Here is a 115,343-nt window from a genome sequence, read left to right as displayed (position 1 = left end):
AAGGGTACAACCTAAAAGGCATTCCGGGTTTTTACCAAAGAGAAAAGGACGGAGAAAAGTACTGGGATTTTGTAGATTATAAAGGCTTTTTAATCCCTGTAAAAGACGTACAGGGACGAATACAGGGCTTTCAAATAAGACTGGACGAAGAAGAAAAGGGAAGAAAATATCTTTGGTTCTCTTCTCGAAACAAATTAAACGGCACACCTGCTCATGCATGGCAGGGCGTACATGGAGGGCCTTCTAAAGTTGTCATTGTTACTGAAGGCCCTTTAAAAGCTGATGTGGCGCATTACCTGTCCAGATACACTTTTGTATCTGTTCCCGGAGTTACAGCAATCAAGGGTATAGAAATTGTACTAAAACAGCTAGGGGCAAAGAAAGTTTATATTGCTTTTGATATGGATATTTTGACAAATCCCGCAGTACAGAAAGCAAGAAAAAGGCTGGAAAATAAACTCGTTGAAGCAGGTTTTGAAGTTCGCACAAAGACATGGGACAGCAGATACAAAGGGATAGATGACTACCTTCTAGTGCAGAGAAAGCAAAAACAAAAGGAAGTTGTGTGAGAGAGGCTTTTGGCCTCTCTCTTTTTAAATTTTGAAGGAGGGGAATTAAGTTGGACAAAAACATAAAATTAATAGAGTTATGGGGAAATGAAATCTGGATTATTTTTTCTCCACATTCATTAGATCGAATTAAGGATAGAAACATTATCAAGGGATTAGTAATTGATACAATAAAAAGTGCCCAGGAAGAACTTGGAGAAATAAAAGTTAATCAAGATTTCGTTATTATAAATACTTTTGCTGATATTACTGTAGCAGGTATATTTACAAGTCCAAATGAAATTCTTATAAAAACTGTTGTTAACAAAGGAGAAAATTTCCATCCTAGAAAAACTGACATAATCATAAAATTATCTTGACAAAATAAACAAAAACAATTATAATAAAAATGAAAATGTAAGAAAAGGGCTACACTGGGTCAAAGAGAGTGTATGCCCTTTTTATATTTTTATTAAAACACTCTCTTTGACGAAATTCAAGTAAAGGAGAGTGTTTTTTATGAAATTAATACTTAGCAATGACGTAAAAAACTTTTTAAAAAATAGCATTTTAACTGAACAAGACTTAATAAACAAAATGAATGAATTATTTACTGAATATCCCAAAGTTTACACATTTATAAGCGCTGAAATTGTTAAAGATAACAAAGTTTTTGGTGTAGACTATGCAACAAGCGATAACATGAAAGACATAGAATGTATATATGTGCACGAAATAAACACAGATCCAAATGCCATGACTATAAGAGAATATATTGAAAAAATGAAAAAAGAAAAAGCAGAAACAAGATAAGTGCAGCGTGTTTTTGCTGCACCTTTTGTATTTTTTTAGGTAAAATTTTACTGTGGGAAAAGTGTGGGAATAAGGAAAGAATAAAAATTATATATTGCCTAAAATTCAGTATTTTTAAGCATTACAAGCATCAAATAAAACTTAAACCTTGGAATATGTATAAAATTGGTGATTAAAAGCCCTCAGGGCTTTTTTCTTTTACTTATGTTTACTATTTTATCCAGTAAGTTAAATATGATTTTAAGGAAAGGGATTATTGCGATGGCAGAAAAAATGTTAAAAAACGTGTGAGCATTGGCCACCTGCCTTAAGGGATTGCTAGGAGAGGTGTGTCGTAATAATTCTGCAAAAAAGTTTGTGAAAGGCAAAAACACTAAAGTGCCCCATAGGTTGAGGAAAATATTGAATAAAGCTATTTTTTTTCCTTCTCTGCTGGAGGCAAAGCTTAAAATGAATGCTTCAGAGCAGGTTCCTATGTTTAGACCGTAGATTATGGGCAAGGCCTGTTCTAAACTCAAAATGTGGGAAGTGACTAAGACTTGAAGGGTTGCTATTCCTATGTTGCTCGACTGAAGTATGAGAGCTGATACTACCCCAATAAATATTCCGATTAAGGGGTTGGACAAATTTGAATTGGTAAGGTTGACACCTGAGTTTTTGAAAGGGGATGTAGCTAATTCCATTATTTTTAGGCCGTAAAATACAAGTCCAAATCCTAGTGACACATCTCCCAAAAGTTTTAATTTGCTGTGCCAATTTTGAAAGTGAAGCAAGGATCCGATAAACACTAAAAAAGGTGCCAGTTTAAAAAGGTTAAAAGCGTAAAGCTGCACTGCAATAGTTGTTCCGATATTAGAACCCATTATTATACCTGCTGCGCTTTTAAGCGTTAAAAGTCGAGCGTTTGCCATAGTTACAGCGATTACTGTCACCATGCTGCTACTTTGTAAAATTAAAGTCACAATAAAACCTATTGTTATAGATTTAAAAAGGCTGTTTGCGAAATGGTTTATAAAATATGAAAGCTTTTCTTTGGATATAGATTTTAACCCGCTGGTTATGGTAAAAATTCCCCATATAAATATTCCAATTCCTACAGAAAAGTACAGCAAAGATAAAAAAATTAGCATTCTATCCTCCACCTGCTTAACTTTTCATTTCAATTTTATGTAGCTTCAAGTTTGAAATGAATAATTTTTGCACAAATAAAGAAAATAAAAATTAGGGTCAATAAATTTTTTGGGGTGGTTGGATGAAAGGGATAATAATGGCAGGTGGAGAGGGAAGCAGATTAAGGCCTTTAACTTTTGATATTCCAAAGCCTTTGGTGCCTGTGGCAAATAAACCTGCGATAAAGCATATTGTAGAGCATTTGCACAAGTACGGAGTGGGGGAATTAGCAGTCACTCTTTTTTATTTACCTCACAAGATAAAAGATTACTTGCTTGAAGAATATGGAAATGAAATAAAGTTTTACACAGAAGAAAAGCCTCTGGGGACTGCAGGAAGTGTGAAAAACGCGAAAGATTTCCTGAAGGAAACTTTTATTGTCATGAGCGGAGATGTAATTACAGATGTAAACATAAAGGAAGTATATGACTTTCACAGGAAAAAGGGTTCGAAAGTGACTTTAGTTTTAAAAAAAGTAGAAATTCCTTTAGAGTATGGAGTTGTAATAGTCGATGAAACAGGGAAAATAGTAAAGTTTTTAGAGAAACCGTCGTGGGGAGAGGTTTTTAGCGATACTGTCAACACAGGGATTTACATAATTGAACCGGAAATACTTGAATTTATACCTGAAGATAGACCTTTTGATTTTAGTAAAGACTTGTTTCCGCTTCTTTTGAAGGAAAACATTCCTATGTATGGGTACATTACAGAAGGCTACTGGTGTGACATAGGAAATACAGCGCAGTACCTTTCAAGCCATTTTGATGTGTTGGAAGGTAAGCTGGATTTGGGTTACAGAAAAATCCTCCTTGAAGAAGGAAAAGTTATTGGCAAGAAGGTTTTAATGTCTTCGGGAGCAAAGTTGATTCTTCCTTTGATTATAGGAAATGAGGTGGTTATTGAGGAAAATGCTGTAGTAGGGCCTAATGTGGTCATAGGAAGAGGTACGATTATAAAGAAAGGAAGTCATGTAAAAAATTCTGTACTGTGGGAAGATGTATATGTAGGGGAAAACAGCGAATTGAATGGAGCAGTGGTGTGCAATAAGGTCAGAATAGATTCTAACGCAAGGATATTGGAAAATGCTGTAATAGGAGAAGGGGTTAGAATAAAGGCTTTTGCAGAGATAAGACCGGATGTAAAAGTTTGGCCTTTTAAGGTTATAGAGGAAGAGGCAGTAGTCTCAAAGGATGTAGTTTGGGGAAATGGCAGGAAAAACCTATCTTTTGGTTACAGAGGGATAAGGGGCATTTTTAATGAAGAGATAGGTCCTTATCAGGCTGTAGAAATTGGGGAGGCCTTTGGGGATTTAATGAAAGGGAAAGTCATTGTGGGAAGTGATGAGGAACTAGCTTCCTCTCTCATTGCCGATTTGATTGCTTACGGGCTTGCTTTTTCCGGGTGTGAAGTGTTAAAAAGCAATAGCTTTCTGCTGCCGGCTTTAAGAGTGGGAATCAGGTTAAGAAGTGCAAAAGGAGGGGTGTATGTAGAAAGGATAGGGGAGGAAATTAGAATTCTATTTTTGGATGGAGAGGGAATGGATATAGATAGAAATTTGGAGAAGAAGATAGAGAATAAATTAAAAATTCACGACATATCAAGAAGAAAAATAGAAGACATAAAGCCAATAAAAGAGGTGGATGTAGAGGGAGATTATAAGGATTATCTTGTCAAAAATAGAGCAGATTCTTTCAAGATAAAGGTTAAGCCTCATGATGAATGGACTAAAAAAGTGCTTCTGCAGATAAAAGGAGAGCAAATTTTAGATGACCAAAACTATCACTTGAAAGTGAAATTGAAAAAGAATGGGGAAGAGATAGAACTTTATGACGAAAAAGATAGGAAATTTGATGAAGATGAAGTGAATTATCTAAAGATGTTGATTGCCAGGGAAAAAGGTCTAAAGAAAGTTGTACTGCCTTTTAACAGTTCCAAGTATTTGGCAGAGTTTGCAGAAGAACTTGCAGTAGAGACAGTTGTAGGAAAGATTTCACCAAGGGACCTTATGAGGTCGATGACTAATTTAGAAGAGGGAAGGCAGGTGTATTTTGACCTTTCTTTTGACGGGATAAACTTTTTGTTAGAAGTGATTGAATACGTAAGGTTAAAGAATAAAAGGCTTTCGGAGATAAAAGATAGTTTTCCTCTTAGGTATAAAACAGTCAAGAGAATAAGATGTGATTGGAAGGATAAGGGGAGAATAATAAGAGAACTGTTTGAAACCCGTAAAAATAATGTTACATTTTTGGATGGGCTAAGGTTTGAAGAGGATGAAGGATGGGTTCTAGTGGTTCCCGATAGCGAACTTCCTTTTTGCAATGTGTATGTGGAGGCATTGACACCGGAGAAAGCTGAAAGGCTTTTTACAATTTATGAAAAAAAGATACAGGATATTTTATTGAAAAATGATGGAAAGTGATGTAAAGTGATAAATTAAAGAGGATGAGTAAGTTGTAACGCTTTACATCCTCTTTTTTTGTTTTAAAGGGCATTTAAGAAGGCGGGATTTCTTTTGATGTTTATAGGCTTGAATAATATAATATTTATGGTACAATAATTAGTAAATAAATTAACAAAAATGTCTGGAAGACATGGCAATATGTAAACATGTTGCCATGTAGTCCGCCTCCTGTAACAAGTGAGGAGGCTTTTATGTTTTTGAATTTATAATATTCTGTCACAAAAACGATAATAATAAGAGGTGAAGGAGAAAATGGATTTTATAATTCTAGCAGGTTTTGCCACATTGTACTCCATTGTAAAGGGAATAGTTAAATGGTGCCGCAATTTGCTAGAAGCCAATACCTATGAAACAGAGGTGTATTAAAGTGGTTCTTTTGTACGTGGTCTTTTTTCTTTTGCTGATCTATCTGTTTTACGCTTTGATACATCCTGAAGAATTTTAAGGGAGGAGACCCTATGTACTCAAATATAGAGCTTTTTACCATGATAGCCATCATAGTCTTACTGACCAAGCCTTTAGGAACTTACATGTACAATATTTTTGAATATAAGCCCATGAGGTCAGATAAGATTTTTTTGCCTGTGGAAAATTTTATATACAAAATTACGGGAATCAATCCAGAAGAGGAAATGGATTGGAAAAAGTATGCGCTAACTTTTCTGCTGGTGAATATGGTGATGATGATAATCACCTATTTTATTTTAAGGGTTCAACAGTTCCTGCCTCTAAATCCTACCGGTGCAAAAAATATGGAATCTTCTCTGGCTTTTAACACTGTTATAAGCTTTATGACAAATACCAATCTTCAGCACTATGCTGGAGAAGATGGTATTACATTTTTAAGTCAGATGATTGTAATTGTATTTTTGATGTTTACTTCTGCGGCATCAGGACTTGTCACTGCAGCTGCTATAATGAGAGGGTTGAGCAAAAAGACCACTAATTTAGGCAATTTTTATGCTGATTTTGTGAGAATAACTGTAAGGCTTTTACTGCCAATCTCTATGTTGGCAACCCTCATATTGGTGTGGCAGGGAGTACCTCAAACTTTTGCTGGAAAAGTGGTTGTGGATACGCTGGAGGGTGGGAAGCAAACTATTATAACAGGTCCCGTAGCTGTATTAGAGTCAATTAAACACTTAGGAACAAATGGCGGTGGATTTTTTGGGGCGAATTCTTCTCACCCCTTTGAAAATCCTACTTGGCTTACCAATATGATTGAGATGCTTCTTATGATGCTTTTGCCTACATCTTTAATTTACACTTATGGATTAATGATAAACAATAAAAAACACGCTTTGGTATTATACATTTCCTTGTTTGTGATTTTTATTCTTTTGGCTGTTGGAGCAGTTTATGCGGAAAATCATCCAGGAGTGGCTTATTCGAAATTACATATTTATGGTAAGCCTTATGGAAATTATGAAGGAAAAGAAGTTCGCTTTGGAGTCTCCCAATCTCCACTATTTGCGACTGTGACTACTGCTTTTACAACAGGTTCTGTTGACAGCATGCACGATTCTTATACACCTTTAGGAGGAGCAGTGCCGCTTATCCTCATGATGCTAAATACCATTTTTGGAGGAGATGGAGCAGGACTTCAGAATATAATAATGTATACAATATTGACGGTATTTTTGACGGGGCTTATGGTAGGAAGAACTCCAGAATATTTAGGAAGAAAAATTGAAACTAAAGAAATAAAACTTATAGCCCTTGCAATATTGGTTCACCCTTTTTTGATACTTTTTTCATCTGCTTTGACAGTGATGCTAAAAGTGGGAGCTTCTTCTGTAACAAATCCACTATATCATGGACTTACACAAGTTTTGTATGAGTTTTCTTCTGCAGCGGCAAATAATGGTTCTGAATTTGCAGGATTTATAGGAAATACTGTGTTTATGAATATAATGACAGGCTTGGTTATGTTTTTTGGAAGATATATAACCATTATTCTTATGTTAGCTGTTGCAGGTTCTATGGCGGAGAAAATTCCTGCGCCCCCATCGCCTGGAACTTTTAGAACGGATAATGCGATTTTTGGCGCCATATTTATAGCTGTGGTGCTAATTGTTGGAGCACTTACCTTCTTCCCTGCGGTGATACTAGGGCCTATTTCTGAGTTTTTGAGCATGACGTAATGGGGGTAAAAGGATATGAAGAGAAAGAGAGAAATAAAAACCTGGAGCAGAGAAATAGTAGTAGGGGCTATTAAGAATTCTTTCATAAAATTAAATCCTTTGTACATGTACAAAAACCCTGTGATGTTTGTGGTGGAAGTGGGAACCTTTATCACCCTTTTGGCTACTATATTTCCTACCTATTTTGGCAGTACTCCTGATGAGGTAGGATATAACGCTTTAGTGACTTTCATACTTTTTGTCACAGTTTTATTTGCTAACTTTGCAGAATCCTTGGCAGAGGGGCGAGGTAAAGCTCAGGCAGAGACTCTGAGAAAGACTAAAAAAGAGACAATGGCTAAACTTGTACAGAGCGATGGGAGCATTAAGATAGTCAAGTCTTCTGAGCTTAAAAAAGGGGACATAGTTATCTGTGAGGCAGGGGATATAATTCCAGCAGATGGTGAGATAATTGAAGGGCTTGCTGCGATTGACGAATCTGCCATAACTGGAGAATCTGCTCCTGTCATAAAAGAGGCAGGAGGAGACTTTAGTTCTGTCACGGGAGGAACTAAAGTAATAAGCGATCGCATCAAAATTCGGGTAACAGTTGATGAAGGAGAGTCTTTCCTAGATAGAATGATCAAACTAGTAGAAGGAGCAAAGAGGCAAAAGTCTCCAAATGAGATTGCTCTTACTACGGTACTGGTCAGTTTGACAATAATTTTTATAGTCGTAGTTATGACGCTTTATCCGATGGCCAAGTTTGTACACGTCAGGATAAGCGCTGCTACCATGATAGCATTGCTCGTATGTCTGATACCGACTACCATTGGAGGACTTTTGTCTGCAATAGGTATTGCAGGAATGGACAGGGTCACTCGCTTTAATGTGATTGCGATGTCTGGAAAAGCGGTGGAAGCTGCGGGAGATATAGATACAATACTTTTGGATAAGACAGGCACCATAACTTTTGGAAATAGATTAGCTGCTGATTTTATACCGGTGGGAGGCCACTCAAAGGAAGAAGTCACTTATTATGCACTTATTTCTTCTTTAAAGGACCTCACTCCAGAGGGAAGGTCAATAGTGGATTTAGCTAGAAAAATGGGTGCAAAGGCTCCTGATGATATTTTAGAAGGAGCAGAAGTTGTTGAATTCAGCGCGGAGACAAGAATGAGTGGCCTTAACTTAAAAGATGGCACTATTGTGAGAAAAGGGTCCTATGATAAAGTGAAGGAATACATAGGGGAAAAAGGCGGAAGTATTCCAGATGACTTAGATAAAGAAGTGGAGAAAATATCCCTATTAGGCGGTACCCCTCTTGTGGTGGTAAAGGATAATGAGGTACTGGGAGTAATATATCTAAAGGATACAATAAAGCCTGGAATGAAGGAAAGATTTAAACAATTGAGAGCTATGGGAATTAAGACCATCATGATAACTGGAGACAATCCATTAACTGCCAAAACGATAGCGGAAGAAGCCGGTGTCGATGAGTTTATTGCGGAAAGCAAGCCTGAAGATAAGATAAACGTCATAAAGAGAGAACAAGCTCAGGGAAGGCTTGTCGCAATGACAGGGGATGGCACAAATGATGCTCCAGCTTTGGCACAGGCAGATGTGGGACTTGCAATGAACAGCGGTACTATGGCGGCTAAAGAAGCTGCCAATATGGTAGACTTGGATTCTGACCCGACAAAAATTATAGAGGTTGTAGGAATAGGGAAACAGCTTCTCATGACAAGAGGAGCTCTTACTACTTTTAGCATTGCAAATGACGTGGCAAAATATTTTGCCATTCTCCCTGCCATTATTTCTGAAACTTTGCCGGCAATAAAAGTTTTAGACGTGATGAAACTTTCATCTCCAACAAATGCTATACTGTCAGCCTTGATATATAATGCGATTATAATACCTATACTCATTCCTATAGCTATGAGAGGAGTAAAGTATAGACCCATGAGCGCCAATGCCTTGCTTATGAGGAACTTGCTCATTTATGGATTAGGTGGTTTGATTGCTCCATTTGTGGGTATAAAGCTTATTGACATGATAATATCTTCTATTTTTGGGATGTGAGGGATTTTAATATGGGCGAAGAGATTAAAAGGACGATAAAATTTACACTGGTTTTTATGGTTTTGCTGGGATTGGTGTATCCTTTTGTAATGACTGGGATTGCAAATTTATTATTTCCTTATCAGGCAAAAGGTAGTATAATTAAAGTAGATGGTAAACCTGTTGGTTCAGAACTTATAGGGCAGAAGTTTACTGACCCTCGCTGGTTCATGGGAAGGCCTTCTGCTGTGGACTACGATGCTACTTCCTCGGGTGGCACAAACTACGCTCTGTCTAATCCCAAATTTCACGAAGAGCTAGAGAAAAACATTGAAGAATTTTTAAAGAAGAATCCGGGAGTTAAAAGGAGTGAAATTCCTGCAGATATCGTGACCTCTTCTGGTTCCGGTTTGGATCCTCATATTTCTCCTAAAGCTGCTTACCTTCAGGTCAAAAGAGTTGCCAAGGTTAATGGTTTGCCTGAAGAGGTTGTAAAAAAATTAGTAGATAAAAACATAGAAGGGAGATTCTTAGGCCTTTTTGGTGAACCGAGGGTTAATGTATTGAAACTGAATTTGAGCTTATTGGAAGAAATTAAAAAGCATAAAAAGTGAGGTAAATGGCAGTGAAGAGGTCCCCAGACTACTTCATGAGAGAAATTGAAAGGGCAAATAAAGGAAGGCTCAAGATTTACCTTGGTGCTGCTCCTGGTGTCGGAAAGACCTACCACATGTTACAGGATGCCAATGAGATGAAGAAAAGAGGCATAGACGTAGTTATTGGTTTTGTAGAAACCTATGGGAGAAAAGACACAGAGGAGCAGATAGGGGACCTTGAGATTATTCCTTTGAAGGAAATAAATTACAAAGGTGTAATTCTTAAGGAGATGGATTTGGAGGCAATTATTAAGAGAAAACCTCAGGTAGTCGTTGTAGATGAATTGGCTCACACAAATGCTCCTGGTTCAAAAAATGAGAAAAGGTATCAGGACGTGTTAGAACTCATAGACAACGGCATAAGCGTTATGACGGCTGTAAACATACAGCATTTTGAAAGCTTGAATGACTATGTAAACAGGATGACGAATGTGAAAGTTAGAGAGACCATCCCCGATAAAATTCTTGAACTGGCTGATGAGATTGAAGTGGTGGACGTATCTCCAGAGACCTTAATTGAGAGGTTGAAAAACGGCAAAATTTATAGTCCTGATAAGATTGAGACAGCTCTTAATAATTTCTTCAGAGTAGGGAATTTAGCGGCTTTAAGAGAGCTGACATTGAGGGAAGTGGCCAATGAGGTTGACGATAGGCTTTTAGAGTACAGGAATAAGAAGAAAGTCGTGGGATTAAAGGGAGCGCAGGAAAAGATACTGGTGTGTGTAAATTTGAGGTTTAATGCGGAATATTTGATAAGGCGTGGATATAGGCTAGCTAAAATGCTTAAGGCTGACCTGTTTGTGCTTCATGTCTACAACGACGATGAGCTCAAAGACCATAAAAATTTGAAAAAGTTAGATGAGATTACTATGCTGTGCAATAAATTAGAAGCCAAGTTTTACATGGTGAAATCAAATGACCCGGCAAAGGCTATAATAAAATTTGCTGAGGAGAATGCCATTACTCAGATTGTGGTAGGACAGTCTGTAAGAAGAAGGATAGACGAAATAATAAGAGGCTCAATTGTGAGAAGGATAATGAAGGGGACCAAATTTATAGATGTGCTTGTAGTTGCTGATCCGAGGGGTTAATCCCCCTTTTTTTATAAAGTTTTAAGAAGGGTTGCGATATGAAAAAAGAGGAGAAAAAGGGGTATATATCGGCTACTGAAGTAAATCAGTTTCTTTACTGTCCTTATCAGTGGTATTACATAAAAAAGTACGGACTCGAATATATCAACAATTTGAGAGAGCCTTCAGAGAGGGAAGAGCAGTTTGTAAATTTTAAGAGGGGAATAGACTATCATGAAAAGTACTATAAAGACATCGTAAAACTTAGATACAAAAGGTATGCTATCGCTTTTGGAATTGTATTTTTGATTTTACTGATTTTATTTGTGATGAGGTATGTGAGATGATTCTAAATATAGTTTTTCTCCTTATTGTGCTTTATCTTTTGATTTATTCGATAATTGAACAAAGGCCTTTTTACAGAAGGATGAGAAGGAGTATAGGCTTTAGGGGAGGCAAATTGATATACGTAGATAAGCCGCAGCAAGTCAAAGGAAAAGGGGTAGTTTACGGGAAGCTGCTAAAGTCAGAGAAATATGGTTTGACCGGAAAACCTGATTACATCTATCAGGTTGGAGACGAGCTTGTCCCAATAGAGCTAAAAAGCAGTGATGCAGAAGATTCGCCCTATTTTAAAGATGTGATGCAGCTTGTAGCATATTTTGTGATAATAGAAGAGGAGTATCAAAAGAGAGTAAAAAGAGGACGGATAGTTTATAGAAATGCCATGTTTGAAGTTTATAACAGGAAATATTTAAGAAAAGAACTTTTAAAAATTTTAGAACAAATGAGGAAGATGGAAAAAGGGGTGTACATGCCTTCTGTGACTCCTTCTTTTTCTCTTTGCCGCTTCTGCCCTTGTCGAGGGACAGTGTGCGAGATATACGAGGGCAATTCCAGATAAATACAGAATATTGAAGGGCTTAAAAGAAAAAAATAAAGATGTAAATTAGGAAGAGAAATGGGGTAGAAAAAATGGCAAAGAAAATTATCTCTTTGGCAATAGGAGTTGCCCTCTGTTTTTCACTTGTGTCCTGTGGTATAATCAAAAAAAACAGCAATGAAAATGATAAGGCAAAAATTCAAGAGGAAGCTCTACATGAGCCGTTTAACTCGCCTAAAGAAGAGATTTCAAACGTTGTAAATCATGTGGTTCAAAAGACAGAAAATCTTGACAACACTCCTTATGGATGGGGCTTAAGAGTTTTGCCCAATCACCAAACGCCGGAGATTACGCCTTATGCCATGGAACTTGTCAAAAAGTACAATGCGATTTTTGTTGGAGATACGACGAAAAAAGTGGTGTACTTGACTTTTGATGAAGGATATGAAGCAGGATATACTCCTCGGATATTGGATGTACTCAAAGAAAACGGAGTAAAGGCAGCTTTTTTTGTTACAGGACCTTATGTTAAACAGCAGGCGGACCTTGTGAAGAGAATGGTAGAGGAAGGACATATTGTTGGAAATCACACAGTCAACCATCCCAGTCTTCCTACCTTGCCTGATGAAAAAGTGAAAGAGGAGATACTTGGATTGGAAAAGATGTTTGAAGATTTAACGGGGCAAAAGATGAAATACTTCAGACCTCCAAGAGGAGAATACAGTGAAAGAACGCTCTATATTACTAAATCTTTGGGATACAGAACGGTTTTCTGGAGTTTGGCTATGGCTGACTGGCAGCCTCTTCCTGGAGGACCTGAAGAAAGCTATAGTACTGTTATGAAAAGGCTTCACCCTGGAGCTGTTATACTTCTGCACGCTGTTTCAAAAGATAATGCACAGGCACTTGACAGGATAATTAAAAGCATCAAAGAGGAAGGATATGAATTTAAGACATTAGATGATATTCCGTAAAAGAGGGGAATTGCTTTGGATGCGATTTTAGAAAAAAAGAACTTGTACATTTTGGGATTGGCTATTGGAATCAGCTTGATATCAATTGTATTGGTTTTGAAATTTACAGGGATAACTAATATAGAAAAAGCCTTTGATATTCCGCTTTTTTACATTATAACGATTTTTGCTGTGATAATAGCAAGCCTTGTGGTGGATACTTTGCGAGTAAAAGATTTGTTGAAGAAGTTAGGAGAAGACCTCTGTTTTAGTTACCTTTTTAAGTTTAATCTTGCTACTTTTTTCATAAGCTATGTAACTCCTTTTGGGTCAGGAGTACTACCTTTAATGATCTATTTGCTTAACAAAAAGGGAGTGTCAGCTAATAAGGCTTTAATCGTATTTACGGCAAAACTTTTGTTTTCGGGGATATTTTTTGTTACTATCCCTCCCTTTCTTCTAATTTTTTTTGGAAGGTATTTAGAATTAGGAAGTTTTTTGATGAGATTAGCTATTTTTGTAACTTTCTTTTTAATAGGGCTTTTGATTTTGCTCCTTTACATCATTTTAAGACCTCATTTTCTTATTGAAATTGTTGAAAGATTGGAAAGAATCTCTTTTGCCAAAAGATACATAAAGGAAGATTACTTTAAAAAGACTAAGGAAGAAATTTTGCTTTATCACAAGAACTTTCGCAATTTATTTGCTTCTTTTTCAGGGTACAGGGTATTTATTTGGCAGTTTTTATATGCTGTTATATACTGGATGCTTTTTTACAGCATTGCTCCTCTTTTGCTTATGGCCATGAAAATTCCATTTGACTTTTTGGCGGTTGTGGGAAGGCAAATCATCTTTTATGATGTACTGGCTTATAGCTTTATTCCAAGCGGTTCTGGCACAGTAGAGTTGGGATTTGCAGCGATTTTTTCAAATATCTTGCCGACTTCATATGTGGGTGTTTTTATTGGCATGTGGAGATTTTTTACCTATTACGTATATCTGGGCCTTTCTGCTTTAGGATTTTTTGCAGCAGTGAGGGATGCCAAAAAGGAGATTGTCAATCAAATAACAAATTGATATTAATTATCATGTGAATAGACAACCCTTGGTATTTTTTATCAAGGGTTTATTTTTTTATGGGCTTTTTCCTTGATTTCTTTTTGGCACAGTTTTTGCAATATATACTAAAGTGAGCGGAGGTATAAAGGATGAAAGATAAAATTTTAGAGACAATGACAGAATTTCCGATAATTGCGGCTGTCCGGGAGATAAAGGATGTAAAAGAAGCTGTCTCTTCCAATACACAAGTGATTTTTTTGCTGTCAGGAGATATAATGAATATTTGCGATTTAGTCGATTTTATCAAAAAAAACGGTAAAATTGCCTTTGTCCACTTTGACCTTATAGAAGGTTTGGGTAAGGACACAAAGGCTGTTGAGTACATAGCTGAAAGGATAAAGCCTCACGGTATAATTTCTACCCGGAATAATATTTTAGACCATGCCAAAGATTTTGGGCTCTTCTCTATACAGAGGCTTTTCATGTTGGATTCCCAGGCTTTAAAGACAGGGCTTTCTTCTGCAAAACAGATAAGGCCAGATGCTGTGGAGATTCTCCCCGGAATAATGCCTTCAATAATCAAGGAAGTGGCGAATGATGTCTTAATGCCCGTTATTGCAGGAGGCCTTGTGAGGACAAAGGAAGAAGTTATAAATGCGATAAAAGCAGGGGCGATCGCTGTTTCAACCAGCGAAAAAAGCCTCTGGTTTATAGAGTGAAAGGGGGGATATATGAAAAACAAAAAATTTTATTAAAAGTTAAATTTTGGAATTATGGAGGGGATATTTTATGAGTGACTTTGCAAAGTATTTGGCTGAATTTTTTGGTACTATGATACTTATTTGGCTAGGTGACGGTGTAGTTGCAAACGTTGTCTTAAATAAATCTAAAGGTCAAAATAGCGGCTGGATTGTAATCACCGCAGGATGGGGATTTGCAGTTATGGTAGGAGCGTATACAGTTGGCTGGCTAAGTGGTGCTCACTTAAATCCAGCTGTGACAATTGGCTTAGCAACGATAGGCAAGTTTTCGTGGAGTTTAGTGCCAGGCTACATTATAGCACAAGTTTTAGGAGCTTTTGTGGGAGCTATAATTGTTTATTTGATGTATATAGATCATTTTGCAGCAACTGAAGATCCCACAGCTAAGCTTGGTACTTTTGCAACTATTCCAGCTATAAGAAATTTAGGTAAGAATTTTATAACTGAGGCTTTTGGTACTGCCATGCTTTTAATAGGTATACTTGGCATTACAAATAGTAATAACCCTATAGGGGGAATGGGACCCCTTTTAGTAGGACTTCTCGTATGGGCAATAGGTTTAAGCTTGGGTGGTCCTACAGGGTATGCTATTAATCCAGCCAGAGACTTCGGACCGAGACTTGCCCACGCTATACTCCCAATTCCGGGCAAGAGAGATTCTGACTGGGGGTATGGTTTGATAGTTCCGATATTTGGACCAATAGTTGGAGGAATAATTGGAGCCTGGATTTATCAGCTTATCATGAGCGTACATTAAAGAGAATTATATCGGCGAGAAGTTCCTCTCGCCGATATGGCATTATAATAAAAACTCAAGTGAGGAGGAAGGGAAATGGCGAAATATGTAATGGCTTTGGACCAGGGGACGACGAGTTCCCGCGCTATAATTTTTGACCACAGCGGTAAAATGATTGCTTCTTTAAACAAAGAGTTTAGGCAGATTTATCCTAAACCCGGTTGGGTTGAGCATGACCCAATGGAAATATGGGAATCCCAGATAGAAGTTGCAAAAGGAGTAATAGAGAAGGCAGGGATTAAACCAGAGGATATTGCGGCAATAGGAATTACAAACCAGAGGGAGACAACAGTCGTATGGGACAAAAACACAGGGAAACCTATTTACAATGCAATAGTGTGGCAGTGCAGGAGGACAGCTCCTATATGCGATGACCTTAAGAACAAAGGCTTTGATAAGAAAATAAGAGAAAAGACTGGCCTTGTTGTAGATGCTTATTTCTCGGGTACCAAAGTGAAGTGGATTTTGGACAATGTTGAAGGAGCTCGTGAAAAAGCAGAAAGAGGAGAATTGCTTTTTGGAAATATTGACACATGGCTTATCTGGAATTTGACAAGGGGCAAAGTGCATGTGACTGACTATTCAAATGCTTCAAGGACAATGCTTTTCAACATACACGAATTGAAGTGGGATAAGGAGATATTAGAAGAGCTCAATGTGCCAGAGAACATGCTTCCAGAAGTAAAGCCATCAAGCCATGTCTATGGCTATACGGATAAATCGATCTTTGGAGTAGAAATACCTATTGCAGGAGATGCAGGAGACCAGCAGGCTGCTTTATTTGGCCAGGCTTGCTTTAAACCCGGAATGGCAAAGAACACTTACGGTACAGGGTGCTTTATGCTGATGAACACAGGCGAAAAAGCTGTTCCCTCCAAGACCGGGCTTTTGACCACAATAGCTTGGGGTATTGATGGAAAAGTAGAGTATGCCTTAGAAGGAAGTATTTTCATAACAGGTGCAGCTATTCAGTGGTTGAGGGATGAGCTCAGAATAATTGACAATGCACCTCAAAGTGAGGAATACGCCTTAAAGGTTGAAGATACAAATGGAGTGTACGTAGTTCCTGCTTTTGTGGGTCTAGGTGCTCCTTACTGGGATATGTACGCTAGAGGTGTTATAGTTGGCCTTACAAGGGGAGCAAAGAGAGAGCACATAATAAGGGCAACATTGGAGTCTATTGCTTACCAGACGAGAGACGTTCTAGAAGCAATGCAGGAGGATTCCGGAATAAAGCTTCAGGCTTTGAAGGTTGATGGAGGAGCAAGTGCAAATAACTTCTTAATGCAGTTCCAGGCAGACATTTTAGGCGTTCCGGTAGATAGGCCTCAGGTGATAGAGACTACTGCATTAGGTGCTGCATACCTTGCAGGGCTGGCGGTGGGCTTCTGGAACAGCAGAGAAGAAATAGAGAAAAATTGGAATATAGACAGGCGCTTTGAACCTGCCATGGAGGAAGAAAAGAGGGAGAAACTTTACAGAGGCTGGAAAAAAGCGGTTGAAAGAGCTATGAAGTGGGCTGAAGAATAAAAAAATTGATAAAAAGTAGCAGGAATTTAAAAAGTTTTGTAGAATATATCCTAATAATATAGGAAAAAATAAATAATAGGTATGGTGGAGATTGGGAGAACCATATATAGCCGAGATGCCTCGGTTATATATGGTTTTTTATCTTCTTAAGGAGGTTTTAAAAGATGGTGTACGATGTTTTAATAGTAGGTGCCGGTGTGGTAGGATGCTCTATTGCAAGAGAGCTTTCTAAATATAAATTAAAAGTGATTGTGGTGGAAAAAGGAGAAGACGCAGCTTCAGAAGGGGCATCAAAAGCTAACAGCGCAATACTTCACGCAGGGTATGACCCGGTTCCAGGGACTTTGAAAGCAAAGCTCAATGTCCGTGGGAATGAAATGTTTGAAGAACTGTGCAAAGACCTGGACGTTCCTATGAAAAGGACTGGTTCTTTAGTGGTGGCTTTTTCAGAAGAGGAAATTAAAGAGCTTTACAAGCTATTTGACAGAGGCATAAAGAATGGAGTAAAAGAGCTCTCCATAATTACAAAGGACATGGTAAAGGAAATTGAACCGTATATAAATGACAATGTCATAGCTGCTCTATACGCCAAAAAGGCTGGAATTATTTCTCCTTATGTTTTCACTATTGCTCTGGCGGAAAATGCTGCCCAAAACGGGGTAGAGTTTTCTTTTAATTCGGAGGTAGTAGATATTAAGAGAAAGGAGGATGTATTTGTCGTAAAGACGCCTTCAAAGGAGTTTTATGCAAGGTATGTGGTCAATGCAGCTGGAGTTTATTCTGATGTGATAAACAATATGGTGGGAGCAAAACCTTTCTCTGTGCATCCAAGAAAAGGTGAGTATCTGATACTTGACAAAGATCAAGGCTATCTTGCCAGGACTGTGATATTCCAGGTGCCGACAAAGATGGGAAAAGGTATTCTGGTATCACCCACCATTGACGGCAATTTGCTTATAGGACCTACTTCAGAAGACATACAGGATAAGGAATTTAAAGCGACTACGAGGGAAGGACTTAATAAAGCCATTACTGTTGCTAAAAGAAGTGTGGATAAATTTGACGTTCGAAAGACAATAACGCAGTTTACAGGTTTAAGAGCTACTCCTGACACGGAGGAGAAGGATTTTATCATAGGAGAATCGGATGTGAAAGGATTTATAAATGTGGCTGGAATAGAATCCCCTGGTTTTACAGCAGCACCTGCAATTGCGGAAATGGTGAGAGATATATTAAAAGACGCAGGTCTTGAGCTTGTTGAAAAGGACGATTTTAACCCAAAGAGGAAACCTGTTATAAGGTTTGTAGAGCTTTCTGATGAAGAGAAAAATAGGCTCATTAAAGAAAATCCTGCCTATGGAAGGATAGTATGCAGGTGTGAGACGGTGACAGAAGGAGAAGTTATAGATGCAATAAGAAGACCTGTTGGAGCGAAATCGGTGGACGGGGTAAAAAGGCGCGTAAGAGCAGGCATGGGCAGGTGTCAGGGAAGTTTCTGTGGTCCCAGGATAGTAGAGATACTTGCAAGAGAGCTTAACATTTCTCCTCTTGAAGTTACAAAGCATGGCAGGAATTCTTACATTCTTGCCGGTGAGACAAAGAAGTTTTTATTAGACAAGGCTTCAGAGCTTTTGAAGAAAGAGGTGTATGGCAATGCTTAACTATGATATAGTCATAATAGGTGGCGGCCCTGCAGGCTTGGGTGCTGCTGTAGAAGCCTATGAAAAGGGTGTAAAAAATATAGTCATAATTGAAAGAGATAAATATCTTGGGGGTATTTTAGAGCAGTGCATACACAATGGATTTGGACTTCAGGAATTTAAAGAAGAATTGACAGGACCAGAATATGCACAAAGATTCATTGATAAAGTAGAAGAATATGACATAAATGTAATGTTGGAAACTATGGTTTTGGAAATAACTCCTGATAGAATTGTAAAAGCTGTTAATTCTAAGGAAGGTGTGTTCACAATAAAAGCTGGAGCTATAATTTTAGCTATGGGATGCAGGGAAAGGCCGAGAGGTGCTATTATGATACCTGGCACTCGCCCAGCAGGTATTCTCACAGCAGGTACTGCTCAGAGGTATGTAAATATGGAAGGATATCTTCCAGGGAAAGAAATAGTGATATTAGGTTCTGGTGATGTTGGGCTTATTATGGCGAGAAGGCTTACATTAGAAGGAGCAAAAGTAAAAGCTGTGGTAGAGATAATGCCTTATTCAAGCGGCCTTACTAGAAATATAGTGCAATGTCTTGAAGATTTTGATATTCCACTTTTATTGAGCCACACTGTAGTAGAGATACATGGAAAGGATAGAGTGGAAGGGGTTACTATCGCAAAAGTCGATGAAAACAGAGAACCTATAATGGAAACTGCCCAGTATATAAGCTGCGATACTTTGATACTCTCTGTAGGATTGATTCCTGAGAACGAATTGTCCAAACAGGCAGGGATAGAACTTGATCCAGTGACTGGAGGACCTGTTGTGAATGAGATGCTGGAGACAAGTGTTCCAGGGATTTTTGCTTGTGGCAATGTCCTTCAGGTTCACGATTTGGTAGACAATGTGACAGCAGAAGCCAGAATGGCAGCTAATTCGGCTATAAGGTTTATAAGAGAAGGAGGGTTTAAAAAGAGCAATATCTCTGTTAAAGCGGGGAAAGGAATACGTTATGTAGTGCCACAGAGAATAAACGTGGATAATATAGATAAAAGGATAAAATTTAGGATGAGACCGACAGATGTGTACAATAATGCCATATTGGCAGTAAAGTCGGGTGATAGGTACCTTTTAAGGCAGAAGAGGATAAGGCTTACTCCTGGTGAAATGATAGATGTAAATTTAAGTAAGGAAATACTAAAAAATGCAGATGAAAAAGAGGGTATTGTCTTTTTGGTGGAGGAGGGATAAAATGGAAGTAAAGGAGATTACCTGCATAGTATGTCCTCTGGGCTGCAGGATAAAAGTTGAAATGGAAGGAGGGGAGATAAAGAGCATAAAAGGCTATTCTTGTCCTAAAGGGCTTGAGTACGCAAAAAATGAAGTTACAATGCCAAAGAGAATGGTGACCACAAGCGTGAGGGCAAAGGGCGGACATTTGCCTCTTCTTTCTGTGAGAACAAAAGAGCCTGTTCCAAAAGAGAAAATCCATGAGATAATGCTGGAACTGGCAAAAATTGAAGTAAAAGCTCCTGTTAAAATTGGAGATGTGATAGTTAAAAACATATTGGGAACGGGGGTTGACGTGATTACCACTAGAAATCTTTATAAAAAAGAAGTAAGTTAATGCGTGGTGATAAAATGGTGGAAAAGAGGGAAAGGTTGAGACTACCTGTGAGCATCCATTCTCAAATTGCTGCCCACATAGTTCAAGAAGTAAGCCGCATAAGCAAAAGGAACGATGTCAGCATATTTTTTAGAAAAATCAATGAGAGTAGGTTGGTTCCTGCTGGTAGCATGCTTTCCATGGTGACCTTTTTTGCCTCTCGTGGGGAAGAAATAGAAGTGATAATAGAAGGGTTAAAGGCTGAAAAGGCTTTTGACGAATTTATGCAGTTTTTCAATTCTGAACTGGGCAAGGAAAAAGAAGAAAAAGACACGTATGAGCTTTTGAGGAATACTTCTATAGCCTATGAGAAAATTTTTAATTCCATCGGGTCAGGACTTGTGGTTACTGACGAAAATGGAGTTATAACAATATTTAACAAACTGGCAGAAGGCATTACAGGGATAAGCATGGATGAAGCTATAGGCAAGAAAATTCAAGAGGTCATCCCGGGAATAAAAATTGAGAATGTACTAAAAACGGGGAAAGAGGAAATGAACAAAAAGATTAAGGTTGGCAATAATGTTGTGTTTACCAATATAACGCCTATTTATACTGGCAATAAAATAGAAGGGTCTGTAATAGTCTTTTATGATTTTCCTCAGATAGAGTATCTGGAAAACGAGTTAAAAAGGAACAGGAAGCTGGATAAAGCTTTTGACATAATAATAGGGAATAGTGGAAAGTTAAGGGATGCCCTCACTATTGCTTCAAAGGCCGCAGAAACGGATTCCACTGTTTTGATAAGAGGAGAGAGTGGCACGGGAAAGGAGCTGGTAGCACAGGCAATCCACTACGCCAGCAGAAGAAGGGATAAGCCCTTCATAAGGGTGAACTGTGCCGCTATTCCTGTTACATTGCTGGAAAGCGAGCTTTTCGGCCATGAAAGAGGAGCTTTTACGGGGGCTGTAACGCAGAAGATAGGGAAATTTGAACTGGCGGACGGTGGCACCGTATTTTTGGATGAGATTGGGGAAATACCTCCGGAGATTCAGGTAAAGCTTTTGAGAGTTATACAGGAAAAAGAGTTTGAAAGGGTTGGGGGAATAAAGACTATAAAGGTAGATGTGAGGATAATTGCAGCCACAAATAAAGACCTTGAAAAGGCAATAAAAGAAGGTACTTTTAGAGAAGATTTGTATTACCGTCTGAATGTTATACCAATAATGCTGCCGCCATTGAGGGAGAGACGCGGCGATATACCATTGCTTGTGGAGCATTTTATAGAAAAACTCAATAAGAAGCTCAATAAAAATATAAAAGGTATTACGAAGAAAGCCATGCAAGCTTTAATTCACTATGACTGGCCTGGAAACATAAGGGAATTAGAGAACATAATAGAAAGATGTATCACTTTAAGCGAAGGTGAATATATAGACTATGAAGACTTACCTCAATACATACGGAATGAAGATACAATCGTTTCAGAAAACAATGTGATTTATTTGGATGAGCACAGCGAATTACTTACAATGGAAGAATATGAATACAAGATAATAAAAGCGGCCTTAGATAGATACAAGAGTTTTAACAAAGCGGCTAAAGTTTTAGGCCTTACTCATAAGACAGTCGCTTCCAAGGCCCGGAAATTCGGACTTGTTGATAGATAATACCAACTTACCCTGTCGCTTGATACTTTTTCCCAATATAGCCTGCATGGGCTTTTTTATTTTTGGGGAAAATAAGCAAAAAAAAACTGGCATGGTTTTTGCATAATAATAAAGCAAAAGAATTAAAGTAATTTACTGTGGGGAGGTACTTTTCATGAAAAAGTTAATTAACAATCCTGAGAGCGTTGTAAAGGAGATGATTGAGGGGCTTTTGGCAGCTCATCCCAATTATCTCAGAAAGCTTGAGAATATCAATGTGATTGTGAGAAAAGATGCGCCAGTTGAAGGTAAAGTAGGACTTGTCAGTGGTGGAGGAAGTGGACACGAACCTGCCCACGCAGGATACGTGGGTTACGGAATGCTTGACGCTGCTTGCCCTGGAGAAGTCTTTACTTCACCGACACCTGACCAGATGTATGAGGCTATTAAGGCTGTAAACTCTGGGAAGGGCGTGCTGCTTATCATTAAAAATTACACGGGAGACGTAATGAATTTTGAAATGGCAAGAGAAATGGCGCAAGCAGAGGGAATAGAGGTGGACCAGGTTATAGTAAACGATGATGTGGCAGTGGAAAACAGCACTTGGACGCAAGGCAGACGCGGTATAGCAGGAACTGTTTTTGTCCATAAGATTGCCGGAGCAAAAGCTCAAGAGGGAGCTAGCCTTAAGGAGGTAAAGAGGGTAGCTGAAAAAGTCATAGCGAATGTCCGTTCGATGGGAATGGCGTTAACACCTTGTACTGTGCCTGCAGCGGGTAAGCCAAGTTTTACTCTTCAAGAAGATGAGATGGAGATTGGAATAGGCATACACGGAGAGCCTGGTACGCACAGAGAGAAGATAAAACACGTTGATGAAATAGTGGAGCATTTAATGGACAAAATAATAAATGACCTTCCTTATAAATCAGGCGATGAAGTGGCTGTAATGATAAATGGAATGGGTGGAACTCCTCTGATGGAGCTTTATATCGCTAACAGAAAAGTCGCAGAAATTCTAAAAGAAAAGGATATAAAAGTTTACAAGACTTATGTGGGAGAATTTATGACTTCTCTTGAGATGAGCGGCTTTTCTATAACTTTGTTAAAGCTGGATGAGGAGTTAAAGGCATTGTTGGATGCAAAGGCTGATACGCCAGCATTTAAACAACTATAATTTTCAGGAGGTAGGAAGTATAAATGGTTATTACAAAGGAAGATGTGCTAAAAGTTATAGATAAAATTGTGGAAGTGATAAGGGAAAATAAAGAATATCTCACGGAACTGGACTCTGCGATAGGGGACGCTGACCATGGAATAAACATGGACAGAGGTTTTGAAGCTGTGAAACAGAAATTGGCGACAATTCCTGAAAACTCTGATATAGGGACGATATTGAAGACTGTGGGAATGACTCTTGTGTCGACAGTAGGTGGGGCTTCAGGGCCTTTGTACGGTACTGCTTTTATGAGGGCAGGTCAGGCAGTTCAAGGGAAAACTGAACTTACAGAGGAAGACGTGGTAAAGATTTTCGAAGCGGCTCTTCAGGGTATAAAGGACAGAGGTAAAGCCCAGGCAGGAGATAAGACCATGATAGACTCTATTGAGCCTGCCTACAAGGCTTTGAAAGAGAGTTTGGAGAACAACATAGCTCTTCCTGAAGCTTTAAAAAGAGCAGTTAACGCTGCTAAAGAGGGGATGGAATACACAAAAAATATATCTGCTAGAAAAGGTAGAGCCAGTTATCTAGGGGAGAGAAGCATTGGGCACATAGACCCTGGTGCTACTTCCTCCTATCTAATGATAAAGGCCCTGGCAGATGTTATTAATTTACTGTAATGGTGGAGGGTAAAATGGTTGGAATAGTGTTAGTGTCTCACTCAAGAAAAATTGTTGAAGGCGTGTTTGAGCTGGTAAACCAAATGACGAGGGGGAAAGTACCTATAGGCATAGCTGGAGGCACGCCTGATGGGAGATTGGGCACGGATGCTGCAGAAATAGTGGAGCAGGTAAAAAAAGTAGACAGAGGAGAAGGAGTAGTGGTGCTAGTTGATATCGGCAGCGCTGTTATGAGCGCTCAGACAGCGGTAGAGCTCTTAGGAGAAGAATATGAGGGAAAGGTCAAAATTGCGGACGCGCCTTTGGTAGAAGGGGCTGTAGCAGCTGCAGTAGAGGCTTCTATAGGGAGCGATTTTGAAAAAGTGCTTACTGTGGCTGAAGAAGCCAAGAAGATGAATAAGCTTTAAAGGCCTGGCCTGTGCCGGGCTTTTTTTAATTGATTTAAAATGAAAAAAAGAATATAATCAAATTATAGAAAAGTATTGCAAAGAGGTGTAAAAATGTCTCAGGATGAAATAAAGAAATTGAGAGAAAAACTTCACGAGTCTTTGAAAAGCCCTGAGAAATTTTCTCAATTTCTGAAGGAGATAATAAAAAAGCAGAAAGAGATAGTGCAAATTATAAGTTTATTGGAAGCTTACAACGAAGCTACTTATTTAAACTACGTGCTTTTTAGAAAAAGGGAGGTTGTTAAGGCTTTAGAATACATGGATGATAAAAATAGGGGTATTTTAGAGGTAGTGAAAAACGTAGTAAACGACGTATATCATTACCAGGTTGCAGAAAAAAAGATAAGGGATAACGTAGAAAAGGCGATGAGGGAATACAAAGACTATTTGGAAGACGCAATTGAGGTGTTATACGGCTATTACGTTGAGGCAAAATATGTGAATGAAGTTTTTAGTGATAAGCTGAGGGATTCGTTTGCTGCAGAGGCTATAGACGAGGAGAGTTTTTATGAAAGCGTTTTTAATTTTGTGAATGAGGTAGAGGAAGAAAAGGAAGAAAGGATAAAAGAAATTTTGAGTTCTCTTCCATTTGCTATGTCTAGAAGGCGTTTTTATGATTATTTGCAAAAGGCTTTAGAAAGAGAATATTCTACCTATGAATCCTTTTTAGCCAGCGTGATAAACATTGAAGAAAATTTCTATGGCAAACTGGTAGAAGGATATGGAGATATTTTCCCTTCTATAGCAAGTAAGATTGAAAGCCTTCAATCTCTGGATTTAAAGCTTCTTTCAAAAGAAGAGATAGAAATGTATTTAGAAGAGAGCTCAGAGCTTGTAAAAGCGATTCACTCATTAAGAGAAATAATTTTTTCTGTACGTCGTGTAATCAACAGGCTTTTAATAGTTTTTTTAGGAGAAGAGGATATTCAATCTCTGATAAAAAAAGAACCTTTTATAAAGCAGTATATAGAGTTTTACAAGCGGCTTATGAGAAATGAGATAAAAAGCAGTAAAGAAATTGAAAAAAGTGTTAAAAAGTGCGACAGTATCATTTCAAGCTGGTATTTTGAGCTTTACAGGTATAATTTGCTTTTAGGAGAGATAGAGTCTTCTGACCACAATTTGATAGAGATCGTGGATGAAAGCATAATTGGGGAAGTAGAAATTCTAGCCGAATATGAGAACTTGCTCAATGACGCTACTGAGATAGTGATTGAAAGCGATAAGTTTGGAGAGGACCCTGTAGATGAGATGATAATAAAAAACGAGATAAAAAATGTGATCTATTTAATCGAGGAATTGTCTAAAAAGATGACAAATGAGTACAGGAAAGCTAGGTTAAAGAGGCTAATGGGCATAATTCCTGTCCCAGTGGATTTTGACAAGGAGCTTCTTCACTATGTGAGAAACGCTTTGGAACTTGATAATTCTTACAGCAGGAAGCTTTCTTACATGCACACCATTAAGAAAAAAATGGATCTTTACAGAGAACTTAGAAAGCAGAAGAATTTTTATGAGAGTTTAATAAAAAATTCAAAGGATGTAATTTGACTATGAGGAAAGTGAAAAAAATCTTTATATGGGTTGTCACTTTTGTAATGGCTTTTTCATTAATTTTGTGGTTATTTTTATTTAATTTGGAACATGTAGCTTTCAATTTGGATTTTTACAAGAATGAATATTTAAAAAACGACGTTCCCTCTGTTACAAAGATGGAGATTGGAGAGCTTTTGAAAGTGACAGAGAAAATGCATGAATACCTAAAGGGAAAAGCAGATGACATGGATGTACTTGCAAACATTGGAGGAGACCTTGTAAGAGTGTTCAATGATAAAGAACTTGCTCATATGAAAGACGTGAAAAATTTATTTAAGTTGGGCTTTTGGCTTAAGGATATATCTATTGCAGTTTTTCTTGCTTTTTTTGCGCTTCTAGTGTGGCAGACCTCTTTTGTGAAAACCCTTTCTCTTTTACAAAAAGGTGTAGGTTTTAGTTTACTTGCTTTATTGATATTAGGCGTACTAATAGTTTTAGATTTTGAAAATTGGTTTACACTTTTTCATTTGGCTTTTTTTAATAACGACCTGTGGCTTTTGGACGTAGAAAAGGACAGGCTCATTCAGATGTTTCCTCTAAATTTTTTTGAAGATGCTGTCTCTTTGATTTTCAAAAATACGCTCATAGAAATTCTGGCGATAACAGGTGGAGTTTTTGCAATTTCAAAACTTTTAAAGGAGCCCTCATAGGGGCTCCTTTTACACGCACATAGAGGTCTTTTCTTCAATTATTTCCTCTAGCTCCTCTTTTGTTATTGTCTCTTTTTCAAGCAGTTTTTCTGCAATTGCTATTACTTTATCTTTATGCTCAAGGAGTATCTTTCTTGCGAAGGTGTAACAGCTATTTATAATCTTGTCTACTTCTTTATCGATCATTTCTGTAGATTTTACTAAATGCAAATCAAAAACTCTATTGCCTAATTCGCTCATCCCGAAATTACACACCATTTGGTAGGCGATTTTTGTAGCCTCTTTCAAGTCGTTTTCTGCTCCAGTAGAAATTTCGTTAAATATGATTTCTTCTGAAGCTCTTCCTCCCAATAGCATTGTGATTTTGTTTTTTAGCTCCGTCTTTGTGAGGAGGAAGGAGTCATCTTTAGGGAAATTAAGCACGTAGCCTAATGCTTCTCCTCGGGGTACTATAGAAATTTTTTCTATGACATTGACATTCAAAATTTTCCCTATGAGGGCATGGCCTGCTTCATGATACGCTGCTATAGTCCTTTCTTTTTCTAGCCCAGAGGGATTTTTCTTTTTGAGCCCTGCGATTACGCGCTCTAGTGCCTCTTCAAATTCCTCTTTTCCAATTTTCGTTTTATTTCTCATTACGGCTAATATTGCAGCTTCATTGCACATGGTGGCTAGATGAGCCCCAGTCATTCCGTGGGTTTTTCTGGCGAGGTCTACTAAAGACACGCTTTCATCTAGGGGTTTATTCCTCGTGTGAACTTTCAGAATTTCCAGGCGGCCTTTTAAGTTTGGCGGGCCAATATGTATGGTTCTGTCAAAGCGGCCAGGCCTTAAAAGGGCTTCATCCAGCATATCTATTCTGTTAGTAGCTCCTATTACTATGATCCCTTCATTGCTGTTGAAGCCATCCATTTCTACTAAGAGCTGGTTTAAAGTTTGGTCTTTTTCGGAATTGTTGTCAGTGTTTCTTTTGGTTCCAACCGCGTCAATTTCGTCTATGAAAATGATGCTGGGAGCATTTTTCTTTGCTTTTGCAAAAAGGGCTCTTATTCTACTTGCTCCAACGCCCACGTATTTTTCTACAAATTCTGACCCGGAAGCGCTTATAAAAGTGGAATTTGTCTCTCCTGCTAGAGCAGTAGCCAATAGCGTTTTTCCTGTTCCTGGAGGGCCGTAGAAGAGTATCCCTTTGGGTATTTTTGCTCCCATTTTGTTATATTTTTCTGTATTTGTCATAAAGTCAATTATCACTTTTAATTCTTCTATTACTTCATCCAATCCTGCCACGTCTTTAAAAGTTATGTTTCCTTTCTTTTTGGTAACTTCTTCATTTATCTCGGAAAGGGAGTTGTATTTAACTGGCATGAGCTCAGAAAATTTATTCTTTAGGAGAATATAAGCTATTGCGGTTGCCGCTGCAATCAAAAGAAAAGTGAGGTTCAAGCTCAAATTAGGATTTACTTCTGTGATAAAAAGATACAGGAGAAGAATATTTACAAAAATTGACATGACAAGGATTATTGTGTGCAAATTCTTCTTCATGTTTTCCGCCCCCACTTTTATTCTGAATGTAGTTTTTGCTTATTGATGGGATTTATTCGCAAAACTTCAAAAGTATAAAAAATGATTTTGAAGGCAAAAATGTAAAATAAATGAACTGTTTAGGAGGTTTAATATGGAAGGTTACATGGGAATAGACGTGGGGTCAGTCAGCACAAATATTGCTGTCATTGATGAGGAGAACAATGTCATAGATTATGTCTACATAAGGACCAGAGGGCAGCCGATAAAAGCTGTTCAAGAAGCTTTGAGGGAAATAAAAGAAAAAATAGGCGATGTAGAGATTAAAGGAGTCGGCACTACTGGAAGTGCCAGGCAGTTAACAGGGCTTATGGTAGGAGCGGATATTGTAAAAAATGAGATTACTGCTCATGCGGTGGCTGCTTCCAGCATAGTAAAGGATGTAAGGACAGTGATTGAGATTGGCGGGCAGGACTCAAAGATAATAATTTTGCGAAATGGCGTTGTAGTGGATTTTGCAATGAATACAGTATGTGCGGCTGGAACCGGGTCATTTTTAGACCAACAGGCTTACAGATTAAATATACCAATTGAGGAATTTGGAGATTTGGCACTAAAATCCAAAAACCCTGTAAGGATTGCAGGAAGGTGTAGCGTATTTGCAGAGTCCGACATGATTCACAAACAGCAGATGGGATATGCCCTTCCTGACATAATAAGCGGCTTGTGTGACGCCTTAGTGAGGAATTATCTGAACAATGTGGGAAAAGGAAAGGATATTAAGGAGCCCATTGTATTTCAGGGAGGTGTCGCTGCCAACAAAGGAATAAAAGCTGCATTTGAAAAGGCTTTGGGAATGAAGGTATATGTTCCCAAATACTACGGTGTTATGGGGGCGATTGGCGCAGCGATATTGGCAAAAGATGCAGTCAAAGAAAAAGGTTACACTTCATTTAAAGGCTTTGAAGTAAGCGATTTGGAGTACAAAGCGTTAGGGTTCGAGTGCACCGCTTGTCCCAATCACTGTGAGGTAGTAGAATTTATACAGGGAGATGAAGTTATTTCCAGATGGGGAGATAAGTGCGGAAGGTGGTCTAATAGTCCAAGCAAAAAAATTCACGCAGGTTCTATAGTTTAGCCCGACGCCTTTGTAAATTAGGTGTCGGGCTATATGATTTCTATCACATCTCCGGGATGAAGCAAATCAGTGTAGGAGGCTTTCTTGCCATTTATTTTCATTTCGGGTACTCTGTTGTTGTCCAATTTTATGTCTATAAAATTGAATAAGTCTATGAACATGTACTCTCTCTTACCTTTTAAAAGGACCTCTTTTCCATTTACCGTTATAGAAAAACTCTTTATGCTGTCTTCTACTCTTATTTCATCTCCTTCTTTTATTGAGTAATCGGGATCAGCCAGCTTTCCGTTTACATAAATTTCTTTATTTTCTGCACCTTTCACGAGATCTCTTACGGTAATAAAAGCGTCTTTTCCCTTTTTCCCGCCGATGATGCTTATTCTATCGCCTTCTTTTATTGAAGTTTTTAAATTAGCTAAAGTTCCGTTTACATATATTTTTGGAGGAATACCTTCTTCTCCTTTAATGGTCATTTTTTCACCGTTTAGCGTGAAGGTCAGGTCTTTTCCGCTTTGTGGAATTAGATTTTGAGAGCTGTAATCTATAGCTAAAAGAGCATCCATTACAGTAGGGCTCTTTATGTTAAAGATTTTAACTAATTTATCTTCTACATATACCTTTACAAAATCTTTCCTTTTATTTATCATCGCAGAATAAGCTATCCCTATAGGGGTAATACTTTCAGGACCTTTGAGCTTTTTTGGACGAGAGTGCAAAATTTCGACAGACTTTATATCTCTTACAGAAACCCTATTGGGAGGAAGCTTTAAAAAAGAGGTTATCTCTTCTGGCAGTATTGGAAGGTTGCTGCTTCCCCCTACTAAAAATACCGCGGAAGGGCTTTTGCCGTTATATTTTACAATTTCTTCGCATATTTTTTGGGCAAGGGTTTTGACAGAAGGCTTTATAACTTCTAATACCTCTTCTCTTGAAATAGTGTGTTCAATACCTAGAACGTCTTTAAATTTTATTTCTTTTTTAGTGGATTTTTTAATTTTTTCTGCGGTAGCGAAATCTGTGAGAAAATGCCGTGCTATTTCCTCGGAAATTTCATCGCCTGCGTAAGGCACCATCGAATAAGCGATTATATTTCCTTCCTTCGATATTGCGATGTCAGAAGTGCCTGCTCCTATATCCACTAGTGCTATGTTTAGCATCCTTATGTCTGGCTTGAGAGAGACATTTATAGCGGCGATGGGTTCCAGTGTTATGTAAGATACTTCGAGCCCGGATTTTTTCACTGAAGCGTAAAGGCCCTCTACTACATCGAAGGGAAGAAAAGTGGCCAAAATTTCTACTGCCATTTCTTTTCCTCTGTGCCCTTTTAAATTGGCTATTGGAAGGCCATTTAAATAGTAATTGGATACGGTGTAGCCAACAGTGTGATAGTCTGTTATCCCAGATTTAGATACAATAGATTTGTGGGCAATTTCCAGAGCTTCTAGCTCTAAGCTGTGTATATCCTCAAGGGTTATTTCATGGTCTTCTGCTAGACTTTTTTCTGCTCTGGCGAATTGCGTCTTAAGTGACCTTCCTGCTGCAGCGATAGCCACTTCTCTAAGCTTTATTTTCAGGGTGTTTTCTAATTTTTCTTTGATTGACAAGATCACATGAGCTACTTTATCTATATCGTGAACTTGGCCGTCAAACATCGCTCTTTCCTGGTGTTCCATTTGTTCACTTGCCAAGATTTCTAGTTTCCCATTGTTTTCAGTTGCGACTATCCCCACAACTACTCTTGTCCCAATGTCAAGGGCAAATACAATATCATTGGTATTCATCATTTACCCCCGAATTTTTTAAGTTTTTATTTTATTATACACTACCAAAGTATTATTTCGGAAGGGCAGAAAATAAATTTAACGCTTTTTATTTACTTGTATGGATTTGACATTATTGATATAATTAATGAGAGGTGACGGGGATGGATATATTTATTGAAAAGCTTGTTAAAAAGCAAAAAACTTCTCAAGATGTCTTTTTTACAATAGGAATAATAGTTGGAACGTTGATATTAGTGTTTGGGATTATACCATTAATCCCTTTTCTTAGAAGCTTTTGGCTTTTCTTTGCAGTGCTGTTTGGGTACTTGGCCTATTACTTGATTCGGTCTCGCAATATTGAATTTGAATACGCCCTTACAAATAGCGAATTGGACGTAGATAAGATAATAGATCAGAAGAGAAGAAAGCATCTTTTGACTGTAGATTGCAAAAATTTTGAGGTCATGGCGAGAGTTAATAGCGATAAATTTACTGAAGATATAAAAAGCATTAAAAATAGAATTGAAGCAGTAAGCTCTATGTCTTCTCCAGATGTTTATTTCGCAGTGTTTGAAAATGGCGGTGTCAAGACTTTGCTGTTTTTTGAGCCCAATGAAAAAATGTTAGAGGCGATAGGAAGGTATATACCTAGAAGGCTTTTTAAATAGAGAGCTGAGAGGTTTTAAGATGAATAAAAAATATGTCTTGTCAAAAGTAAGTGAAAAAACAGGGCTATCTGTATCTCTTCTTGGTGAGATAATAAAAGTGTTGAGCAAGTATGAGAGCGTTGAAAAGGCAGTAATTTTTGGGTCTAGAGGCAGAGGGGATTTTAAGAGGACTTCCGATATTGACATATGTGTGTTCGGGGAAAAAATAACGCATACAGAATTAAATCTTTTGCAGTTTGATTTAGAAGGATTGAATACCCCCTTGAGTTTTGATGTGGTGCATTTTGATACTCTTTGCAGGAAAGAATTTAGAGAAAGTATTTTAAAAGATGGAGTAGAGATATATGACAGAAGAAAGATTGTTACAGAGATTTAAAGATTTTGAAAATGCTTTAATGCGATTAAAAGAAGCTCTGGCAATAGAAGTGACAAACGAAATAATTATAGATGGGGTAATACAGAGGTTTGAGTTTACTTTTGAACTGGCATGGAAGATTATGAAAGATTATCTTGCTTATGAAGGGATTGAAGTAAATAGCCCAAGAAGTGCAATTAAAGCCGCTTATAGTGCAGGTTTAATACAGGATGGAGAAATGTGGATAGATATGCTTATGGACAGGAATAGGACTACACATATTTACAATAGCAAAATGGCTTTGGAAATTTATGAAAACATAAAGAGAAGATATGTCAGCTGTTTTGAAGAGTTAAGTGAAAAGATAAGAGTAAATATAGAAAACATTAAGGAATAATTAAAAAGAGAGGAATGAGTGGTGAAAGAGGGTAAAGAGGAATTTGAGAAGGAATTAAAAGAGTTAGAAGAATGGCAAGAAAATCAGTATAATCCAGGTTATTATATAGGCAGTGGTCGTGTACCGAGGCCTTTAAAAGGATTAAAAAAGAGGCCAATCTTTTTGATGGTAATTGCTCTTTCTATGATTCTGCCTTTAATTGGTATTTTATTTTCAAAAATTTCTGCTGAAGACCTTATAGCTTTTGTATTCCCGGCTTTTATAGGTGTTATTTTGTTTTACGCTGCAATAAGAGAAATGCTTGAAAAGAGGAAATTCAGAAAATGAGGAGGTCAAAACAGTTGGAATTGTTAGTAAAAAATGATATAATTTCAATTGAATGTTAATGAACGTTAATAACTATAAAAAAGCTAAAGAACTGTATGATATAAGCAGAATTACCTTAATAAACTGGGAAAAGAAAGGATTAATAACCTCAGTCAGAACATCAGAAGGGAGAAGAAGGTACAAAAAAGAAGATATAGAAAAGTTATTAGGTATGCTGGAAGAAAAGCCAAAACCTAAAGTGGTGTTGTATGCAAGAGTGTCTACAAAAAAACAGGAAGAATATCTCAAGAATCAAATTAAAAAGCTTGAAGAATACACTAATTTCCAAGAATAGCAGTATGAAGTTATATCTGAAATAGCAAGTGGAGTAAATGAAATAAAGAACTAGCAGAAGAGTTAATAGCAATAGTAACATCCTTCGCAGCAAGAATTTACGGGTAGAAGGGTGGTAAAAACGTGATAGTAATACAAGCTAAGCTTATTTTCCTGAATCAAGAAGACAAGCAAATAGTATTAGACTTAATGAGAAGATGGTCTTCTTGCATGAGATTTGCATACAAAAGGCTTTTAGAAGGTTATGATAGAAAAACATTAAAAAGAGACCTTCAGAAACCTTTTGATTTAAACTCAAGATATGTACACGATGCAATAATGAAAGCAAAAGGTGTATTAGAGTCATCTAGACAATTAGACAACAATCCAAAGAAAGTCATTTTTGGAGGAAGAGACTTGTTTGGAAAACTTCAAAAGCGCCATATAAACGGGAAGGCATATGAAAAATTAAAAATTAGGTGGCAGGAGAAAAGAAAAGGAAATCTATATTCAAGAGGAGATAAAAGCAAAAAAGGAAATCTCAACACAAGAATAGAAGTAGAAAAAAATGGCACTTTCTTAAGGATAAATGTAGGGGAAAGAAAATATGTATATGCCAAAATAGAAGCAGGCTACAAAAAGAATAAGAGAAGAGAAGAATTTCTGCAGGAAATTGGAGAATCAAACATACCCTACTCTGTAGAATTAAAACTTAAAAACGGTAGTATATACGCCTATTTTGCTATTGAAGAAGAATATCCAGAAATAAAAATAACAAAAGAAAAAGGAGTCATAGGAATAGACATAAACGCATATCCGGACAACATATCATGGACAGAAGTAGATGAAAAAGGGAATCTAATAAGCTATGGGAATATGCCAATGCCAGAGCTTGCAAGTGGCAGTAAAGACAAAAAAGAATATTTCAGATGGCAATATGCTCATGAGATAGTAAAAATAGCAAAAGAAAAAGGAAAAGCAATTGTAATTGAGGGATTAGAAATAAAAGAAAAAGGCAAAAGAGGAGACTTTTCAGGGAGAAAATCAAGGAGAATAAGACATAGGTTTAGCTATAAATCACTTCTTTCAAAAATAAAAATACTAGCAAAAAGAGAAGGGATAGAAGTAATAGAGGTAGACCCTTCTTATACGTCAATAATAGGCATGTTAAAATATTCACCGCAGTATATGATAACAAAAGATATAGCAGCAGCCTATGTAATAGCAAGAAGAGGGTTGGGACTGCAGGAAGAGATACCAGATAATTATATGAAGTTTCTCAACGCATTGACTGTAGAAGAATTAGAAGAATTAAAAGAGCATGTAAAGAAAACAGTTAGAAACAAGCATATAAAGAAAAAGCATTTAAGGGAAATAAATAAAGCAATAGAAATTTTACAAAGCCTTGAGAGTAAGCCAGGAAGGGTGCTAGAACCTCTGGATGGAACAAGTTTTAGTACCTATGATTTCTGGCGAGTTCTCAAGGTAGCGGTGGTGACTCCACTCTCTCCTGAGAAGGTACCAAGAGACTTCTCTACCCTGAAAGGATTACTAATTCAGGGTAAGTGGAGAGACCCGTAAGGGCGCGAGTTCCTGCTTCTTGGGGCAGGGGCTATGGCTTTCCCAAAAACCGCCTGCTGGGGCTGGGAAAGCCTGAAGGGCGGACTACAAATACCCCAGCTATCTAAACTGTGCATTTTTGTACAGTTTGGGTGACCAGGTGATGAAATGATTAAAGCAGTTATTTTTGACATGGATGGAGTAATGATTGACAGTGAACCTGTGCATCTTAAGCTTGAGAGAGAGTTATTTAGAGAACTGGGAGTTGAGATAACTGAAGAAGAACACATGACATTTGTAGGAAGTTCTTCTTATTACATGTGGGAAAAAATTAAAGAGCGGTTTAATTTAAAAGAAAGTGTAGAAGAGCTGGTAAGAAGAGACAGAAAAAGGTATTTAGACCACGTCTTGAGCACTGGAGAAATTATTCCTGTGCCAGGAATACAGGAATTGGTTAAGAAGCTTTTTGAAAGGGAATACAAACTGGCAGTGGCTTCTTCCTCTCCAATAGATGTGATAGAATTGGTGGTTCAAAAATTAAACTTAAAGAACTTTTTTGATATGTTAGTTTCTGGAGATTATGTAAAAAGAAGCAAGCCGTATCCAGACATATTTTTATATACAGCTGAAAAGTTAAGAGTCAAGCCTGAAGAATGTGTCGTAATAGAGGATTCTTACAATGGTGTTCATGCAGCTAAAAGCGCTGGAATGAAAGTTATAGGATTTGTAAACCCCAATTCTGGGAATCAGGACTTATCAGAAGCAGATTTTATAGTAAAGAATTTAGGGGACGAAGTAGTAGAAATAATATCAGGGCTTGAAGAGGAGAAGGCCTTGAAATAAAAAAATGGTGCGCCTGACAGGAGTCGAACCTGCGACCTTTCGGTCCGGAGCCGAACGCTCTATCCACTGAGCTACAGGCGCACGCTTTCCAAATTAAAGTTTACTATGAAAAAGTGAAACTGTCAAACAGATTTGATATTATTAAAACAGGGTGGTAAAATAGTATGTGAAAACCAAAAAAAGAGGAGGGAGAAGATGCAGGCAATTACACTTGAGGCTGTAAAAAGGGAGACAGGTAAAAGCGCTGCTCGCCGATTGAAAAATCAAGGGTATGTTCCTGCTATTATGTACGGGAAAGACATGACAGAGAATATTCCTCTGGCTGTTGAGTATACTAAGCTACAAAAACTTCTGCAGAAATATGGGAGAAACGTATTGCTCAATGTAGTAGTAAACGGCACTACGCATACTGCGCTCATAAAAGAAATACAGGAGGACACTTTAAAAGGCAAAATAATACATGTGGATTTTCAGAGGGTATCTATGTATGAAGAGATTGAGGCTACTGTGCCTTTGAGATTTGAGGGAATTGGCCTCATTGAAAGCAAGGGCGGAATTGTACAGCATCAGCTCTGGGAGTTGACAGTGGAGAGCTTGCCGGACAAAATACCTCAGGAGATTGTAGTGGATTTGAGCCACTTGGAGATAGGAGATACGCTTTTTGTGAAAGATATACCTGTGCCTGAGGGCGTGAAAGTGCTGGATGACCCTGAAGAAATAGTGGTTTCTATACTTGTTCCTAAAGAGGCTGGTGAAGAGGAAGAAGAGGAAGGCGAGGGTACAGCTGAAGGGTAAAATAAAAAAGAGAGGGCATCCCCTCTCTTTTTTAATAATTTACTATTTTTCTTTTTACGCTTAATAACCTTTCAGGAATGACGTCCTTTCTTACAAGGTCCTCATAAGTCTCTCTTTCAACTATTACATCAGCTTGCCCGTTAGAAACTAATACTGCTGCGGGTCTTGGGAGCCTGTTGTAATTGCTGGCCATAGAGTAGTTGTAAGCTCCAGTTGACAGGACTGCTAGAATATCCCCTTCTTCGATTTCAGGAAGTAGTATGTCCCATATGAGCATGTCTCCCGATTCACATAGTTTTCCTGCTATAGATACCTTTTCTACCCTTGGGAGTCTGGCTTTGTTTGCCACAATAGCCTCGTATTTTGCTCCATATAAGGCTGTGCGGATATTATCAGACATGCCTCCGTCCACTGCTACATATTTTCTGATTCCGGGTATTTCTTTTATAGCTCCAACAGTGTAAAGAGTTGTTCCTGCATTGCCTATTATGGACCTGCCTGGCTCTACTATTATTTTGGGCATTTTTACATTTAAGGAAACAGAGTATTCTTTGACGGATTGCATCATCTCATGAGCTATTTTTTCAATAGGCTGGGGGTCGTCTTCCTCCGTATACGCTATTCCAAATCCTCCTCCTAGGTCTAATTCTTCTACTTCCCATCCGAGGAACTCTTTAATGAGTTTTATAAAATTCATCATTATTTCTATCTCAGCTTTGTAAGAATAGGAATCGAAAATTTGAGAGCCAATGTGGGAATGAAGACCTACCAGATTCACATTTTTAAGGGTAAGAGCGTATTCAATGGCTCTCATTGCATCTCCGTTGAACAAAGGGAATCCAAATTTTGAATCTATCTGTCCGGTTTTTACGTACTGATGAGTGTGAGCCTCTATCCCTGGTGATACTCTTATATAAATATTGGGTACCTTGTTCATTTTCCTTGCCAGTTCATTTAGCATGTTGAGTTCATGCCAGTTATCTACGATTATCTTTCCTATGTCATTTTCTAAAGCCATTATGAGTTCTTCTCGGGACTTATTGTTGCCGTGAAAATAGATTTTTTCTGGAGGAAATCCTGCCTTTAGCGCTGTATAAAGTTCTCCACCTGATACTACGTCAAGGCCTAAGTTTTCTTCTTCAATTATCTTGCATATGGCCATTGTCATAAAAGCCTTGCTGGCATAGATTACTTCGTTTCCCGGATAATCTCTTTTAAAGCCATTGTAAAAGGCTCTGCAATTTTGTCTTAGAAGTTCCTCATCTATTACATAAAGAGGAGTTCCAAACTTTTTAGCTAAGGCAACTGTGTCACATCCGCCTATTTCAAGATGTCCTTTTGAATTTATTCTCATTGTTCCGTGTAGCATACTCTCAACCTCATTTACTTTAATAATTTAAATTATAAAATTGCAAGACAAAATAAAATACAGCCAAGTATTACCTTAGCTGTCTATTTTCATCATAGACATAGGCAATACCTCCTTCCCCCGTAGCGAGATAGCTCTCCACTGAAGGCCTGGGGAGCCTTCAGTGACAGTCCTATACCTGTTCGGCATAGGCCCAGCTACGTAAACCTTAAGGAAGTTTACGCGCTTCGGCGGGCACCCCTTTCACACACCTTCATCGGCCCTTAACACCTCTGGCATGTTACTCTTGATGACCCGCGCCTCTACCTCACCTTCAAAGAAGATGAGGTATTTTTATTCGATTTTTTTACTATCATATCATTTGTGAAAATTGCTGTCAAGATATTTTCAAAAAAAACGGGAAGAATAAATTAAGAGGTGAAAGAAAATGTACTGGGTAGCCACATTTGTAATTTCATGGGTTATTTTTTTATCTTTGATTGATTTAAGATATATTAAATACACTATATGGGGAGGGATACTGGCAGCTATTTTTCAGCTTACAGTGGACGAGATAGCTATTACTTTGAATTTGTACTCTTTTTCTGACCCTGTTTTTACAGTTTTTAAATCGAGCTTTTTCTTTACTTTTGGAGCGCCTTTCTGCATAGGTGTTTTATATGCACAGACTTATCCGCGTAAGAAAAACTTGCAACTTGCCAATGTATTTATACTCACTCTTTTGTTTTTCATTATGGAGTATTCTCTTCATAATGCAGGAGCACTTGAGTATATAAAGTGGAGTTACATATACAGCCTTATTGTGGATGTAGGAGCTCTTCTTGCAGTTGGAAATCTCATAAATTTATTCAGTTTATCTCCATGGATGCGGAGGAAGGAAAATGAAAGATAAAGTGTTCTGGACTTTAATGATAATAGATGGGATTTTGGTTTACCTTTGGTTCAAGTTTTTGGATAAAATTCAAAAATATTAATTTTCATGTATGTATATTGTACAAAAATTTGATTGAAATATCATATTTACTGCCAATAGAAAATTGAAAAAAACAGTATTATAATAGTATCAAACGTTTTCGAATAGGGGGAAAAGGAATGGCTGAAGTAGTGCTCAAACATGTGTACAAAGTGTATCCTGGCGGTGTAACCGCAGTTAAGGATTTTAACTTGGAGATCGCCGACAAAGAATTTATAGTTTTGGTTGGCCCTTCCGGTTGTGGGAAGACCACCACTTTGAGAATGATAGCAGGGCTTGAGGAAATCACAAGCGGAGAATTGTACATTGACGGAAAATTGGTAAACGACGTGCCGCCCAAAGACAGGGACATTGCGATGGTTTTTCAGAACTATGCCCTTTATCCTCACATGACAGTGTACGACAATATGGCTTTTGGATTAAAACTTAGAAAAGTGCCAAGAGCAGAAATTGACAGGAAGGTAAAAGAGGCAGCCAGAATTTTGGGCCTTGAGGAGCTTCTCAACAGAAAGCCAAAAGCTTTGTCTGGCGGTCAGAGGCAGAGGGTGGCTTTGGGTCGCGCTATTGTGAGAAATCCTAAGGTGTTCTTGATGGATGAGCCACTTTCAAACTTGGACGCAAAGTTAAGAGTTCAGATGAGGACAGAGCTCAAGAAGTTGCATGAGAGATTGCAGACAACTTTCATTTATGTCACCCACGACCAGACAGAGGCTATGACGATGGGGACGAGAATAGTTGTTATGAAAGACGGGGTTATACAGCAGGTAGATGAGCCACAGGTGATTTACGATTATCCGAACAACTTGTTTGTTGCTGGTTTTATTGGAAGCCCGCAGATGAATTTCATAGATGCTAGACTGGAAAATAGAGATGGAAAGGTTTATGCTACTTTCAAAGGATATAGCATACTGGTTCCCGAGGGAATCTTGAAGAGGTTAAAAGACCCGAACTATATAGGAAAAGAAATAGTGCTTGGCATAAGGCCCGAAGATTTGCACGATGAAGAGGTGTTCTTAGAAGCCTATCCAGAGGCTGTTGTTGAGGCGAAAGTTGAAGTCACAGAGCTTATGGGTGCGGAGACGTACCTCTATCTTGATGTAAACGGCGTTTCTCTCACTGCAAGAGTAGACCCAAGGACCAGAGCGAAATCTGGCGATGTGATTAAGATAGGTTTTGATGTGAATAAACTTCACATGTTTGATAAGGAAACGGAAATGACAATATTGAATAGAACAGTGAAAGAGTCTCCCGTTATAATTGCAGATAAAACTGCAAGTTCATAAAATCTGAAGAGGCCGATGAGGCCTCTTTAATTTTTTTGACAAAATGCCACATAAATTTACTTTTGCCTCTTATTTCTTCTAGAAAATAGTGTATAATTATTGTATACTAAGAACTAGGAAAATGGGTGAGGATGATGGTCGATTACAATCTGTTGAGAAAAATTGGTGAAGATATTAAGAAACATTTGGATGTTCCTCTTTACATATTTGACACAGAAGGAAATTTAATATACGGAAAAGAAGATTTTTTTGAAAAAAAAGCAGGATTTTTAGACCTGATGGTAGAATATATTGAAGAAAGAGATGTCTATTACATAGGAGAATTTACATGTTACAACATTTTCTATGATAATAATCCAGTTTTTGTAATCGCTTTAAAGGGGAAGACCGAAGAGGAGAAAAAGCTTATACTTGCGATAAGCCTTATTTTCAGATATTTCGATGAGAATCTGTCAAAAGAAGATTACCTTATAAACGTGCTTGAAAATAGATTGCCTTCCAGCCTGCTTTCCTACTATGCGCACAGGTATAAGATTGATAATACTGTAAGCTATAATGTGGCAATTGTAGAGGTTGAAAATGAAATAGAGGACGCTGTAAAAATTGTGCTAAACATTTTTGAAAGAAAGGCTGTTCATGTCATAAAAATTGGTAAAAAACGATTTGCAGTTATATTTCCTTCTAGATATTGCGAAAATTTAGTACAGCTTTTCAAGACGATGAAGGATATGATAGAATCCGAAGGATACGTGAAAAATGTTAAAATAGCCGGTTCTTTTTCTTCTTTTCCTCTTGAGAAGCTCCATGTAGCCTATAAAGAGGCTGAAAAGGCTCTCTTCTTTGGCGAGAAACTGGAAGGGGAAAGAGGGATATATCTGTATCAGGATTATATCTACTCAGAAATTCTATGGGGGATGGATAAGGAAAAAGCAGAAGAGTTTTTAGAGAGAGTTAACATTGGGGAAGACCTTTTAAAAGACGAAGAACTCATGCAGACTTTAAATGCTTTTTTCAGAAATAATTTGAATTTGAGTGAGACTTCAAGAGACCTTTACATACATAGGAATACTTTGGTTTACAGGCTGGACAAGATTTTGAAGATGTCGGGCTTGGATGCCCGCAAGTTTGATGAGGCTTTACTTCTCAAATTGGCGATTACTTTGGCAAAATTATACGATATTTCGAGGTGAAAAGAGTTGATAAAGTTTATAAATGTTTCTAAAAAATATGACAAAGGGATAATTGCCCTTTCAAATATCAATTTTGAAATTGAAAGCGGCGAATTTGTCTTTATTGTGGGTCCCAGTGGCGCAGGCAAGTCTACTTTGATAAAGCTTCTGTTAAAAGAGGAAGAGCCCACTTCTGGAACGATTATTGTTAACAAAAAGGACATAACAAAGATGAAGAGGAAAGAGATTCCCTATCTGAGAAGGAGCATGGGGGTCGTTTTTCAGGACTTTAGGCTCCTTCCCAACAAAACCGTTTTTGAAAACGTGGCTTTTGCAATGGAGGTAGTAGGGGCACACCCAAAGGAAATACGGAGAAAAGTGCCAATGGTTCTCTCCCTCGTTGGCTTGAGCGATAAGGCGGACCAGTACCCTCAGCAGCTTTCTGGCGGAGAGCAGCAAAGGGTTGCTCTGGCCAGAGCAATTGTAAATGAGCCTTCCATTTTAATTGCAGACGAGCCTACAGGAAATTTGGACCCGGATACTTCCTGGGAGATTGTAAAACTTATGGCTGAGATTAATAAAAGAGGTACAACCGTGGTGATGGCTACCCACGCTAAAGACATAGTTGATGCGATGAAAAAAAGAGTTATAGCTCTTGAAAAAGGGAACATAGTTAGGGACGAAGCAAGGGGTGTATATGGATATGCTCTTTAGAAATTTTAGATACTTCATAAAAGAAGGTTTTAGCAATCTGGCTAGAAACAGATTGATGACTGTAGCTTCTGTCACCTCTGTGATGGCTGCTCTTGTCATACTCGGAATGTTTTTGCTGATAATCTTAAATGTAAACCATATGGCATACCAAGTTGAATCACAGTTGGAACTTAAGGCTTTTCTAAAAGATGACCTTTCGGGAGAACAGATACAAAGAATAGGAGAAGAGATCAAAGGAATAGACGGAGTTTCTTCTGTAGTTTTCGAATCAAAAGAGCAGGCTTTGGAGAAATTTAAAAAGCAGCTGGGGGAAAAAAGCTATCTTTTAGAAGGTCTAGAAAAGGACAACCCCCTCCCACAGTCCTATATAGTTAAAGTAAAAGACGCTAATCTTATAAAAGATATTGCCGATGAAATAAAAGGGATAAATGGTGTTGACAAAGTAAGCTATGGACAGGATGTGGTGGAAAAGCTTCTCGGCATAATCAGGATTATAAGAATTGTAGGACTTGCAATAATTAGCATTTTGTTTGTCATCTCAATTGTCATAATTTCTAACACAATTAAATTAGGCGTTTTTGCAAGGAGAAGAGAAATAAACATAATGAAGTACATCGGAGCGACAGACTGGTTCATAAGGTGGCCCTTTTTAATAGAAGGGATAGTTTTGGGTTTGCTGGGGGCACTGCTTTCAGTAGGTGTTCTGGCTTTGATGTACGGGTATACTTTGGACTATGTCAACAGCCGTTTGATAGTTTTTAACTTACTGCCTTTGTCCGATGTCATCAAGGACATGGCTTTGTATTTTGCGCTTTTAGGGTCTTTGATTGGCGCTATTGGCAGCGGCCTTTCTATAAAGAGGTTCTTAAATGTCTAAAATTTACAAGGGGGAAGTGACATTGCAAAAGTACAAGTTAAAATGGCTTATATTTGCTCTTGTCTTCTTAGTGACGGCTCTTTTTGCATCTTACCCGAGGGCTGACCAGTTACAGGATGCTAAAAATAAGCTAAACCAGATACAGAAAACTTTGGTGGAAACTCAAAAGAGAAAGCAAGAAATAATTAATCAGAAAAATGACATTGCTGCGCAGCTTAAGGAGCTGGATAAAAAACTCAACCTGACTTCCCAGCAACTGGCAGAGGCTCAGAAGAGGCTTCGGGAGGTCACAGCAAAGCTTGAAAAGACCAGGAAGGACTTAGAAGAGGCTAAAAAGAAGGAAAAAGAGCAGTACGACACCATGAAAGAGCGGATAAGAGCCATGTACATAAGCGGAGAGTGGGGCTATTTAGATGTGCTTTTGAATGCCACAAGCTTTGCGGATTTTATAAGCAGATTAGATATTGTAAAGTGTATAATAGACTTTGATGCGAATTTATTTGATACGTACAAGAAACAGAGGGAGATAATTGCGGAGAAGGAAAAGCAGCTGGCTCAAATGCAGAAAGAAGCTCAGGATTACAAGAACCAGATAGCTGCAAGGCAGAGAGAACTTCAGGTGGCGATGGCATCTAGAGAGGGCTTAATGCGGGACCTTGAGAGGCAGCAAAAGTATTATGAAGAGCAGGAAGACCAATTGTTAAGGGAGTCAAAACAATTGGAAAAGGTCATACAGGAGCTTCAAAGGAAGTCAAAGCTCAAATACAGTGGTGGAAAACTTCTCTGGCCTGTTCCTTCAAGTGGTGTTATTACTTCTCCCTTTGGCATGCGCCTGCATCCCATTCTTGGAACCTCCAGGATGCATACGGGGATTGACATAGCGGCAGAAATGGGAGCAGATATTGTTGCGGCTGCAAACGGACAAGTTATATTTTCAGGTTACTACGGGGGTTACGGATACGCAGTTATAATTGACCACGGAGACGGCATCTCTACCCTTTATGCGCACTGTTCTGCCCTTTTAGTTAAAGAAGGTGATACGGTAAAAAGGGGACAAGTTATAGCGAAAATAGGGAGTACAGGCCTTTCTACAGGACCCCACCTCCACTTTGAAGTGAGAAAAAATGGTGTTCCAGTGAATCCAATGGACTGGCTTAAATAGCCTGTCTGTTTTTTTTATTAGCAGAATGTTGTATAATAAAGAGGAGACTAAAAAAGGTGGGGGAAAGATGTCAAAGAAAAGATTTTATGTCTTGCTGGCAGTTTTATTGATAGTAACGAACGTTTTTACTTTTTTCATAGCTAATACGGTGTCAGTGGCTCTGCCAGGAGGAAAGGTTATCGTTTCAAGGGAAGATTACCGGCTTTTGAACCAGTATAAAAAGCTCTTTGAAGTAGGTAAAATACTGGAGAGCAGGTATGTGGATAAAGTAAATCCGTCGACGCTCTTAGAAGGAGCCTTAAAAGGCATGGCTGGTTCTCTGCAGGACCCATATACAGTGTACATGAATAAAAAAGAGTTTGCGGAGTTTATGACGCAGACCACAGGAACTTATGGTGGCATAGGCATAATAGTGGCTGTAGACCAGGAAGACCACATCGTAGTAGTTTCTCCAATAAAGAATACCCCTGGGGAAAGGGCAGGAATTAAATCTGGAGACATAATATTAGAGGTGAACGGCAAAAAAGTGAGTGGTAAGAATCTGGATGAAGCAGTGTCTATGATGAGAGGGCCTAAGGGGACGCAGGTTACTCTAACTATAATGAGGGATGGAAAGACTTTTACAAAGACCATAACTAGGGAAATAATAAAACTGGAAACAGTTTTTGACTACATGTTGCCTGACAAGATTGGATACATTAAGATAACCCTTTTTGACCAGAGCACTTCTTCTGATTTCAAAAAGGCTCTGGAGCGGCTTAAAAAAGATGGAATGAAAGGACTCATAATTGATTTAAGGGATAATCCTGGCGGGCTTTTAGAAGAGTGCGTAAATATAGCTGATATGCTTTTGCCGAAAGGAGTAATAGTCACTACAAAAGGTAGGGCAGAAAGTCAGGAATTTTATTCAAAAGGTACGGGGCTTGGCATGCCTTTAGTCGTCCTTGTAAACAAGGGAAGTGCTAGTGCTTCCGAGATTCTGGCAGGCGCCATTAAGGATAGAAAAGCAGGAGTGTTAGTAGGGACAACTACTTTTGGAAAAGGCCTTGTGCAGACTGTTGTCAACTTTGGAGATGGAACAGGGCTTAAATACACTATAGCAAGGTACTACACTCCAAATGGGACAGATATACAAGGAAAAGGCATTGAGCCAAACTATGTGGTAGAACTGCCTAAAGACTACACTTTAAAGGACACTCCTGACCTAAAAGGAGATACTCAGCTTATAAAAGCTTATGAGATAATAAAGTCTGAGATAAAGTAGGGTGTTAAGATGAATACACTTTTTCAGGTCGCTTGGATTGTTATAGAGACAATTGCTCTTTCTGTTTTTTCTCCTTTTTTCTGGATTGTTATAATACTTGTAATAATGCAGTACAGAAACAAAATAGCCATAGAGAGAGAAATAATGGGGATAGAGCAGGAACCGATAAAAGAGCTTGTGCTCGATTCCGTCTTCTACGGAGTGATAGCTGCGACTATAGGAAGCTTCATAATGGTGTTTTTAGGGATAACAATTGAGAACATAGGCCTTCAATACGTTTGGCCTTTAGCTATACTTCTCATGTTTATAAGCCCGAGATACATTTGCTTTTCCTACTCTGGAGGAATTGTGTCCCTTATAAGCCTCATTTTTGGAGTCACTAAGATAAGCGTTCCTGCTCTAATGGCTATTGTGGGGATTCTCCATCTCATGGAAAGCCTTCTAATATACATAGATGGGTGGAGGACTCCCACCCCCATTTTTATAAGGCTCAAGGATGGAAGGATTGCTGGCGGTTTTACAATGCAGAAGTTTTGGCCCATACCTTTTGCGGCCTTAACAGTAGTGACGGCTACTAATATGACAGGAGAGTTAATCCACATGCCAGACTGGTGGCCCGTGTTAAAGCCGGAAGGCATAGACCCTGCTACGGCAGTTTTTTTGATAATACCTGCTGTGGCGGCGCTGGGGTATGGGGATTTAGCGCTTTCTAAGCTTCCTGAAGAAAAGACAAAACTGTCCTCTAAGCGGTTGTTTCTCTTTAGTGGGACGCTCATACTTTTTGCTGTTCTTGGAATTTATGAGAAGGTTTTTCAATATATAGCTGCGCTGTTTGCACCTATTGCCCATGAACTTTTGATAATAATAGGGCAGAGGGAAGAGAGAGAAAAACCTCCTATATTCGTGGCTCCTGATACTGGGCTTATGGTTTTGACCACTGCAAAGGGCTCTCCAGCAAGACAAATGGGTATAAGGCCAGGAGACGTTATTTTAAGTGTAAATGGTGCTCCTGTGAATGAGCCTGAAGACATAATAAGGGTTATAGAGGATAGGCCGACAATGCTATGGATTACTGTGAAAGACCTGAAGGGCCATTACACCAGTTACGAGTATAGAGATCCAGAAGGGGTATACAGTTTAGGGGTTTTGGTGGTGCCTAAAACAGTGGGAATTGTGTACGACATAAATGAAGATGGGATCATTCTAAAAAAGCTTAAAAGCATCTTTAGAAATATCTTCAAAAAGGGAGAATAAGGGGGTCTTTAGAGTGTTTTTGCAAACTTATGAGACGTACAATTCTATAAACGACAGAGATTTAAAAGAAAAAAATGTCGTCGTTATAGATACGTTGAGAGCGACAAGTGTCATAACTACTGCTTTATTCAACGGGGCAAAGGAAGTCATACCTGTTTCAGAGGTGGAAGAGGCGATAGAGCTTTCCAAAAACTTTGACAGGGATACGTTTTTGCTGGCAGGAGAGAGGAATTCTCAGAAGATAGAAGGGTTTGACCTCTCAAATTCTCCTCTAGAATATGTGCCAGAAAAAGTTAAGGGGAAGACCATAATCTTTACTACTACAAACGGAACGAGGGCTTTAAAGAAAGTCGCTTCTGCTGAAGAAGTGATTTTAGGCTGTCTTTTGAATGTCTCGGCGGTTGCAAGGTATATATACAAGAGCAACAAGGATACAGTGATTGTGTGTGCCGGAACTGAAGGAAAATTTTCTTTTGACGACATTCTCACTGCCGGTGCTATATACGAAAAGCTAAAAAGCCTTACAGATTTTGAGAGTGATGACCTGTCAAAAGCCAGTTATTTCCTTTACAAGCCCTATGAAAACAACCTTTACGACATAATGAAGTACGGATATCATTTGAGGAGATTGGAAGAGCTGGGTTACACTGAAGATATTAAATTTTGCTTGACAGTAGACAAATTTGATATAGTGCCGAAGCTCAAAAACGGGATAGTGAGGACCTCACAGGACTTTTAAAATTTGTGCTGAGAGGTCCTTTGTGTTATAATATTACAATAGACCAAATTGCAAAGAGGGTATTGGTATGGGAGGTTTTAAGCTGGTTTCAAATTTCAAGCCTACAGGAGACCAGCCTCAGGCGATTGAAAAACTGGTGGAAGGGGTAAGACGGGGATATAGGTACCAGACGTTGTTAGGAGTTACAGGTTCAGGCAAAACTTTTACTATGGCCAACATCATAGCCCGCTTGAATAGGCCTACCCTGGTGATCGCTCACAACAAAACTCTTGCGGCACAGCTTTACAGCGAGTTTAAGGAATTCTTTCCAGAAAATGCTGTAGAGTATTTTGTGAGCTATTACGACTATTACCAGCCAGAAGCTTATGTTCCTGAGACTGACACTTACATTGAAAAAGACGCTTCTATAAATGAAGAGATTGACAAGTTGAGGCACTCGGCGACAGCTGCGCTCTTTGAAAGAAGAGATGTGATAATTGTTGCCAGTGTCTCTTGTATATACGGCTTAGGCGATCCTATAGATTATGAGAATTTGATGCTTTCACTAAGGCCTGGAATGGTAAAAGACAGAGATGAGATAATAAGAAAACTGGTGGAGATTCAGTACGAAAGGAATGATATAAACTTCACAAGAGGGAAATTCAGAGTAAGAGGCGATGTGATAGAGGTATTTCCTGCTTCCTTCTCAAATAAAGCTATAAGGATAGAGCTTTTTGGGGATGAAATAGACAGGATAGCAGAAATAGACGTCCTAACAGGAGAAGTTTTAGGGTACAGAAAGCATGTGGCTATTTTTCCTGCTTCCCACTATGCCACATCAAGGGACAAGCTGGAAAGGGCTATAAAAAGCATAAGGGAAGAGCTTGAAGAGAGGTATAAAGAGTTAAAAGAAATGGGGAAAATTGTAGAAGCGGAGAGGCTATGGCAGAGGACTAATTACGACCTTGAGATGTTACAAGAGATGGGCTACTGTAAGGGGATAGAAAATTATTCGCGGCACATATCTGGGAGGCCTCCGGGAAGTCCTCCTTATACACTGCTTGATTACTTTCCTGAGGATTTCCTCATATTCATAGATGAGTCTCATGTTACTATTCCTCAGCTGAGGGGAATGTACAACGGAGACAGGTCCAGAAAAGAGGCATTGGTGGAATACGGCTTTAGGCTTCCTTCTGCTTATGACAACAGGCCCCTTACATTTGAAGAGTTTGAACAAAGGGTAAATCAGGTCATCTTTGTATCAGCAACCCCTGGACCTTATGAGATGGAACATTCTGAACAGGTGGTAGAACAGCTCATAAGGCCGACAGGGCTTGTAGACCCAGAAGTGATTGTGAGGCCTGTGAAAGGGCAGGTGGACGATTTAATAGCGGAGATAAGGAAGACTGTTGCAAAAGGGTACAGGGTTTTGGTTACAACTTTGACTAAAAAGATGGCGGAGGATTTGTCAGACTACTTAAAAGAAATGGGAATAAGAGTGAGGTACTTGCATTCAGATATAGAGACAATTGAGAGGGTAGAAATTATAAGGGATTTGAGGCTGGGTAAATTTGACGTTTTAATAGGCATAAATCTCTTGAGAGAAGGGCTTGATATTCCGGAGGTTGCACTGGTGGCTATTTTGGATGCGGATAAAGAAGGATTCTTGAGGTCAGAGACTTCTCTGATACAGACGATAGGCCGTGCAGCGAGAAACGCTGAAGGAAGAGTTATAATGTACGCTGATACAATAACAAATTCTATGAGAAGAGCTATAGATGAAACAAATAGGAGAAGAAAAATTCAAATGGAGTACAATGAGAAGCACGGCATAGTGCCAAAGACAGTGGTCAAAGGAGTAAGGGATGTCATACAGGCAACACAGGTGGCTGAAGAGGAGGAAAAGTACGAAAAGACAGCCAATTCTTACGATCCCGATGTGATAAAGTCTACCATAGAACAGCTTGAAAAAGAGATGAGGCAGGCGGCAATAGAGCTTCAGTTTGAAAAAGCCGCAAAATTGAGAGACATGATATTTGAACTTAGGAAACAACTGGAGGAAGTCAGCTTGAGGTGAAAATATATGGCAAAAGATAAGATCGTGATAAAAGGAGCAAGGGTCCACAATTTGAAAAACATAGATGTAGAAATTCCAAGGGACAAACTCACAGTTATAACTGGATTATCAGGGTCTGGCAAATCTTCTTTGGCTTTTGACACGATTTACGCAGAGGGACAGAGGAGATATGTGGAGTCCCTTTCTGCCTATGCAAGGCAATTTCTGGGGCAAATGGATAAGCCTGATGTGGATTATATAGAAGGGTTGTCTCCTGCGATTTCTATAGACCAAAAAACTACTACTAAAAATCCTCGATCTACAGTGGGCACCATAACAGAAATTTACGATTATCTCCGCCTTTTATATGCCAGAGTTGGAACTCCCCACTGCCCTATATGCGGCCGCGAGATAACAATGCAGACAATTGACCAGATGGTAGACAAAGTAAAAGAGCTGCCGGAGGGAACGAGGATTCAAATCCTAGCTCCCGTGGTGAGAGGGAGAAAAGGGGAGTATTCAAAGCTTTTGGCAGACATAAAAAAGAGCGGTTATGTGAGAGTGAAGATTGATGGCATAATGTACGATGTAAATGAGGAGATAAAACTTGACAAAAATAAAAAGCATACAATAGAAGTCGTGGTAGACAGGATAATAATGAAGCCTGGAATTGACATGAGGCTTACAGATTCAATAGAGACCGCTTTGAAACTGGCAGATGGCCTTGTGACAATTGATGTCATAGACGGAGAGAGCTTTACTCTGTCTGAAAAATACGCTTGTCCCGCGTGCAATGTCAGCATTGAAGAGCTGTCTCCCAGGATGTTTTCATTTAACAGCCCTTATGGAGCTTGCCCTGTTTGCATGGGATTGGGAGAGTTCATGAAGGTGGACCCAGAGCTTTTAATACAGGACCCGAAGAAATCTCTTGCGACAGGAGTTTTTCCGGGAATTGTAGCGTCCCAGGGAAGTTACGCCTATTATAATATGTTGAGAGTGATAGAGTACTTTGGATATACCGAGTACACTCCCTATGAGGAGTTCAGTGAAGATTTAAAGAGCGTACTCCTATACGGAAAAGATACGAAAGGAAAATCTTACGGCTTTGAAGGGATAATTAACAATTTAGAGAGAAGGTATGAAAGCAGCACATCTGATTTCATAAAGGAAGAAATAGAAAAATACATGAGGCCTGTCACGTGTCCTGCTTGCAATGGTGCCAGGCTAAAGCCAGAAGCTCTTGCTGTTACAGTTGGAGGCCTTTCTATAAAAGAGATGACAGACCTCACTATAGGGGAACTCTTGAAATTCATAGACAACCTTAAATTTTCAGAAAAGCAGGAGATGATAGCTCGCCCTATTTTGAAGGAAATAAAGGCAAGGCTAAACTTTCTTGTGGACGTAGGGCTTGACTACCTCACACTTTCGAGGCCGGCATCTACACTCTCTGGTGGTGAAGCCCAGAGGATAAGGCTTGCAAGCCAGATAGGTTCAGGGCTTGTGGGGGTTACCTATATACTGGATGAGCCAAGCATTGGACTTCACCAGAGAGACAATCAAAGGCTTATAAATTCTCTCAAAAGGTTAAGGGACCAGGGCAATACGGTTATAGTGGTGGAGCACGACGAGGAGACCATATACGCTGCAGACTATATAATAGACATAGGTCCGGGAGCTGGAGAGCACGGCGGAGAAGTGGTGGTGGCGGGAACTATAGAAGATGTACTAAAGTGCGAGAGGTCTCTTACCGGCCAGTATTTGAGTGGTAAAATAAAGATAGAAGTGCCTGAGAAGAGGAGAAAGCCCAATGGAAAGGCTATTATAGTGAGAGGAGCTAAGGAAAACAATTTGAAAAACATAGATGTGGAATTTCCTTTGGGAGTTTTTATATGTGTGACAGGGGTATCAGGCTCAGGGAAGAGCACTCTTGTCAACGAAATACTTTATAAAGCCTTGGCACAGAAAATTTACAAATCAAAGGACAAACCCGGAAAGCACGACAGAATAGAAGGCATAGAGCACATAGACAAAGTGATAAATATCGACCAGTCTCCCATAGGGAGGACACCTCGCTCAAACCCGGCGACTTACACTGGAGTGTTTGACTATATAAGGGAAGTATTTGCCAATACTCCCGAAGCCAGGATGAGAGGCTACAAGCCGGGAAGATTTAGCTTTAACGTAAAAGGTGGGAGATGTGAGGCCTGTGGCGGAGACGGCATAATAAAAATTGAGATGAATTTTCTGCCAGACGTCTATGTGCCTTGTGAGGTGTGCAAGGGCAAAAGGTATAACAGGGAAACTTTAGAAGTAAAATACAAAGGAAAGAGCATAGCTGACGTGCTGGACATGACTGTTGAGGAGGCTTTGGAGCTCTTTGAAAATATCCCTCGAATAAAGAATAAACTCATGACGCTCTACGAGGTAGGACTGGGGTATATAAAGCTTGGCCAACCTTCCACTCAGCTGTCCGGCGGAGAGGCTCAGAGAGTAAAACTCGCTACAGAACTTTCAAAGAGGCCTACAGGAAGGACTTTGTATATTTTAGATGAGCCTACGACAGGGCTTCACTTTGCTGATATACACAGACTGCTAAATGTCCTAAACAAATTGACAGATGCAGGGAATACTGTGATAGTTATAGAGCACAATCTAGATGTGATAAAAAGCGCAGATTACATCATAGACTTAGGGCCAGAAGGTGGAGACAGAGGGGGAATGGTCATAGCTACGGGAACTCCTGAAGAGGTTGCAGCCAATGAGAATTCTTATACAGGATGGTTTTTAAGGAAAGTCCTTTCTCGAAATTGAGGTGAATTTATGTATTACATTTTATCCCAAATTTTAAAATATGTGCTCATTTTTTTGATTTACCTTTTTTTGTACAGGGTTTTTAAGATAATATACATGGACATAAAGGGGGTCAGAAGGGAAAGACAGCTGACCTCTGCCAAGCTTTCCTTTTTGACCGGAGAAAGGACTTTTACTCTTTTTGAGGTTACCTCTATTGGAAGGTCTGACGAGTGCGATATAGTTATAGAAAGTCCTTATGTCTCTGCCAGACATGCCTTGATCAAAAAAAGGGGAAAGAGGTTTTATATAGAGGATTTAAATAGCACAAATGGTACTTTTGTGAATGGCAAGAGGGTGAAGGTCGCTAGGATTAAAAATGGCGACATAATCACCCTTGGGGATGTTGATTTAAAGTTTATAGCTTAGGGTGAAATGATATGGATGAATATGTAAAAACGGGTTCTAAGGCTTTAAAGGACGTTTTCTGGATATTTGTAATAGCCTTTGCACTTTTATTTATGCACAGAAGACCGGAGGAGGCTAACACAATATACTATACACTTGCTTTTCCTGTCTTAATTTTTATTGTCTATTACTTGCATGTGAGGCTTTTCCCATTGGGAGAAATACAATTTGTAATCCTCACAGCCTTTTTAACTGAAATGGGGCTCATAATGATATATAGAGTTGCTCCAGAACTTCTTGTAAAGCAGATAATCTGGATCGCTATAGGTTTTGGCCTTTATTTTATAGCTTCATATCTTTTTAAACATTACGGATGGCTTTACAATTTAAAGTACGGAGAGTACATCTATATTTTTTTGGCAGTAGGGCTTATAATTTCTACTCTCTTTTTTGGAAAAGAAATAGGAGGAGCGAAGAACTGGCTTACTTTCGATGGGATATACGTGCAGCCTGCAGAAGCTGCAAAAGTCATATATATAATTTTCCTTGCCAGGTATTTGAAAGACAAAAGAGATTTGAAAAATATCCTTATACTGGGAGCTATAACGATAGGAATTGCTGGAATTTTCGCTTTAGAAAAAGACCTTGGAATGGCTTTTTTGTTTTACACTACCACAGTTCTCATGGTTTTTTTAGTGACTTCTAACCTTTTTTATGTAGCCTCAGGATTTGGACTTATGGCAATTGGCGGCATTTTGGCCTATTTTCTCTTCTGGCACGTAAGAGTGAGGATTGAAGCTTGGCTAAATCCCTGGATGGATGTTCCGGGGAAGACGTATCAAATCGTGCAGTCCCTTTTCGCAATTGCTGCGGGAGGCTTTTTTGGAACGGGGCTGGGAATGGGGCATCCTGAATATATACCCGTTGTTGCCAGCGACTTCATATTCTCTGCTATCTGTGAGGAATTTGGTATTTTAGGAGGAATTGCCATAATACTGGTGTATTTTGTTATAATGTACAGAGGAATTAAGGTGGCTTTGGAGGCAAGAGATGAGTTTGGCGCTTTGCTGGCGGCAGGTCTTATTTCCATGTTTAGCCTTCAAGTTTTTACTATCATAGGAGGGGTTATAAAGTTCATACCTCTTACAGGAGTTACTCTACCTTTTGTGAGCTACGGGGGAAGTTCAATGGTGATGAGCTTTTTTACACTGGGAATGCTAAACGGCATTTCCGTCGGGGAGGAGGAAGAAGATGTCCAATTTGAAGCGCAATATTAAAATACTCTTTGGAATCTTTGCCCTCCTCTTTTTTAGTTTGATTGCGTATTTGACATATTTTCAACTGTATGAAAGGGATAAATTGATTACCAGCTCTTACAGCGTGTACAATAGAAGGCTTATAGAACAGGAAAAGAAAATTTTAAGAGGTAGCATTCTTGATAGAAATGGCATTGTGCTTGCAAAAAGCGTGATAGAGGCTGATGGGACGCAAAAGAGAATTTACCTGGATGGACCTGCCTTTGCGCAGGTGATAGGATATAGCCGCAGGATATACCAGCAGGGCAGTACTGGAATTGAAAAGGCTTATGACAGGGAACTGCTTGGCATGGTAGGTTCTGACCCAATGGTGCTTTTGAGAAAACTTATTTTGGGGAAAGGGCAGATAGGGGATAATGTCTACCTTACTATAGACAAGGCTCTTCAGGACTTGGCTTACAGGGAAATGGAGGGGAAAAAGGGTGCTGTAGTCGCATTAAACCCTAAAACTGGGGAAATACTTGCTATGGTATCCACTCCTTCTTATGACCCTAACCTTCTCGATAGGGATTGGGAAAAAATAATGACAAGCCCTGAACATGTAGTTTTAAATAGAGCCACTCAAGGCCTCTATCCTCCGGGGTCTACTTTTAAAATAATAACAACTGCTGCAGTTTTAACCTACATGCCAGAGCTCTTTAAAGAAGTGTACGATTGTAAAGGTTACGTGGTAGTGGATGGCAACAAGATAAGCGATTTTGGAGGTATTGCTCACGGTAAAGAAAATTTTGAGAGAGCTTTTTATGTGTCCTGCAACTCTTTTTTCATAGAGATAGGGTTAAAGCTCGGTAGTGACAATTTGGAGAAGATGGCTTATGCTTTTGGCTTGAATCAGAGAGTTCCTTTAGAAATTGATACGGCGAAAAATTACTTTCCCTCAATTGATGGGAAAGTTGCTCTGGCAGAAACTTCAATAGGGCAGGGGAAGATTCTCGTAACTCCTCTGACAATGGCTTTAGCTGCTTCTGCTGTTGCCAATGATGGAGTCATAATGAAGCCCTATCTCATGAAATATGTGGTGGATCCTCTTTCAGGTGCTGTCATAGAGAGAAATACTCCCAATAAGTATTTGACCCCCATAACAAAGGAAGTAGCTGATGCTATAAAAAGTCTCATGATAGGAGTTGTCAACAATCCTGAAGGGACTGGAAGATTAGCTCAGATACCGGGCATTACAGTGGCGGGGAAAACCGGCACTGCTGAAAATCCATTTGGTGCTCCTCATGCCTGGTTTGTGGCCTTTGCACCTGCGGAAAATCCAGAGATAGCTGTAGCTGTGGTTGTTGAAAATGGCGGGGAAGGTGGAAAAGTAGCAGCACCTATTGCAAGAGACATAATAAAGGCTTATCTTTCGAGGTGAGAGAGGTGGATTTGCAGGAAAAGTTAAAGCTTTTGCCTGAAAAGCCTGGGGTATACCTGATGAAGGATGAGGAAGGGAATATAATCTATGTGGGCAAAGCCTCTGTTTTGAAAAACAGAGTGAGGCAGTACTTCCAAAACACAGACAATCATCCTCCAAAAGTGAAAGTAATGCTTTCTCACGTGGAAGACTTTGAATACATCGTAACAGATACAGAGCTTGAGGCTTTGATGCTAGAGTGCAACCTCATTAAAAAATACAAGCCAAAGTACAACGTGCTTTTAAAAGACGACAAAAATTATCCCTATATAAAAATTACGGTGGCAGAAGATTATCCCAGAATAATGTTCACAAGAAAAATAGACATGGACGGGTCCAAATATTTTGGACCCTATGGCAGTGCTTTTGCTGTCAGAGAGACGATAAAACTTGTGAGGAAGATGTTTCCTATAAGGACCTGCAATGTAAATATAGAAAAAAGCCTGGGAAAAGTGAGAGAATGCCTTTATTACCACATAGGGCTTTGTTCTGCGCCCTGCACAGGGAGAATAGAGAAAGAGGAGTACAGAAAATTGGTAGATCAGGCAGTCATGTTTTTAGAAGGGAAAAGAGAATGGCTTGTTGAGAAATTAAAGGAAGAAATGCAGAAGGCTGCCGATGAGCTTAGGTTTGAAGAAGCAGCAAGGTTAAGAGACCAGATTTTTGCCATAGAGAAGATTTCAGAAAAACAAAAGGTGACCTCTATCAGTGAAGATGAACAGGATGTAATTTCAATGGCGAGAAGTGATGACATTGCGCACATAGAGGTGTTTTTTGTAAGGGAAGGGAAATTGAGCGGGAGAGAACATTACTACATGAAAAATACAGAGGGAATGGGAAGAGAAGAGATAATTTCTTCTTTTATAAAGCAGTTTTATGAAAGTTCTCCTTCTGTGCCAAAAGAAATAATAATCGATGTGGAGTTAGAGGAAAAGGACCTTCTAGAGGACTGGCTTTCACAGAAGAGGGGAAACAGAGTGAGCATTACAGTACCTTTAAGAGGAAAGAAAAAAGAGCTTGTGGACATGGTGTATCAAAATGCGGTAGAAGCTCTAAAAAACGAGATCCTGGCGAGAGAAAAGATATTAAAAGACCCGGCTGTATTAGAGCTTTCAAACCTTTTAGGGATTGAATACCCTAAGAGGATAGAAGCCTATGATATATCCAATGTGAGAGGAGAAGACAATGTAGGTTCTATGGTGGTTTTTGTAGATGGAAAGCCTAAAAAGAGCGAGTACAGGAAGTTTACTATCAAGTACGTGGAAGGGCAGGATGACTATCAGAGCATGAGGGAGATGATTGAAAGAAGGTTCCTGCATGCACTGGAAGAGAAAAAACAAATAGAGGAAGGTACCCTTTCTAAAGAAAAAGCCAAGTTTATAGAAATGCCCGACCTCATACTGGTAGATGGAGGAATTGGCCATGTAAATGCGGCTTTGGAGGTAATAGAAAAGCTAGGAATTTCGGTACCCGTGTATGGAATGGTAAAGGATTCAAGGCACAGGACGAGAGGGCTTGTGGGGGTTTCTGGGGAAGTTCAGATGCCCGTGACTGGAAGAGCCTTTAGGCTGGTAGCACAGATACAGGAAGAAGCACACCGGTTTGCTATAACTTTTCACAGAGAAAGGCAGAGCAAAAGATTTAAGACAGATCTTTTAAACATCAAAGGGATTGGAGAAAAGAGGGCAAAAGTCCTCTATGAAGCTTTTGGCTCAATTGAGGAGATAAAAAAGGCCTCTTTAGAGGAACTTAAAAAAGTTAAGGGAATGAATGAGAGGTCAGCAAAAGCAGTTTATGAATATTTTCACGGCGAAGTTTAAATGTAGTCCAAAAGTCCTCTTACAGAGACTTCCCCTGATAGGAGGGCTATTTCTTCACCTTTTTCTGTCTTTATTACTAGTTTTCCCTCTTTATCTATTGCGATGGCCTGCCCTCTTATTTCTCTGTCAGTGTAAATTACTCTCACTTCTTTCCCTATTGTTATAGAATTTTCAAGTATTAGAGGCCTTAATGATTCAAACCCCTTTTCTTCATATTCTTTGTAATAAATTTCCAAATTGTTTAAGAGAGAAGCCAAAAGCTTTTTTCTGTCCACAGGCTTTTCTAATTCCAACTGCAAAGAGGTGGCTTTTTCTTTTAAGTCATCTGGGAATTCTGTACAGTTTACATTTATTCCTATACCTATCACTATGTAGTTTACGACATCTATTTCCGATGACATTTCTGTCAAAATCCCGCAAACTTTCTTGCTGTTTAGAATTATATCGTTTGGCCATTTGATTTTTGTTTTTACGCTGCAAACCTCTTCTATTGCCTTTACCACTGTTAAAGCTGCTACTTGAGTCAAAGCCACAGTCTTTTCAGGTCTTATTTGAGGCTTTAATATTACGGATGTAAGGATACAGGAGCTTTTTTCAGAGAACCAACTTCTGCCCATTCTCCCTCTGCCTTTTGTCTGTTCTTCTGCTACAATTACTGTTCCATCTGGCACTTTGTAAGCGAGCTCTTTTGCCATGTCATTTGTAGAGCTTAAGCTTTCTTTATGTATGTAATTTCTTCCTATGAATTTGGTATTGAGATAGGGTGCGATTTCTTCGTAAATTAAAAGGTCAGGCTCTGAAATCAAGCGATAGCCCAGTTTGCGATGAGCCTGTATTTTGTATCCCAGCTTTTCAAGCTCTTTTATTTGCTTCCAGATAGCCGTCCTTGAGACTTTCATAATCTCAGAAAGCTTTTGACCTGAGATGAAGTCTTCTCTGTTTTGCTTTAGAATTTCTACAAGTTTTTGTCTGAGCATTTTTTCACCCCATTTTTTCCTCTAGAAAATATTATAAACCAGGTTTACTTACTTTCCAATAAATAATATAATTGAATTAAATGCGGGGCTTTTGGGGCGGAGGTGAAAATGTGGAAAAGGTCTCTGTAGAAACTCTGATAAAGGATTTGAACTTGGAAGTGATTGTAGAAGCAGAAAATAACAAGATAGACATAACTACAAGCGATGTCAACAGGCCAGGGCTCCAGTTTGCTGGCTTTTACGAGCACTTTGCCTACGAGAGAGTGCAGATAATGGGAAAAGTGGAAACTACTTTTGTAGAGCAACTTCCGGATGAGGTTTTAGCAGAAAGGGCAGATAAATTCTTCGCATACCCTATTCCCTGTCTGATTGTGACGAGGGATTTAAATATAAGGCAGGAGATAATAGAAGCTGCAAAAAAGCACGACAGATACCTTCTAAGGACAAAGGAGGCTTCCACCAAGTTTATAAACAGGCTTATAAACTATCTTGATGAGAAGCTAGCACCTCAAATCACCATTCACGGAAACCTGGTGGATGTCTACGGGATAGGAGTACTGCTTTTAGGGGAAAGTGGCATAGGTAAGAGCGAGACAGCTCTGGAGCTTGTGAAAAGAGGGCACAGGCTGGTGGCAGATGATGCCGTGGAGATACGTAAAATAGGTGAAGACAAGCTTCAGGGCAGTGCTCCTGAGATAATAAGGCATTTTATTGAAATAAGAGGGATAGGAATTTTGGACGTTAAAACTTTATACGGCGTAGGTTCTGTGAGAAACAGCATGAGCATAGACTTGGTAATTCAGCTGGAGGAGTGGGATGAGGACAAGTACTATGACAGGTTGGGGCTTGAGGACGAGTATATAAAATTCCTTGACGTGGAAGTTCCCAAGCTCACCATCCCTGTTCGACCTGGAAGAAACCTGGCAATTATTGTAGAGGTTGCTGCAATGAACCATAGGCAGAAACAGATGGGCTACAACGCAGCCCATGAGCTCAATAAAAAACTTCTAAAGCAAATAGGAAATTGAAGGGGAGGATGAAATTGAGGCTGGTGCTAGATACTCACACCCACACCATCGCCAGTGGGCACGCATTTAGCACAATTATAGAAAATGCCAGGGAAGCCTTTAGAAAGGGGCTTCAGCTTATATGCATTACTGACCACGGACCGGAAATGCCAGGAGGTCCGCATATATACTACTTTGGGAACTTAAAGGTGATACCTGAGAAAATAGAGGGGGTGGAGATACTAAAAGGAGTGGAAGCCAATATAATGGACGAGGAAGGGAGGATAGACCTTCCTGAGAGGATTTTAAAAAAGCTGGATATTGTCATTGCAAGCCTTCACGATGAGTGCTTTGAGCCAAGTGAGGATGTAGAGAGAAATACTAAAGCTTTAATAAATGCCATAAAAAATCCCTATGTGGACATAATAGGACATCCGGGCAATCCCATATATCCCATTGATATTGAGAGAGTGCTTGAAGCTGCTAAAGAATACGGCAAGTTTATAGAAATAAACAACAGCTCTTTTGTAACCTCTAGAAGAGGCAGTGAAAAAATATGCCCTATAATAGCCGGAAAAGCTAAGGAAATGGGTGTTAGAGTGGCTGTAGGAAGTGATGCCCACATATGCTTTGACGTAGGACGGTTTGACGAGGCGATAAGGCTTTTAGAAGACATCAATATGCCAGAAGAGCTCGTATTAAATACTTCTGTAGATAAAGTAAAGCAATACTTACAAGAAAAGAGGAAAAGAATTGGGGGAGGTCAAAACAGTTGGAATTAGTAGTAAAAAATGATATAATTTTAATTGAGTGATGATAAATGTTATTAACTATAAAAAAGTTAAAGAGCTATATGATATAAGCAGAATTATATTAATAACTGGGAAAAGGAAGGATTAATAACCCCAGTTAGAACACCAAAAGGAAGAAGGCAGAGGACCTAATAGCAATAGTGGCGTCTTTCGCAGCAAGAATTTACGGGAAAGGGGTAAAAAGCATGATAGTGATACAGGCTAAACTTATTTTTCTAAACCAAGAAGACAAACAAATAGTATTAGACTTAATGAGAAGATGGTCCTCCTGCATGAGATATGCATATAAAAGGCTTCTAGAAGGCCATGACAGAAAAACGCTAAAAAGAGACCTTCAGGAACCTTTTGAGTTAAACTCAAGATATGTAGATGACGCAATAATGAAAGCAGGAAGCGTATTAGAATCCTCCAAGGAATTAGGGAATAATCCAAAGAAAGTCATTTTTGGAGGAAGAGACTTATTTAAAAAACTTCAAAATCGCCATATAAATGGGAAAGAATATCAAAAGCTAAAAACAAAGTGGCAAGAAAGAAGAAAAGGAAATCTCTATTCAAGAGGAGATAAAAGCAAAAAAGGAAATCTCAACACAAGAATAGAAGTAAGAAAAAATGGCACTTTCTTAAGGATAAATGTATGGGAAAGAAAATATGTGTATGCCAGAATAGAAGCAGGCTACAAAAAGAATAAGAGCAGAAAGAATAAGAGCAGAGGAGAACTCCTGCAGGAAATTGCAGAATCAAACATACCTTACTCTGTAGAATTAAAACTCAAGAATGGCAATATATACGCCTATTTTGCTATTGAAGAAGAATATCCAGAAATAAAAATAACAAAAGAAAAAGGAGTCATAGGAATAGACATAAATGCATATCCAGACAACATATCATGGGCAGAAGTAGATGAAAAGGGCAATCTAATAAGTTATGGCAGTATACCAATGCCAGAGCTTACAAGTGGCAGTAAAGACAAAAAAGAATATTACAGATGGCAATATGCCCATGAAATAGTAAAGATAGCAAAAGAGAAAGGAAAAGCAATTGTAATTGAGGGATTAGAAATAAAAGACAAAGGCAAAAGAGGAGACTTTTCAGGGAGAAAATCAAGGAGAATAAGGCATAGCTTTAGCTATAAATCACTTCTTTCAAAAATAAAAACACTGGCAAAAAGAGAAGGGATAGAAGTAATAGAAGTCAATCCTTCTTACACCTCAATAATAGGGATGTTGAAATATGCACCGCAGTATATGATAACAAAAGATGTAGCAGCAGCCTATGTAATAGCAAGAAGAGGGTTGGGACTGCAGGAAGAGATACCAGATAATTATATGAAGTTTCTCAACGCATTGACTGTAGAAGAATTAGAAGAATTAAAAGACCATGTAAAGAAAACAGTCAAAAACATACATTTAAAGAAAAAGCACATGAAAGAGATAAACAAAGTAATAAAACTCATACAAAGCCTTGAGAGTGAGTCAGAAAGGGTACTAAAACCTCTGTACGGAACAAGTTTTAGTACCTATAATTTCTGGCGAGTTCTCAAGGTAGCGGTGGTAACACCACTCTCTCCTGAGAAGATATTAAGAGACTTCTCTACCCTGAAAGGATTACTAATTCAGGGTAAGTGGAGAGACCCTTAAGGGCGCGAGTTCCTGCTTCTTGGGGCAGGGGCTATGGCTTTCCCAAAAACCGCCTGCTGGGGCTGGGAAAGTCTGAAAGGCGGACTACAAATACCCCAGCTATCTAAACTGTACATTTTTGTACAGTTTGGGTAACCAGGAGATGTATGAGGATAGGTGTTGACCTTGGAGGAACAAACATAGCAGTTGGCTTGGTAGAAGAGGATGGCAAGATAATTGCTACAGGTAGCAGGCCTACCAAGCCTGAGAGAGGATATGAGGCAATTGCAAGAGACATAGCAGAACTGAGTTTTGAGCTTCTTCAAAGGATGGGAATAAGCGTAAAAGACGTAAAATCCATGGGAATTGGTGTTCCAGGAGTTGCGGACAATGAAAAGGGAATAGTGATAAGAGCAGTAAATTTGTTCTGGACAAAAGTGCCTCTGGCGAAGGAGATAAGAAAATACATTGATTTGCCGATATATATGGAAAATGATGCAAATGTGGCGGCACTAGCAGAGGCTACTTTTGGAGCAGGGAGGGGTTCAAAGTCTTCTGTGACAATCACTTTAGGGACAGGAGTTGGCTCCGGATTTATACTGGATGGGAAGATTTACAGCGGCGCTCATCACTTTGCTCCGGAGATAGGTCACATGGTCATAGGGGATAATGGCATAAGGTGTAACTGCGGCAAAATTGGCTGCTTTGAAACCTATGCCTCTGCTACTGCATTGATAAGGGAAGGGAAAAAAGCTGCTAAGAGAAATCCCAATACTCTGATTTTAAAATTTGCAAATGGCGATATTGAGGGCATTACTGCTAAAAATGTGATAGACGCTGCAAAACAATATGATGAGGAGGCTCTAAAGATTTTTGAGGAATATGTAAAATATTTGGCAGTTGGGATTGTAAACATAATAAACCTGTTTGACCCGGAAGTAATAATATTAGGTGGCGGGGTTGCAAATGCGGGAGATTTCCTCTTAAAGCCTCTCAAAAAAGAAGTGGCAGAAAATATACTCTTTAAAGAACTTCCCTATGCTGACATAAGAAAGGCTGAGCTTGGAAATGATGCCGGCATAATTGGTGCCGCTATATTAAGTTAAAGGAGGATTAATTTTTATGAGAATTTTTGAAGTGCATAAAAAGTCAGGCGTTTCGGACAGTCACATAGCCATAAAATTTAAAGGCAGAGTTTATACCTATGGAGAAGTAGATGCCTTAATTGACAAATATGCCTCTTACTTTCAATCAATAGGGGTTAAAAAAGGAGATAGAGTTGCCTTGAGCTTCCCAAATTGTCCCGAATACATATTTTCATTTATGGGAGCTTCAAAGGCAGGAGCGATTGTTGTGCCTCTTAACATGATGCTTACTTTAGAAGAAATAGGGTATATCATAATGGAGTCAGGGACTAGCGTCCTTGTAGTTCACCCTGCTATTGCTCAAAAAGTGGATAAGTCGCAGCTTGCAAGGCTTAATTTAAAAAATGTGGTGATTATGGATGAGAACACTGTTAATGAAATTTTAAAAATGAAGTCTCCTGCGCCAGTGGATATAGAATCAGGTGAAGTGTGCGCCTTTTTGTACACTTCTGGAACTACAGGCAAGCCAAAAGGTGCTATGCTTACACACGACAATTTTGTCTCTGATGTAAAAATGCTATATGATGTGTCGAGAGTGATTGACTTAGGACCCAATGATAATTTCCTTACAGTGCTTCCTCTTTTCCACAGTTTTTCCTGGACAGTCAATGTGCTTTTAGGGCTTTACCTGGGTTCTACCATAACTCTTAAAGAAACTTTTATGCCGAAAGATACGCTGGAGACCCTCATACAGGAAGACATAACTGTTTTTTGCGGTGTTCCCTCTATGTTTGCAGTATTGATGAGAATGGCAGAAAAAGGACAATTTAAAGCATTAAGGCTTGCAATATCTGGAGGAGCGCCGCTGGCAGCAGAAGTACAGAGGGGTTTTGAAGAAAAATTCAACTTTCTGCTTGTAGAAGGCTATGGATTAAGTGAAGCAGCCCCTGTTGCCCTTTTAAATCCTCTTGATCCAAAAGCCTTAAGAAAGCCGGGTTCCATAGGTTTTCCACTGCCAGGAGTTGAAGCAAAAATAGTTGATGAAAATGACAATGAGCTTCCAGTAGGAGAAATAGGAGAGCTTGTCCTTAAGGGGCCTAATGTAATGGTGGGTTATCACAATATGCCAGAAGAGACGGCTAAGACTTTGAGAAATGGGTGGCTACACACAGGAGACCTTGCCAAAAAAGATGAAGATGGGTATTTCTACATTGTGGATAGATTGAAGGACATGATAATAACAGGGGGGTTCAACGTATATCCAAGAGAGATTGAGGAGGTGCTTTTAACTCACCCTGCTGTTCTTGAAGCAGCTGTAGTAGGAGTTGGGGACCCTCTAAAGGGCGAAGAGATAAAAGCTTTTATAGTATTAAAAGAGGGTGCTGAAGCAGACAGAAGAGAGCTTCAATCTTTCTTAAAGGACAAAATTGCCTCCTATAAAATCCCAAAATATTTTGAATTTGTGAAAGAACTTCCTAAAACTCCTACAGGGAAGGTGAATAAAAAACTTTTAAAACAGATGTAAGGTGAAGTCAGATGAGAGATTCTAAATTCTGGGATTTTGCATATTTTGTAACAGACCTGATGATACTCAATGTCCTGTGGCTTTTAGCTTCACTGCCTGTTATCACTGTTTTTCACTCTACAGATGCCCTATTTTATTCTATACGCCTTTTGAGAAAGGATGAGGGAGGAAGCGCCTTAAGGGAGTTTTGGAGAGGATTTGTAAAGCACTTCTGGTGGATGACAGCAAATTTCTTTATCACGGCGTTGACTCTCTTTATACTCTATGTGGACATACAGTTTTTTACTCACCAGCGCTCCTCCTTTGGCTATATTTTAAGCGGGCTTCTTCTCTCAATGGGACTTATGTTTTTAATAACTTTAATTTACACTTTCTTAACAGTGCAGTATTACGAAGGCAATCTTTTAGGGCTTTGGAAGACATCTTTTGTACTGGGGTTAGGACATTTGCCCCAGACAATTCTTATAATAGGCATAATAGCACTTGCTTTCTTTGTGCTTCAGGTTGTACCAATAACTTTTTTCCTCATTTTAATAAGTGGAACGGCATATCTTATAGACATTGTCTTTGAAGGGATTGTAAAAAAGTACATAAAGAAAGATTAGTGATTTACATTTTAGCAAATCTCTACAAGAAGTTCTTATTCTCATATGAAAGCTTCATCTCAAATAAATGGGATGAGGCTTTTATTATTGTGGTATAATCAATTATAGAGAATATCAAAGAGGTGTGTCAAAATTGGAAAAAGATGAATTGGTAAAATTTTGGCTTGAAACAGCTGAGAAAGATTACAATACTATGCTTCATTTATATGAAAGTAAAGATTATCATTGGAGCCTTTTTATGGGGCATTTAGTAATTGAAAAATTGCTAAAAGCATTGTATGTTAAAAATATAGGTCCCGATGTACCAAGGACACATGATTTATTGAGAATAGCTGAAAAAATTGGGATTTCTTTAACTGAACAAACGAGAGATTATTTTGATTTACTTACTACCTTTAACATAACTGCTAGATATCCTGATTATAAGCAAACTTTTTATAAAAAATGTACTCCTGAATTTACAGCGTCAATTATTAATGTCGTAAAGGAGTTGAGAGAATGGATACTGATGTTGATAGAAAAATGATACAAAAATTAGTAAAAGAATACATTGACTTAGTGAAAAAAGAAATAAATGTCAAAAATGCTTATTTATTTGGTTCTTATGCAAGAGGGAAATATGATGAAAACAGTGATATAGATATTGCTATAGTTAGTGATGACTTTACAGGAGATATGATTGAAGATACGTTTAGACTAATGAGGCTGAGGAGAAAGATTGATATGCGTATTGAACCACACCCTTTTAGAACAGTGGATTTTGATGTTTCTAATCCTTATGTAAAAGAAATTGTAACTAAGGGGATTAAGGTTGTATAGCTATAAAGCTTCATCTCAAATAAATGGGATGAGGCTTTTATTATTGTGGTATAATCAATTATAGAGAATATCAAAGAGGTGTTAAATATGGGAGAACTGGTGGGTTGTTACCTGATGCCTCATCCTCCTATAATTGTGCACGAGGTAGGGCGCGGAGAAGAAAGAAAAATACAAAAGACAATTGACTCTCTTGAAAATATTTCCCAAGAAATAAAACAAAAGCGGCCGGACACGGTGATAGTGATAACACCCCATGGCTATGTATTTAAAGATGCTGTTTCAATAACTACATTACCTTCTCTAGAAGGAGATTTATCTCAATTTGGCGCAAGAGAAGTAAAATTTAAATTTGAAAATGATTTAGACCTGGCAAGAGAAATAATGGAAGAGACGAAGAAAAGGAACATACCAATAGCAGAAGTAAGTGAGGAACTGATAAAAAAATACGTACTTCCCAAAAAACTTGACCACGGGACAATTGTACCTTTATACTTTGTTACCAAACATTACCCTGATTTCAAATTAATCCACATGTCTTATGGCTTTTTGCCTTTTGAAAAGCTTTATGAGTTTGGCGTTGCAATCAAAGATGCAATAAATAAATCGGATAGAAGGGTAGTCTTCATAGCAAGTGGTGACTTATCCCATAAACTGACGCCAAACAGCCCAAATGGTTACACTCCAAAAGGAGAAGTTTTTGACAAGACCCTTTTACAATTGCTTTCAGAGATGAAAGTAGAAGAAGTAATAAGAATGGATAAGGATTTGATAGAAGAAGCTGCCGAATGTGGTTTTAGATCTGTCTGCGTAATGCTGGGAGTCTTGGATGGATATGAAGTCAATGCTAAAGTTCTTTCCCACGAAGGTCCTTTTGGAGTCGGGTATGGTGTTGCAAAATTTGATGTAACAGGCTATAAAAGCACAAGTTTACTTGAAAGATTTTCTACAATAGAAGAAGACCCTTATGTGAAACTTGCTAAGGAAAGCCTTGAATACTATGTGAAATACAGGCGTCCCATGCCTGTCCCCGAAGGGCTTCCTGAGGAAATGTACAGAAGAAAAGCGGGAGTTTTTGTGACCCTTCACAAAAAGGGAGAGCTTAGAGGCTGTATAGGAACAGTAGTTCCGCAGAAGAAAAACGTAGCTGAAGAGATAATAAGAAACGCTATAAGTGCAGGTTTTGAAGACCCCCGTTTTCCCCCGGTTAGAGAGGAAGAGCTTCCCGAAATCGAATATTCTGTCGATGTATTAATGCCTACGCAGCCTGTGAAATCAAAAGATGAGCTTGACCCCAAAAGATATGGAGTTATTGTGAGAAAAGGATTTAGGGCAGGACTTTTACTGCCTGATATAGAGGGAGTGGACACTGTGGAGGAGCAGCTTTCCATTGCTTTGAGAAAAGCTGGGATTAGGCCCGATGAAGACTACACAATTGAGAAGTTTGAAGTTGAAAGGCACGAACAAAGGGTGTTTTAAATGCTAAAAGAAGCCATGTTTTATGAAAAATTAGAAAATAATGCCATTAGGTGCCGGCTATGCCCTCACAACTGCTATATCACTGAAGGGCGATACGGTATATGCGGGGTCAGAAAAAACGTAGGTGGCAGACTTTTTTCAGAAAATTACGGAGTGATAACTTCTATTGCCTTGGACCCTATAGAGAAAAAGCCCCTTTATCATTTTTATCCTGGCACTTACATCTTTTCTGTAGGTACTTACGGCTGCAATTTAAAATGCAAGTTTTGTCAAAATTGGGAAATTGCTCATCAAAAGTGGGAGGGGGACTTTATCTCGCCTCAAGACCTCATACTCCACGCAAAGAGGCAGAGGCACAACATAGGTATAGCTTTTACTTATAATGAGCCTCTCATATGGTATGAATACGTATATGAAGGCTTGCAAGAGGCGAAAAAGCAAGGGCTGAAGACAGTTCTCGTGACAAATGGATATATAAACCCTGAACCTTTAAAAAATTTGCTTCCATATGTCGACGCGATGAATATAGATGTAAAAGCCTTTACAGAAGATTTTTACAAAAAAATAGTAGGTGGGAGATTAGATCCTGTACTAAAAACAGTGGAGGAAGCCTCAAAACACAGTCATGTAGAAATTACGAATTTGATTGTGACGGATTTAAATGACAGTGAAGAGGAGATAAGGAATTTGTCTAAATGGCTTTCCCAAATTGATAAAAATATTCCTTTACATTTTTCCAGATATTTTCCTCACTACAAGCTGACTAAGCCCCCTACTCCCATATCAACTCTGGAGAAAGCGAGGGATATTGCAAAGGAATATCTAAATTTTGTGTATGTGGGAAATGTTTTAGGAATTGACAGCAACACCTATTGCCCTTATTGTAGCAATCTTCTCATTGAAAGGCATGGATTTTATGCAAAAATAAAAGGGCTTGACGGCAATAGGTGCAGTAAATGCGGAAGTGTCATAAATGTAGTTGTATAGGTGAAAAGGCATGTTCTGCCTTTTTCTTTTTTTGTGACAATATTGAGCTTCTTTTCATATATTGTCTTTAGATTATACTTCTTTAAATTTTGGAGGGAGATTAATGGATGACATAAAAAAAGAATTTCAGAAGGCAGTCGATGCCTTAAAATACGCTATAGAGCTTTCTTTTAAAGAATACAAGAAAGACCCATCCAAAAAAGACCAGATAGTGGCCTTGTGGCAGAATACCATAGGAGAATTTTTGCAATATTTTTCTAAGATTAGTGAAAAATACAATGCAAAGGACTTGTATAAAGCTATAACAAAAGTTATGATTTTTGGCAAATAACACATTAAATTTTATCAAAAAACGGGGGCAAAATATTAATGAGCTAAAGAAAGGAGGAAAGATAAATATGGCTATTTTAAAATTTCTTTCCTCCAGAAAATTTTACTGGGGGGCTGTTGCAGCGGCTTTAGGCATGATGTTTTACCCCAAGGCTAAAGAGAATATAAAGCCCTCATTGGAGAAAAGCTTAAAAGAAATGCAGGATGCCATAAATAAAGCGGTCAAATTTTTTGATGAAAATAAACAAAAAATAACCGAAGCGATTAAGAAAAAAATAGAAGAATTAAATCAGACTGCGCAAAAAGGCAGTATAACCAAACAGAAAGAAGAGGCTTTGAACCAGTTAGAATATCTTAAAGCTAAAATTCAGGCTTTGGAGGAAGAAATAAAATCCTTAGAGTGAATTGCCTGACCTTTTAGGTTGGGCTTTTTTAATTATTGATTTTTTAAAATTTAGTGGTATAATAGTTAATGTAATGCGTTACAAAAATTGCAGAAAAGATGGTTGAAATTTATTGAAAAATATTATGTAATCTGTTACATAGGAGGCTTGCGATGGCTAATATAAGAGAGGTTGCAAAGAGGGCAGGGGTTTCTGTTGCCACAGTCTCAAGAGTTTTAAATAACAGCGATTTGGTGTCAGAAGAAACACGTGAGAGGGTTTTGAAAGCCATAAAAGAGCTAAATTACCATCCCAATCTTCTTGGCAGAAATTTAAGGCGCTTAAAAACGAAAATGGTACTGGCACTTATGCCAAACGTGTCGAACCCCTTTTATGCAAGAGTTGTAAAGGGAATAGAAGATGTAGCTCATAAAAATGGGTACAATGTAATGCTTTGCAACACAGATTCAGACCCTGAGAGGGAAAAAGCGTATTTGGACCTTTTGAAAAATAAGCTGGCAGATGGAGTCATCCTCATGGCATCAGTTATGGGAAAAGACGAGTTAACTCTTCTGGCTAAAAATTACCCTGTAGTTCAATGCTGTGAATACATAGAAGGAGCGGGTGCATCTTACGTCTCTATAGACAATTTTTCTGCTGCCTATAAAGCTGTAAAGCACCTTATAAATTTGGGCCTCAGGAGGATAGCACTGATTACCTGTAAAAACGACTTTATTTCCACCAGGCAAAGAGAAACAGGATACAGAAAGGCCCTGGAGGATGCGAATATAGAATTTGATGAAAATTTGATAAAATATGGAGATTACAGTTTTAAAAGCGGGATGAGAGCGGCCAGACAGCTTTTATCTTTAGAAGAAAAGCCTACTGCCATATTTGCAATTTCTGACATAATGGCCATCGGAGCTATAAAGGCTTTAAAAGAAGAGGGATTTAAGGTTCCAGAAGATGTAGCAGTTGTAGGATTTGACGATATAAGCTTTGCCTCCATGTACGACCCGGCCCTTACCACGGTATCTCAGCCCAAATACGATTTGGGATGTATCGCGATGGAAGTCCTCTTAAAGCATATTGAAGGGGAACTGGAAGATCCGCAGAGAATTTTTCTGGAGCACGAGCTTGTTATAAGAGAGTCAACAGTCAAGTATTAAAAATTGCCCTTTGAGGCAATTTTCAAAATAAACAGCAAAGGGAGGAAGAAAAATGTCCAAGGAAAAAGTGAGAGTAGGAATAATTGGTTGCGGAGGGATAGCTTTTGGAAAGCACATGCCCTCTTTGGCAAAGCTTGATAACGTTGAAATGGTGGCCTTTTGCGACATCATAGAGGAGAGGGCTAGGAAGGCAGCAAAGGAATACGGAACAGACGATGCGAAAGTGTACACAGATTACAGAAAGCTTTTAGAAGACAAGACTATAGACGTAGTGCACGTCTGCACACCGAATAAGTCTCATGCAGGCATAACTGTGGATGCTCTTTACGCCGGAAAGCATGTAATGTGTGAAAAGCCAATGGCAAAGACTGCAGAAGGCGCAAGAAAGATGGTAGAAGCTTATAAGAAGACAGGCAAAAAGCTTACAATAGGGTATCAGAATCGCTTCAGGCCAGATTCGCAGTATTTACATAAGATTTGCCAGAATGGAGAGCTTGGCGAAGTTTATTTTGCAAAGGCATATGCAGTGAGGCGCCGTGCTGTTCCCACATGGGGGGTTTTCTTGGATGAAGAAGAGCAGGGAGGAGGTCCTCTAATCGATATAGGAACCCATTCTCTCGATTTAACCCTTTGGATGATGAACAATTACAAGCCTAGGATGGTGGTTGGCACAGTGTACCACAAACTTGGCAAGATGGCAAACGCGGCAAACGCATGGGGACCATGGGACCCTGAAAAATTCACAGTAGAAGATTCTGCCTTTGGGTTTATAGTCATGGAAAATGGCGCTACCATCATATTAGAATCCAGCTGGGCTTTGAACACACTGGATGTCGGGGAAGCGATGACGACTCTCTGCGGGACAGAAGGCGGAGCCGATATGAGAGATGGGCTTCGCATAAATGGCGAGAGGTTTGGACGCCTTTACACTACAAAAGTATCTTTTGACATAGGCGGTGTCGCGTATTACGAAGGGAAAGGAGAAGACCCCGGGTATCTGGAAGCCAAGTCCTGGATAGATGCCATTGTAAATGACAGAGAACCGGTTGTAAAGCCAGAAGAAGCTTTGGTGGTAAGCGAGATATTAGAGGCTATTTACACATCAGCTAAGACAGGAAAGCCTGTATACTTTAATAAGTAATGGAGGTTTATGTATGAAAAAACTCAGATACGCATGTGTCGGTGCAGGTGCAGTTGCTGATTACAAGCACCTACTCGGTTATTCAAGATTAAAAGATGTTGAAATTGTAGCCATATCTGACCCGGATGTTGGGGCGGCTAAGAGGCTGGCAGAGAAGTACAGTATTCCTCATGTTTACGAAAACTATGAAGAAATGTTTGAAAAAGAAAAACTTGATCTAATTAGCATATGTACTCCTAATTATTTGCATGCCCCTATTTCTATAAAAGCGATGGAGAAGGGAATTCACATCCACTGCGAAAAGCCCATGACTTTAAATGCCAAAGAGGCCCACAAAGTAATTGAAGCGAAGAATAAATACAAGACAAAATTTATGGTGGGATTAAATAACAGATTTACAAACGAATCTTACTTTGTAAAAAAGTACATAGAAGAAGGCTATCTTGGAGAAATATACCATGTAAAGACGGGATGGAGGAGGAGAAGAGGCATTCCGGGTAAAGGTGGATGGTTTACCACAAAAAAATTATCTGGAGGAGGGCCTTTGATAGATTTGGGCGTGCATTTTATTGACCTGGTCATGTATTTTATGGATTATCCGGAGGTTAAGTCCGTTTCAGCAGCTACCTACTCTAAATTTTCAAATAGTACTAGCTGGAATGGATGGAGTGAAGCAAAATCAGGCAATGGCATTTACAATGTAGAGGATATGGCAGTGGGATTTATAAGACTTAAAAATGGTACTACAATTGACTTTGAATTTAGCTGGGCCTCCAATATTGAGGGAGATTACAACTACTATGAAATTTTAGGAGATAAAGGCGGTATATGGTTCAAAAATGGTCAGATAAAGGTATTTTCAGAAGTTGTGAATACTTTAGTGGACATAATACCAAATACAAACTATCCCAAGAAGCCTTTAGACGAGTTTGAACACTTTGTAAACTGCATAAAAGAAGGTAAAGAACCTTTGGCTTCAGCGGAAGAGGGAGCAAAACTTATGGAAATAATAGATGCGGCGTATCTGTCCGCTGAAAAGGGAGTTGAAATAGTTCTTTAAGGGGGAAGTTAGGATGCTACCTATTGCGCTTCAGCTTTATACTGTTAGGGAAGAAGCACAGAAAGACTTTACAGGCACTCTTGAAAAAGTGGCAGAGATGGGATATGAAGGTGTAGAATTTGCAGGATATGGCGGATTAAAGGCAAGCGAACTTAAAAAGGTTTTAGATAGGACTGGTCTTAAGGCAGCCGGGTCGCATGTGGGTATAGAGTTACTGAAGAAGGATTTAAACGGAGTTTTAGAGTATAGCCTTGAAATAGGGAACAGGTATATAGTGTGTCCCGGCGTTCCCTATAAATCAAAAGAGGACTATATTGAGATGGCAAAGTTTTTCAATGAAGTAGGGGAAAGGTGCAAAGAAAAAGGGCTTATTTTCTGCTATCACAATCACGCCCATGAATTTGAAATTTATGATGGAGAATACGGCCTTGATATACTTTTTAAGAATACGGATAAAGAGTCAGTGAAAGCAGAAATTGATGTCTACTGGGTAAAATACGCTGGAGTAGACCCTCTCGAATATTTAAAGAAATTTTCTGGAAGGCTTCCTCTCATTCATTTAAAAGATATGGATGGAAAGGATAGGAGCAATACAGAGATAGGGAATGGAATAATCAACTTTAAAAAGATAGTAAAAGTTGCAGAAGAAAATGGTGTGGAGTGGCTGATTGTTGAGCAGGATGAGTGCAAAAGGTCCCCTCTTGAGAGTGCAAGAATAAGCCTTGAGAATTTAAAAAGGATTTTAAAGGAGGAATTGTAATTATGTATATAGGATTTTTAACAGTGGCTTTAAGAGACATGCCTTTAAAAGAAAAAGCCAAATGGGCGAGTGAAAATGGATTTAAATCCTTAGAGGTTGCCTGCTGGCCTAAAGATAACACTAGGGATTATTCAGGTACTGACATAGACGTGGAGACTTTGACAGAGGAAGAAGCAGAAGAGATAAAAAAATATTTTAAAGAGTACGGGCTCACAATTTCTTCTTTAGCATATTATGACAATAACCTGGATAAAGACCCTGAAAAAAGGAAATTTATAAACAACCATCTTAAAAAATGCATTGATGCGGCTAAAATGCTGGGCACTGATATGGTAGGAACCTTTGTGGGAAGAAACATTGAAAAGAGCATAAAAGACAATTTTGACGAATTTGAGAGGGTTTTTACGGATATAATAAAGTATGCTGAAGACAGAGGTGTGAAAATCATAATAGAAAACTGCCCTATGGAGGGCTGGCAGGTACACGGGCTTCCTGGGACAATATCCTTTACGCCGGAACTCTGGGAAGAAATGTTTAGAAGGATTCCATCCCCAAACTTTGGATTGAATTTGGACCCCTCTCACCTTGTGTGGCAGTTTATAGACTACATAGAAGTCATACCAGAATTCAAAGACAGAATATTCCACGTCCACGCAAAAGACACGGAAATTTTTGAGGATAAACTGAGAAGATACGGAATTTTTGGAAGGCAGCTCTCACCTGGAATGGGATATTGGAGGTACAGAATGCCAGGCATGGGAAAAGTCGATTGGGAAAGGTTTATAAAAACGTTGAAGGAAAGCGGATATGATGGAGTTATAAGCATAGAGCACGAAGACCCTGTGTATGAGGGTAGCGAAGAAAAAGTAAAAGAAGGACTTCTTTTAGGATTAAAATACCTAAAACAGTTTATATAAGGCTCAACTTTAAGTTGGGCCTTTTTTGTAAATATTTTAAAACTGTGGTATAATCGAAATTGACAGGATGAGGTGAAAAAATGGTCACATCTAAAATAGCTGAAATCCTCGTAGAAATCTTCATCGTTATGGCTGTCGGTTATTACGTAGCTTATATAAAGCTTGTAAAAGAAGAACATTTCAAGATGCTAGCAGATTTAACCATTTTGGTTGCAACTCCACTGCTTATATTCTACAGCATGTATGTAAATTACACTCCAGAGCTATTAAAAGCCTCTTACAAATTGCCTCTTGTGAGCTCTTTTACTGTGGTTTTAACTTTACTGATTTCTGCTTTTATTTTTAAACTACTTAAGGTTCCAAAAGAGAAGAAAAATGCTCTGTACGCTCTTTCTTCCTTTAGCAATACTATATTTTTGGGTCTCCCAATAAATATGGCACTATTTGGGGATATAAGCCTTCCATATGTCATCCTCTACGATTTGGGGCATACACCTTTATTCTGGACTTTAGGCATCTGGGTTTTATCTGATGATAAATCTTTTGATGTAAAAGGACTTAAACAGATTTTAAATCCCTCTTTTATTTCCATAGTTTTAAGCTTTATGGTAGCATCACTGCGAATATATGTACCAGAGGTCATAATGAAGAGCGCTTATATGATAGGGAGTATAGCAATTCCAATGGCCCTTTTATTTATAGGGATGAATATGTACGTCATAGAAAAAGGAGACTTAAACTATTTGCTCTTTATTCCTGCTTTGATAAAGCTAATTTTAACCCCCTTAATCGCTTTTTTATTGGTCTATTATCTGAACCTGCCTGTTATTGCCAAGAAAGTTGCTGTACTTGAAGCTGCAATGCCCACAATGATTACTGTGGCAATTGTCGCAAGGCAGATGAGTGAAAAGAACGGCTTTGCTTCTACAGTAGTCTTCATTGCAAACCTGCTTTCGTTTTTAACAATACCAATATTTTTGGTGTTGATAAATAAACTTTAAGTGGAGGAGTGATAGCAAGTATGTTTAAAGTTTTTGTGACAAGAGCTATTCCAGAGGAGGGACTGGAACTTTTAAGGAAGTATTGCGAAGTGGAGGTGAGCCCATATGACAGAATGCTTACCAAAGAGGAGCTTTTGGAAAAAATAAAAGACAAGGATGCAGTGATAACACAGCTTACTGACAAGGTGGATAAAGAGTTTTTTGAAGCTGCCAAAAATGTAAAGATTGTCGCAAATTATGCTGTGGGCTTTGACAATATAGATCTAGAAGAAGCTACAAAAAGGGGAGTTTACATAACAAATACGCCCGATGTCTTGACAAATGCTACTGCAGAACTAGCTTGGGCTCTTTTATTTGCTGCAGCGAGAAGAGTGGTAGAAGCGGATAAATTCATGAGGGCAGGTAAATTTCAGGGCTGGGCGCCAATGCTTTTCTTAGGAAAAGGTGTAACCGGGAAAACGTTAGGAGTTATAGGCGCAGGGAGAATAGGACAAGCTTTTGCTAAAATGGCAAAAGGCTTTGAGATGAAGATTTTATATAATGCCAGAACTCCAAAACCCGAATTTGAAAAAGAGACAGGAGCCAAGTACGTTGATTTGGACACTCTCTTGAAAGAATCCGATTTTGTCTCAATACACCTTCCTTTAACACCTGAGACAAGGCATTTAATTGGAGAAAGAGAGCTAAAACTTATGAAAAATTCTGCAATATTGATAAACACAGGTAGAGGGCCTGTGGTAGATGAAAAGGCACTGGTTAAGGCTTTAAAAGAAAAATGGATTTACGCTGCAGGCTTAGACGTCTATGAAAGAGAACCAGAATTTGAAAAAGAGCTGGCCGAACTTGACAATGTTGTAATGCTTCCTCACATAGGAAGTGCAACAGAAGAAGCTAGAAGAGACATGTCAGTGCTTGTCGCCCAGAATATAATTGACGTGATAGAAGGAAGAGTTTCTCGTACATTGGTTAACAAGGATATTCTGAATAAAAGATAATCTTTGGGGGTCCCTTTTGGGATTCCTTTTTTAACTCCAAAAATTCCATAAAGGCCAATAAAAAATTTAGAAATAAAGGAGGATTTTTTGGATTTGTGTAGAATTAATATAATGAAAGCAATAAAAATCCACAAATAATGTTAGGATTTTAACATCTTATAACATAGGAGAGGGTGTAGATGCTTGTTTCAACGAGGAGGGAAAAGATTAAGGAAATCATCTTAAAGAAAAAAGCTGTCAAGGTTTCAGAACTGTGTGAAATATTCAAAGTCTCAGACGAAACAATAAGAAGGGATTTAGAGGAACTTGAGAGACAGGGGCTTATTGAGAGAAATTACGGAGGAGCAGTATTGAAAGAAAATATAGTAGTTCCTCCCCTTGTCAAAAGGTTTAAAGAGCACATAGAGGAAAAGCAGAGAATTGCTGCAAAAGCTGTAACAGAGATTAAAGAGGGAAATGTCATATTCTTAGATGCAGGATCTACCACCTATCATATAGCTAAGGCCATAAAGAGTTTAAAAGGCATAACAGTTATCACAAATGCTTTAAATGTTGCTACAGAACTCTCTACCAATCCAGACATTAACCTTTTTATCACTGGTGGCAAATTAAAACATGACAATCAGTCTATGGTAGGTTTCGAAACTGTAAACTGCATAGGCAAGTACAACATAGATATATTGTTTTTAGGAACTGGCGGCATATCTGTAGAAAAAGGGCTTACCACTTCGGATATTTTTGAAGCTGAAGCTAAAAAAGCCATGATAAGGTCTGCCAGCAGAGTGATTGTGGTTGCCGATAGTAGTAAATTTGGAAAAGTTGCTATGGTCTCCTTTGCTACCTTTAACGATATTGAGAAGATAATAACTGCAGGGGAAGAAAACAGGGAAATAGTGGAGCAGTTAACAGAGTATGTAAAGATTGAAATAGTGTAATTATATTTGAAAGGAAGATAAAGATGATTAACAAGGTAGCTGAGTATCTTTCACTAGAAGGTTTTTATTTTTACGAAAAATCATTTAGAAAGCTTTCAGAAGACATTTATATTTTTGTTGTAAAAAAGGCAAATGAAAAGAGCATTGGCCTTTTAACACAAGGAGGTTTTACACTTTCTTCTCCCTATTTCACCGAAAGGAAATATTTAAAAGAGATAGGCTTTTATTTAAATCTCTATCCGCTGACTTATGAAAATTTTGTAATTTTAAAAGACAAGTTTAATATTGCGCCTGCCCCGTGTGATAAAAAGGCTTCTTTTGGAATGGGTGATAGGTTAGGGCTTGTTACTGCTGCTCATATTAGAGCAGTAGAGAATTACGATGTCTTCCCTGTTTTAGCTCAGCAATCTCCTAGAGAGCTTATGAAAACCCATCGGAGTTTCAAAGAGGCTATTTTAAAAGCGATTTTGGGTGTGCTGGAAGAAGGATATACAGGGAAATTTGGTGCAGACGCTGACCACATAAAAGATGAAAATTATTTGATGGAGGCAATTGATGCAGGCTATACCATGTATACTCTTGATTTAAGTGATATGCTGGTGAAACTATCATACTATACAGAATCCCAGTTAAAAGAAAAAGCGGAGAAGTTAAATATTACAAGCAAGAGGATAATTGAAAGATTTAAAGGCAAAAAATTTGTGATGCCAACAAAAGAAGCTTTTACAGTTTCAGAAGAGGAATTGTATAAATCTGCTCTCACTTATGAAAAAGCCATGGACTTCGTAGAAAAAGTGTATGGTATTCTGAAGGATAAAGTAAAAAATTTTGACCTAGAGATTTCAATTGACGAAGGAGACAAAGACACAACAGTAGAAGATCACATATTTGTCGCTGAATATCTGCATGAGAAAGGGATAGATTTCTGGAGTTTGGCCCCTAAATTTCCTGGGGAATTTCAAAAGGCCATAGATTATATAGGCGATGTGGATAAATTTGCTGTAGAATTGAAGAAACATCAATTTCTCTCCAGAGAATTTGGAGGATACAAATTGAGTCTTCATTCTGGAAGTGATAAATTTAGCATTTACAAAGTATTCAGCGAAATCACCGAAGGGGAATTTCACATAAAAACTTCTGGCACGAGCTGGCTTCAGGCAGTTAATTTGATTTTTGAAAAAGACAAAGAGCTTTTTAAAGAACTTTACCAGATTGCCCTTTATAACCTTGAAGAAAGTAAAAAAGCCTACAAAGTGCTGATTGATAAGAAGGACTTTCCTGAAAATATAAACTTGGAAGACTCTCAGATTGTTTCAAAGCCGGAAATTAAGCAGCTTTTCCACATCTCTTATGGAGTTTTACTGGAAGAAAGGAAAAAACAAATTTTTGAAGTTTTAAATAAGTACGAAGAGGAGCATTACGAATTTGTCAGAAAAAATGTTGAAAATCACTTTAAAGAGATATTCAGTAAATAAAGAAAGGGTGGTTGAAATGGGTGTAAAAATTGCAATTGTGAATTCTAGCAGTTTCGGGAAGTACTTTCCTGAACATATTGAAAGATTAAAAGCATTAGGGCAGGTAGACAGGTTTGAGCTTCCTCATGACATGAGAGGGAAGGCTCTGGCAGAAAAATTAATGGGCTATTCTATAATAATTGCCAGTGTAAAGCCCTTTTATGACAGGGAGTTTTTTGAGTACAAGGATGAAACTCTTTTAATTGCTCGCCATGGCATAGGTTACGATGCTATAGATATAGAAAGTGCGACAAAAAAAGGCACTATAGTCACCATAGTTGAAGGAATAGTTGAAAGAGAAGCTGTGGCAGAAAATGCAGTTGCACTCCTTTTAGATGTGATGAGAAAAGTAAGAGAAGCCTCAATTAAAGTAAAAGAAGGGAAATGGCATGAAAGAGCGAATTTCATAGGGTATGAGATAAAGGGCAAGACTGCGGGGATAATAGGTATTGGCAATATTGGAAGTAGAGTTGCTGAGATATTAAAATACGGCTTTGGGGCGGACGTAATAGCCTATGACCCAAATCTTTCAAAAGAAGAAATAATAAAGAGAGGAGCTCGTCCTGTGTCTTTAGAGGAGTTATTAAGGTCATCAGACATAATTTCTCTTAATGCTTCATTAAATGAGAGAAATTATCACATGCTTTCAGAAAGGGAATTTTCCCTTATGAAAAAGAATGTATTTATTGTAAATACTGCGAGAGGAGAGCTCATTGATCCAGACGCTCTTATAAAAGCCTTAAGGGAAGGGAAAGTCGCCGGGGTTGGACTTGACGTGGTAGAAGGAGAACCTATTGATGAAAATCATCCACTCCTTAAATTTGACAATGTTGTGATAACCCCTCACACTTCTGCCTACACATACGAGTGTTTAAAAGGCATGGGAGATAAAGTTGTTTCAGATGCAGAAAAAGTTCTACGAGGCGAAATACCCGATGGGGTTGTAAATAAAGAGGTGCTGGAGGGGGAGAAATGGAAAAAGATTTGATTCTTTCTGTTGACATAGGGACGACAAACTTAAAAGCAGGTGTGGTGGACGAAAAAGGAAATATTTTAAGCTTGTACAGGAAGGAAACGCCTATTGAAAGAGACAACGAAGGAAAAGCAGAGCACGACCCAGATACCCTTTTTAACGCTTTTGTAGAAGCAGCAGGGGGGGCGGCAAAAGGCTTTGAAGATAGGATTTCCTTAATCGTTCCTTCTTCTTATATGTTTGGCTTAATTCCCATAGATGACAAATTAAATCCTTTAATGGGCATTATGACACTTCTGGATTTGAGGGCGAGAGAAACCTATGAGGAACTTTTAGAAAGAATTGATGTAAAGGAGGTTTACAGAAGGACAGGCTTTACTCCAACTTTTCATGCCCCTTTGTTTAAAATTTACTGGTTAAAAAAGAAAAGAAGTGATATATTTAATAAAACAAGGTTTTTCTTGAGCTCTAAAGATTTTATACTTTTAAAACTTTTAGGAGAACCTTTTACAGAGCCCAGCCTTTCTTCTGCAACTGCTTATATGAATGTAAATACACTTGAATGGGATGACTATGTACTTGATATTTTAGGGGTTTCTAAAGAAAAACTTCCTCCCATCATGCCTTCAGATAAAATTTTGGCCGATTTGCCCGAACAATCTAAAAAGCTTTTGGGACTAACAAAAGATGTGAAAGTACTTACAGGAGTTTACGATGGAGGAGCGGTGGGAATAGGAATTGGGGCTTTTGAGGAAGAAGTTGGTGCGATAAACATAGGGACTACTGGAATGTTCAGAGTAGCCTATCCTGAACCTGTTTTTGACAAAGAAGAGGCTATGAGGCTTCAAACTTATTATTTATCTTCGGGTAAATGGTTCATTGGGGCTGCTATAAACAATGCAGGAGTTGTACTAAAATGGCTTAGAGACAATATTTTTAACATGCCCTATGAAGAATTAACTCATGAGGCTTCAAAAGAAGATTCTTCAAATCTCTTTTTCCTGCCCTACTTGACAGGTGAAAGGGACAAAGAAATAGGCAATATTGCATCAGGAGTGTTTTTTGGATTAAAGAATATTCACACAAAGGGTCATATGATAAGAGCGGCTATGGAAGGAGTAGCCTTTTCCCTGCGTATGATTTATGAGGCGTTGAAGGACAATAATATAAAGATAAGAGAAATTAGGGCAGGAGGAGGAGCGACAAATTCACCATTCTGGATGGAAATTTTTGCATCGACACTGGGGCTGCCTATTAAAGTCTCTAAAGTAGAAGAACCTGCTCTTGTTGGCTCCGCTATTCTAGGATACTATGTTCTTGGAAGATACAAAGATTTATCTGAAGCTACGAAGGAAATGGTTAGTGTAGAAAATGTTTATATGCCAGACGAAAAAGAGATCAATTATTATGAAAAGAAATTTCAATTTTTCAAAAAATTATCTCGAGAGCTCAAAAGCCTATTCGAAGCTCACAGCAAATTATAAAACAGGAGGTATTAAAAAATGAATGAAATAGGGCTGATTGGCTTAGCAGTTATGGGTCAAAATTTAGCTTTAAACATTGCCAGGAAAGGTTATTCCGTATCTGTATTTAACAGAACTTCAGAAAAGACAAAAGAATTCTTAGAAGAAAGAGTAAAAAATGAAAAAATAGAGGGGTATCACGATATAAAATCTTTTGTTGAATCTTTAAAAAAACCTAGAAAAATTATACTTATGGTAAAGGCAGGGAAGCCTGTAGATGATGTTATACAGGAGCTTCTGCCCTATCTTGAAAAAGGTGACCTTATCATTGATGGGGGCAATTCCTATTTTAAAGATACTTCAAGGCGTATAAAAGAATTAAAAGAAAAAGGCATACTCTATTTAGGAATGGGAGTATCGGGAGGAGAGGCAGGAGCATTGCACGGTCCTTCATTAATGCCTGGAGGAAGTATTGAGGCTTATGAAATGGTAAAAGATGTTCTTTTAAAGATTGCAGCACAGACAGAATCAGGTCCTTGCTGTACATATGTAGGAAATGACTCAGCAGGACATTTTGTTAAAATGGTTCACAATGGAATAGAATATGCCATAATGCAGGCAATAGCTGAGGTTTACGATATAATGAGAAAAATTTTAAAGCTTTCTCCTGAAGAGATAGGAGATGTATTTGAAAGATGGAATAATGGAGAATTGAACTCTTTCCTAATGGAGATTTCCTACAAAATTATGAGGTATAAAGATGAAGAGACAGGAAAACATCTTGTAGATTTGATATTGGATGAAGCAGAACAAAAAGGTACAGGAAAATGGACTTCTCAGACTGCACTGGATTTAGGAATACCAACTCCCTCACTGAGCCTTGCAGTAGAGGCAAGGAGTTTGTCATTCTTTAAAGAAGATAGAGTAAAACTTTCAGGGAAAGTTAAAAAAACATATCCTGATGTAAAATTGGATAAAGAAAAAGTGATAAAAGACTTAGAAAATGCCCTTTTATTTAGCGTATTCACCTCCTTTTCTCAAGGGTTGTGGCTTATACATGAGGCCTCAAAAACTTTTGAGTACAATATTGACCTTCCAGAGGTATTGCGCATATGGAAGGGCGGCTGTATTATAAGGGCAAAGATTTTAGACTTTTTGAGGGAAATATTAAATGAAAACAAAGAAAATGTGAACTTGTTAGACAGCGATAAATCTATTTCATTCCTCATGGATAAGTTGGATTCAATAAGATATGTGACTAACTTAGCAAAAGAATTTTATATCCCAACTCTAGTACTTAGTTCTTCACTTGACTATTTCTTAAGCATGGTTGAAGGTAACCTACCTGCAAACCTGATACAGGCGCAAAGAGATTTCTTTGGAGCCCACACCTATAGAAGAATAGATAAAGAAGGAATTTTCCATACAGAATGGGAGCCAATCGATTAAATGTTGAATTGATGGGAGTTTTTTGTCCTCCCATTTTCTTTCAACAAAAATTCAATAAAAAAATTTAAAAATCAAGAAGGATTTTTTGGATTTGTGTAGAATATATATTATTAAACACAAGATAATCCACAAAGTAAGGTGGAACATATAATGCAAATAATGTAATATTACAAAGCAAGTCAAGAAAGGGAGAAGGGATATGCTACTGACAAGGGAAGGTATAAAAGATGTTGAAAAATGGCGGAATCGGGGCATAAAACTTCCCAACTACGATGTTGAGGAGATTTCAAAAAGAACCAAAGAAAGTCCAATTTGGCTACATTTTGGAGCAGGGAACATTTTTAGAGGATTTATAGCACTTCTACAACAGAATCTTTTAGATAAAGGACTTATTGATAAAGGAATTATCGCAGTGGAGTCATATGATTATGAAATAATTGAAAAAATATATGTTCCTTATGACAATTTAAGTATGCTAGTAGTCATGAACATAGATGGAACACTTGAAATAGAAGTCATAGGTAGTATAAGCGATAAAATAATAGCTGATCCATCCCATAATGATTGGGAAAGATTGAAAAACATCTTCTCTAATCCATCACTGCAGATAGCAAGTTTTACAATAACAGAAAAAGCTTATAACTTAAAAGACTTTTCAGGTGAATATATAAAAGATGTAAAAGAAGACATAGAGGGAGGGCTGGATAAACCTAAACACATCATTTCAAAAGTAACTTCTTTACTCTATGAAAGATACAAAGCAGGAAAATACCCTCTTGCTCTTTTGAGTTTAGACAATTTCTCTGGAAATGGAGAAAGACTTTTCAATTCGATAAAGACTATCGCAGAAGAATGGATAAAAAAAGGTTTTGTTGAAGAGGGATTTTTGAATTACTTAACAGATTCTACAAAAGTATCTTTCCCGCTTAGTATGATAGATAAAATAGTGCCAAGGCCTTCAGAAGAGGTGAAAAAGAAGTTAGAAGACCTTGGCATAGAAAAGATGGACATAATTAAAACCAGTAAAAACACTGTAATAGCGCCTTTTGTAAATGCTGAAAAAATACACTACCTAGTGATAGAAGACAAATTTCCTAATGGAAGACCCCCTTTAGAAGAGGCAGGAGTGATTTTTACAGATAAAGAAACAGTAGAAAAAGTAGAGAGGATGAAAGTAACAACCTGTCTAAATCCTCTCCATACTACATTAGCGATTTTCGGTTGTTTACTAAATTATAACACAATAGCAGACGAAATGAAAGATCCATGTCTTAAAAAGCTTGTTGAAAAAGTGGGATATGACGAGGGGCTACCTGTAGTTGTTCATCCAGGTGTGTTAGACCCAGAAGAATTCTTAAGGGAAGTAATCGAAGTGAGATTTCCTAATCCGTACATGCCAGATACGCCGCAGAGGATTGCAACAGACACGTCACAAAAGATGGCAATAAGATTTGGAGAGACGATAAAATCCTATAAACAAAGGTCAGATTTAAAAGTGACAGACTTAAAATACATTCCTCTTGTGATAGCAGGATGGTTGAGGTATTTAATGGGTTTAGATGATGAAGGCAATCCAATGACATTAAGCCCAGACCCATTGCTTGAAGATTTAAAATCCCATGTTTCAAAGATAAAGTTGGGAGATGTAGATTCTGTCCAAGACAACTTAAAACCTATTCTTTCGAATGAAAACATTTTTGGAGTAAATCTTTATGAAGTGGGACTAGGAGAAAGAATAGAGAGCTATTTCAAAGAGCTTATAGAAGGACCAGGCGCAGTGAGGAAAGTATTGGAAAAATATGTGGAGTGCTAATTAATTTTAACAGCAAACAGTAAGTTTTTTAGATTTAAATTAGAAAGGGGGAGGATAAAGTAACTTAATAGTACCTAGTAAGGTGGTTTAAGAAAAATCTATGCAATTAAAGAAAAAATGGAGGGGGATTAGGAAAATGAAGCCCGGTTTGAAAAAGTTTTTAACACTTTTTGTGGTGGTAATATTTGTATTAAGCATCTTTACAGCATGTAGTACTAAATCTTCTCAACAACCAGCTCAATCATCTCAAGAAACTAAAACGTCTCAGACAAGCGAGCAATCAAAGCCAATAAAGATAGCAGTTATTGTAAAGGCACTGAATAGTGACTATTGGAAAATTGTAGAAGCAGGTGCAAAGGCAGCAGGAAAGGATTTAGGTGTTGAAGTAACAGTATTGGGACCTTCTGCAGAAACAGATGTTTCTGGGCAGTTGGCTTTAATTGAAGACCAAATAACTAAAAAAGTTTCCGCTCTTGCAGTGGCACCTTCACAGCCACCATCTGCTATTCCATTTTTTGAGAAAGCTAAAGCTGCTGGAATTCCAGTTGTGCTGATAGATACCGATGCAAATTGGGATGGTAAAGTAAGCTTTGTAGGAACAGGAAACTATAATGGTGGAAAATTAGCAGGAGAATTTCTTGTGAAAGAACTTGGGCCAGGCGGTAAAGTGGTAATCATAAGAGGAGCAATGGGAGATCCAACACATGATGAAAGAACCAACGGAGCTGTAGATGTTTTAAAGGAGAAAGGCCTAAAAATTTTAGATATTCAACCGGCTAACAGTGAGAGAGGAATGGGCATGAGCGTTATGGAAAATATACTTCAGGCTCACCCAGATGTTCAGGGAGTATTTGCTACTAACGACGAGATGGCTCTTGGAGCGTTAAGAGCAATTCAAGCTGCAAACAAGAAAATTATTGTAGTAGGATTTGACGGTTCACCAGATGCATTGAAATCTATTGCCGCAGGAGAGCTTACTGCTTCAGTTGCTCAGAGCCCATATAACATTGGGTACAAAGGTGTAGAAGCTGCAGTAAAAGCTGTTAAAGGAGAACCAGTAGAAAAAAGGATAGATACAGGTACCTACCTCATTACTAAAGACAATGTACAAGAAGAACAACAAAAACTCAACCAGATACTAGGCAAATGAATTTAAAAATTTCTTCCCCCAATAAAGCGAAAGGGCTTTATTGGGGGAAGATGGAGGTAAAAGGCAATGGATGAAAAAACGATATTGTTAATGAAAGGAATTAGTAAAAGTTTTCCAGGAGTACAAGCGCTGAAAAATGTGGATTTTGATTTGATGAAGGGTGAAGTACATGGTTTATTGGGGGAAAATGGTGCAGGTAAATCTACGCTCATTAAGATTTTGACAGGAGTATATCAAAAAGACGAAGGTGAAATTTTTTTAGAAGGTAAACCCGTTGTTATTAATAATCCTAGAGATGCTTTGAATTTAGGAATTGCTGCTATTTATCAGGAACTAGCATTACAACCCTATTTGTCTGTTGCAGAGAATATCTTTTTGGGACATGAAATAACAAAACAATCCAAGCTTGTAAGATTTATTAATTGGAAGAAAACACATGAAGAGGCCAGAAAAATTCTGAAGGAATTGGAGTTAGATTTAGATTTAAATACTCCTATTAAGGAGTTAGGAATAGGGCAACAACAGATGGTAGAAATCGCTAAGGTTTTATCCAAAAATGCAAAAATTGTAATTATGGATGAACCAACTTCCTCTCTAAGTGAAAAAGAAACAGAAGAATTGTTTAAGGTTATTTTCCGCCTAAAAGAAAAGGGTATATCTGTGATCTATATTTCTCATCGTTTAGAAGAAATCTTTAAAATTTGTGATAGAGTTACTGTTATGAGAGATGGAGAGAAAATTGTAACTTTAAATCCAAAAACTACAACAAAAGATGAACTTATAAGATACATGGTAGGTAGGACATTAGAGCAACACTATCCCAAAATTGAGACTAAAAAAGGTGAAGAAGCTTTACGTGTTGAGAATTTAACCAGAAAAGGACTTTTTGAAAATATTTCCTTTACAGCATACACAGGAGAGATATTAGGTATAGCAGGATTAGTTGGAGCAGGTAGAACAGAAATAGTAAGAGCTATTTTTGGGGCCGACCCTATTGATAGTGGGAAGATTTATATATTCGGTAAAGAGCGAAAAATAACTTCACCTCAGGACGCAATCAGAGAAGGACTAGTATTAATTCCAGAAGATAGAAAAACACAAGGGCTAATTCTTATACAAACTGTGTTAGATAATATAGTTTTAAGTTCGTTACCCAAATATAAAAAAGGATTACTGTTAAACTATCGGGAAATGACTAATGAGAGTTTTGATTTGATTAAAAGATTAAACATAAAAACACCTACTGCTAAAAAAGTAGTTAAAGAATTAAGTGGAGGCAACCAGCAAAAAGTAGTGATAGCAAAATGGCTAACTCAAAAAGCTAGGATATTTATTTTTGACGAACCTACGAGAGGGATTGATGTAGGTGCAAAGGTAGAGATTTACAATATAATGAACGAATTAGTTAAAAATGGAGCTAGTGTGATTATGATTTCATCAGAATTACCAGAAATATTAGGGATGAGTGATAGGATAATTGTCATCCATGAAGGAAGGGTGACTGCTGAATTCAGTCGTGAAGATGCTGACCAAGAAAAAATAATGAAAGCTGCTACAGCTGCAGGGTAAAGGAGGAGCCAAAGGTGCTGGAAAAGGCGAAAAATACGCAAGAAGCAGCCAAAATTAATTGGGGTAAGGTGAAAAATATTTTATCTTCAGCAGGCGTGTTAATAGCATTAATTGTTTTAAGTGCGATTTTAGCAATATTATCACCCTATTTTCTCGAAGTGGAAAATTTAATGAATATAGCCAGACAGTCTGCGATCAATAGTCTAATTGCAGTAGGAATGCTCCTTACTATTTTAACGGCAGGTATAGATCTTTCTGTAGGTTCCGTTTTGGCGCTGTCTTCAGTGGTAATGGCAATATTGATAAAGAATATGGGGATAAATCCACTTTTAGGAATGATAGTAGGACTTGGAGTGGGAGCTTTCCTTGGATTTTTGAACGGAATTATGTTGACAAAACTTCATCTTCCACATCCATTTATATCTACATTAGGTATGATGAATATAGCTAGAGGACTTGCGTTGATTCTTACAAAAGCTACTCCTATTTCAGGGTTTCCTCCTGTTGTCCAATTTATTGGGGCGGGTAGCATAGGAGTGGTGCCTATAAGTTTCTTGGTAGTGATAGGTGTTTATATAATTTACCATATATTTCTAACTAGGACCCCTACAGGAAGGTATATCTATGCTATTGGAGGGAATATAGAAGCGGCAAGACTTTCAGGAATTAACGTAGAGAAAGTATTGGTGATAGTATATACCTTGAGTGGATTAATGGCTGCAGTGGGTGGATTAGTACTGGTAGGAAGAGTTAATGCAGCTTATCCTTTAGCTGGTTTAGGATATGAATTAGATGCTATAGCAGCTGTTATTATAGGAGGAGCAAGTTTCATGGGAGGTGTTGGAACAGTTTGGGGAACTCTTGTTGGTGCAATAATCATGGCAGTCATAAGAAACGGACTTAACCTCCTAAGCGTTTCGCCAGAGTGGCAAACAGTGATTATTGGTTCTGTAATAATTGGTGCGGTTTATTTAGACGTATTAAGAAGAAGAATGGAAACAAAAACAAAATGATAATATTTAAAAATTTATAAAAAATTTGAAGGAGGAGTTATATATGGCAAAAATGAAAGGAGTTACTTTAGTTGCAGATTGGGATCCAAGACCAGGTTTTGAACTTGGACCCAAAGACATTGAAGGAAAGCAGACCTATCTAGGAAGCAAAGTATGGAGGAATCCTAGATTAGAAATCAGGGAATATGATGTTCCTAAACCTGGTCCAGGAGAAGTTTTAATTGAAGTAAAAGCGTGTGGTATTTGTGGAAGTGACGTTCATATGGCTCAAACTGATGAAGAAGGGTATATACTTTACCCAGGATTGACAGGTTTTCCAGTTATTTTAGGACATGAATTTTCTGGAGTTGTTGTAGAAGCAGGACCAGGAGCAATAGATAGAAAAACGAATAAACCTTTTAAAGGTGGAGAACCAGTATGTGCTGAAGAGATGTTATGGTGTGGCGAGTGCTATGCCTGTGCTATTGGATATCCTAACCAATGTGAGAGGCTAAACGAAATAGGATTTAATGTAAATGGAGCTTTTGCTAAATATATTGTTCTTCCAGCTAAGTATGTATGGAACATTGAAGCTTTGAGAGAACGTTATGGAGAAGAAAAAATGTTTCTTGCAGGTAGTCTAGTAGAACCTACTTCTGTGGCTTATCATGCAGTCATGGAAATAGGAGGTGGAGTAAGGCCAGGTGACAGTGTAGTTATATGCGGTGGAGGTCCTATAGGTCTTGCAGCAGTAGCTATAATGAAAAGGAATGGTGCAGCAAAAGTAATTCTTTCTGAACCCTCTCCTGCAAGAGCTGAACTTGGGAAGAAATTAGGTGCAGATTATGTGATTGATCCTACAAAGGTAGATTTTACTGAAGAAGTGTTGAGACTTACTAATGGGTATGGTGCTAACCTATACTTAGAAGCAACAGGACTCCCACATATTGTATATCCACAGATTGAAAAAACTATATGGGAAGGTAGGACAATAGGAGCTACGGTAGTAATAGTTGCAAGAGCTGATGCAAAGATTCCAGTAACAGGAGAAGTTTTGCAGGTGAAACGAGCTAAGATAATTGGTTCACAAGGACATTCTGGACATGGTACTTTCCCAAGAGTAATCGAAAGCATGGCTGCTGGAATGGATATGACACCGATAATCACAAGGACAATTAAATTAGAAGAGGTTCCTGAGTATATTATTAGATTACAAACAGATAAAACAGATGCAAAGGTTACTTGTGTAATGGACTAAAAATAAAAGAAAGGAGAAAAGAAAATGGAAAAGCCAAAGGACAAAAAATGGTTGTTGACTGATAACCCTGCGATAATTTTTGAAGATAATGAAGTTGGCAGACTGAAAAAACAAATTTGGGATGCATCAGAGGAAGAGATAGATCAAATTTTAAAGGAATATGAAATTCCTTCACCTTCTGAATTGGGCAAGCCAGGGTGTTATATACAAACTACCCCGCGCGTAAAAGTAATTGAGAAAAGAAAGAAAAATGATATTGTGCTTGTGCCAATAGGTTGTACGGAAAACCATGGTATGCATGCAAATAGCGGATTAGATACGTTTATGGTTACTCAGATTTTAGAAGGTGTACGCCGTTATACCGCTAAACAAGGAAGAGAAGTAAGTCTTGCTTTACCGCCTCTTAACTATGGAGGCCATCCATATCATCACCTGGGAATGCCAGGAACTATAGTAATGCCTAAAGAAGTTGTAGAAGAAACTATTATTTACACAATGTTAGGGTTATGGAATGACGGGTTTAGGAAAATTATCTTAGTAAATAATCATGGTCATTTATGGATGTTGGAATCAGCCATACAAGAGTTTATGAAAAGATTCCAGTTGCCAGGTATTTACAGAGTAATAGATTGGCATAGAGCTGTAAGAGAATTCTTCTATCCAACAGATAGGCCAGATAGTTTGGAAACACATTTTGTACATGCTGATGAAGCTGAAACGTCTGTAGCGCTATTACTCTTCCCAGAAATGATAGATATGAGTGTTGTTGAAGATGCAGAAGGAGAAAGCTTTTTACCAGATGGGCATTTTGATAAATCAGTAGATCCTTTCCGTAGGCCGAGTCGATGGTCTGAAGGAGAAGGACACATGGCTATAGAAAGGGCAGCTACTCCTCAAGGAGTGGTTGGAAAACCTAGTTTAGCTGATCCAAGGAAAGCTAAAAGGCCTATTGCTGCAATATTGAAATATTTAACTCTTGTAATTGATCAGATTTTAGAAGCATTTCCACCTGGTACTGTACCACCAGTAGAAAAGGTGACATTAAGGACAGAAAAAGAAATGGAGCCTTTCTTGAAGGAACCTTTGAGCCCGGGATGGAAGTCAGTTTATGAATTGCCCATGATTGGCGTGTTCCATAAACTATGATAAGTATTAACAAATAGGTAGTATCTGCTCCTCCTGGTATCTGGTATACAGAAAGATAAACTGCCAGGAGGAGCAGATTTTGGAATACAAATTTGCGTTAGGAGGCAAATTTTATGAAAAGCAAATTAAAGGTTGGAATAATAGGTGCAGGACGAATAGGCAAAATGCATGCGGAAAACATAAAAAGATATTTTAGTGAAGAAGTGGAAATTATTTCTATTGCCGATATTTTTGCTGATAAAATTTTGGATTGGGCAAACAGTATTGGAGTAAGTAGAGTGTATAAAGACCATAGAGCAGTTTTAGAAAATAAAGAAATAGACGCTGTTTTGATATGTTCTTCTACTGATACTCATAGTCAATTTATTATTGAAGCAGCACAAGAAGGAAAGCATATATTTTGTGAAAAACCTATTGATTTTAATGTGGAGAAAATAAAGCAAGCCTTATCTGAGGTAGAAAAAGCTGGAGTAAAGTTACAGATAGGTTTTCAGAGAAGATTTGATCCTCATTTTAGGAAAATGAAACAAATGATATTAGAAGGGAAAATTGGCGAAATGCATATACTTAAAATAACCTCTCGGGATCCTGAACCTCCACCTATTGATTATATAAAAGTTTCAGGCGGAATTTTTCTCGATATGACAATACACGATTTTGACATGGCGAGATATCTAACAGGATCTGAAGTGGAAGAAGTATTTGCAGTAGCTAATGTACTTGTTGATCCAAAAATTGGTGAAGTGGGAGATGTAGATACAGCTATAGTAACTCTAAAATTCAAAAATGGAGTATTAGGGGTAATAGATAATAGCAGAAAATCAGTATACGGATATGATCAGAGAATAGAAGTCTTTGGATCTAAAGGTAGTCTTTCCGTGGGCAATGAACTGAATACAAATGTGGTTTATAGCGGTGATGGTGGAATTTTAAGTGATAAGCCTAAATACTTTTTCATAGAAAGATATAAGGAAGCTTACATAGAAGAAATTAAAGCTTTTATAGATGCTATCATTAATGATAAAGAAACACCTGTAACTGGTATAGATGGTCTGGAACCTGTTCTTATAGGTCTTGCGGCAAAGAAATCTTTAGAAGAAAAAAGAGCAGTGAAGGTAGAGAGATAGGCGGTGTTTTTTAAATGAAAGTTAGTATTGCTATTGGTAAAGAAGTGCCAGAGAAATTTCCGGCAGTTTTGAGAGGGGATATAGAAGGAAGTATAAAAAAGGCAAAAGAGATAGGATACGATGCAGTTGAAATCCATGTAGAAAATCCCAAATTACTCGATATAGGAAGTGTTTTAGAGATACTCAAAAGAGAAAAAATATCAATTTCTACTTTTGGTACGGGGCTTGCGTTTGTAAAGGAAGGACTAAGTTTTACTCATTCTGATGAGTGTGTAAGGGAAAAAGCTATAGAACGTGTGAAAGAATTCATAGATATAGCTAAAATTTTTAACGCAAAAGTTATAATAGGTTCAATAAGAGGGAAACTGCCAGAAGGGGAAAAAGAACGGTACGAAAATTATGCTCTTGAATGTTTTGCTAAAGTACTAGAAAAGGCCGAAAAAGAAGAAGTGGAGTTACTTATTGAACCAATTAACAGATATGAAACCAATTTTATCAATACCACAAAAGAAGCACTCGAATTGATAGAAAAACTTTCATCCAAGTATTTAAAAATACATCTGGATACTTTTCATATGAACATTGAAGAAGAAAATTTTCACAAAGCAGTCATGTTAGCCGGAGATAAATTGGGACATATTCATTTTGCAGATAGCAATAGGAAATATCCGGGAAGTGGACATATAAATTTTGTAGAAGTAAAAAATGCACTGGAAAGTATTAATTACAATGGTGTAATAGCTTTTGAGTATCTTCCACTGCCAGATAGTGAAACTGCAGCAGTAAAAGGATTGGAGTTTGTAAAGAACTTATTTAAAAATTAAAAGCTTGTCCTTACCTCATTCTTCATTAAAAAGTGCAGGGATTTTCTCTGCACTTTTAAAGTTTTTTAAAAATCTTCTCCCTCTAAAAGGATTTTTCAAAAATGTAGAGAATTTATTAAGGACAAAAATTATTAGGGGGTACGTTTATGCTGGATAAAGTATTTATTGTTCCAGAACCTAAAAGATTTGTTTTTAATGGCAATTGGTTTTCATTTGATGGTTTTAATAACTTACCTGAATTTTTTAGAAAAGAGTTTAACATACCTCAAGGTAGTTGGGTTATTAAGAAGATAGATAGAGAAGGTACTGGTGTAAAAATAAAAGAAAGAGAGGTAGAGATTTGGGGGGATGAGAAAGTCTCCTATGCTACAATTATACAGATTGTGATGCAGACAAAAAATCGCCTTCCAGAAGTAGAGATAGAAGAGGAGTTTCATTTTCCATTTAGAGGGTATCATTTGGATATTGCTAGAGGTGGGGTGCCCAATTTAGATACTTTTAAAAAGATTTTAAGATGGTTGTTTTTACTGAAATACAACTATTTTGGCATTTATTTCGAAGACCTTTTTCCATGGCAGAAATACCCTCAGATTGGAAAATTAAGAGGTAGATTAGAGAGAGAAGAATTGGAAGAAATAATATCTTATGGGGAGAATTTAGGCATAGAAGTTTTTCCTTCTCTTGAGCTTTGCGGCCATATGGAAAATATATTATCTCTTCCCGAATTTACAAGGTTTAGTGAATGGCACAGACCCCAGGAAGGTACCATTAACGTTTTTGATGAAGAGGCGAGGGAGTTTACATATGACCTTCTAAGAGAAGTTGTAGAATTTTTCCCATCAGAGCACATTCACATTGGAGGAGATGAGACATGGGCTTTAGGTAGGGGTAAAAGTCTTGACAAAACAAATACTTTCAAGGGGCCAGAGCTTTTTGAACTTCATCACAGAAATTTAATAAATATAGTAAGGGATAAAGGCAAAACCCCTATAGTTTGGGGAGATATGCTGACAGGGATGTATCTAAGACCTGATGAAAGAGAAAAGTGGAAAGTAGTGCTTGAAAGTGAAATATGGGATGATGTAATTATTGCTAACTGGGATTATACAAACCTTTCTGAGAAGCACTTCCGTGAAAAAATAAATCTTTTTGGGAAAAGGAAGGAAAAGCAAATAGTATGTCCCGGTTTTTCTAACTGGGGAAGATTTTATCCAAGTTTTGACATAGCCATAACTAATATAACTAACTTTTTGAAACCTGCGAAAGAAGAAGGGGTAAAAGGTTTTTTAGTAACCTCATGGGGAGACGATGGAGCAGAAGCACTTTACAGCTTTTTAGATCCTTTGATACTTGCAAATATGGAAATTGCAGAAGGGAATGGAAATTGGGAGGAAAAGTGGATTGCACTTTCTGGAGAAAGGCATGAAGTGCTAGAGGTAAGAAAATTATTTGGAAATGACCTCTTTTCAATGACAATTAAGCATGTATTTTTAGGAACACCTACTTTTAGATATTATTCAGAGATTTTGAAAGATAATGTGCACAGGAGAGAAAAAAGTACAGGAGATTTGTGGCTGGACTATTACATGGGATTCATAAAAAACCTTAAAGATACTGAAGCTCTTTTGAAGGAATATGAAAAAATGTTAGAAAAAGTTTACAATGTAACGCTACCAGAGGATTTAGAAATGATAAGGGATATGTTAAGAATTGGAATAAAAAGGCTAAGAGGCGAAGTCAATTTTTCTGATTTTGTTGAATTTGGAAATAGATATGCAAGGCTGTGGCTTTCTGAGAGGAAAAAAGAGAATTTAGAAGTTGTAATTGTAAAAATTTATGGGGCTGCTGGAAGAGCTGACTTGAGGATTTTCTAAAAATTTTTCACAAATTAGAAGGAATTTTTGAGTATGTGTCGAATATAATAAAAAAGATGTTAATTAAAATAATAAATAAACCTTTCACATAAAACAAAATTTGTTGAGGGTATATTGTAGTGCATTAGAAGTTACGTTTTTATTGTAACTGCTATTGTTGACATACCAGGCGCTTTTCTTTTGAAGACTTAATTAAAAAATATAATAAAGTCTGTGAGGGAAAGAAAATGACTCAAAAAGATGCAGCATTTCACATTGAAAGGCTTTTAAAGTTTGCACTTCAAAAAGGCTTGATAGAGGAATTAGACGTAATTCCGAGTCGCAATGCACTTATGGACCTGTTTAAAATAGAAAAGCCCTATGAGGGTGAGGTACCTGAGGAAAAACTGGATAGCCCTTCTCCAATTCTGAATGAATTGCTCGACTATACGGTAGAGATAGGACTCATTGAAGATAGTGTAACTTATAGAGATTTAATGGATGCAAGGATTATGGGGCTTTTAATGCCAAGGGAATCGGAAATTATTAGGAAATTTAATGAAATTGCATCAAAAGATGGGATTGAAAAAGCTACAGAATATTTTTATGAGCTTTCTAAAGCTTCTAATTATATACGTATGGACAGGACTTCACAGAATTTATACTGGCGCACTCCCACTGAATATGGGGCTTTAGAGATTACAATAAATCTTTCAAAGCCGGAAAAAGACCCAAAAGAGATAGAGAAAGCCAAGAAAATTCCCCAATCAGGATATCCAAAGTGCCTTCTGTGTATCGAAAATGTAGGTTTTGCTGGAAATTTAAATCATCCTGCAAGACAAAACTTAAGGATAATACCCGTAAAAGTTGCGGGAGAGCAATGGTATTTCCAGTATTCCCCCTATGTCTACTACAATGAGCACTGCATCCTCCTACACGAAGAGCATATACCTATGAAAATTTCAGAAAAAACTTTTGTGAGGCTTTTTGACTTTATTGACCAATTTCCCCATTATTTCATGGGATCCAATGCAGATTTGCCAATTGTAGGCGGGTCAATTTTAGTCCATGAGCATTTTCAAGGGGGAAGGCATACCTTTCCAATGGAGGAAGCGCCTATAGAGGAATATTTTATACATCCTAAATATAAAGAAGTGAAAGCAGGGATATTAAAATGGCCCATGTCAGTTATTCGCCTATCAAGTAAAGATAGAGAAAAACTTATAGAGCTGTCTTCCCATATATTGAATGTGTGGAAGGGCTACAGTGATGAATCTGTAGATGTATTGGCATACTCAGAAAAGGATGGGAAGATTGTCCCTCACAATACAATCACGCCAATTGCCAGATTCAATAAAGAAGGAGAATATGAAATTGACTTGGTCCTAAGAAATAACAGGACAACTGATAAATACCCTTACGGAATTTTTCACCCTCATGAGGAACTTCATCATATAAAGAAAGAAAATATTGGCCTCATAGAAGTCATGGGGCTGGCAGTTTTACCAGGAAGGTTGAAATTTGAATTGGAGGAAATTAGAAAAATTTTAACTGGGAAAGAGAAGTTTAATAAAGATATGTATGATGAAAATCATCCATTGTACAAACACCTTCATTGGATTGAAGAATTGATTGTCAAATATGGGACTCATTGCACTGAAGAGGAAGCCGAAAATTATATAAAACAGGAAGTTGGAAATAAATTTTTGCAGGTTCTTCTGGATGCAGGAGTTTTTAAGAGAGACGAAAAAGGCAAAAAAGCCTTTGAAAAATTTATGGAAACAGCAGGATTTAAAAAATTATCATGAAAGGAGACGAAAGATGGAAATAGCAGTGGTAGAAGCTTTAGAAAAATTTTATGGCAAGAGTGACAGAGAAATAAGGCTTTTTTACTCGCCAGGAAGAGTGAATCTAATTGGAGAGCACACGGATTATAACGGAGGCTATGTATTTCCATGTGCTCTTGATTTTGGAACTTATGCTGCTATAAGAAAAAGAGATGACAAAAAAGTATTTATGGCTTCATTAAATTTTGATTTAAAGGTAGAGGTGGATTTGGACTCGATTTTCTACGATAAAGAGCATGACTGGGCAAATTATCCTAAAGGGGTTTTAAAGATATTGCAGGAGGAAGGGTATGAATTTTCTGGGTTTGAAATTGTATTTGGGGGTAATATCCCGGTTGGTGCAGGCCTTTCCTCGTCAGCTTCAATAGAAATGGTTACAGCTGTTGCAGTCAATGAAGTTTTCAATTTAAACATTGACAGGATAAATCTTGTAAAGCTTTGTCAGAGGGCAGAAAATACGTTTGTGGGGGTAAACTGCGGTATAATGGACCAATTTGCCGTTGGAATGGGTAAAAAAGGCCATGCAATCCTCTTGAAAAGTGATACTTTGGAATACTCGTATGTGCCCTTAAATCTTGAAGGCTACAAAATTTTGATTACAAATACAAATAAAAAAAGAGGACTTTTAGACTCAAAATACAATGAAAGAAGAAGTGAATGTGAGAAAGCTCTTACTTATCTCAAGAAAGCTTTGCCTGTAAAAAATTTATCTGAAGTTACAGTTGAACGGTTTGAAGAGTATAAAGATTTGATACCTGATGAGGTCTTGAGAAAAAGGGCAAGGCATGTCATAACAGAGAATAAAAGAGTTTTAGATGCAGTAAAAGCCTTAAATGATAATGATATAGTCAAATTTGGTAAATTGATGATAGAGTCGCATAATTCGTTAAGAAATGACTTTGAAGTTACAGGGAAAGAACTGGACACACTGGTAGAAGAAGCGCTAAAATTAAAGGGAGTAGTGGGCTCTCGAATGACTGGAGCAGGATTTGGAGGGTGCACAGTAAGCATTGTAAAAGAAGACGCAGTGGAAGAATTCATAGAGGTAGTGACACGCAATTACACGCAGAAAATAGGATATGCTCCAACAGTCTATATCACAGGAGTAGGTGAGGGAGCAGGAGAAGTTGAATATTTGAGGAGGTAATGAAATGGCGATTCTGGTTTGTGGTGGAGCAGGTTATATTGGAAGTCATGCAGTTTATGCTTTATTAAAAAGGAATGAGGAAGTAGTTGTGGTAGACAACCTCGCCACAGGGCACAGTGAATCTGTTTTAGGAGGAAAATTATACATAGGAGATTTAAGGGATGAAGATTTTTTAGACAAAGTTTTTTCAGAAAATAATATTGAGGCTGTAATGCACTTTGCAGCTTCTTCACTTGTTGGAGAAAGCGTTGAAAATCCCTTTAAGTACTATGAAAACAATGTATGCGGGACTTTATCTCTTTTAAAGGCTATGAAAAAACATGGTGTCAAAAAAATTGTATTTTCTTCAACTGCAGCAGTGTACGGTGAACCTGAGAGAATTCCTATAAAGGAAGAGGACAGGACCGAACCTACGAATCCTTATGGGGAGACAAAGCTCGCTATTGAAAAGATGTTAAAATGGGCGGATGCCGCTTATGGGATTAAGTACGTGGCGCTTCGTTATTTTAATGTCGCGGGAGCTCTTGAAACAGGTGAAATTGGAGAAGACCATTCTCCTGAGACACACCTTATTCCCATTATACTCCAGGTAGCTTTGGGGAAAAGAGATAAAGTAATGATTTATGGAGATGACTACCCTACAAAAGACGGCACACCTATAAGAGATTATATACATGTCATGGACTTAGTAGATGCACACATTTTGGCTTTGGAGAAGTTAAGAAAAGAAAATAAAAGCGAAGTTTACAATCTAGGTAATGGGGAAGGCTTTACTGTAAAAGAAGTCATAGAGGTTGCGAGGAAAGTGACAGGACATCCTATTCCAGCAGAAGTTACAGGAAGGCGCCCAGGAGACCCTGCAGTTTTAGTTGCATCTTCCGAAAAAGCGATGAAAGATCTTGGGTGGAGGCCTAAATATGCTTCTTTAGAAGAGATAATTGAAAGTGCCTGGATGTGGCATAAAAACCATCCAAATGGCTTTAAAAGGGATTGAAGGAAGGGATGGAAATGGAAAATTTAATACCAGTAAGTTACAAGCTACTAAAAGGAATGAATGAGTCTGTCATATTAAATATTATACGAAAAATGGGGCCGATTTCCCGAGCAGATATTGCAAAGGAGACTAATTTAACTCCTCCAACTGTTACAAATATTGTAAATAAACTTCTGGCAGATAATGTGGTGATAGAGTACAAGGTTGGGGAATCCAGTGGAGGGAGGCCTCCAATACTTATTAAATTAAACCCGGATTTCATGAATATTATTGTAATTCACATAAGTACTTACACTTTGCACCAGTATACTCTTGATGCAGAGCTTAACACAAAGAAGAGCGAAAAACACTCAATAAAAGGGCTAAAAAAAGAAGAAGTCTTAGATTTACTATTGTCTACATTAGAGAAAGCGATAAAAGAGGCGCCTCAAAATGTTTCAGGGATAGGGATTGTGGTAAGAGGTCCTGTAAAGATGAAAGAAGGTATATCAGTTTTTGCGCCCAATATAGGTTGGAGAAATATGCCATTAAAGTCAATTGTAGAAGAGAAATTTGGAATACCTACCTATATTGTAAATGACGTGAGAGCAATGGCTTTAGGGGAATTTCATATGGGGAAGGCAAAAGATGTGGAGAACATGATATTTTTAAAAGTCGGTTACGGAATAGGTTCTGCAATTCTCATAAACGGCAGGATATACACTGGCGCTAGTGACAGTGCAGGTGAAATAGGGCATACGACAATTGACGTAGCAGGACCTCAGTGCAGCTGCGGCAATTATGGCTGCTTTGAAGCTTTGGCGTCTGAAAAGGCGTTGGTCAATTTTGTTGTAAAAGCGATCAAAGAAGGAACGGATTCTATTGTGTACCAAATGGCAGAGGGAATGCTGGATAGTGTTACTCCTGAAATGATATATGAAGCTGCCAAATTAAACGATGACTTGGCTGTATCTACATTGAGGATAATAGGAAGATATTTGGGCATAGGCATAGCAAATATAATAAATACATTTAACCCTGAATTAATACTTATAGGAGGTGGAATTGTACAAGGACGTGAGTTCTTTGAAGACATAATGAGAGAAACAGCCAAAAAGAGGGCTTTTGAAAGTGCTTTTAATGCGTGTTCTATAGCTTTTTCTGAGCTTGGGCCCAACGCTACGCTAATAGGAGCTGCTAATCTTGTGATGGACGAAGTACTATGAAAGCACTGTAACAGGAAGGAGGAGGAATATGTCAGTAAAAATTGAAAAAATAAACTTTTCTGGATGGGAGAACAGCATAAGACTTTCAAATGGCATTATTGATGTTGTGGCGACTACAGATATAGGGCCCAGAATCGTGAGATTTGGATTTGAGGAAGATGCAAACGAGTTTAATTTAGATCCAAGAACTCTCAGATTAAAAGGAGGGGATGAATTCAGGTTTTACGGCGGCCACAGGCTATGGCACAGTCCTGAAGACAGAAAGAGGACTTATATACCAGATAATGACCCTGTTGATTGGCATGAAATAGAAAACGGGATAAGGCTTATTCAGAAGCCTGAAAAATGGGTAAACACACAGAAGGAAATTGACATAGTTTTAAATCCGAATGAGAACAAAGTAAGGCTTGTACACAGGATAACTAATCTTGGAGCATGGCCTATTGAGCTTTCAGCATGGACAATAACAGTACTTGCACCTGAGGGCATCGAAATAATTCCTCAACCAAATAAAGACACAGATTTACTTCCAAATAGGCAAATTGTACTTTGGCCTTATTCTAAAATGAATGATAAAAGGGTGTATTGGGGAGAAAAATATATTGCACTGAAACAAGATCCTAATAACAGAAAACCTTTTAAGTTAGGAATTAATAACCAAGAAGGTTGGGCTGCTTACGTAAGAGGGGGACACCTTTTCATAAAAAGATATTATCCGAAGGAGAATGCAACATATCCTGACTTTGGTGTGTCTTTTGAAACATACACAAACGACTGGATGCTTGAAATAGAGACATTAAGTCCTTTAACAAAACTACAGCCCGGTGAAACAGTTGAACACATTGAAGAATGGGAGCTTTACGATGGAGTATATGTAAAGGATATAGATGAAGATGTGTTTGATGAAATTGCAAAGAAGTATTGCAGGAAGTAAGAGGAATAAGAAACTTTATAAAAAATTTTAATAAATTGAGGCTGAGAAGAAGGAATTTTTAAATTTATGGCGAATATATAAATATAGAGTTAGTTAAAATGAAAAAGAAAGTTAAGCTAAATACATGGCGAATTTGATAATACGTATGCAAAATTTTTGTATTAAAGTTACGAAATAAAAGAAAATAATTCTAAAATATATTAAAAAATAAAGCAAAATACATAGAACAATTTACCATATAAATTAAAATAACTAAAAAACTTAGGTAAAAAGAGAGTTTTTAAATTTAGTGAGAACGTTAACTACATTTGTATTTACTATTATACTAGGGCTGTGCAAAATTAATTAAAATAATCATAATCAAAAAACCAAAATATGTATGACATACAATATATAGTAATCAAGACTGACAATAAAACATAAAGGAAGTGGTAAGGGAAAAGAAAAGACAAAAAGAGGAGCTAAAAAAGGGCATGAATATCCTGTAGAAGTCAAATGTTAAAAAGTGGCATGAACTAAATTCAGTAAAAATTAAGCCGATTGCATCAGAGCAACAAGAGACTTAAACTCATCAAATTTACCCAGTTTAATAGCTACAATAGCGACAGTAAGCAAAGTAATATGGCCAAAAGTATTAAGGTTGCTCACAGAATTAATATTTCTAACATAAGCCTTTTCAAAATCTAGGGCCTTAAAGCGAGAATTATATCTTTCTGATTCAATCCTCAATTTATAGACAGCCTTAAAATATAGGGAGTCTCTATTAATAGAGGACCTATAATCAGAAGATATAATAGCATACTTAGTACAGCCTCTATGCTTTTTGCCATTAAAATATTTAGGATGCTGAATAGGGCAAGCAGAGTCATTTTTAGAATTACAGAACTTGCAAACAAATTTTTGCTTAATAAAACCATCAAAATATTGCTTGCCGTCTTTGAGCATTTTAATACCTGCTTCACAAATGATATAACCATCACCAGTCAGTGGGGGATTTTTAGAATTACGCCAGTTTCGAGGAATAAAACAATGACCATGGAGAGTATCTCTAACATAATTATAAAGTTTCTTAACATCATAACCCTTATCGCCAATAAAATTAGTACCAGTCAGTTTAAACCAACTATTAGTATCAGCAAGTAAAGACAAAGCGACATCAAAATCAGGAACATCAGCGGGAGTAGTAGTTTCAGCGATAGGTAATCCAGAGATAGCATCAACAATAATATGATTTTTATAGCCCCAATAAAACTTATATCGTTTATTAGAAGAATCATTAGAAGCAAAATAAACACCTAATTTACAATCCTTATCAGACTTAGGCTGATTATCTTTAGAGAATTTATTTTTAGAAAAAGACTTAGGGTTATTTAACTTAGTGTTAGCTTTAATAGGGGTAGAGTCCATGGAAATAAACTAACCGGAGATGATGCCCATATTTTTGAGGATATTGACCTGATTTTGAAAGATAGAGGTCAAATAATCATGAGAGAACTCATTAATAAAACGGCGGAAAGTCCAATAAGAAGGAAGAGGTTTAAAAATGTTGAAGCCACAAAGATGAGCAATGATAAGATTATTGCGGAGATAATCCAGGAGGTCAGAAATTGTACCGAATCTTTCAGCTTGCATAACAATAAAAGCTCTAAACATTGCATGATGAGAGTAACCCTTACGGCCAGGACTAGAGGAAGGGAATTCAGGTATTGAAGACAGATCAAGATTTTTAAACATAGAAGAATAAAAGTCTATTTTAGACTGGGAAGTAAAGAGTTCAGGTATATTTAAAAGTAATTGAAGCTGGTACATGTAGGATTTCCTCCTCCTTAAAAAATATTTTCATGCGGTATATATAATAATTCGACAAATGGGAGGGGAAATCGTACATAAAAGATAAAAAATTCAAGAGTGATAGGAAAAAAGTATATCTGTAGAATGGCTTAAATGAAGGCTTTTGAATTTTGCACAAGTCTAATTATACCTAAAAGGAGGGGAAAGAAGGTGATAAGAAAATAGGCAATATAGTTACTTTTGATAAAACGAAACAAATATTTTTTAAAAAAGGAGGAAGTTTTACTATGAAGAGAATTATTGCTTACCTTGTCTCGGTAGTATTTCTAATGACAATTTTATTGACCGGATGTGGGAGTTCAGGGAATTCTGTTTCTAAAGGTTCTGAGCAATCGAGTACTACAGCAAATTCTGGAACTAAAAAAATTACAGTATGGTGCTGGGATCCAAATTTTAATGTCGCTATTATGAATGATGCAAAGGCAATTTATACTAAGGAACATCCTGATGTTCAAATTGATGTGGTAGAAATGGCGAAGGCTGATTTGGAACAAAAATTAAATACAGTGCTTGCTTCAGGTGTTAAAGAAGGTTTACCTGATATTGTATTAATAGAGGACTATAACGCACAAAAATATCTTCAAGCGTATCCAGGTGCGTTTGCAGATTTAACGGATAAAATTGATTATAGCAAATTTGCAAAATATAAAGTTGAGCTCATGACTCTTGATGGGAAAATATATGGCGTTCCTTTTGATTCTGGAGTTACGGGATTATTTTATAGAAGAGATATATTAGAACAAGCTGGATATAAACCAGAAGATTTAAATAACATAACTTGGGACCAATTCATAGAGATAGGTAAAAAGGTAAAAGAGAAAACTGGAAAAGCAATGATTGGTTTTGATCCAGCAGATGGTGGATTAATGAGAATAATGCTTCAATCTGCTGGTGAATGGTACTTTGATAAAGATGGGAAACCTAATTTTACTCAAAATCCAGCAATGAAAGAAGCGATGATAACGTACAAAAAATTGTTTGATTCAGGTATAGTAAAAAAGGTAAGTGGCTGGAACGAATGGGTTGCAGCTTTTAATAAAGGAGATACGGCTACAGTTGTTACAGGTGCATGGATTATTGGATCTATTAAAGCAGAGGCGAGCCAAAGTGGCAAATGGGGCCTTGCGCCTACACCAAGACTTTCTCTCAGTAATTCTGTTAATGCATCGAATCTTGGGGGTTCGAGTTGGTATGTTTTAAATGGTTCCAAGAATAAAGACGTTGCCATTGATTTCTTAAAAGAAATATACGCAGGTAATGTAGAGTTTTATCAAAAAATACTTGTAGAAAGGGGAGCAATTGCTACTTATTTACCTGCTCAAAGCGGAGAAGCATATTCTGCACCTGATCCATTTTTTGGCGGTCAGAAAATATATGCTGATTTATCAGAGTACATGAAAAATATTCCTCCAGTCAATTATGGAGTATACACGTATGAAGCAGATGCAGCAATTATGGGGATAATGCCGGATGTATATTCTGGAAAGATATCTATTGATGAAGCTTTGAAAAAAGCAGGAGAACAGTTGAAGAATCAAATTAATCATTAACATCTAGCTGTAGAAATAGCAGCTTCTTTAGCTGCTATTTCTACGGCAGAAAAAGGAGAATAAGAAGAGGTGCAGATTATGGTAAAGAGAAAAATGGAGCATTCGATTTTATGTAAAAATTTATCTTACAATAGAATTTTGGATAACTATGGTTGGCTTTTTATATCATTTGCACTTATGTTACTTGTAATATTTTTATTTTATCCAATTGTTTATTCTTTTTATCTTTCTTTCACATCTTCGAAAGGTATTGTACAAAAATTTATTGGTTTTGAGAATTATATAAAGCTTTTTAACGATCAAATGTTTTTGCTAGCGTTAAAAAATACTTTTACCATTTTAATAATACAAGTACCCATAATGCTTTTTCTTGCTTTAATACTTGCAGATATTCTTAATGATAAGAACATTAAATTTCGAGGATTTTTTAGAACAGGAATTTTTCTACCAACAGTTACTTCACTTGTAGCCACTGCCGTGCTATTTAAAATGATGTTTAGTTTAGATGGTCTTGTGAACACCATTTTATTAAAATTACATTTACTTAAAGAACCTATTCCATGGTTATTAGATCCTTTTTGGGCGAAAATTACACTTATTATAGGAATGACTTGGCGATGGACAGGCTATAATATGGTATTCTATTTATCTGGATTACAAAATATTCCATATGATTTATATGAATCTGCAGCAATAGACGGGGCAAATAAAATCCAGCAATTTTTCTATATAACTATTCCAATGCTAAAACCTATTATAATCTTTACAACTATCATGTCCACAATAGGTACTTTACAACTATTTGATGAACCTATAAATCTTTCAAGTGGGGGAGTTACTGCTTCTAGTGTGGGGCCTGGAAATTCCTTACTTACCCTTTCTGTTTATATTTACAATCTGGTTTTTAAATATATGCCTAATTTTGGATATGCTGCTGCAGTTTCATATGTTATAGTCTTTATTACTGCAATATTAACTTTCATTCAATTTAAAGTGGTAGGTGAGAAAGAATGAATTTAAAAAAATTATTGTTTAGATCTTTTGCTTACATATTTTTGATTTTAGTATTTATTGCTTCGGTATTTCCTTTCTATTGGATGATAGTGGGAATGACTAACAGTGCTGTTGATGTAATAAAAGGTAAAATGACTTTTGGGAATCAGTTGATTTACAATTTTAAAACACTTACTGCTTCGTATAATCTAGGGAAAATATTATTTAACTCTATAAAAATTTCATTGTCAACTATGATTGGGACATTGATAGCGACTTCTATGGCAGCATATGGTTTCGAAATTTATAGAGCAAGAACTCGAGAAAAAATATATAATATAATTCTTTTATCAATGATGATCCCATTAGCGGCGTTAATGGTTCCTTTATTTAGGCTAATTGTTGAACTTAAGCTTTTGAATACTCCTTGGGGAGTGATACTTCCAGCTATTGCTTCAGTATTTATACTGTTTTTCTTTAGGCAAAGTTTTAAATCTTTTCCTAAAGAGATTATAGAAGCAGCTAGAATCGATGGGGCGGGAGAACTAAGAATATTTAGTTCTATTGTCGTTCCCATGATGAAATCTACTTATGCTGCAGCCGCTATTCTTTCATTTACCACAAGTTGGAATTCATATCTATGGCCTCTTATTGTATTGCAAACAGATGAACAAAAAACGATCACACTATTAATTTCAAGTTTGGCTTCGGCATATTTTCCTGAATACGGAATTATCATGATGACGATTGTGATAGCTACTTTGCCTAATATTATTGTATTTTTTACATTGCAACGGTATTTTGTACAAGGTATGACTGGAGCAATAAAACAATAATTTATAAATTGTAAAATTTGGTTTAAGAAGGGGGGGATGAGATGCCTATTTATTTCGATAAAAATACAAGAACTTTTCATCTTTCTGCGAAAGATACAAGTTATATCTTACATGTTTTAAAAAATGGGGCCGTTTTACATGTATATTTTGGTAAGAAAATGAAAAGTCCCAATATATATAATTTACTAAAGTTCCCACACATAAATTTAGTAGATACGGATATTACTAATTTTGGTAACCAATTAATGCTAGATTTTTTGCCACAAGAATACCCTGCATATGGTAACACTGACTTTAGAAGTCCTGCATATCAAATTCAGCTTGAAAATGGATCCACAATTTCTGATTTAAGGTATTTATCTCATAAAATCTATAAAGGTAAACCTAAATTAGAAGGGCTCCCGGCTACTTATGTTGAAAATGAAGATGAAGCTGATACTCTTGAGTTAGAATTGTATGATAAAGTAGCTAATTTAAAGGTAACTTTAATTTATACAGCATTTAGAGATTATGATGTTATAACAAGGTCGGCAAAATTTGAAAACATGGGAAAAGAAGACATAAAACTACTTAAAGCTTTGTCTATGAATGTTGATTTTAATGATAGTAACTTTGACATGCTACAACTGTCAGGAGCTTGGGCGAGAGAAAGACATGTTATAAGGAGACCGCTTGTACCAGGAGTCCAGTCTATTGAAAGTAGAAGAGGTGCAAGCAGCCATCAGCAAAATCCTTTTATAGCGCTTTTAAGGAAAGACGCTGATGAATGGCATGGAGATGTGTATGGATTTAGTCTTGTTTACAGTGGCAATTTCTTGGCACAAGTAGAAGTAGATCAATATAATATGGCAAGAGTTTCTATGGGAATCAATCCATTTGATTTTTCATGGCTTCTAAAGCCAAGTGAAACATTTCAAACACCAGAAGTCGTTATGGTTTATTCGGATAGCGGCTTAAATAAAATGTCAAATACCTATCACAAACTGTACAGAAGTAGACTTATGAGAAGTAAATTTAAGGACAAAGAAAGACCAATTCTTATAAACAATTGGGAAGCCACTTATTTTGATTTTACCGAAGAAAAACTTAAAGAACTTGCTAAAGAAGCTAAAGATTTGGGTATTGAATTGTTTGTTCTTGACGATGGATGGTTTGGAAAGAGAAATTCTGACAATTCTTCACTGGGAGATTGGTTTGTAAATAAAGAAAAGATTCCAAGTGGTTTGGATGGCCTTGCAAAAGGGATAAATTCTTTAGGTTTAAAATTTGGATTATGGATGGAACCAGAAATGGTGTCTCCTGATAGTGATCTATATAGAAGGCATCCTGATTGGTGTATACATGTACCTGATAGGCCGAGAAGTGAAAGCAGAAATCAACTTGTATTGGACTTATCACGAAAAGATGTACAAGATTATATTATAAAAGTAGTGTCAGATATTTTGGAAAGCGCCAACATAAGTTATGTAAAATGGGATATGAATAGAAATATGACAGAGATAGGCTCTGCACTTTTGCCTCCTGAAAGACAAAGAGAAACTGCTCACAGATATATACTTGGACTTTACAGAATATTAGAAGAAATAACGACAAGGTTTCCTGATGTTTTGTTTGAAAGTTGTGCTGGTGGTGGTGGTCGTTTCGATCCAGGAATGCTTTATTACATGCCACAGACTTGGACCAGTGACGATACAGATGCAATTGAAAGACTTAAAATACAGTATGGTACAAGCATAGTTTATCCTCTTATTTCAATGGGAAGCCACATATCTGCTGTACCAAATCATCAAGTTCACAGAATTACGCCGTTAAAAATACGTGCACATGTAGCAATGTCAGCTAATTTTGGCTTTGAACTTGATTTGACAAAACTATCCAGTGAAGAAAAAGAGGAAATAAAGAAATATGTTGAAAAGTATAAAGAGATTAGGAAACTGGTGCAATTTGGAGATTTTTATCGATTGTTAAGTCCCTTTGAAGGGAATGAAACTGCTTGGTTGATTGTTTCTGAGGATAAAAGAGAATTTTTGCTCTATTATTTTAGAGTTTTGGGAGGAGCAAATGAACCTATTAAAAGACTTCGTCTAAAAGGAATAAATCCAGATTTTAATTATGTTTTAGAAGATGATGGTAGTCTATATAGTGGTGATGAACTTATGTATGCAGGGATAGTAATTCCAGAACTTAAAGGGGACTTTCAGAGCATTATGATGCATTTTAAGGAGGAGAGTATTAAGAATGGGTAGAGAAGTATTGAATTTTAATGTAGATTGGCTATATATTCCTGAAAACTTAAATGATGCATATAAATTTGATTTTGATGAAAGCAATTTTGAAGTTGTTAGTCTTCCTCATGCAAACAAAACATTTCCTCACCACTATTTTAAAGAAGAAGACTATAGGTTTGTTTCATGGTACAGAAAACATTTTAAAGTAGATGAGAGATACAAAGGGAAAAAGGTTTATATTTATTTTGAAGGTGTTATGACTGTTGCGAAGGTTTATGTAAACGGCGAATTCGTAGGAGAACATAAAGGAGGATATACCCCTTTTGAATTTGACATTACAGAATATGTCAAATATGGCGATTTTGAAAATTTAATTGCTGTACAAGTGGATTCAAGAGAGCATAAAGATATTCCTCCAGAAGGTTATCTTGTAGATTATATGTTGTTTGGTGGAATATACAGAAATGTATGGTTGAAAATTTTAAATGATACCCATATAAAAGATGTTTATTTTGTTGTTGATAAATTGCAAGATTCTGTTGCGGAAATTTCAATTACTACAACCATCGAAGGTAAAGAGGTAAGAAATGCAAAAATATTGACAGAGGTTATAAATAAAGAAGGTGTTGTGTGTTCATCAGTGATTACTGACATAAAAGAGATGCAAAAAGAGATTGTACAGCAAATAAAGATGGAGAATCCATTAACTTGGCATCCAGATCATCCGTATTTATATAATGTATCTGTGAAACTTATTGCAGAGAGTGAAATTTTAGATAATTATACTTTTAGAACAGGAATAAGGACTGTGCATTTTGGAGATGATGGCAAATTTTATATTAATGGTGAACCTTTAAAATTAAGAGGATTAAACAGGCATCAGACTTTTCCTTATGTTGGTGGTGCTATGCCGGATAGGGTACAAAGAAAAGATGCAGATATATTAAAGTATGAATTGGGATTAAATTATGTTAGGACGTCACATTATTCGCAGGCTGTTTCATTTTTGGATAGATGTGATGAAATAGGCTTGTTAGTTTTTGAAGAAATACCTGGATGGCAGCATATAGGCGATGAAAATTGGAAGAACATTGCAAAAGAGAATTTAAGAGAAATGATTTTAAGAGATAGAAATCATCCTTGTATATTTATGTGGGGTGTGCGAATAAATGAGTCTTTAGATGAACACGATTTTTATAAAGAAATGAATGAAATAGCTCATAAATTAGACAGAAGTAGACCAACAGGTGGTGTTAGATATTTAAGAGATAGTGAAAAGCTAGAGGATGTATTTACATATAACGACTTTATATACAATTTAGAAGGCAAAATACAACTTCCAAACCACAAAAAGTATATGGTAACAGAATATATGGGCCATATGTATCCAACAAAATCATATGATAACCTTAATAGACTTATTACTCATGCAAGGTTACATGCTCTTATCCAAGACAAACAATATGGAATACCAAACATGGCTGGTGCATCAGGCTGGTGTGCATTTGATTATAATACCACGAGTGCTTTTGGTTCAGGAGACAATATATGCTATCACGGAGTCTGTGATATTTTTAGGCTTCCAAAATTTGCAGCTCATTTTTACAGAAGCCAGGCCGATCCTCACTTATATGGGCCCTATGTGTTTATAGCTTCGTACTTAATACCATCATTTGAAGAGGAAAATGGTGATAAATTGCTTGTATTTAGTAATTGTGAAGAAGTGGAGTTATATTTGAATGACAAATTAGTGGCAAGACAAATGCCCAATAGAATTGATTTTCCAAGTTTGCCTTATCCTCCATTTGAATTTTCACTAAAGGAATGTAGAATTGACTATATAGAGGTAAGAGTTAATAATGCTTCTATTACTGCGATAGGTTTAATAGATGGCAAGGAAGCAGCAAGACATACATTAAGGCCATATGGAAAACCGCATAAATTAATTTTATCACCAGATGATAATGAATTGATAGCAGATGGTGCTGATTGTACACGGGTTGTTATAAGTGTTGTGGATGAAAACGGCTCTATTCTCCCATATGCTAATATACCTGTATCATTTGAAATAGAAGGAGAAGGACAACTGATTGGAGAAAATCCATTGGTATTAGAGGCTGGCAGAGGAGCAGTTTATGTAAAATCGACACGAAAGCCGGGAGAAATAATTTTAAAAGCTAGATCTCATTATGTAGAAGGAGAAGCTATGGCAAATGTAAACACGAAAAAAATAGATTTTCCGTATGTTTAAATTTTAGTGAAATATTACTAAAAAGGAGTGGCTTGCAACGCCACTCCTTTTTCAATCAATGGGCAGGGTGGTTTTTACGCGGAAGCCGCGGGTAATAATGGCTAGATAAATGAAACCTAATATGAGCCATGCAAATCCTAATTCTTTAGCAAGCTTGTCTAAGCCCCACCACACGGCAGCAGTAATAATAAAGCCAATAGCTGGCATAATTACAGCTAGAGGTCTCTTTTCTTTTGTTAAGAAGATGTAGCCTAAAGTGTCACTAAAGAGGGAATCCCCGAAAAGAAAACCTCGGCCTAAGAGAGGTTCAAAACTTGACCCTTACAAGGAATACTACCAAACCTAGTTTTTAAACAGAAAGGCTTAAACTATATTTCAATTATTATACTTTTAAGTATAATAATTTGTGGTATAATAATATTGAGGTGAAAAATCATGAAAAAATTTGTTAATAGAGAAGCTGAAATTCAATTTCTAGAAACTCAATTCTCTAGAGAAGGGTCATCTTTTGTTGTTATTTATGGAAGGCGAAGAGTAGGCAAAACTGCACTCATTAAGGAGTTTATAAAAGACAAAAAAGCCATATATTTTTTAGCAACTGAAGAAATAGAAAGTCAAAATATTAATAATTTCAAGACTTTGGTGGCAAGGTTTTTTAATAATAGCTTACTAGAAAAAGCACAAAACATTATGTGGGATGAAATTTTTGAATTTATAGCTAATAATACGACAAATGAAAAGCTGGTTATAGTCATTGATGAGTTTCAGTATCTTTGCAAAGTAAATCCATCTTTTCCATCGATTTTACAGAAGATATGGGATGAAAAATTAAAAGGGAAGAACATTTTTCTTATCGTATGTGGCTCATTAGTAAATATGATGGAACAGCATGTTTTAAATTATTCAAGTCCATTATATGGGAGGAGAACTGGGCAAATAAAATTAAAACCACTAAAATTTAAATCTTTGAAAGAATTTTTTCCGCAGTCGACAGAGAATGAGCTTATTTGGCTTTACGCTATATTGGGTGGAGTTCCAAAGTATCTGGAGGTATTTAATTACAAAGGAGATATTTTTGAAGCTATAAAAGAGAATGTACTAAATAAGCAGAGTTTTTTATATGAAGAGCCTTTGTTTTTGCTTGAAAGGGAAATTCAAGACATTGGTACTTATTTTTCTCTAATTAAAAGTATTTCTTTTGGCAATCATAAACTTCAACAAATAGCTCAAACCCTTTCCGTTCCTCAGACAAGACTAACAAAATATATAAATACACTGATAGACTTGGATATACTGCGCAGAGATACTCCTGTAACAGAAGAATATCCTGAAAAAAGCAAAAAAGGATTATATTTTATTAATGATAATTTTTTGAATTTTTGGTTTAAATTTGTTTATCCCTTTAAAGAACAACTAGAACTTGATAATGTAGAATTTGTTTTAGAAAACATAAAGGAAAGAATTATAACTGAACATATAAGCTATGTGTATGAAGATATCTGCAGGGAATATGTTTGGGAATTGTCACAGAAGGGGAAGCTACCTTTGAAGATAAGCAAAATTGGAAAATGGTGGGATAAAAATAATGAAATTGATATTGTAGGAATAGATACAACAACTGGCTCTCTTCTCTATGGAGAATGCAAATATACAAATTCTAAAGTGGATATTGATTTATTTTACTCTCTAAAACAAAAGGCAAATAAAGTAAATGCAAAAAATAAAACTAAGGAATATTACATTATATTTAGTAAATCAGGATTTACAGAAAGATTCTTGAGTTTCAGTAGGGAAGTTAAAAATTTGATACTTATTACTTTCCCTGAAGGGAGAAATACGATTATTTAAAAGAAGAGGGAACAGCTCTTGTAGAATCTGTTCCCTCTTTTTCAATCAATGGGCAGAGTGGTCTTGACGCGAAAACCTCGGGTAATAATGGCCAAATAAATGAAACCTAATATGAGCCATGCAAATCCTAATTCTTTAGCAAGCTTGTCTAAGCCCCACCACACGGCAGCAGTAACAATAAAGCCAATAGCTGGCATAATTACGGCTAATGGTTTCTTTTCTTTTGCTAAAAAGATGTATCCTAATGAGAGATGCATCGCGATGAAAGAAGTAAGAGCACCAAAGTTTACTAATGAAGTGATATCTTTTAAGGGCAAGAGATAGATTAAAGGTCCAGTTATGAGGGCGACAAATATTGTAGCCACGTATGGAGTTTTATATTGAGGGTGAATTCGTGCAAAGATTTTTGGAAAATGGCCTTGACGCTCCATAGAGAAAAGAACTCTTGATATACCTGCTTGAGCAGCCATAGTATCTCCTATTCCCCAGGCTAGCACGGTACCCAACACGGCAAGCATCTGAAGCCAGTTTCCGCCTACCTCTTTTGTGATTTCAAAGAAGGCCACGTCTGGATCTGCAAATTTATACCCTGGGTGTACCACCGCGCCTAAATAGGTCTGCAACACAAACATTAATGCGACTAAAGGAATTACTATTCGAACGGCTCGAGATACGTTTTTTCTGGCTTCTACTGTTTCTTCTGCGAGGGTGGTCATGATGTCAAATCCTAAGAAACTTAAAACGGCAATAGAAGTTCCTGCTAAGACTGCGTGAAGGCTTTACTTTAGGTATGGATACAAGCATTCTAAGGAAAGAACAGGGTACTACATTTGGGAAAGAGAATCAAAAGTAAAAAATAAGGGGAAACTCTGATAAACGGGCTTCCCCTTTTAGTATATAAAAGCCATTTTTTCTTTTTCAAGTTTCTTTGCTACAAGGAAGGAGAAAAAGAAGAGGAGTAGGAAAAGTAAAAAGAGCAGTAAAAGGCTTTCAGACCTTTTGAAACTTATATAGAGTCCAAATAAAATAAAAAGCCAAAGAAAAGTGCATAGCTTATTGTAAGAGCCTTGATGTGCTTGCCACAGAAAGTCCAACAGCGCACAGAAAAAAGGTGAGAGAAATTATTATGAATTTGTGTAAGGGTCATTTCCAAAAGCAGATACATGACCTTTATCTGGCTTTAATATTTCAGTGATTATCTCCACAAGAGCTGCTTTTCCAGAATTTTTTGGTCCAACTATACATACTTTTTCTCCTTCTTTTACTTCAAAATTTATATCCTCCAGTGTTAGCCTTCTTCCAAGCTTTTTAGTAACATTTTCTAGTTTTACTATTTCTTCTGCTATCATCTTCTTTCTCTCCTCAGAATCTTATGCCGTAGGATTCCAGTATCCAGTTGGGGAGGCTAAAACGAGCTGTTTTTAGTGGGTCAACCACCTGTGATATTTGTGCATTTCCTGTTATGCTAAAGAGAGTGGCTATTCCTTCGGTAGAAAGGTCTGTGTGCTTTTTAAAAAGTTTTGCCATATCGTGTACGGCTATTTCCACTGCTTTGTCTAAAGATTCGGCTGAAGCTATAGTAGCTGTTACTTCAGCAGTTTTCACAACAGGATTTTTGAGATTCAATCCCTTTATGACTTCCACTTCTAAAAGCACTTTTCCAGCAACTTCTACGCCTGAAACGCCTACTTCTCCATCTCCCATTAAAGCGTGTAAGTCCCCTAGAGCAAGCAAAGCTCCTTCTACAAATACAGGAAAGTAGACTTCTGCTCCTTCTGCTATTAAAGTGGTGTCCATGTTTCCACCGTGGGACCCTGGCGTTCCGCAGTTAATGCTTCCTTCCTTTGGGGCAACTCCTATTACTCCTATCATTGGCTTTACAGGAAGAGCTAGTTTTTCATTAAATATTACCTTTCCATCCTTTATATCTACTACTTTGGAATACAGGCCTTCCATTAAATTTCCCAATACGCCTAGACCTTTTCCTGTTGCCAGAACGCCTTTTTCTGCTACTTCAATTTTCTTGATTTTAACTTTAAGTACATCTCCTTCTTTTGCGCCTTCCACAAAAATTGGACCTGTGGCGGGGTTTACTCTGTTCCAGTCCATCTCATCGAGTTTGTCCTCATTAGATTGAATTTGATTGGAGAAGCAGTCCATTGTTTCAAGTTCTAATTCATCTCCGCTCTTCACGGAAATGGCAGGCTTATTTTCCTTAGAAAAGGCAAATATGTGATGGTCTGCCGAAAGGCTGTACTTCATTTAAATCCCCCCTCAACAATTGTATTAACAATATTATACCCTGTAAAATAAAATTTTTCTACATTGTGCTTTTCCTTTTGACTTTAAGCTTTTAATTTTTGAAAGTTAGTTATATAATAAAGGTAAAGTTAAATTAAACTGCGGAGGGATGAAAATATGAAATTCTTTCTTGACACTGCAAATATAGAGGAGATAAAAGAGGCTTATTCTCTAGGAGTGATATCTGGGGTTACTACAAATCCGTCGCTTGTTGCCAAAGAGGGAAGGGATTTTAAAGAAGTAATAAGGGAGATAGCAGAGATTGTGGACGGGCCCATAAGCGCAGAGGTTATAAGCGATGACCATGAAGGGATGGTGAAAGAAGCAAGAGAGCTTGCAAAGATACATAAAAACATAGTCATAAAAATACCCATGACGGCAGAGGGCCTGAAAGCTGTTAACATCCTTTCTAAAGAAGGAATTAAGACAAATGTGACGTTGATTTTTTCAGCAAATCAGGCGCTTCTTGCAGCTCACGCTGGTGCTACCTATGTGAGTCCATTTGTAGGGAGACTGGACGACATAAATACGGATGGGATGCAGATAATTGAGGATATAGTAACTATATTCACAAACTATGATATACAGGCAGAAATAATAACTGCCAGTGTAAGGCATCCCATACACGTTTTAGAGGCAGCAAAACTGGGAGCCCATATTGCTACAGTTCCTTACAAAGTGCTCATGCAGATGATTAAGCATCCTCTCACAGATATAGGGATTGAGAGATTCAAAGAGGACTGGAAAAAAGCAGGATTGAAGATATGAATAAAAGGGCAGGGGAAAATCTCCCTGCCTTCAGACTGTTGACAAAATATCGGGAACCCGTTATGATGAGAAGGGTTCCTTGTTTTTTTAACGGTACAAAGCAAAAGGGGAGAGGAGAAGAAAGATGTTATCAAAGAAAGAGGATGCAAGACATCAAATAGAATTTGTAAGCATAGATCAATTAGTACCACAAGACCACCTTTTAAGAAAGATAGAAAAAGTCATAGACTTTAGCTTCATATACGATTTAGTAAAAGACAAATATTCCGAGGGTCACGGCAGACCAAGCATAGACCCAGTAGTACTCATAAAAATACTTTTCATTCAATATCTTTTTGGCATACCATCGATGAGGAGGACAATAGCAGAAATAAAAACAAATGTAGCGTATAGATGGTTTTTAGGGTATGGGCTGACAGAAGAAATACCTCATTTTTCAACATTTAGTCAGAACTACATAAGAAGATTCAAGGGGACGGATATATTTGAAAAAATATTTACGAAAATTTTAGAGGAAGCAATAAAACATGGGCTAGTAAATGCGGAGGAAGTATTCATAGATTCAACTCATGTAAAAGCAAGCGCCAACAAGAAGAAATACACAAAAGAGATAATAGAACAAGAAGCTAGAATTTATCAAGAAAAACTAGAAGAAGAAATAAACAAGGATAGAGAGGCTCATGGGAAAAAGCCATTAAAGAAAATCAAGAAGATAAAGACGAAAGAAGTGAAAGTAAGCAAAACAGACCCAGATAGCGGAATGTTAAACAAAAACGGAAAAGAAAAAATCTTTGCATATTCTTTTCATACAGCCTGCGATAAAAATGGATTTGTATTAGGAGTAAAAGTTGAAGCAGCAAATGTACACGACAGTGTGATGTTTCAAGAAGTATTAGAAGAAGTTGAAAAGAGGGTAAGAAAACCGAAAGCAATAGCAGTAGATGCAGGCTATAAAAATCCGTACATATTAAAGACAATATTTGATAGACAAATAATACCAGCAGTACCATACACAAGGCCAAAAACAAAAGATGGTTTCATGAAAAAACATGAATTTGTTTATGATGAATACTATGACTGTTACATATGCCCGCAGAATGAAATATTAACATATGTTACAACCAACAGAGAAGGATATAGAGAATACAAATCAAACCCAGAAAAATGTAAAAACTGTCCTCTAAGAGAAAAGTGTACCCAAAGTAAAGACTACACAAAGAGGATATTCAGGCACATATGGGAAGGATATGTAGAAGAAGCAGAACACCTAAGGCAT

Annotated in this window: 102 protein-coding genes, 1 tRNA gene, 4 pseudogenes and 1 riboswitch (1 of these 108 running past the window's edge); of the genes and pseudogenes, 96 read left to right on the top strand and 11 right to left on the bottom strand. The window is 37.6% G+C overall.

The window, feature by feature from the left end; genetic code table 11:
- From EV203_RS02085 to EV203_RS02075, 3 genes are all read left to right on the top strand, one after another.
- Nucleotides 1-569, top strand: the 3' portion of a protein-coding gene (locus tag EV203_RS02085) for a DUF3854 domain-containing protein (RefSeq protein ID WP_132038990.1). The gene continues 502 nt to the left of window position 1, outside the view; the window shows 569 of its 1,071 coding nt (coding positions 503-1,071); its start codon lies beyond the left edge, outside the window; it ends in the stop codon at nt 567-569.
- Nucleotides 570-619: 50 nt separating this feature from the next.
- Entirely contained in the window at nt 620-928 is a 309-nt protein-coding gene (locus EV203_RS02080; RefSeq protein ID WP_011026133.1) for a hypothetical protein, read from the top strand.
- Nucleotides 929-1,067: 139 nt separating this feature from the next.
- Nucleotides 1,068-1,361 carry a hypothetical protein gene (locus EV203_RS02075; protein WP_074665154.1) on the top strand — a complete coding sequence of 98 codons (294 nt, stop codon included), beginning with the start codon at nt 1,068-1,070 and terminating at the stop codon, nt 1,359-1,361.
- A gap of 182 nt (nt 1,362-1,543) precedes the next feature.
- Here the strand turns inward: EV203_RS02075 and EV203_RS02070 are convergent, their stop codons facing one another.
- On the bottom strand, nt 1,544-2,485 hold the full coding sequence (locus EV203_RS02070; protein ID WP_207910858.1) for a Na/Pi symporter: 942 nt from the start codon (nt 2,483-2,485) through the stop codon (nt 1,544-1,546).
- Between the two features lie 128 nt (nt 2,486-2,613).
- Between EV203_RS02070 and EV203_RS02065 the strand changes: the two genes are divergently transcribed.
- The 22 genes from EV203_RS02065 to EV203_RS01960 all read left to right on the top strand — a co-directional run bounded on the left by EV203_RS02065 (nt 2,614) and on the right by EV203_RS01960 (nt 26,332).
- Complete coding sequence (locus EV203_RS02065; RefSeq protein ID WP_011026131.1) at nt 2,614-4,950, top strand: sugar phosphate nucleotidyltransferase; 2,337 nt, start codon at nt 2,614-2,616, stop codon at nt 4,948-4,950.
- Nucleotides 4,951-5,338: 388 nt separating this feature from the next.
- Nucleotides 5,339-5,437: a K(+)-transporting ATPase subunit F gene (gene kdpF, locus EV203_RS14260; RefSeq protein WP_081427419.1), complete on the top strand. Its 99-nt coding sequence runs from the start codon at nt 5,339-5,341 to the stop codon at nt 5,435-5,437.
- Between the two features lie 13 nt (nt 5,438-5,450).
- Nucleotides 5,451-7,136 carry a potassium-transporting ATPase subunit KdpA gene (gene kdpA / locus EV203_RS02055; RefSeq protein WP_011026130.1) on the top strand — a complete coding sequence of 562 codons (1,686 nt, stop codon included), beginning with the start codon at nt 5,451-5,453 and terminating at the stop codon, nt 7,134-7,136.
- A gap of 15 nt (nt 7,137-7,151) precedes the next feature.
- On the top strand, nt 7,152-9,197 hold the full coding sequence (gene kdpB, locus EV203_RS02050) for a potassium-transporting ATPase subunit KdpB (protein ID WP_009610761.1): 2,046 nt from the start codon (nt 7,152-7,154) through the stop codon (nt 9,195-9,197).
- An 11-nt stretch (nt 9,198-9,208) separates the two neighbouring features.
- Entirely contained in the window at nt 9,209-9,790 is a 582-nt protein-coding gene (gene kdpC, locus EV203_RS02045) for a potassium-transporting ATPase subunit KdpC (protein WP_009610759.1), read from the top strand.
- A gap of 5 nt (nt 9,791-9,795) precedes the next feature.
- Nucleotides 9,796-10,923, top strand: a complete 1,128-nt coding sequence (gene kdpDN / locus EV203_RS02040) for a KdpD-like non-kinase potassium sensor (protein ID WP_009610762.1) — start codon at nt 9,796-9,798, stop codon at nt 10,921-10,923.
- 38 nt (nt 10,924-10,961) lie between these two features.
- A complete protein-coding gene (locus tag EV203_RS02035; protein ID WP_011026128.1) occupies nt 10,962-11,249 on the top strand; it encodes a hypothetical protein in 288 nt (95 codons plus the stop codon).
- The gene (gene cas4, locus EV203_RS02030; protein ID WP_009610751.1) at nt 11,246-11,806 is read left to right on the top strand and encodes a CRISPR-associated protein Cas4; all 561 of its coding nucleotides are present in this window, start codon (nt 11,246-11,248) and stop codon (nt 11,804-11,806) included. Before EV203_RS02035 ends, cas4 begins: the two co-directional genes overlap by 4 nt.
- 71 nt (nt 11,807-11,877) lie before the next feature.
- Complete coding sequence (pdaA, locus tag EV203_RS02025; RefSeq protein ID WP_009610765.1) at nt 11,878-12,759, top strand: delta-lactam-biosynthetic de-N-acetylase; 882 nt, start codon at nt 11,878-11,880, stop codon at nt 12,757-12,759.
- 15 nt (nt 12,760-12,774) lie between these two features.
- Nucleotides 12,775-13,815, top strand: a complete 1,041-nt coding sequence (locus EV203_RS02020; RefSeq protein WP_009610754.1) for a lysylphosphatidylglycerol synthase transmembrane domain-containing protein — start codon at nt 12,775-12,777, stop codon at nt 13,813-13,815.
- 131 nt (nt 13,816-13,946) lie between these two features.
- Nucleotides 13,947-14,516, top strand: a complete 570-nt coding sequence (locus EV203_RS02015; protein WP_009610755.1) for a glycerol-3-phosphate responsive antiterminator — start codon at nt 13,947-13,949, stop codon at nt 14,514-14,516.
- A gap of 70 nt (nt 14,517-14,586) precedes the next feature.
- On the top strand, nt 14,587-15,315 hold the full coding sequence (locus EV203_RS02010) for an MIP/aquaporin family protein (RefSeq protein WP_009610760.1): 729 nt from the start codon (nt 14,587-14,589) through the stop codon (nt 15,313-15,315).
- Between the two features lie 75 nt (nt 15,316-15,390).
- Complete coding sequence (gene glpK, locus EV203_RS02005) at nt 15,391-16,884, top strand: glycerol kinase GlpK (protein ID WP_009610750.1); 1,494 nt, start codon at nt 15,391-15,393, stop codon at nt 16,882-16,884.
- A 164-nt stretch (nt 16,885-17,048) separates the two neighbouring features.
- Nucleotides 17,049-18,545: an NAD(P)/FAD-dependent oxidoreductase gene (locus EV203_RS02000; protein ID WP_009610758.1), complete on the top strand. Its 1,497-nt coding sequence runs from the start codon at nt 17,049-17,051 to the stop codon at nt 18,543-18,545.
- Complete coding sequence (locus EV203_RS01995; protein ID WP_132039031.1) at nt 18,538-19,797, top strand: NAD(P)/FAD-dependent oxidoreductase; 1,260 nt, start codon at nt 18,538-18,540, stop codon at nt 19,795-19,797. Before EV203_RS02000 ends, EV203_RS01995 begins: the two co-directional genes overlap by 8 nt.
- 1 nt (nt 19,798) lies before the next feature.
- A complete protein-coding gene (locus EV203_RS01990; protein ID WP_132038988.1) occupies nt 19,799-20,173 on the top strand; it encodes a DUF1667 domain-containing protein in 375 nt (124 codons plus the stop codon).
- A gap of 14 nt (nt 20,174-20,187) precedes the next feature.
- Nucleotides 20,188-21,822 (top strand): sigma 54-interacting transcriptional regulator, encoded by a 1,635-nt coding sequence (locus tag EV203_RS01985; RefSeq protein WP_041587339.1) that lies wholly within the window; start codon nt 20,188-20,190, stop codon nt 21,820-21,822.
- Nucleotides 21,823-21,976: 154 nt separating this feature from the next.
- Complete coding sequence (dhaK, locus tag EV203_RS01980; protein ID WP_009610950.1) at nt 21,977-22,975, top strand: dihydroxyacetone kinase subunit DhaK; 999 nt, start codon at nt 21,977-21,979, stop codon at nt 22,973-22,975.
- Between the two features lie 23 nt (nt 22,976-22,998).
- Nucleotides 22,999-23,637, top strand: a complete 639-nt coding sequence (dhaL, locus tag EV203_RS01975; protein ID WP_009610955.1) for a dihydroxyacetone kinase subunit DhaL — start codon at nt 22,999-23,001, stop codon at nt 23,635-23,637.
- Between the two features lie 14 nt (nt 23,638-23,651).
- Entirely contained in the window at nt 23,652-24,044 is a 393-nt protein-coding gene (gene dhaM, locus EV203_RS01970; protein WP_031314078.1) for a dihydroxyacetone kinase phosphoryl donor subunit DhaM, read from the top strand.
- A gap of 93 nt (nt 24,045-24,137) precedes the next feature.
- Nucleotides 24,138-25,637, top strand: coding sequence for a hypothetical protein (locus tag EV203_RS01965; RefSeq protein ID WP_009610944.1), 1,500 nt, complete (start codon nt 24,138-24,140; stop codon nt 25,635-25,637).
- Between the two features lie 2 nt (nt 25,638-25,639).
- Nucleotides 25,640-26,332 (top strand): TIGR01906 family membrane protein, encoded by a 693-nt coding sequence (locus EV203_RS01960; protein WP_009610945.1) that lies wholly within the window; start codon nt 25,640-25,642, stop codon nt 26,330-26,332.
- Nucleotides 26,333-26,341: 9 nt separating this feature from the next.
- On the opposite strand, the gene EV203_RS01955 is transcribed toward EV203_RS01960, so the two are convergent.
- The gene (locus tag EV203_RS01955; RefSeq protein ID WP_009610946.1) at nt 26,342-27,874 is read right to left on the bottom strand and encodes an ATP-dependent metallopeptidase FtsH/Yme1/Tma family protein; all 1,533 of its coding nucleotides are present in this window, start codon (nt 27,872-27,874) and stop codon (nt 26,342-26,344) included.
- Nucleotides 27,875-28,007: 133 nt separating this feature from the next.
- Here EV203_RS01955 and EV203_RS01950 point away from each other — a divergent pair, with 133 nt between their 5' ends.
- On the top strand, nt 28,008-28,991 hold the full coding sequence (locus tag EV203_RS01950; protein WP_009610948.1) for an acyl-CoA dehydratase activase: 984 nt from the start codon (nt 28,008-28,010) through the stop codon (nt 28,989-28,991).
- Nucleotides 28,992-29,020: 29 nt separating this feature from the next.
- Here the strand turns inward: EV203_RS01950 and EV203_RS01945 are convergent, their stop codons facing one another.
- On the bottom strand, nt 29,021-30,772 hold the full coding sequence (locus EV203_RS01945; RefSeq protein WP_165911570.1) for a cell division protein FtsA: 1,752 nt from the start codon (nt 30,770-30,772) through the stop codon (nt 29,021-29,023).
- A gap of 143 nt (nt 30,773-30,915) precedes the next feature.
- On the opposite strand from EV203_RS01945, the gene EV203_RS01940 reads away from it, so the two are divergent.
- The 7 genes and pseudogenes from EV203_RS01940 to EV203_RS01910 all read left to right on the top strand — a co-directional run bounded on the left by EV203_RS01940 (nt 30,916) and on the right by EV203_RS01910 (nt 35,216).
- A complete protein-coding gene (locus EV203_RS01940) occupies nt 30,916-31,422 on the top strand; it encodes a hypothetical protein (RefSeq protein WP_011026121.1) in 507 nt (168 codons plus the stop codon).
- A gap of 19 nt (nt 31,423-31,441) precedes the next feature.
- Nucleotides 31,442-31,798: a nucleotidyltransferase domain-containing protein gene (locus EV203_RS01935; RefSeq protein WP_011026120.1), complete on the top strand. Its 357-nt coding sequence runs from the start codon at nt 31,442-31,444 to the stop codon at nt 31,796-31,798.
- Nucleotides 31,767-32,174: a nucleotidyltransferase substrate binding protein gene (locus tag EV203_RS01930; protein ID WP_011026119.1), complete on the top strand. Its 408-nt coding sequence runs from the start codon at nt 31,767-31,769 to the stop codon at nt 32,172-32,174. Before EV203_RS01935 ends, EV203_RS01930 begins: the two co-directional genes overlap by 32 nt.
- A gap of 21 nt (nt 32,175-32,195) precedes the next feature.
- Nucleotides 32,196-32,501 (top strand): hypothetical protein, encoded by a 306-nt coding sequence (locus EV203_RS01925; RefSeq protein ID WP_022587908.1) that lies wholly within the window; start codon nt 32,196-32,198, stop codon nt 32,499-32,501.
- 58 nt (nt 32,502-32,559) lie between these two features.
- Nucleotides 32,560-32,832, top strand: a pseudogene (locus EV203_RS01920) (MerR family DNA-binding transcriptional regulator); the annotation flags it as partial.
- 125 nt (nt 32,833-32,957) lie between these two features.
- A complete protein-coding gene (locus EV203_RS01915; RefSeq protein ID WP_132038986.1) occupies nt 32,958-34,394 on the top strand; it encodes an IS200/IS605 family accessory protein TnpB-related protein in 1,437 nt (478 codons plus the stop codon).
- A gap of 147 nt (nt 34,395-34,541) precedes the next feature.
- Complete coding sequence (locus EV203_RS01910; protein ID WP_132038985.1) at nt 34,542-35,216, top strand: HAD family hydrolase; 675 nt, start codon at nt 34,542-34,544, stop codon at nt 35,214-35,216.
- A 5-nt stretch (nt 35,217-35,221) separates the two neighbouring features.
- Here the strand turns inward: EV203_RS01910 and EV203_RS01905 are convergent.
- A tRNA-Arg gene (locus EV203_RS01905) sits at nt 35,222-35,297 on the bottom strand.
- A gap of 114 nt (nt 35,298-35,411) precedes the next feature.
- Here EV203_RS01905 and EV203_RS01900 point away from each other — a divergent pair.
- Complete coding sequence (locus EV203_RS01900; protein WP_011026116.1) at nt 35,412-36,011, top strand: 50S ribosomal protein L25/general stress protein Ctc; 600 nt, start codon at nt 35,412-35,414, stop codon at nt 36,009-36,011.
- Between the two features lie 31 nt (nt 36,012-36,042).
- Here EV203_RS01900 and lysA read toward each other — a convergent pair whose 3' ends face one another.
- Nucleotides 36,043-37,380 carry a diaminopimelate decarboxylase gene (lysA, locus tag EV203_RS01895; RefSeq protein WP_011026115.1) on the bottom strand — a complete coding sequence of 446 codons (1,338 nt, stop codon included), beginning with the start codon at nt 37,378-37,380 and terminating at the stop codon, nt 36,043-36,045.
- Nucleotides 37,381-37,503: 123 nt separating this feature from the next.
- A riboswitch (Lysine riboswitch) is annotated at nt 37,504-37,693 on the bottom strand.
- Nucleotides 37,694-37,807: 114 nt separating this feature from the next.
- Here lysA and EV203_RS01890 point away from each other — a divergent pair.
- The 15 genes from EV203_RS01890 (at nt 37,808) to uvrC (ending at nt 56,583) form a co-directional block, all read left to right on the top strand.
- Nucleotides 37,808-38,272: a CBO0543 family protein gene (locus EV203_RS01890; RefSeq protein WP_011026114.1), complete on the top strand. Its 465-nt coding sequence runs from the start codon at nt 37,808-37,810 to the stop codon at nt 38,270-38,272.
- 200 nt (nt 38,273-38,472) lie between these two features.
- Nucleotides 38,473-39,636: an ABC transporter ATP-binding protein gene (locus tag EV203_RS01885; RefSeq protein WP_132038984.1), complete on the top strand. Its 1,164-nt coding sequence runs from the start codon at nt 38,473-38,475 to the stop codon at nt 39,634-39,636.
- A 131-nt stretch (nt 39,637-39,767) separates the two neighbouring features.
- Nucleotides 39,768-40,826, top strand: a complete 1,059-nt coding sequence (locus EV203_RS01880; protein WP_243700553.1) for a PucR family transcriptional regulator — start codon at nt 39,768-39,770, stop codon at nt 40,824-40,826.
- Nucleotides 40,827-40,832: 6 nt separating this feature from the next.
- The gene (gene ftsE, locus EV203_RS01875; RefSeq protein WP_009611204.1) at nt 40,833-41,519 is read left to right on the top strand and encodes a cell division ATP-binding protein FtsE; all 687 of its coding nucleotides are present in this window, start codon (nt 40,833-40,835) and stop codon (nt 41,517-41,519) included.
- Nucleotides 41,509-42,396, top strand: coding sequence for a permease-like cell division protein FtsX (ftsX, locus tag EV203_RS01870; protein WP_207910853.1), 888 nt, complete (start codon nt 41,509-41,511; stop codon nt 42,394-42,396). The genes ftsE and ftsX overlap by 11 nt, the downstream gene beginning before the upstream one ends.
- Entirely contained in the window at nt 42,389-43,558 is a 1,170-nt protein-coding gene (locus EV203_RS01865) for a murein hydrolase activator EnvC family protein (RefSeq protein WP_243700552.1), read from the top strand. Before ftsX ends, EV203_RS01865 begins: the two co-directional genes overlap by 8 nt.
- Before the next feature lie 67 nt (nt 43,559-43,625).
- Nucleotides 43,626-44,822, top strand: a complete 1,197-nt coding sequence (locus EV203_RS01860) for a S41 family peptidase (RefSeq protein WP_011026109.1) — start codon at nt 43,626-43,628, stop codon at nt 44,820-44,822.
- 9 nt (nt 44,823-44,831) lie between these two features.
- Complete coding sequence (locus tag EV203_RS01855) at nt 44,832-46,076, top strand: PDZ domain-containing protein (RefSeq protein WP_132038982.1); 1,245 nt, start codon at nt 44,832-44,834, stop codon at nt 46,074-46,076.
- A 13-nt stretch (nt 46,077-46,089) separates the two neighbouring features.
- On the top strand, nt 46,090-46,815 hold the full coding sequence (locus EV203_RS01850) for a 2-phosphosulfolactate phosphatase family protein (RefSeq protein ID WP_132038981.1): 726 nt from the start codon (nt 46,090-46,092) through the stop codon (nt 46,813-46,815).
- 67 nt (nt 46,816-46,882) lie between these two features.
- Nucleotides 46,883-48,871 (top strand): excinuclease ABC subunit UvrB, encoded by a 1,989-nt coding sequence (gene uvrB, locus EV203_RS01845; RefSeq protein ID WP_132038980.1) that lies wholly within the window; start codon nt 46,883-46,885, stop codon nt 48,869-48,871.
- 6 nt (nt 48,872-48,877) lie between these two features.
- Nucleotides 48,878-51,661, top strand: a complete 2,784-nt coding sequence (uvrA, locus tag EV203_RS01840; protein WP_132038979.1) for an excinuclease ABC subunit UvrA — start codon at nt 48,878-48,880, stop codon at nt 51,659-51,661.
- A 9-nt stretch (nt 51,662-51,670) separates the two neighbouring features.
- On the top strand, nt 51,671-52,069 hold the full coding sequence (locus EV203_RS01835) for an FHA domain-containing protein (RefSeq protein ID WP_132038978.1): 399 nt from the start codon (nt 51,671-51,673) through the stop codon (nt 52,067-52,069).
- A gap of 11 nt (nt 52,070-52,080) precedes the next feature.
- Complete coding sequence (locus tag EV203_RS01830) at nt 52,081-53,325, top strand: FtsW/RodA/SpoVE family cell cycle protein (RefSeq protein WP_009609948.1); 1,245 nt, start codon at nt 52,081-52,083, stop codon at nt 53,323-53,325.
- Nucleotides 53,300-54,724, top strand: coding sequence for a peptidoglycan D,D-transpeptidase FtsI family protein (locus EV203_RS01825; protein ID WP_132038977.1), 1,425 nt, complete (start codon nt 53,300-53,302; stop codon nt 54,722-54,724). Before EV203_RS01830 ends, EV203_RS01825 begins: the two co-directional genes overlap by 26 nt.
- Nucleotides 54,725-54,729: 5 nt before the next feature.
- Nucleotides 54,730-56,583: an excinuclease ABC subunit UvrC gene (uvrC, locus tag EV203_RS01820; protein WP_009609938.1), complete on the top strand. Its 1,854-nt coding sequence runs from the start codon at nt 54,730-54,732 to the stop codon at nt 56,581-56,583.
- On the opposite strand, the gene EV203_RS01815 is transcribed toward uvrC, so the two are convergent.
- Nucleotides 56,580-57,560 (bottom strand): biotin--[acetyl-CoA-carboxylase] ligase, encoded by a 981-nt coding sequence (locus EV203_RS01815; protein ID WP_132038976.1) that lies wholly within the window; start codon nt 57,558-57,560, stop codon nt 56,580-56,582. The two genes, uvrC and EV203_RS01815, sit on opposite strands and share 4 nt — an antisense overlap.
- Nucleotides 57,561-57,670: 110 nt before the next feature.
- Between EV203_RS01815 and hprK the strand changes: the two genes are divergently transcribed.
- From hprK to EV203_RS01615, 39 genes and pseudogenes are all read left to right on the top strand, one after another.
- Complete coding sequence (hprK, locus tag EV203_RS01810; protein WP_022588816.1) at nt 57,671-58,588, top strand: HPr(Ser) kinase/phosphatase; 918 nt, start codon at nt 57,671-57,673, stop codon at nt 58,586-58,588.
- Between the two features lie 14 nt (nt 58,589-58,602).
- Nucleotides 58,603-59,349, top strand: a complete 747-nt coding sequence (locus EV203_RS01805; protein WP_041587190.1) for a phosphatase — start codon at nt 58,603-58,605, stop codon at nt 59,347-59,349.
- 31 nt (nt 59,350-59,380) lie between these two features.
- Nucleotides 59,381-59,502: pseudogene (locus EV203_RS13670) on the top strand (MerR family transcriptional regulator); the annotation flags it as partial.
- Nucleotides 59,503-59,564: 62 nt separating this feature from the next.
- Entirely contained in the window at nt 59,565-61,016 is a 1,452-nt protein-coding gene (locus EV203_RS01795) for an IS200/IS605 family accessory protein TnpB-related protein (protein ID WP_009609976.1), read from the top strand.
- Nucleotides 61,017-61,162: 146 nt separating this feature from the next.
- A complete protein-coding gene (locus tag EV203_RS01785; protein ID WP_009609975.1) occupies nt 61,163-62,101 on the top strand; it encodes an ROK family protein in 939 nt (312 codons plus the stop codon).
- A gap of 16 nt (nt 62,102-62,117) precedes the next feature.
- Nucleotides 62,118-63,605, top strand: coding sequence for a long-chain-fatty-acid--CoA ligase (locus tag EV203_RS01780; RefSeq protein WP_132038975.1), 1,488 nt, complete (start codon nt 62,118-62,120; stop codon nt 63,603-63,605).
- Between the two features lie 11 nt (nt 63,606-63,616).
- Nucleotides 63,617-64,210 (top strand): YesL family protein, encoded by a 594-nt coding sequence (locus EV203_RS01775; RefSeq protein WP_009609963.1) that lies wholly within the window; start codon nt 63,617-63,619, stop codon nt 64,208-64,210.
- Between the two features lie 124 nt (nt 64,211-64,334).
- Nucleotides 64,335-64,736, top strand: coding sequence for a HEPN domain-containing protein (locus tag EV203_RS01770; RefSeq protein ID WP_011026098.1), 402 nt, complete (start codon nt 64,335-64,337; stop codon nt 64,734-64,736).
- Nucleotides 64,709-65,029 carry a nucleotidyltransferase domain-containing protein gene (locus EV203_RS01765; protein ID WP_011026097.1) on the top strand — a complete coding sequence of 107 codons (321 nt, stop codon included), beginning with the start codon at nt 64,709-64,711 and terminating at the stop codon, nt 65,027-65,029. Before EV203_RS01770 ends, EV203_RS01765 begins: the two co-directional genes overlap by 28 nt.
- 87 nt (nt 65,030-65,116) lie before the next feature.
- Nucleotides 65,117-66,505 carry an AmmeMemoRadiSam system protein A gene (gene amrA, locus EV203_RS01760; protein ID WP_009609940.1) on the top strand — a complete coding sequence of 463 codons (1,389 nt, stop codon included), beginning with the start codon at nt 65,117-65,119 and terminating at the stop codon, nt 66,503-66,505.
- Nucleotides 66,506-67,492, top strand: coding sequence for an AmmeMemoRadiSam system radical SAM enzyme (gene amrS / locus EV203_RS01755; RefSeq protein WP_011026095.1), 987 nt, complete (start codon nt 66,506-66,508; stop codon nt 67,490-67,492).
- Between the two features lie 103 nt (nt 67,493-67,595).
- The gene (locus EV203_RS01750; RefSeq protein ID WP_011026094.1) at nt 67,596-67,823 is read left to right on the top strand and encodes a hypothetical protein; all 228 of its coding nucleotides are present in this window, start codon (nt 67,596-67,598) and stop codon (nt 67,821-67,823) included.
- 67 nt (nt 67,824-67,890) lie between these two features.
- Nucleotides 67,891-68,226, top strand: a complete 336-nt coding sequence (locus EV203_RS01745; protein ID WP_011026093.1) for a hypothetical protein — start codon at nt 67,891-67,893, stop codon at nt 68,224-68,226.
- A gap of 152 nt (nt 68,227-68,378) precedes the next feature.
- The gene (locus tag EV203_RS01740; protein WP_011026092.1) at nt 68,379-69,374 is read left to right on the top strand and encodes a LacI family DNA-binding transcriptional regulator; all 996 of its coding nucleotides are present in this window, start codon (nt 68,379-68,381) and stop codon (nt 69,372-69,374) included.
- Between the two features lie 52 nt (nt 69,375-69,426).
- Nucleotides 69,427-70,515, top strand: coding sequence for a Gfo/Idh/MocA family protein (locus EV203_RS01735; RefSeq protein WP_011026091.1), 1,089 nt, complete (start codon nt 69,427-69,429; stop codon nt 70,513-70,515).
- Between the two features lie 13 nt (nt 70,516-70,528).
- Nucleotides 70,529-71,575, top strand: coding sequence for a Gfo/Idh/MocA family protein (locus EV203_RS01730; RefSeq protein ID WP_011026090.1), 1,047 nt, complete (start codon nt 70,529-70,531; stop codon nt 71,573-71,575).
- A 13-nt stretch (nt 71,576-71,588) separates the two neighbouring features.
- On the top strand, nt 71,589-72,335 hold the full coding sequence (locus EV203_RS01725; protein WP_132038974.1) for a sugar phosphate isomerase/epimerase family protein: 747 nt from the start codon (nt 71,589-71,591) through the stop codon (nt 72,333-72,335).
- A gap of 2 nt (nt 72,336-72,337) precedes the next feature.
- Nucleotides 72,338-73,252 (top strand): sugar phosphate isomerase/epimerase family protein, encoded by a 915-nt coding sequence (locus EV203_RS01720; RefSeq protein ID WP_011026089.1) that lies wholly within the window; start codon nt 72,338-72,340, stop codon nt 73,250-73,252.
- Between the two features lie 80 nt (nt 73,253-73,332).
- Nucleotides 73,333-74,253 carry an AEC family transporter gene (locus EV203_RS01715; RefSeq protein WP_132038973.1) on the top strand — a complete coding sequence of 307 codons (921 nt, stop codon included), beginning with the start codon at nt 73,333-73,335 and terminating at the stop codon, nt 74,251-74,253.
- Nucleotides 74,254-74,273: 20 nt separating this feature from the next.
- Nucleotides 74,274-75,248 carry a glyoxylate reductase gene (gene gyaR / locus EV203_RS01710; RefSeq protein ID WP_132038972.1) on the top strand — a complete coding sequence of 325 codons (975 nt, stop codon included), beginning with the start codon at nt 74,274-74,276 and terminating at the stop codon, nt 75,246-75,248.
- A gap of 179 nt (nt 75,249-75,427) precedes the next feature.
- Complete coding sequence (locus EV203_RS01705; protein WP_132038971.1) at nt 75,428-76,183, top strand: DeoR/GlpR family DNA-binding transcription regulator; 756 nt, start codon at nt 75,428-75,430, stop codon at nt 76,181-76,183.
- Nucleotides 76,184-76,206: 23 nt separating this feature from the next.
- A complete protein-coding gene (locus EV203_RS01700) occupies nt 76,207-77,658 on the top strand; it encodes a tagaturonate epimerase family protein (RefSeq protein WP_132038970.1) in 1,452 nt (483 codons plus the stop codon).
- A 16-nt stretch (nt 77,659-77,674) separates the two neighbouring features.
- On the top strand, nt 77,675-78,685 hold the full coding sequence (locus EV203_RS01695) for a D-isomer specific 2-hydroxyacid dehydrogenase family protein (RefSeq protein WP_132039028.1): 1,011 nt from the start codon (nt 77,675-77,677) through the stop codon (nt 78,683-78,685).
- Nucleotides 78,670-80,154: a gluconokinase gene (locus EV203_RS01690; RefSeq protein ID WP_132038969.1), complete on the top strand. Its 1,485-nt coding sequence runs from the start codon at nt 78,670-78,672 to the stop codon at nt 80,152-80,154. The genes EV203_RS01695 and EV203_RS01690 overlap by 16 nt, the downstream gene beginning before the upstream one ends.
- A gap of 18 nt (nt 80,155-80,172) precedes the next feature.
- Nucleotides 80,173-81,582, top strand: a complete 1,410-nt coding sequence (gene gndA / locus EV203_RS01685; protein WP_132038968.1) for an NADP-dependent phosphogluconate dehydrogenase — start codon at nt 80,173-80,175, stop codon at nt 81,580-81,582.
- Between the two features lie 199 nt (nt 81,583-81,781).
- Nucleotides 81,782-83,395: a mannitol dehydrogenase family protein gene (locus tag EV203_RS01680; protein ID WP_022588482.1), complete on the top strand. Its 1,614-nt coding sequence runs from the start codon at nt 81,782-81,784 to the stop codon at nt 83,393-83,395.
- A 136-nt stretch (nt 83,396-83,531) separates the two neighbouring features.
- Nucleotides 83,532-84,545, top strand: a complete 1,014-nt coding sequence (locus tag EV203_RS01675; protein ID WP_022588481.1) for a sugar ABC transporter substrate-binding protein — start codon at nt 83,532-83,534, stop codon at nt 84,543-84,545.
- A 66-nt stretch (nt 84,546-84,611) separates the two neighbouring features.
- The gene (locus EV203_RS01670) at nt 84,612-86,114 is read left to right on the top strand and encodes a sugar ABC transporter ATP-binding protein (protein ID WP_022588480.1); all 1,503 of its coding nucleotides are present in this window, start codon (nt 84,612-84,614) and stop codon (nt 86,112-86,114) included.
- Nucleotides 86,115-86,128: 14 nt separating this feature from the next.
- On the top strand, nt 86,129-87,127 hold the full coding sequence (locus EV203_RS01665) for an ABC transporter permease (RefSeq protein WP_022588479.1): 999 nt from the start codon (nt 86,129-86,131) through the stop codon (nt 87,125-87,127).
- Between the two features lie 43 nt (nt 87,128-87,170).
- The gene (gene iolM / locus EV203_RS01660; RefSeq protein WP_022588478.1) at nt 87,171-88,364 is read left to right on the top strand and encodes a scyllo-inosose 3-dehydrogenase; all 1,194 of its coding nucleotides are present in this window, start codon (nt 87,171-87,173) and stop codon (nt 88,362-88,364) included.
- Between the two features lie 24 nt (nt 88,365-88,388).
- Complete coding sequence (gene iolN, locus EV203_RS01655) at nt 88,389-89,510, top strand: 3-dehydro-scyllo-inosose hydrolase (protein ID WP_022588477.1); 1,122 nt, start codon at nt 88,389-88,391, stop codon at nt 89,508-89,510.
- Between the two features lie 113 nt (nt 89,511-89,623).
- A complete protein-coding gene (gene iolG, locus EV203_RS01650; RefSeq protein ID WP_022588476.1) occupies nt 89,624-90,637 on the top strand; it encodes an inositol 2-dehydrogenase in 1,014 nt (337 codons plus the stop codon).
- Nucleotides 90,638-90,651: 14 nt separating this feature from the next.
- Nucleotides 90,652-91,461, top strand: a complete 810-nt coding sequence (locus tag EV203_RS01645; protein ID WP_132038967.1) for a sugar phosphate isomerase/epimerase family protein — start codon at nt 90,652-90,654, stop codon at nt 91,459-91,461.
- A gap of 146 nt (nt 91,462-91,607) precedes the next feature.
- Complete coding sequence (locus tag EV203_RS01640; RefSeq protein ID WP_243700551.1) at nt 91,608-93,335, top strand: beta-N-acetylhexosaminidase; 1,728 nt, start codon at nt 91,608-91,610, stop codon at nt 93,333-93,335.
- Nucleotides 93,336-93,562: 227 nt separating this feature from the next.
- Complete coding sequence (gene galT / locus EV203_RS01635; RefSeq protein ID WP_132038966.1) at nt 93,563-95,122, top strand: UDP-glucose--hexose-1-phosphate uridylyltransferase; 1,560 nt, start codon at nt 93,563-93,565, stop codon at nt 95,120-95,122.
- A 13-nt stretch (nt 95,123-95,135) separates the two neighbouring features.
- Nucleotides 95,136-96,308, top strand: a complete 1,173-nt coding sequence (locus EV203_RS01630; protein WP_132039025.1) for a galactokinase — start codon at nt 95,136-95,138, stop codon at nt 96,306-96,308.
- 4 nt (nt 96,309-96,312) lie between these two features.
- Nucleotides 96,313-97,302 (top strand): UDP-glucose 4-epimerase GalE, encoded by a 990-nt coding sequence (galE, locus tag EV203_RS01625; protein WP_132038965.1) that lies wholly within the window; start codon nt 96,313-96,315, stop codon nt 97,300-97,302.
- A gap of 14 nt (nt 97,303-97,316) precedes the next feature.
- Nucleotides 97,317-98,507 (top strand): transcriptional regulator GalR, encoded by a 1,191-nt coding sequence (galR, locus tag EV203_RS01620; RefSeq protein WP_132038964.1) that lies wholly within the window; start codon nt 97,317-97,319, stop codon nt 98,505-98,507.
- Between the two features lie 28 nt (nt 98,508-98,535).
- Nucleotides 98,536-99,441 carry a TTE1925 family mutarotase gene (locus tag EV203_RS01615; protein WP_132038963.1) on the top strand — a complete coding sequence of 302 codons (906 nt, stop codon included), beginning with the start codon at nt 98,536-98,538 and terminating at the stop codon, nt 99,439-99,441.
- Between the two features lie 531 nt (nt 99,442-99,972).
- Here EV203_RS01615 and EV203_RS01610 read toward each other — a convergent pair.
- Nucleotides 99,973-101,250 (bottom strand): annotated as a pseudogene (locus EV203_RS01610) (transposase).
- Nucleotides 101,251-101,519: 269 nt separating this feature from the next.
- Here EV203_RS01610 and EV203_RS01605 point away from each other — a divergent pair.
- The 5 genes from EV203_RS01605 (at nt 101,520) to EV203_RS01585 (ending at nt 109,150) form a co-directional block, all read left to right on the top strand.
- Nucleotides 101,520-102,842: an ABC transporter substrate-binding protein gene (locus EV203_RS01605; RefSeq protein WP_132038962.1), complete on the top strand. Its 1,323-nt coding sequence runs from the start codon at nt 101,520-101,522 to the stop codon at nt 102,840-102,842.
- Nucleotides 102,843-102,920: 78 nt separating this feature from the next.
- Nucleotides 102,921-103,856: a carbohydrate ABC transporter permease gene (locus tag EV203_RS01600; RefSeq protein ID WP_132038961.1), complete on the top strand. Its 936-nt coding sequence runs from the start codon at nt 102,921-102,923 to the stop codon at nt 103,854-103,856.
- Entirely contained in the window at nt 103,853-104,671 is an 819-nt protein-coding gene (locus tag EV203_RS01595; RefSeq protein ID WP_132038960.1) for a carbohydrate ABC transporter permease, read from the top strand. The genes EV203_RS01600 and EV203_RS01595 overlap by 4 nt, the downstream gene beginning before the upstream one ends.
- Before the next feature lie 41 nt (nt 104,672-104,712).
- Nucleotides 104,713-106,917: an alpha-galactosidase gene (locus EV203_RS01590; RefSeq protein ID WP_132038959.1), complete on the top strand. Its 2,205-nt coding sequence runs from the start codon at nt 104,713-104,715 to the stop codon at nt 106,915-106,917.
- The gene (locus EV203_RS01585; RefSeq protein ID WP_132038958.1) at nt 106,910-109,150 is read left to right on the top strand and encodes a glycoside hydrolase family 2 protein; all 2,241 of its coding nucleotides are present in this window, start codon (nt 106,910-106,912) and stop codon (nt 109,148-109,150) included. Before EV203_RS01590 ends, EV203_RS01585 begins: the two co-directional genes overlap by 8 nt.
- Before the next feature lie 51 nt (nt 109,151-109,201).
- On the opposite strand, the gene EV203_RS01580 is transcribed toward EV203_RS01585, so the two are convergent.
- Nucleotides 109,202-109,357 carry a hypothetical protein gene (locus EV203_RS01580; protein ID WP_022588464.1) on the bottom strand — a complete coding sequence of 52 codons (156 nt, stop codon included), beginning with the start codon at nt 109,355-109,357 and terminating at the stop codon, nt 109,202-109,204.
- Nucleotides 109,358-109,585: 228 nt separating this feature from the next.
- Between EV203_RS01580 and EV203_RS01575 the strand changes: the two genes are divergently transcribed.
- Nucleotides 109,586-110,998: an ATP-binding protein gene (locus EV203_RS01575; protein WP_132038957.1), complete on the top strand. Its 1,413-nt coding sequence runs from the start codon at nt 109,586-109,588 to the stop codon at nt 110,996-110,998.
- A 41-nt stretch (nt 110,999-111,039) separates the two neighbouring features.
- Here EV203_RS01575 and EV203_RS01570 read toward each other — a convergent pair.
- The 3 genes and pseudogenes from EV203_RS01570 to EV203_RS01560 form a co-directional block, all read right to left on the bottom strand.
- Nucleotides 111,040-111,759, bottom strand: a pseudogene (locus tag EV203_RS01570) (APC family permease); the annotation flags it as partial.
- Nucleotides 111,760-112,122: 363 nt separating this feature from the next.
- Nucleotides 112,123-112,347: an ATP-binding cassette domain-containing protein gene (locus EV203_RS01565; protein WP_243700549.1), complete on the bottom strand. Its 225-nt coding sequence runs from the start codon at nt 112,345-112,347 to the stop codon at nt 112,123-112,125.
- A 13-nt stretch (nt 112,348-112,360) separates the two neighbouring features.
- Entirely contained in the window at nt 112,361-113,260 is a 900-nt protein-coding gene (locus EV203_RS01560) for an acetamidase/formamidase family protein (RefSeq protein ID WP_132038956.1), read from the bottom strand.
- Between the two features lie 156 nt (nt 113,261-113,416).
- Here EV203_RS01560 and fsa point away from each other — a divergent pair, with 156 nt between their 5' ends.
- On the top strand, nt 113,417-114,067 hold the full coding sequence (gene fsa / locus EV203_RS01555) for a fructose-6-phosphate aldolase (protein WP_132038955.1): 651 nt from the start codon (nt 113,417-113,419) through the stop codon (nt 114,065-114,067).
- Nucleotides 114,068-114,191: 124 nt separating this feature from the next.
- A partial coding sequence (locus EV203_RS01550; RefSeq protein ID WP_132038954.1) for an IS1182-like element ISTte1 family transposase occupies nt 114,192-115,343 on the top strand: 1,152 nt, incomplete at its 3' end.

Source organism: Caldanaerobacter subterraneus (assembly GCF_004345675.1).
GTDB lineage: Bacteria > Bacillota > Thermoanaerobacteria > Thermoanaerobacterales > Thermoanaerobacteraceae > Thermoanaerobacter > Thermoanaerobacter subterraneus.
This window is presented reverse-complemented; position numbering and strand designations above follow the sequence as displayed.

Coding starts and splice junctions, on each gene's coding strand:
- gndA (WP_132038968.1), top strand. CDS start 80,173: ATGAATGAAATAGGGCTGATTGGCTTAGCAGTTATGGGTCAAAATTTA.
- glpK (WP_009610750.1), top strand. CDS start 15,391: ATGGCGAAATATGTAATGGCTTTGGACCAGGGGACGACGAGTTCCCGC.
- galR (WP_132038964.1), top strand. CDS start 97,317: ATGGAAAATTTAATACCAGTAAGTTACAAGCTACTAAAAGGAATGAAT.
- EV203_RS01680 (WP_022588482.1), top strand. CDS start 81,782: ATGCTACTGACAAGGGAAGGTATAAAAGATGTTGAAAAATGGCGGAAT.
- EV203_RS02075 (WP_074665154.1), top strand. CDS start 1,068: ATGAAATTAATACTTAGCAATGACGTAAAAAACTTTTTAAAAAATAGC.
- EV203_RS01575 (WP_132038957.1), top strand. CDS start 109,586: ATGAAAAAATTTGTTAATAGAGAAGCTGAAATTCAATTTCTAGAAACT.
- pdaA (WP_009610765.1), top strand. CDS start 11,878: ATGGCAAAGAAAATTATCTCTTTGGCAATAGGAGTTGCCCTCTGTTTT.
- EV203_RS01945 (WP_165911570.1), bottom strand. CDS start 30,772: ATGAATACCAATGATATTGTATTTGCCCTTGACATTGGGACAAGAGTA.
- EV203_RS01640 (WP_243700551.1), top strand. CDS start 91,608: ATGCTGGATAAAGTATTTATTGTTCCAGAACCTAAAAGATTTGTTTTT.
- EV203_RS02000 (WP_009610758.1), top strand. CDS start 17,049: ATGGTGTACGATGTTTTAATAGTAGGTGCCGGTGTGGTAGGATGCTCT.
- EV203_RS01765 (WP_011026097.1), top strand. CDS start 64,709: ATGGATACTGATGTTGATAGAAAAATGATACAAAAATTAGTAAAAGAA.
- EV203_RS01580 (WP_022588464.1), bottom strand. CDS start 109,357: ATGCCAGCTATTGGCTTTATTATTACTGCTGCCGTGTGGTGGGGCTTA.
- EV203_RS01670 (WP_022588480.1), top strand. CDS start 84,612: ATGGATGAAAAAACGATATTGTTAATGAAAGGAATTAGTAAAAGTTTT.
- dhaL (WP_009610955.1), top strand. CDS start 22,999: ATGGTTATTACAAAGGAAGATGTGCTAAAAGTTATAGATAAAATTGTG.
- iolN (WP_022588477.1), top strand. CDS start 88,389: ATGGAAAAGCCAAAGGACAAAAAATGGTTGTTGACTGATAACCCTGCG.
- EV203_RS02035 (WP_011026128.1), top strand. CDS start 10,962: ATGAAAAAAGAGGAGAAAAAGGGGTATATATCGGCTACTGAAGTAAAT.
- lysA (WP_011026115.1), bottom strand. CDS start 37,380: ATGCTACACGGAACAATGAGAATAAATTCAAAAGGACATCTTGAAATA.
- EV203_RS02015 (WP_009610755.1), top strand. CDS start 13,947: ATGAAAGATAAAATTTTAGAGACAATGACAGAATTTCCGATAATTGCG.
- kdpC (WP_009610759.1), top strand. CDS start 9,209: ATGGGCGAAGAGATTAAAAGGACGATAAAATTTACACTGGTTTTTATG.
- amrS (WP_011026095.1), top strand. CDS start 66,506: ATGCTAAAAGAAGCCATGTTTTATGAAAAATTAGAAAATAATGCCATT.
- EV203_RS01700 (WP_132038970.1), top strand. CDS start 76,207: ATGATTAACAAGGTAGCTGAGTATCTTTCACTAGAAGGTTTTTATTTT.
- cas4 (WP_009610751.1), top strand. CDS start 11,246: ATGATTCTAAATATAGTTTTTCTCCTTATTGTGCTTTATCTTTTGATT.
- galT (WP_132038966.1), top strand. CDS start 93,563: ATGACTCAAAAAGATGCAGCATTTCACATTGAAAGGCTTTTAAAGTTT.
- EV203_RS01590 (WP_132038959.1), top strand. CDS start 104,713: ATGCCTATTTATTTCGATAAAAATACAAGAACTTTTCATCTTTCTGCG.
- uvrA (WP_132038979.1), top strand. CDS start 48,878: ATGGCAAAAGATAAGATCGTGATAAAAGGAGCAAGGGTCCACAATTTG.
- EV203_RS01795 (WP_009609976.1), top strand. CDS start 59,565: ATGATAGTGATACAGGCTAAACTTATTTTTCTAAACCAAGAAGACAAA.
- EV203_RS01705 (WP_132038971.1), top strand. CDS start 75,428: ATGCTTGTTTCAACGAGGAGGGAAAAGATTAAGGAAATCATCTTAAAG.
- EV203_RS01880 (WP_243700553.1), top strand. CDS start 39,768: ATGATGGTCGATTACAATCTGTTGAGAAAAATTGGTGAAGATATTAAG.
- dhaM (WP_031314078.1), top strand. CDS start 23,652: ATGGTTGGAATAGTGTTAGTGTCTCACTCAAGAAAAATTGTTGAAGGC.
- EV203_RS01725 (WP_132038974.1), top strand. CDS start 71,589: ATGCTACCTATTGCGCTTCAGCTTTATACTGTTAGGGAAGAAGCACAG.
- EV203_RS01740 (WP_011026092.1), top strand. CDS start 68,379: ATGGCTAATATAAGAGAGGTTGCAAAGAGGGCAGGGGTTTCTGTTGCC.
- EV203_RS01785 (WP_009609975.1), top strand. CDS start 61,163: ATGAGGATAGGTGTTGACCTTGGAGGAACAAACATAGCAGTTGGCTTG.
- EV203_RS01720 (WP_011026089.1), top strand. CDS start 72,338: ATGTATATAGGATTTTTAACAGTGGCTTTAAGAGACATGCCTTTAAAA.
- kdpF (WP_081427419.1), top strand. CDS start 5,339: ATGAAACAGAGGTGTATTAAAGTGGTTCTTTTGTACGTGGTCTTTTTT.
- EV203_RS01955 (WP_009610946.1), bottom strand. CDS start 27,874: ATGAAGAAGAATTTGCACACAATAATCCTTGTCATGTCAATTTTTGTA.
- uvrB (WP_132038980.1), top strand. CDS start 46,883: ATGGGAGGTTTTAAGCTGGTTTCAAATTTCAAGCCTACAGGAGACCAG.
- EV203_RS01965 (WP_009610944.1), top strand. CDS start 24,138: ATGTCTCAGGATGAAATAAAGAAATTGAGAGAAAAACTTCACGAGTCT.
- dhaK (WP_009610950.1), top strand. CDS start 21,977: ATGAAAAAGTTAATTAACAATCCTGAGAGCGTTGTAAAGGAGATGATT.
- EV203_RS01885 (WP_132038984.1), top strand. CDS start 38,473: ATGGCTGAAGTAGTGCTCAAACATGTGTACAAAGTGTATCCTGGCGGT.
- EV203_RS01830 (WP_009609948.1), top strand. CDS start 52,081: ATGGATGAATATGTAAAAACGGGTTCTAAGGCTTTAAAGGACGTTTTC.
- EV203_RS01940 (WP_011026121.1), top strand. CDS start 30,916: ATGGATATATTTATTGAAAAGCTTGTTAAAAAGCAAAAAACTTCTCAA.
- EV203_RS01690 (WP_132038969.1), top strand. CDS start 78,670: ATGGAAAAAGATTTGATTCTTTCTGTTGACATAGGGACGACAAACTTA.
- EV203_RS01900 (WP_011026116.1), top strand. CDS start 35,412: ATGCAGGCAATTACACTTGAGGCTGTAAAAAGGGAGACAGGTAAAAGC.
- fsa (WP_132038955.1), top strand. CDS start 113,417: ATGAAATTCTTTCTTGACACTGCAAATATAGAGGAGATAAAAGAGGCT.
- kdpB (WP_009610761.1), top strand. CDS start 7,152: ATGAAGAGAAAGAGAGAAATAAAAACCTGGAGCAGAGAAATAGTAGTA.
- EV203_RS01835 (WP_132038978.1), top strand. CDS start 51,671: ATGTATTACATTTTATCCCAAATTTTAAAATATGTGCTCATTTTTTTG.
- ftsX (WP_207910853.1), top strand. CDS start 41,509: ATGCTCTTTAGAAATTTTAGATACTTCATAAAAGAAGGTTTTAGCAAT.
- EV203_RS01985 (WP_041587339.1), top strand. CDS start 20,188: ATGGTGGAAAAGAGGGAAAGGTTGAGACTACCTGTGAGCATCCATTCT.
- EV203_RS01695 (WP_132039028.1), top strand. CDS start 77,675: ATGGGTGTAAAAATTGCAATTGTGAATTCTAGCAGTTTCGGGAAGTAC.
- EV203_RS01630 (WP_132039025.1), top strand. CDS start 95,136: ATGGAAATAGCAGTGGTAGAAGCTTTAGAAAAATTTTATGGCAAGAGT.
- kdpA (WP_011026130.1), top strand. CDS start 5,451: ATGTACTCAAATATAGAGCTTTTTACCATGATAGCCATCATAGTCTTA.
- EV203_RS01730 (WP_011026090.1), top strand. CDS start 70,529: ATGAAAAAACTCAGATACGCATGTGTCGGTGCAGGTGCAGTTGCTGAT.
- EV203_RS01930 (WP_011026119.1), top strand. CDS start 31,767: ATGACAGAAGAAAGATTGTTACAGAGATTTAAAGATTTTGAAAATGCT.
- EV203_RS01990 (WP_132038988.1), top strand. CDS start 19,799: ATGGAAGTAAAGGAGATTACCTGCATAGTATGTCCTCTGGGCTGCAGG.
- EV203_RS01595 (WP_132038960.1), top strand. CDS start 103,853: ATGAATTTAAAAAAATTATTGTTTAGATCTTTTGCTTACATATTTTTG.
- gyaR (WP_132038972.1), top strand. CDS start 74,274: ATGTTTAAAGTTTTTGTGACAAGAGCTATTCCAGAGGAGGGACTGGAA.
- amrA (WP_009609940.1), top strand. CDS start 65,117: ATGGGAGAACTGGTGGGTTGTTACCTGATGCCTCATCCTCCTATAATT.
- EV203_RS01950 (WP_009610948.1), top strand. CDS start 28,008: ATGGAAGGTTACATGGGAATAGACGTGGGGTCAGTCAGCACAAATATT.
- EV203_RS01560 (WP_132038956.1), bottom strand. CDS start 113,260: ATGAAGTACAGCCTTTCGGCAGACCATCACATATTTGCCTTTTCTAAG.
- iolM (WP_022588478.1), top strand. CDS start 87,171: ATGGCAAAAATGAAAGGAGTTACTTTAGTTGCAGATTGGGATCCAAGA.
- kdpDN (WP_009610762.1), top strand. CDS start 9,796: ATGGCAGTGAAGAGGTCCCCAGACTACTTCATGAGAGAAATTGAAAGG.
- EV203_RS01775 (WP_009609963.1), top strand. CDS start 63,617: ATGAGAGATTCTAAATTCTGGGATTTTGCATATTTTGTAACAGACCTG.
- EV203_RS01715 (WP_132038973.1), top strand. CDS start 73,333: ATGGTCACATCTAAAATAGCTGAAATCCTCGTAGAAATCTTCATCGTT.
- EV203_RS01645 (WP_132038967.1), top strand. CDS start 90,652: ATGAAAGTTAGTATTGCTATTGGTAAAGAAGTGCCAGAGAAATTTCCG.
- EV203_RS02065 (WP_011026131.1), top strand. CDS start 2,614: ATGAAAGGGATAATAATGGCAGGTGGAGAGGGAAGCAGATTAAGGCCT.
- EV203_RS01605 (WP_132038962.1), top strand. CDS start 101,520: ATGAAGAGAATTATTGCTTACCTTGTCTCGGTAGTATTTCTAATGACA.
- EV203_RS01565 (WP_243700549.1), bottom strand. CDS start 112,347: ATGATAGCAGAAGAAATAGTAAAACTAGAAAATGTTACTAAAAAGCTT.
- EV203_RS01780 (WP_132038975.1), top strand. CDS start 62,118: ATGAGAATTTTTGAAGTGCATAAAAAGTCAGGCGTTTCGGACAGTCAC.
- iolG (WP_022588476.1), top strand. CDS start 89,624: ATGAAAAGCAAATTAAAGGTTGGAATAATAGGTGCAGGACGAATAGGC.
- EV203_RS01585 (WP_132038958.1), top strand. CDS start 106,910: ATGGGTAGAGAAGTATTGAATTTTAATGTAGATTGGCTATATATTCCT.
- EV203_RS01910 (WP_132038985.1), top strand. CDS start 34,542: ATGATTAAAGCAGTTATTTTTGACATGGATGGAGTAATGATTGACAGT.
- EV203_RS01995 (WP_132039031.1), top strand. CDS start 18,538: ATGCTTAACTATGATATAGTCATAATAGGTGGCGGCCCTGCAGGCTTG.
- EV203_RS01735 (WP_011026091.1), top strand. CDS start 69,427: ATGTCCAAGGAAAAAGTGAGAGTAGGAATAATTGGTTGCGGAGGGATA.
- EV203_RS01855 (WP_132038982.1), top strand. CDS start 44,832: ATGAATACACTTTTTCAGGTCGCTTGGATTGTTATAGAGACAATTGCT.
- EV203_RS01600 (WP_132038961.1), top strand. CDS start 102,921: ATGGTAAAGAGAAAAATGGAGCATTCGATTTTATGTAAAAATTTATCT.
- EV203_RS01615 (WP_132038963.1), top strand. CDS start 98,536: ATGTCAGTAAAAATTGAAAAAATAAACTTTTCTGGATGGGAGAACAGC.
- EV203_RS01745 (WP_011026093.1), top strand. CDS start 67,891: ATGGCTATTTTAAAATTTCTTTCCTCCAGAAAATTTTACTGGGGGGCT.
- EV203_RS01935 (WP_011026120.1), top strand. CDS start 31,442: ATGAATAAAAAATATGTCTTGTCAAAAGTAAGTGAAAAAACAGGGCTA.
- EV203_RS02010 (WP_009610760.1), top strand. CDS start 14,587: ATGAGTGACTTTGCAAAGTATTTGGCTGAATTTTTTGGTACTATGATA.
- EV203_RS01750 (WP_011026094.1), top strand. CDS start 67,596: ATGGATGACATAAAAAAAGAATTTCAGAAGGCAGTCGATGCCTTAAAA.
- EV203_RS01860 (WP_011026109.1), top strand. CDS start 43,626: ATGTCAAAGAAAAGATTTTATGTCTTGCTGGCAGTTTTATTGATAGTA.
- EV203_RS01815 (WP_132038976.1), bottom strand. CDS start 57,560: ATGCTCAGACAAAAACTTGTAGAAATTCTAAAGCAAAACAGAGAAGAC.
- EV203_RS01825 (WP_132038977.1), top strand. CDS start 53,300: ATGTCCAATTTGAAGCGCAATATTAAAATACTCTTTGGAATCTTTGCC.
- galE (WP_132038965.1), top strand. CDS start 96,313: ATGGCGATTCTGGTTTGTGGTGGAGCAGGTTATATTGGAAGTCATGCA.
- EV203_RS01675 (WP_022588481.1), top strand. CDS start 83,532: ATGAAGCCCGGTTTGAAAAAGTTTTTAACACTTTTTGTGGTGGTAATA.
- EV203_RS01865 (WP_243700552.1), top strand. CDS start 42,389: ATGTCTAAAATTTACAAGGGGGAAGTGACATTGCAAAAGTACAAGTTA.
- EV203_RS01890 (WP_011026114.1), top strand. CDS start 37,808: ATGTACTGGGTAGCCACATTTGTAATTTCATGGGTTATTTTTTTATCT.
- EV203_RS01960 (WP_009610945.1), top strand. CDS start 25,640: ATGAGGAAAGTGAAAAAAATCTTTATATGGGTTGTCACTTTTGTAATG.